Consider the following 115,343-nt stretch of genomic DNA (forward strand, 5'->3'; position numbering starts at 1 on the left):
GGAGAGTCTGCTGTTTACGCTGAGTTTCAGGGACATAGAGGTGAAGGTCGAGTCAATGTGCTTAACAGCAAAGTGATAAGCCTTGAGGTGACGCCTGATAATTTAGTGGTGCCAATCGGTACTAAGGGACGCTACACAGCTACCGCGATTATGTACAACGCTTCACGACTTGATGTGACAAACAAGGCGACCTGGTCTTCGAGTAACCCTGACGTGATCCATATGGTGACGACAGGTGCAGATGGCGGGACGGCAACGGCTACAGGTGTTGGTTCAAGCACAATTACTGCAGAATATGATGGCGCCATTGATTCAGTTGTCACTCAAGTGAATGCCGTTTCATTAGTGAAACTCAAGATCACGCCGAGGTTGGAGTGGATCACTGCACAAGTTGCCACGCCATTTTTTGCCACTGCCACATTTTCTGATGGGTCTGAGTTAGATGTGACAAGAGATGCTTCATGGATGAGCAATAAGCCTAGAGAAGTTGAGATCGACACTGGAGATGAGCACGCTGGGGTTGCTGTGGGTCAGTATGAAGGTGGCAGCGCCATCATTTCAGCTTCTTATAAAGGGCTAAGCGATCAATTAGCACTGGATGTTGTACCAAGAGAAGCGGTATCGATAGAGATCCTTCCTAACCAGATGACCATTGAGGTGGGCAGTTATCAAATTGTGGAGGTTTGGGTTCATTTCAATGATGGCAGCTCAGAAAACTATGCCGACTATGTTGATTGGAACAGTAGCGATAAAAATGTTGCCTCTCCATTTAGACATGAGATTGATGGTATAGGGGTTGGGACTGCGGTCGTCACAGCATCGTATGACGGACAAAGTGGCACTGCGCATGTTGAGGTCGTTCCCGCTAGCTAATCTGCTCTAATAGATGTTTGTAATAAAAGGCGCGAAAGCGCCTTTTTCAAATGGAAACAGTGCTTGACCATAAGGTGAAATCAACCAGACAAATACACAAATGTTGATAATGATCATACAGATTAATATCATTCGAAAGCTGAGTTTTTGTGATTTATGCCTTAAGTATTGCTGGGCTAACAAAGCTCCTGGCCAGCCTCCCAATAGCGCCATTAGCTGCAGTGTACTCTCTTTTGTTCTCCATCTGCCTTTGCGTGCTGCGGATTTATCTAGGCCGTAGGCGATAAAGGTGATGGTACTCATCAGAAGGTAGATAAGAGGAAAATAGCTGGGCAGCAGGTCGTGATATAGGGCCATCGCAAGGGATGCTATTAAGCAAAGGATCAGTAAAAAACTGAACTTACCTTGACTCGGCGTTTTTTTTGATAAGTGTGTTTTAGCCTTTGCGTTGATAATCTTGGCTTGATGAGCCGTTTCGCGCCCCTGATTATCTTTTGTGAGAGTAAAGGTGATTATGTCTTGGAGTTGTGGGCGTCTTGGTTGATGCTTGAAGGATTTGATATGAACAAAAACCTGAGTTTGCTGACCTAAGGGCTGGATGAAACCAAACCCTTTTACGTCATCCCACTGAACAAGCTTGCCTTTGAATTTCATAGAGAATATAACTTGGTACTTTAAGTATTAGCAGTTTATCAGACAGTCCCAGTTTGGAATATGGCGATGACTTTATTCTCATCGAAATTAATCTGCTTCAAGCTTTCTTGCTCTTTTGTTCGCCGTTAATCGTCTACCTGCTACCGCATTTTTACTGAGAAGAAAGAGGTTAGTGGCGCCTGCAATTAGCTCAATAGCCTGTAGAAGGTAGAAATAAACATCAAACTGACCCTCTTGAGCCCAATAATTCAATAGAAGTGCCGCTGGAAGCAGTATCAAGATGCCGTTTGCTGCTGCTATCTTCATCCTAAAAAGTTTCTGTTTAATGATTTTGCTCTTGGCACCCTTGGCCAACAGGTTACCTGTTATTCCTGTTAGAGCCATGGCTGGGATCAAGATAAAGAGCCCTGGAAATACTATGTTGCTTTTGACCTGAATAATAAAGGCGTGGGTACCAAAAATTTCACCCATTAAACTGAAGCTGAAGAAAGTGGCGATGCAGAGTGTCGCTGTCAGGGCCGCAAGAAGGTGAAGTTTGGTTTTCATGTTTATCCCGTTTATTGCTCGTAGAGTAGATCATTATTCTTATAGTGACAGCATGCTGTCGGTGTTGTTCATTATATAGACTGATATTGCCTTGTCAACTTTGACAGTTTGTTGTCGTTTTGCTAATCTGAAACCTCTTCTATGAGGCTGATATGTGGAGTTAGGATGACTGAACATGAAGGTTTTACTCAGTTGGTTTTGAGCATTTTCAGGTTAAATGGGTTACTAGTCACCGAAGGAGATAATTTGAGTCAGCCAGTAGGACTGACGAGTGCCAGATGGAAGATTTTAGGAGCGGTAGAAAAGTCTCCCCAAACCGTATCGCAAATTGCTAGAACCATGGGGCAGACAAGGCAAAGTGTGCAGCGTATTGCCAATGAATTGGTGAAATTAGAGATTGTCACCTTTGAAAGTAATCCAGAGCATAAGACGGCAAAGTTAATCGTTAGAACGGCAAAGGGCGCAGCGCTTTTTGCATTGTTATCTGAGTCACTTATCCCTTGGGGCCATGATGCCGTAGAGGGGATCTCTGAGGAGGAGCTGTTGATTACTTTAAAAGTGATAACCAAATTAATTGGACGTTTTGAGGGGCGATAATTTCTGTTTAATAAAGTGAGATATTCCGGCCCTATATGACCGGAATATTGCTCTGTTTAACTGTGATACCCATCGGTATTAATGTTTTACTGGCTTCTCTGATATCCACAGTTTTATCTCACCTTTTACCACCACTACCCCCTCCGAGTCATAAGCGGTGACTGGTACCATAAGATCTCCTGGTACCCACTGCTCAGGGTTTACCTGGGCTACGCAGCGAATATCACTTCCAGCTTTGGCGGTATAATCTAAGCTCATTCCTTTAGGGATCCATCTTAGGTGGTGGGGAATAGAGGCTTCTGCCATCACCCCCATTGCCATCTCTAGTCCATTACAGATGGCGATGACATGGACGGTTTTAATATGGTTGTGAACAGCATGGCGCTTCTTAATTAAACACTCACATCTATGGGGCCTTAGTTCGGTGATAAGAGGTTTAATCGTGCCAAAGTAGGGAGCCATGCGTGCCACCATGACAGAGAAGATCTTATTGCCGAAAGGAAAGCGCGTTACTCTGTTATACAGGGCCATCACCTTAGTAGGTTTCTGTGTTGTCATCTCGATATCGCCTGATTTTATTATTCTGGTCGGATGAGTTAGGTTATCTGAATAACATGGGATTAACAATATCTCTTTTTGATTGGATAAATATTGAATTTAGCGATCTATTTTTAAAATGAACCAAACTTCATTTTCACTTGTCTATCTTTGAAACGTATAATCCCCTTTTTCGTAATTGCTCATATTTAAGGATACAAATTGAATTACCTGCTTACCTATTTAAAAGGAATGGCGATGGGAGCTGCAGATGTGGTTCCCGGTGTGTCAGGCGGAACTATCGCTTTTATTACCGGGATTTTAGATACCTTGCTTGAGAGTATTCGAAGGATCAATCCTAAGCTAATCTCTGTGATTAGAGAGCAGGGAGTTAAGCAGGCGTTTGAGTATATCAATGGCCCTTTTCTTGTCTGTGTTTTTGGTGGCATTCTGACAAGTATTTTTTCTCTATCAAAGTTAATTACTTACCTCTTAGAAAATCACCCCATTCCCGTCTGGTCTTTCTTTTTTGGACTGATTCTCATCTCTGTAGTCCACATGTTAAAGCAGGTTAAAGGTTTCTCTTTCATCAGGCTTGTACTGTTTGCTCTAGGCACTGTGTTTGCTTGGGGGATCACCATGTTAAGCCCTATAACTCTTGAGATGACCTATCTGAATATCTTTATTGGCGGCAGTATCGCTATCTGCGCCATGTTGCTCCCAGGTATCTCAGGAAGCTTTATTCTATTACTTTTAGGGCTTTACCCTTCAGTACTCGCGGCTGCCAAGAACTTTGATATCACAATTTTAGCTATTTTTGCATCGGGCTGTATCTTCGGTCTGCTCACCTTCAGCCACCTCCTATCGGCTCTGCTTCGTAAGTTCCACGATGGAACCCTTATCTTTTTGACCGGCTTAATGCTTGGCACTTTAGGTAAGATATGGCCATGGAAAGAGGTACTCACTTGGCGCACAAACTCCTCGGGTCAGCAGGTTCCACTCTTAGAGCAGAATTTGTCTCCAATACAGTTTGAACAGATCACAGGTCAGCCAGCTCATATCGCTTGGGCCGTGGCTGCATTAATTTGTGGTGTTGCGCTTGTTTGGGGATTGGAGCTATTTGCTGCACGAAACGGTATGGCTAACGTTAATCAAGATAAAAAAGGGTAAGAAAATGAATCTGAAAAATGTACTGCTGCTCACTACGCTATTGGGTATCTCGGCCTGCGCCACATCTGTTTATGACACTGTAGATATCAATGTTGAACAGGAGCCACAGCAAGATGTATTGGATTCAAAGGCAGACCCTATGATTGAGCATAATGAGCGACTCATTAAAGAGGGAAGAGAGGATGAGTGGCGAAAAGACGTTAAAGGCTTATCTCACTGATAACAGCTGTTAAATAAACGGTAAAAGGTGGCTTAGGCCACCTTTTTTATTGATAGCGTTAACCCGCTTGACGACTATTATCTACTTTCTTTTTATCATAGTACTCGAAGGGGAAAACGTTACGAATTCGCTGAGTCACACCGTCGCTGACATTGGCTGATACATGCAATCGAACTGCACCAGATTTTTCACACCTGACTGAGCAGGTCAGCTTTTCAGACTTGGCGATGGCGCGGCACTCTTTTTGAAACTTTTCAGGGATCTTACCTTTATGGGAGGTGAGCCGTCCGTCCTTGAAATGCATTTCGAAAATAGTCAGGCCTTTCTTGCCGCTAAATATCAGTTTATAAATAAGAAACAATCCAACAAGAATAAAGATTACTTTTAGTACATCTGGCGTCATATAAGCCTCCTTTTATGTAAAGATACGCTTAGATTTAACATTTTCATAGTAGATTAGATCACGTTTATCTAACTCTCTTCTATACTCATACTCATACTCATACCAATCAGTATAAAGGTTTGATCGCTCAGCGAGAGTTTAGCGGTTCTGAGGCAAGGCAACGAGTGAAGAGCATAGTTACTCTACGGTTAAGCTCGTTAACACAGCATCAGCACCGCTAAAACTCGCCTGTAAGGAGTGTTTTTAGCTGCCTATTTCTGTGTTGAATGAACTCATAAGGGAATAACCATTATATCATCCATTCGCCTTGAATTAGTTTGCCAAAAGCACTCTGAGTAGATCAACTTCTTATATTGATTGGTATGTTATATGGAGCTTAACTGTTAAGGATAACGCTATGTTTGTATCGAATGCGGAGCGCTGGGCTAAATTGTGTCACCAACAGGCCGAGTTAATTGAGAGCTTATCTGAGAGCTTTCCTGAACGACGTGATAATCACATCAATTTAGGATTGAGTTGGCGTCAACTCGAGGAGCGGGTAAGTAAAGGGAGATCACCTAGACTCAATGATATTAAGTAGTGGCAATTGAATTCAATAAAAAAACCGCCTGATGGCGGTTTTTTTATCTAAAGTTCTGTTGTTGCAATTAATTTAGAAAGCGTAGCTGACAGAAGCAAGTACAGTACCTTCGGTATTATACAGATCATCTGTGACCTGATTATCATCACTAATGTCAGTGTCTAGCCAAGCAAGTGATAATCCAATACCTGCAACTTCGGTAGAAACACCGATAGAGTAATCAGCATAGCTATCGAATCCTTCACCATCATCAATGCCATCACCAAAGTTGTAGCCGTAATGGAGATCTAAGCTCCAGTTTTCATAGAACTCGTAGGAGTAGTTAGCTTCGGCATAATGCAGATCTAGATCGCTTCCACCGTAATCATTGGTGTACCAGTAAGCCAAGCGGAAACCGCTGAAATCAACACCTATGCTAGCTTCTAAGTAATTTAAATCACTGTCACCAGGATAGTTGTAACGATACAGTGTGACATCATAGCTTAAGTCATCATTGAGCTCACCGTAGTAACCTGCGTAGATATCAAGTTCAATATCTGGTCCATTATAATCTGGCTCATCGAAATCGACATTACTTGCCCAAGCGCCGACAAAGAAACCACTGTCGTGGCTCCAATCTATGCCTGCCTGAATTGCAAAGTCACTTGCTGTTTGTGATACACCGCGGAAACGATAGTCGTTAGTTAAGCTGACTTCGCCAGATACTTCGGCTGAGGCGATTGGTGAGATTAGCGCTGTGGCCAGAACAAGACCGGTAACTTGGGCAATCCGTTTTTTATTAAATTTTTTATACACGGTAGTTTCTCCATTTTACTTTATTGCATGAACGCCCTGTAACAGGGGTTTTGTGGTTACCAAACAACAGCATCAATGCTGAGACCTCATGGTGGTTATGAAACTTAAGTTTCAATTCGTTATGTTCGTTATCGATGCTCTAAATTGTTTAGGGGGTCGCTTCAAACATGACATAGATCTTCTTGCAACTATCTAACACCTCCCAGGTGCCAGAAAATCCCGCTGGGATAACGAAACGGCTTCCCTCTTTAACTGTCATGGTGTTGCCATTTTCGTCGGTTATTACGCTGATACCAGCTAAAATTTCGCAGTACTCGCTCTCGGTATAGTTGATCTTCCAGCTGCCTTTTTCACTTTCCCAGACGCCACAATGAAACTGTTCACAAGGGCTTGAGAAGTGATTATCTACTGTTTGAGCAGGGTTACCTGAGATGAGCTTTTTGTCATCTAAATGGTAATGTTCACTCTCTGTTTTGTTGTTTGATATGTCGACAATGCTATTAATATTCAAAACTCTGTTCCTAGATATCTTGGGTTGTAAATGAAATAACAATGCGCAGACTCGCTGCGCATTGGAGATATCTTCTATTTCATTGTCGGCATCACAAACTCAGCTTTTGCCTCACTAGATTTTGGCCAGCGGGCGGTGATCGCTTTGCGCTTAGTGTAGAAACGGACGCCGTCTGGTCCATGCATATGTAGTGGACCAAAGAGTGAACGCTTCCAGCCACCAAAGCTGTGAAATGCCATTGGTACAGGGATAGGAACATTGACCCCCACCATTCCAACTTGGACGTGATGGCAGAAGTGACGAGCGGCTTCGCCACTTTGGGTAAAGATAGCGGTGCCGTTACCGAACTCATGGGCATTGATAAGCTCAAGGGCCTCGGCGTAATCTTTAACCCGCACGATAGCGAGTACAGGGCCGAAGATCTCCTCTTTGTAGATGGTCATATCTGGGGTGACATTATCAAAGAGACAGCCACCTAAGAAGTAACCCTGCTCATGATCTTCGACACTAAGTGTGCGGCCATCGGCCAATAAGCTTGCCCCTTCGGCAACGCCTGTATCCACATAGCTGGTGACTTTGGCAAGGTGCTGAGTCGAGATAAGTGGCCCCATATCCATCTCTGGAGTCACGCCATTGCCCACTCTTAACGCTTGAATTTGAGGTAGCAGTTTCTCGACGAGCGCATCACCAGAATCACCTACAGCAAGCACTACTGAGATTGCCATGCAGCGCTCACCGGCAGAGCCAAATGCTGCGCCCATTAGCGCACCTACGGCTTGATCTATATCAGCATCAGGCATCAGTAACATATGATTTTTTGCACCACCTAGGGCTTGTACGCGCTTGCCATGCTTAGAGGCGGTCTCATAGATATATTCAGCAATCGGTGTTGAACCGACAAAGCTTACCGCTTGAATATCTGGATGGCTCAGTAAGGTATCAACCGCCTCTTTATCGCCATTAACCACGTTAAATACGCCATCGGGTAGACCCGCTTCGGTGAGCAGCTGCGCCATACGCATCACTGAGCTTGGATCTTTCTCTGAAGGCTTCATGATAAAGGTGTTACCGGCTGCAATGGCGATAGGGAACATCCACATGGGCACCATTACCGGAAAGTTAAACGGGGCGATACCTGCGACTACACCAAGAGATTGATTCACACACCAAGCATCAACACCGCCGCCAACCTGCTCTGTATGTTCACCTTTTAATAGGTGAGGGATACCACAAGCAAACTCGACCACTTCAAGGCCGCGGATGATCTCGCCTTTAGCATCATCGAGAACCTTGCCATGTTCGCGGGTAATAAGCTCTGCCAGCTCATCCATATTCTGCTCAACCAAGGCCTTAAACTTAAATAGAACTCGTGAACGATTAAGAGGAGACACTTGTGACCAACTGCTGTGTGCTTTTTTAGCCAGCTCGATAGCGCCAGCCACTTCAGCTGCACTGGCCAGTGATACTTTGGCTTTAGGCTCGCCTGTTGCAGGCTCAAAAACTGGGCTAGAACGTTCGCTCTTATCTGTGTGTGCGCCATTAATATAGTGGTTGATCTGTTGCATAACCTTCAATCCTATCGTCTTTAATAATCTCATCCCCAAGCAGGTTGGAGATGAGCTTAATTCATTGTGTTTGATTCATTATGTTTAGTTATTGCGTTAGTTAGCTGTTAACGGTTAGTCGACGGCTCTGATCGCATCACTTAGGGTATTGACTATCTGATCTATCTCCTGCTTATCCACGATAAGAGGAGGTGAGATTGCGATAATATCTGCTGTGGCTCGCACTAGCGTGCCTTTGGCAAAACACTCCTCGAAGATAGCGAAGCCGCGTTTACCCACTCCTTGTGCGCTGGGAGAGAACTGAATCCCACCCACTAAGCCTATATTGCGAATGTCGATGATATTGGGCAGACCTTTAAGGCTATGGATGGCATCTTCAAAGTAGCCTTCAAGCTCTTTTGTGCGCTCAAATAGCTTCTCATTTTCATAGATGTTTAAACTGGCGATGGCCGCCGCCGCAGCAACTGGATGACCTGAATAGGTATAGCCATGAAAAAGCTCAATACCCGCAGGCCCCTGCATACAAGCATCATAGATGTTGTCGTCAATCAGCACTGCGCCCATGGGAATAGCCCCGTTATTGAGGGCTTTTGCCGCTGTGATCATATCTGGCGTTACTCCCCAGCGTTGACTGGCAAACGCATCACCGACACGGCCAAAGCCTGTGATCACCTCATCAAAAATTAGTAAGATCCCATGTTTCTTAGTGATCTCTCTTAAGCGTTGCAGATAACCTTCAGGAGGCAATATCACCCCCGCTGAGCCAGACATAGGCTCTACGATGACAGCGGCAATATTCTCGGCGCCATGAAGTGCGACAAGTTGCTCAAGAACCTCAGCTTTCTCGGCGCCAGTTTTAGGCATACCACGGCTAAAGGCGTTATCTTGCATATCTAATGTGTGGGGAAGGTGGTCTACGCCTGGCAGTAGTTGTTGGCTAAAGGTTTTTCGATTGCCACCTATGCCACCGACTGAGATCCCGCCAAAGCCAACGCCATGATAACCAAGCTCGCGGCCGATAAAGCGAGTACGAGTCGACTCACCATTGGCTCTGTGGTAGTTGATGGCAATCTTAAGGGCACTGTCGACAGACTCTGAGCCTGAGTTAGTAAAGAAGACCTTGTTTAGCCCCTCTGGACTAATACTGGCTAAGCGTTCAGCAAGTTCAAATGCAAGGGGGTGGCCCATCTGAAAAGAGGGAGCGTAATCCATTTGATGGATCTGATGGCTTACGGCTTCTGAGATCTCTTTGCGACCATGGCCAGCATTGCAACACCAAAGCCCTGCAGTACCATCGAGAACGGGACGGCCAGACGTGTCCTTGTAATACATACCTTCAGCTTCTGCGAGCATTCTTGGGCTCGCTTTGAACTGTCTATTGGCAGTAAAGGGCATCCAATAGTTTTCAAGTGTTTGAGTTTCACTATGCTTACTTGTCTGAATATCTGTCATATCGTCTTACCCTATCCAGTTTATTTAGTTATTTGTTGTTATTCTGAGCGATTGATATTTGCTATGCTATGTTAGAAATAATGAACATGAAAGCTTTTTGTGCATTTATTTATAGCAAAATAAACATTTTTGTAAAATATATTGAAACTAATGTTGAAAACTAGCCTGCTTCCAGCGTAATCTTGAGGCCTGTCCACAGCCTGCTAAGCACTTACCTGTGTTTATGAGTGTTAGTGGGAAAAGTATTAATTACCCGTTAAGAGGTCATCATGAGTACACCGACAAATCATCAAGAGTGGCAAAGCTTAGCCGAAACTTTACTAGCAGAGGGGGTGAAGGCTGATGCCTATATTGAGGGGGAGTATCGCCCTGCTGTATCGGGTGAGAGGTTTGATTGTGTAAGTCCCATCGATGGTCGTGTACTTTGCCAAGTTGCGAGCTGTTCACTCGAAGATGCCAATATTGCGGTAAAAAGTGCGCGCGAGGCATTTGACTCTGGGGTATGGTCTGAGCTGCCTCCGGTGAAGCGTAAGCAGGTCATGATACGTTTTGCTGAGCTACTTGAAGCCAATAGAGATGAGCTGGCGCTCCTTGAAACCTTAGATATGGGTAAGCCTATTCGCTACTCAGGCGCAGTCGATGTGGCAGGGGCTGCCCGTGCGATTCGCTGGTCCGGCGAGGCTATCGATAAGATCTATGATGAGATAGCGCCGACAGCTCATAACGAGATAGGCATGATCACTCGCGAACCTGTGGGTGTGGTTGCGGCTATTGTGCCTTGGAATTTCCCTATTTTGATGGCCTGTTGGAAGCTAGGTCCTGCGCTAGCTACGGGCAACAGTGTTATTTTAAAACCCTCTGAGAAGTCGCCGTTAACCGCGATCCGCATGGCGCAAATTGCAGTAGAGGCGGGGATCCCAAAAGGTGTGCTCAACGTCCTACCAGGATTTGGACACACAGTAGGTAAAGCGCTGGCTCTGCATATGGATGTGGATACTCTAGTGTTTACCGGCTCGACTAAGATAGCAAAGCAGTTGATGATCTATGCGGGTGAATCAAATATGAAACGGGTGTGGTTAGAGGCAGGAGGTAAGAGCCCTAATATCGTCTTTAATGATGCGCCGGATCTTCAAAAAGTAGCGGAAGCGGCCGCATCGGCAATCGCCTTTAACCAAGGTGAAGTTTGCACCGCAGGATCTCGTTTGCTGGTGGAAGCGGGCGTTAAGGATGAACTGCTAAGATTAATCGCCAAAGAGATGCAAGCTTGGAGACCGGGGCATCCACTGGATCCAGATACCACTTGTGGCGCTGTGGTCGATAATCAGCAACTAGAGAATGTACTTAAATATATCCGCGCTGGTGTTGCCGAAGGTGCTGAGCTGGTCCATGGTGGCAGCCAAGTGATGGCTGAAACTGGTGGCGCTTATGTTGAACCGACCATCTTCTCAAATGTGAATAACGGGATGACGATTGCCAAAGAGGAGATCTTCGGTCCAGTGCTTTCGGTTATCACCTTTGACGGTATGGAGGAAGCGATCAGCATAGGCAATGACAGTATCTATGGACTTGCGGCTGGTGTCTGGACCTCAAATATCAGCAAAGCCCATAAGACGGCAAAAGCGCTGCGTAGCGGTATGGTGTGGATTAATCATTATGACGGCGGTGATATGACAGCGCCATTTGGCGGCTATAAGCAGTCGGGTAATGGTCGTGATAAATCACTGCATGCGTTTGATAAGTACACAGAGATAAAGGCAACTTGGATAGCATTGGATTAGAGATAGAGTTTCTGAGAACCTAGGATCTGCTAGGTGTACACATATGCAAAAAGCCCCGAAGTTATCTTCGGGGCTTTTGTGTATGGGAGACGCCTTACTTATGCTCTGGATTGAACTTGTCCATGACAACGGCGCAGACAGCATCACCTGTGATGTTAACTGAGGTGCGGATCATATCGAAAACCCTGTCTAGTGCGAAGAGTAGTGGCAAGCCATCAATAGGAATACCCGCTGCAAGCAGCACGGCAACTACGAGGAATGAGGGACCCGGTACGCCAGCTTGTCCTATGGCACCTAAGGTTGAGGTAAAGATAATAGCGGCATAAGCCGTCATCGTTAGATCCACCTGAAACATCTGAGCGAAGAACATGGCCACTAACCCGTAATAGATGGCATTACCTGTCATATTGATGGTGGCACCTAAGGGCAGAACAAAGGCCGATGTTGCTTTAGAGACATTGAGCTCCTTTTCGCAGGTATCCATAGTGATAGGAAGCGTTGCCATGGAGGAGGCGGTAGACATCGCCATCGCCTGAGGCTTTTTCATGGCGGAGATAAACTTAAGCACAGGGACGTCAGATAGAAACTTCACCACTAGTGGGAAGAAGATAAAGGCGTAGATAAGGATAGAGGCGACAAAGACCACAAATAGATTGATCACCACTTCAAGGGCTTGGAAGCCAAATGTACCAACAGAGTGGGCCATTAAGCCAAAGACACCGATAGGTGCAATCAACATCACCTTATTGATCATCCAAACGAACGCTTCAACGATGGCGTTAAGCGCTTTGACAATCGGCTCTGCACCGTCACCTTTTACCTTGGTCAGTGCGATCCCTAAGAAGATACAGAAAACTAAGATCTGCAGGATATTACCTGAGGTCAGTGACTCGAACACATTGGTTGGGATCATGCCAATGATGGTATCCATCGCACCAGGAAGTGCGCCTTGGTCGGCAGTCACTTGGGTGAGTGAATCGCCATGATTACTAAAGTCGACGCCTGAGCCAGGTTTAAAGATACTGCCCATAACAAGGGCTAAGGTTACCGCGATGGCAGAGGTGGCGATAAAGAAGCCAAAGGTGCCCATGCCTATTTTGCCTGCCGAAGGGCTATTACCTAAGCTTGCGGCACCTGCAATAATGGATACTGCAACAAGTGGGATCACCAACATCTTGATCAGATTAATAAATAGATCGCCTAAGGGGCCAAATATGGCGGCACTCTCTCCCATATACAGGCCAACTAAGCCACCTATGATCATGGCGATGATGACTTGTAGGCCTATGTTGCCCATTAATGATTTTGCTCGATTTCCCACGTTTACCTCGGTACTGCAATGTTTGCAATTTGATAGTGGCGGTAAATTAGCATAGCGCACCACTTCACTCTGTGAAATAGCACTTAGTTAGCGTAAAAACCGAGGTTTATATAGATTAAAGTGATGCTTAGGTGAGAAATGTATAATTAATACTTAAAATAATGATAAAGCGCTAATAAAAAGGCCGATACACTTATTGATATCGGCCAATCGTTAATTATGCTGAAAAATCCCACAAGGTTACTCACCAAGGGATTGAGGGACTTGGCCTACTCTTTAGCCAATAAACTGTTTTTTTGAGCAGAGAAATCCCTATTGGTAGGAGAGTAAGCTCTCGAGAACAAGCTCAGCCTGTTTAGGAGCTGAGGCTTCGAAGCCATAGTAGTGACCATATTTAGCTCTTAAGGTGTCGGTGATATCTTGACTTGCTGCTTCAAACCACTTGGCACCAAATACCGCATGATTGTTATTTTCCACTGTGGTGAACTTGGCCCAATCGACTCTGTTCATGGCTCTGTTTGCCGCAAGGTTGAGATCGTTGAGATAGTGCTGCATAAAGTCGAGATCGGCTCGACTACCTATATTGCCATGTCCACCAGAGAGGTACTGCCATTTTTGAGCCGAGACTTTAGCTAAGTTCTGTCTGTAATAGGTAAAGTTTTCCGAGCCGCCAAACCCTAGCCAAGGCAGTTGATCTGGATTGATAAGATCCGGTGTGTGTATCACTCCTTCATCGACAAGCAGCAGTGCGGCAGAGTCGTCAGTGTGTGCTGCATGTTCAAAGCCGATAAATTTAAGTCGTGTATCTTCAAATTGATAGACACCTTCATTGAAATCGACAGTTTTAGTTGGACGGGGAAGTTGGCTATTGAGTCGGTTCATTTTGTTGGCGGTAGCGTCACTGGCCAAGATGGTGAGCTCCACTTTTTGGCGCTTTGCCTCAGCAAGGAAAACCTCAGCATCACCAATGTGATCTGCATGATTGTGGGAGTAGACTAAGGTAGTGACAGGTTTATCTGTCACCTGTTTTATGGCTGAAAGCAGGGCTTTCCCTGCGCCATAGGCTAGGGGATCTAATACCATAACACCCTTGTCACCGACAAAGAAAAGACTGTTATAGAAGTGGTTTTGCACCCAGTAAACCCTATCTGTAATGCGCTGAACGAGTGTCTCCCCAGCCATGTTTCGTTCAAATAACTTATCTATTTTTACATCAGCAGAGATATTTATCTGACTGTTTGGCGCTTGATATTTCGCACCTACGGTTGAGGAGTAACCGCCATCAGGTTTGAACTTGATGTCGTGAATGTCATGGGCTGATGCTCCAGCAGCGAAGATCTGGGAGGTGATGATTGCAAGTGAGTTTAATGGGTGTTTCATATCTTTACCTTGATTACGTTTTCCTCAGTATGATAAAAACCTAATTAATCCATCAATCTGATAGGTTCGATAATATATATGGGTGAAACTGATTATTTGGTACTGGATGGTCGTTTACTAAGGCTGTTTTTAACTGTTTTCGATACAGGCTCAGTCTCTGGCGCTGCCGACAAATTAGATCTTAATCAGTCAACGGTAAGTAACGGCTTGGAAAGACTTAGGCGGATTATCGGTGAGCCCCTGTTTGTTCGCTCTGGGCGTGGGATCATTCCGACTCAGGAAGCGAGCAGACTCGCGCCTTTAGCCAGAGAGCTACTCGCTAAGTTTGAGCAGTTTGTTGAGGCTCAGGAGTATCGGGCTGCAGATGAGAGCAGGCCCTTTGTTATTGCCGCTAACGATTATGAACGAGATATATTGCTGCCTCAGCTACTGGTGAAATTAAGGAAGCTTGCGCCTAATGCGCCCCTTAAGGTATTGACGGCTGGAGCGAAAGAGACGGTATTGGAGCAGCTTAGACAGGGAGAGATAGATCTGGTGCTGTCGCCGGGTATTGAGGCGAATGTGGACGATTTAAAACAGCAGTGGCTATTTTCAGACTGTGATGCGGTTTTTTACGATCCAGAGGTGATAAAGGGGCCCATCGATTTAGCCCAGTATGTTGCGCTGCCCCATGCCAGAGTGGTATTCAATTATTCAGGTCGCTCAGAGATAGATGAGGTGCTAACAGGGCTTAAACTTGAGCGTGAGATAAAGCTTGAGGTGGCAAATTTCTCAGCCCTCTCCTCTATGATGAGAGGGAGTGAGCTTGTCACTACACTTCCCTCTAGAGTTGGTATTTCACTGCTGGATAAGATGGCTCAGCAAACTCCACCAATCCCACTGAACGACATCAATATCTACCAGTTTTGGCATCAAGCCTACACTCACTCGCCTAGACACAGATGGCTAAGGGAGTTAGTCAAAGTGCTTGCCGAAGAGTTGCCAATGCTAAACTAGCTCAGAGCGATAGGGGATGCTGCGCTGGGCGCCGGGTTTGGTGACGGCGTTGGCCGCTGCTCGGTTGGCAAATTTAACCGCCTCGACTATGGGCTCACCTTCGCTTAAGGCGATAGTAAGGGCGCCATTAAAAGTATCACCCGCTGCCACGGTATCTACGGCATCAACAGTTGGCGCGGTTACCTGGCCTTTAAACTCATCGCAGCTTAAATAAGCCCCCTGTTGTCCTAAGGTGATAATCACAATGCTAGGTCCCAGTTGATGCAGCATCTGGGCGGCAAGCTTTGCTGTGGCTATATCACTAACCTCTATGCCAGTAATTGCCTGCGCTTCGGTTTCGTTAGGGGTGATGATATCAACGGCTTTGAGTATGTCATGACTCAGTGTGGTGGCGGGAGCGGGGTTGAGTATGGTGCGAGTACCATGACTTTTCGCCAGATTAAGGGCGTGAGCTACACTTGCTGTCGGCGTCTCTAGCTGGATTAGCAGCCAGTTCGCATCGGTTATCAAAGACTTGTGTTTTTCCAATGATTGCGGGGTTAAGCTGGCATTTGCTCCCAGTGCAACACCGATAGCATTAGCCCCTTTTTCGCCGAGAAAGATCATGGCGCTGCCAGTTTTCTCTCCCGCAAGCTTACCGATTCCTTGGGGAGAGATGCCATCTTTTATCCAGCTGGCAGACATCTCATCTGCGATGGCATCACAGCCTAAATGGCAGATAAAATCTATCTGGCTTTGGGCTGTCGCTAATCGAGCACAGGCCAGTGCTTGATTGGCACCTTTGCCACCATGCTCAATACGATACTGCTGACTGAGTAAGGTTTGGCCGGGATTTGGCAGGTAGTCAAATGACATCACGTGATCCACATTAGCACTGCCGATGACGACGATTCTACTCATCTGTTTGCCTTCCTTATTAGTGAGAGTAGGTTTCGAGGCTTTGTGCCAAGAGATCAATAAAGCCTGCTCTATCGATATCGAAGAGTACGTTGGTATTGGGTTGGTTGCCCGTAAGTCCATATCGGTCAACAACAGTCATCCCTTGGGTGTGCTCGCCTTTGGTCTCAATGCCGACCCAAGCTTGCTGTGCAGTGAAAAGCTCAGGTTGGAGTAACCAGGCGATAGTGCAGGGATCATGAAGTGGCGCGCCTGTGAAGCCCCATTTAGGATCTCTGTGGTAGAGAATGAAAAAATCCAGTAGATCGGCGACGCACTGGGCTATTGGGTTTTCGATGGCTCGGATCCGAGCGATATCTTCATCCATCACCTGAGCTTGGTGGGTGACATCTAGGCCGCACATGGTAATAGGGATCCCCGCTTTAAACACCATATCCGCAGCTTCGGGATCAACAAAAATATTAAACTCAGCGGCTGGAGTCCAGTTTCCCACACCCGCAGCGCCGCCCATTAAAACTATCTGCTCTATATTTGAGTGTAGCTCTGGATGCGTTGCCAATAACAGCGCGATATTGGTCAGTGGCCCGGTAGGCACTAAAGTGACAGGTGCTGGGCTCTCCTTAATTTTTAACGCCATTAACTCAACAGCTGTCATCGCTTGTGGAGCAAAGCTAGGATCAGGTAGGACTGGGCCGTCTAGCCCGGTTTCTCCATGAACATTGTCGGCAATAATAAGCTCACGAGCCAAAGGTTTAACTGCGCCACCGGCAACAGGAATATCACTACGGCCTAAAAGGGTGAGAATTCTGAGAGCGTTATTGAGTGTTTTGTCTGGCGTTTGGTTTCCCGCGCTAGTTGTCACGGCAAGTGGCGAAAAAGCGTTGCTGCTTAGGGCAAGAATGATGGCGATAGCATCGTCATGGCCGGGGTCACAATCAAGAATAATCGGGCGTGTCATTGTTAGATTCCATTAACAGGTAGGCTGGCAGATTAGCATGAATGTTTCTCCCTGCGAGTATGCCTGATGGGATAAATGTGAGTTCGCGCGTTAATGAGTTCGTAGCTTAAGTTATCGGCCTGTGTACTGATTGCAGAAAGTGGGCACAGATGTTAATCTTTGCCTCCACAAAACTTAAGCTTCGTATAATCCCAATGATATGGTTTGGGAGTTTCTACCAAGAGCCTTAAATTCTTGATTATGAAGTCTGTAGCTTTATATACCCAAACGACCTGAAGATGTTCGTTTAAGAGGCCTTGCGCAGTTCGAAGCGCTTTGGCGAAGGAGTGTTGACTCCTTTGTATGATTGCGCCTCTTTGGCATTTTCAGACCGGTACTATCCAATAAAGGTAGAGACTTATGAATTATCAAGCATTACCCAAGATCGATCTACATTGCCACTTAGATGGCAGCGTTCGCCCTCAAACTATCATCGACCTTGCTAATCAGCAAAATGTGACCATCCCAAGTCAGGATATTAATGAGATAAGCTCATTGATGATCGCCCCTGAGACCTGTCAAAATCTTGAAGAGTATCTGATGCGTTTCGAGCTGCCTCTCTCTGTGATGCAGACTGAGGAGGGGATTGAGCGGATCTCTTTTGAGTTGTTTGAAGATGCGGCCAAAGAGAATGTGAAATATTTCGAGGTGCGTTTTGGGCCTCAACTTCACCAGTTACAGGGGCTGAGTTTCGATCAGATCATCAGTAGTGCCGTTAAAGGGATGCAGCGCGCCGAAGCCATCTACGACATTAAAGGCAACTATATCCTCTCTATTCTGAGAACCATGGATAAGGGCAATATCAATGACGTTATCGATGCTGGCGCCGCTTACCTCAATAAGGGCGTAGTGGCTTTCGATTTGGCGGGGGCCGAGCTTCCTGGTTTCTGCCATGAGTTTATCCCATATGTGAATTATGCGATTGAAAAAGGTTACCGCATCACGATCCACGCTGGCGAGCAAGGTGTGGGTCAGAACGTATTTGATGCTGTATCTTTGCTAGGCGCTGAGCGTGTAGGCCATGGCATCCATATAAAAGGGCATCAAGGCGCCTATGATTTAGTTAAAGAGAAATCTGTCGCACTGGAGACCTGTCCAAGCAGTAATATTCAAACTAAAGCGGTCGATGTGCTAAGTAATCATCCGATAAAAGCCTTCTACCAAGGTGGCGTGCTTATTACTATTAACACTGATAATCGTACGGTTTCAAATACGACGATGACCGATGAAGTGCGTAAGGTGATGGAGGAGTTTAACCTAAGTCGTGAAGATTACTTCGCTATCTACAGGGTGAGTGTTGAGCAATCATTTGCATCAGATGAGGTTAAGCAAGAACTGCTTAAGTTAGCTGAGTAATACTTTAAGTTGTCACTTCCCTACACCTAAGACAATTACCTTGATTGTCTTAGGTTGTATATTTATCTGCTGTTTGCTGTAAAAAATACTCAATAAATGTATTTACAACAGGCCTTTTGAACTTTTTGCTTGGGTATATTAACCAACCTGTTGCCTGCTTAAGTTGATAATCAGGCAATATTTGGACAAGCTCTCCAGACTTTATCTCATCTTCAATCAGAAACTCTGGCAGTAAAGCTATCCCCACATTATCTAGTACCAAATCTTTGATCAAGTTGCTGTTGTTTATCTCTGTTCGGGCAATAAATTTGTGGGTGTAGGCTTTGTTGTTTCTGCTGAGTTGCCACCGGTTCGCAGTAAATGCATTTGAGTTTGCTAAGCAGTTATGCTGTTTTAGATCTTCATGACTTTCAATTGGCCCATGAAGGGCGTAATAACTTTTACTGCAAACAATGTAGTGGTTAAAATTACGAAATGCTTTGGCTATCAGGGAGGAGCTTTTCATCTCCCTCTGTATGCGTATCGCTAGGTCATAATTATTCTCTATGAGATCTGTGACCGCATCATGCAGATTAATCGAAACCGATATTTGGGGGAATCGCTTTTGGAATCCCGCGATGATCTGCGGAAAATCTGTAAGACCATATGAGGTTGGTGCTGTAATTCTCAACTCGCCTTTTAGCTCTGTGGAGAGTTGGGAAAAATGCTCATGTAGATCATTTATCTGATTAATGATGCTATTACATGACTCATAATACTCAATGCCGCTCTGGGTCAGGATTAGCTTTCGGGTTGTCCTGTTGAGTAGTCGCGTTCCTAAACTCTCCTCAAGTTCCGATATTATCTTACTGACTGCGGCTGGCGTGATATTGAGTTCATCGGCCGCGTGAGCCATGACGCCCTTTTCCACAACCTTACAAAAGACACTCATTGTTTTTAATTTCATGGGATCCTAAGTGACATCAATTAAGTCGGTTGTTGTTTCGGTTGCACTCTCTTCTGCTGTTTTACCTTCGAGATTGTCCATAAACAGTAAGAAGATAAACCCAATCGCGGCGGTTAGGGCGATAATTAAAAAGAAGCTTGAGTAGTCAACAAATGATAGGAGAACGAGGTAGCAAACTGCTCCCACGTTACCGTATGCACCTGTCATCCCTGCTATCTGCCCCGTTAGTCGCTTTTTGATTAAAGGGACGGCGGCAAAAACAGCTCCTTCGCCTGATTGAACGAAAAAAGAGCAGGTCATGGCGACTATAATTGCTAGGCCAACTGACCATTGACTGTTCATCAGCCCCATCAATAAATAACCCATTGTGAGTCCGGCTGTCAGTATAAGTAAAACGGGCTTACGACCAAATTTATCCGATAGCCATCCACCTCCAGGGCGGGACATGAGGTTCATAAAGGCATAACTGGAAGCGACTAACCCTGCCGCGGCTGGGCTTAGCTCAAAAACTTCCAAAAAGAAGAGTGGCAGCATAGAGACTACCGCTAACTCAGAGCCGAAAGTGGCAAAATACAGTACATTTAATACAGCCACTTGCTTGAATTGATATCGGTGGCAATGAGGTACAGGCTTTTGAAAAATATGCCTATTGACGCGCCATGCCTGAAAACAATCCAAAGCATAGATAGCGATGAGGCTGAGATAAAGAGTGTAGCTGATTGACGGGTTGAACATATTCACTCCGGCAGGAGATAGTTTCCATACCAGTAGTGCAAGTGCCCCATAAAGAGGGATTTTCATCAGTAGTAATAGGAAAAAATCACTCTTACTGGTGACCTCTAATGCGCCTGATACCTTACTTTTTTCATACTCTTTGCCCTGCGGAGTGTCTCGGATACTTTGGTAGAAGATAACTGAGTAAGATAGGCATATTATGCCTGTTAACCCAATGGCATAACGCCAGCCATTTTCATCGAAAAGTAGGGTTAATGCCGGTAGGGAGAAAGCCGCCGCTGCTGAGCCGAAATTTCCCCAACCGCCATAAATGCCTTCAGCAATGCCAAGCTCATCTTCATCAAACCACTCACTCACAAGGCGTATGCCTATGACAAAACCAGCACCGATAAAACCCAGTAAAAATCTGGTAATGGCTGCTTGTTGAAAATTTTCGGCTAGAGCAAACATGAAGCAGGGAATGGCGCAGATAGCGAGGAGTCCGCTATACATCAATCTAGGGCCATATTTGTCGGTTAACATACCGATAAGGATCCTAGCTGGGATAGTCAAAGTAACGTTGAGTATTAATAAGGTTTTTACTTCATCTTTTGTTAAGTTGAGTGTGGCAGCGATAGATTGCAGCATGGGAGCAAAATTAAACCAAACCATAAATGTAATAAAAAATGCTATCCAGCTTAAGTGCAGAGTCTTCATCTTTCCTGAGAAGGAAAAAATATTAAATCGTTCGTTTTTCATAGCTTCTCCATTGCCATCATTAATGCTCAAAATAGCGGCACATTTAATTCCAACTCTTTAACAAGAGATATCCATATATGGTTCAAAACGGTGAGTCGAATTATACGTTGGCGAAAAAATCTTATGTTTGAAAAAATCTAATAGATACTGCTCAAAAAAATCATTTACCAAAAAATCAAAATTTTTATAGGTTTACAGTCAGAGATTTATCATGAAGAACAATTTGCATTGTTGTGTATTTACTTTCTTTTCAAATAAAACATTGAAATTTAATCGTTATAAAGAAGATATAGGAGATAAAAATTATGAGCATACTTAACTCTAATCAACTGGAGAAGTTATTAAGTGACGATAACTTCGCTTCAGGGAATTTTTTACGTAAGGTGATTTCGGTTTCAGACGACATAGATGACCCGTTAATCTATTTAGATGAGCCCTATGTCTCTATTGATGACACTAAATATATCTCTATCAGCTTGAGGGGCCTGCGTTCACTCAGTGAGGAGTATGCATCCTTTTATCATGAGCAGGGGATCGTGGCTAAAGATGTGGTTGGCATTTATGTCGAAGATGGTCTGGATTATATGATTCAGTTTCTGGCTTTAACCAGCCTAGGCGCAGTGGCAGCTTTTTTAAATGGTGGACTGAGTTCGGATATCGCTGCGCTTTATCTAGAGCAGTTAAACGTGAGTGGTATATTTACCACGGAAAAGAAACGAGGCGAAATTAAGGCGTGCTTTAAGAAAGAGGCGAGCAAGCAGATGCCGATCTGGATTAAAGGTAAAGTCACGCCATCTAAGGGGAATTTCCCGGTTGTTTATCCTTTTGAGCACAGTGAATTAGATCCTGTGTTACTGACTCACACCTCTGGCACTACAGGGATCCCTAAGGCTGTTCAATCTTCACATTTTCCCTATTTGCACGGAGTGAAGGATAGGCTTGCCACACCAGTACAGAATATTAGCCGCTTTCTAAACTCACTGCCTCATGCTCACAGTTCAAGTATTGGTTATATTATGGAGGCAACCATACGGGGATGTCCTATTAAAGTCCAAACACAAAAGTCTGCCGAAGCTTTGGCAAAGTCTATTGAAACCTTCCGCCCAGATTATGTTTTGTCTTTTCCTAATCTCTATGTCGATATGTTACGCCTTAACCTGAATGACTATGATTTTAGCTCTATTTTCTACTGGCGCAGTACCGGTGATGCTGCCCATGAGAGGCATGTTCGTATTATGACTCAATATGGTTCTCATCTTGCTGAGGATGGTTCTATTCAACCAGGTTCTATCTATATTGATGGTATGGGATCAACTGAAATGGGTTCTGCCCTATTTACGACGTTGCGGGCTAATGATTCAAAAGATTTCGATCGCTGTGTTGGTAAGCCTGCGGATTATGTCGATGCACAAATTCTCGATGAACATGGTCGTATCATAGGTGAAGATACCGTTGGTTTCTTGGCTGTAAAGTCTCCCTCTGTGATACAAGGCTACTGGAATAATACCAATAAAACTGAGCAGTCTAGAGTCTCTGGCTACTGGGTTACCGGTGATTTAGCCTATAAAGATAGTGATGGAAATTTCTATCATGTCGACCGTATAACTGACCGCATTGAAACCAGCGAAGGTATGCTTTACAGCTTGCAAACCGAAGAGCTGATCATGAAGAAGTTTGATATTATTTTTGACTGTAGCATTTTTAAAGTTGAATCTGAGCTTGGTGGTGAGACAGCCATATTGAAAGCTGAATTGATGGATGAGGACCTATCTGAGCAGCAGACGCAGTTTTTATTGAAGGAGATTAATGAGTGGCTATCTTTGCATAAGGTTCCCAAATTAGCTTCGCTATCGATCAGCAAAAAGAGCGTCATCCATGCACCATTAGGGGTTACAGGTAAGGTATTGAAACGAGTATTAAGAGATCAAAGCGAAACCCAAAAGCTATCAGCTTAATATATCTTGAACAATATCTTGATTGTTTCAGTCAGGTATTAATCTAGAACATGAATTAACTAATATGGTATCCCATGTAAATATACTCTTTACATGGGATATCTTGAAAGTTTCAACGATACCTCACCTACCATTCACTAATTCTACCTTTTATTGCCTTGTTAATATCTACTTACATTGATAAATGAGATGCTCCTTGTTTATATTTTGAGCTTAAATGTATTTTCATTAATGATTTTATCACCGAAAACTTATTAGAATATAAGCCATAGATCTGTTTTTAACTACCACTTAATATATACGAGTATGCTTGGCCCTACCTCTTAATATATATCTGATATAGATTTTTTTTGTAGGGAGTTAGTACTATGACAAGCTTCATTTTTATTTGCGAAGAAATAATACTGTAAAGATTGTGCGTGAATGTACAACCTTGGTAGTAAAAAATAAAATTTAACATAATTTAAATAAAAATAACATTGTAATAACTATGGTTTAAAAGTACATTTTAGTTCTGAAAAGTTGGCTTAATTAAATTATTAATACGGATGTTAGGATGTCGACTCGGATAACAATGGAACAATGGAAAGTATTTGTCGCAATTGTTGAACACGGAGGTAGTGTTCAAGCTGCAGATAAAATGTATAAGAGTCAATCGGCGATAAGCCATAGCCTCAAGAAGATGGAGTCCACACTTAAACACTCATTATTTACGGTTGAAGGTCGTAAATTGACCTTAACCCCTCTGGGGAAACTGTTATTACCTAAAGCAAAATCTCTACTTGGCCAAGCAACGCAGATGGAAGTCTTAAGTAATCAATACCGGGACGGAATGTTAAATGAGATAGCCATTGCAGTAGATGTTTTAGTGCCAATAGATCTATTACAAGATGCGCTCGACCGGCTTGCTCAATGTCACCCTGGATTAAATATTCGGGTATTTGAAACTGCATTATCGGGCACAAAACAGTATTTAGAGGAGGGGGAGGTTCAGTTTGGCATCGCTAGTACTCTGCCTACTGGGCATAATTTGGAGCCTTTTATTTCAGTTCCTTTAGTTTGTGTTTCACATATAGATCACCCGTTACAAAAGATGGACAAGATTAATTATGAAACATTGAAGCAGTACTTTCAGGTCGTTATTAGGGATTCTGGTAAGCAGGCTTTAGATACGGGATGGTTAGGGGCGCCAAAGCGTTGGACTGTCACCAACATATCGACCTCTTTACATTTAGTGTTAGAGGGCAAGTGTTTTGCTTGGCTCCCCGAACATAGTGTGAGTCAATATATTAAGGAGGGGAAGCTGGCACCTGTTCCCTTGGTTCATGGTAAAAAGCGTGGTGTCTTTCTGCAGATGGCGGTTTCAGGCAAGTACAGTTTATTTAAGGAGGTGCAGGACATGGTCTCAATCTTCAGAGATGTAGGGGCTAAGTACCAGCTTGAACAGGAGTTGAGTGAGGAGCTGGATTCGCCGGAGCAAGTTCTCACTAATGAGCCTATTGGTGTTACTGAGTAAATTTATCTGTTAAATTTTTTGCCCTTTAGCTAAGGCTCCGTTTTCGGAGCCTTATTCAGTTTTACAACATGTCGCCGTAGGGGGAACTTGTCGCAAAGCTGATCTTTTGCTGGTAGCCAGCGACTTTTATTGAAGAGGTCGATATTGCCATATCAGTGCCTTCAACAATATTTTTGCCGAACTTATAGACTGATTGATTACGTCCAGTGTGTATGGAGTGTTGATAAGCATCGGCTCTCTCAACTGTTTTCCTATTACTCTCTTTATGGCTAAGCATGCTCATAGCGCCATGGCGTTTCTCTAGCATCTTACGGGCAATTTTGGGGGATAACACCAGTGCGGTGGCATTATTTCCTCCGAACCCTTTTGAGTTAATAAATGCGGCCTCGATCCCCTCACTGCCAACATCTTTATGGTGTTGCAGTAGCTCTAAACGCTGATTGTGAACATCATCGGCGACTTGATCTAAGGTTGGGATCCCAGGGATAAACCCATATTCCCATACACCTAGAGTGGCTGCGAGTTGATCCCCTGAGGCGCTTGCAAGCGAGTGCCCAACATAAGATTTTACTGCGGTGACTGGCCAATTTGTGATATCAAATGCCTGAGCCACAGAATCTAAAACATGGGACTCTGTGATGCGATTTAACGGCGTGCTACTGCCATGAGCTTGTACAAATGTTCTGTGCTTCAGCGACTCTTCACCTATGAGAAGTTTCGCACTGGCTACCGCTTTAGCCAGGGTGATATAGTTGCCGGCTCCAGGTGCTGTGATAGATTTTTTATTGCCATCGGCATTAATGTAGACACTCGGGATCGCCCCTAAAATATTGGCCCCCAACTCCAGCACTAACTTATCGTCAAATAACACGATATATTGCGCTGACTCGCCTATGGTAAAGCCGCAGTTTTTCGCAAAGGGGCGACTGTTTCTGCTGTGATCAACACTCTCTTTATTGAGAAGTTTATCCAGCTCCACCATCTTATCGCTATTGGCTAAAGCGCCCATGGAATTAAAGCCTTCGATGATCTCAGGGGTAATTGGTGCTTCGGCGCTTCCGACAACGGCGACTCGACTCTTTCCCTGCTGAATATCTTGTACTGCATGTTCAAGGTTATATAGAAAACTTGCGCAGGCACCTTGGTGGGAACCGGTAGAGCCTAGATTGGATAATACATAAGAGCTGATAAAATCAGTGCACATGCTGGTTAATCCAAGTGAGAGCTGGGTGGACCTCACCTCTTTACCTGTTAGCCAGCTTGTGAGCAAACCACCTAAACCATCTTCATCCATCTGACCCATTAAGCTTCCGGCATACACAGATATCTCATCGGGGGCGACATGGTTTAACACATCTTCCCAAGGTATTCCCATCGATTGGATGGCATCTGATGCGGCATAAACTGACATCTGCACGCCACGAGGGTGATTTCTCTCTGGGTAGGTGTCACCTGGCAGGAAGCCTTGCGGCATCTGCGCCGCCGCTTGAACGTTTTGTTTTCTTGTTTGCGCTACACTGACATCGAGATTATCGGTGACCTTGATTGAAACCATCTCGTTATCATCAGCGGTGATCAACCAGCTACTTGGCAGTGGTTCAGGCAGTTGCTCCTTTTTCATGATAAAAGAAACGGCGTTATCAACTGCTGGCGCTATGGTTGAGGTGTGATTAAATTGAACTGACTCAAGATCAAATAGCTCTGGTGAGATCTCTCGTATCAGGGTGTTCTCTTTAATTGTTTTGCCAAACCGCTCTTTGATATCTTTTAAGGATAACCTCTGGCCGTCATAACTGAGATAGGTACCATCTTTATAAGTCACTAGCTTCATCATCAAGGCTAGTTCAACATAAGTTTGCTGCATCTGTTCTTCATCTAAACAGTCAATCACCAGACGTTTATACATTTGATGAAATGATGATCGTCCGGCTGCATTAATACCACCATAACCGACGATAATGGGTAAGTTAGACATAACACTCTCCTGAGAATTAGTAGGTTCTATCGCTAATAAGGGATAGATAATCTTTGCTTAACTGGGGTTATTACGCTTATCGATTGGGGTTATTCAAGCTGCTGTTTTAGTCGGAACTTTGTGAGTTGAGCGCAAGCAACCTTTTTACGCTCACCACTTGGCTCAATTTTAAATGCGTGACATTCAGTAAAAATAAGGTTGCGACCATTTCGGGTTATTTTAGCTTCGAACTCAACGGTTTGACCTAGTGTGCTCGCTGACATTAATGAGGTGTTAAAGCTACTAGTTAGCGCATATTCGCCATCTTCCAGTGCTGGGATTGTGGCGAGCATGCTGGTGACATCTAGCATAGAGTAGATCACTCCACCATGAAGGGTATGGCTGAGGTTATCTATCGCTTCGGTTACCACTAATTCGCATTTACAGTAGCCAGCCTCTTGGTGAACGATTTTTAAGCCACAATATTTTTGGTAGCTATGTAAGATTAAATTATCGCTTAGCTGTTTAGCGTAATCAGATATTACAGGTGTCATATTATTCATTCCTTTTTATAATAATCGACTGATCATTTCATTCATGACTTCGGTAGAGCCGCCACCTAAACCGAGTAGGCGTGCATCTCGATAGATCCGCTCAGCTTGTGAGCCTGATATGCAGCCACTGGCTCCATGGATCTGTACCGACTTAGCCGCCACCTCCTCCAGTATTTCAACAGCCTGATTTTTAGCGATAGCAATCGCTTTGGCGTCAGGTCCCGATACCGTGACAGCTGCGATATATTGGTTGATATAGGCTCTGCATAGCTCAATCTTGCCATGCATATCTGCTAATCGGTGTCGAATGATCTGCTGCTCAAATAGAGGGGAGCCCTGAACTTTGCGCTTTTTGCTGTACTCTAGTGCTGCTTCGAATGTGACCATGGCTGAGGTGTTTGCCATGACGGCTAGGTTTAAACGCTCCTGCAGGAGAATTTGCTGCAGTAATCTTCCAGCTTGACCTGGCTCTCCGACTCTGGTTGCTTTTACTCGATTGAACTTAATCGATGCAATAGGTAAACCTTGCCAGCCAAGGCAGGGGATTTCTGATGATGTAATACTGTTTTTATCTGCTTTAACTAAAAACAGTGTTAATTTTTTATCCAGACGAGCCGCAGTTAACATGTAGTCCGCTCTACCACCGTTACAGATAAAGGTTTTTTCACCCGATAACAGGTATTCTCCTTCTCCCTCTAAGCTTGCTTCACATTGAATACTCTTCAGATCTGATCCCGCTTGGGGCTCTGTTAACGCCAGTACTAATGTTTTCTTGCCGCTAAAGACCTGCTTACAGAGCCTTGTATATGTTTGGGGCAGCGTTGTTTTAAAAGCATTGAGACTGACAAAATGGGAGGCAAGCGCCATCACCATGGCTTGTGAGCCACTTCGAGATAGCTCCTCAATGAGCACTTTACGGCATGCCAGATCATCGTGAAATTCATCTTCAGGATTTTGCCCAAGAGAGAGGATGTTCTCTTTGGCTGCGAGGGCATGTAGCTCCAATGGGTATGAGCCACTCTCCTCCCAAGTGGCTAAATTTGGCCGTATGACGCTATCGACAAATTTAATGACCTTTTCTCTGTATATTTCAACGTCCATTTTGCTCTCCTAAGCTGAACTTTTTAAAGGTACTGCCTGATAACCAAGGGGGCGTTTAAGCTTAAATTCTTGATAGTTAGAGTATTCTGCACCTTGATAAAAGATATTGACCACCTCACTCATCTCAGCTTGTAAAATGTTGAGATTAGTATTGGCCCTCTCTTGATAGCGGGTTAATACCTGAGGCAAGGTTTGTTTGTCACAGTTAAGGAGTTGATGAGACAGGGTGAAGGCATTTTCAAGCGCCGTTGTGATGCCGAACCCAAACTGGCTTAGCTCACCTTTTAATTTCATACCTAAGGATAGATTTAACCCAGAGAACCAAGAGGTGCCTCTTGGCTGGCTTGTGAGCACTTTTCGCTTGGTATGTTTTATCTGGGTGTTTTTTATCATTGCGAGCACAGGCTCTGGCAGATCTTGCAGCCTCTCTTGCAGATCTGATTTTTGCCATAGCGCTTCATTGCCATGAAGGTAGAGCACAGACCAATAGCGTTGCTTACTGACTTTATTGATACAATGGGTGAGTAATCTTGCATTTTCACAGAGAAACATCTGGCTAGTATCATCGGATAAAAGCCCGTCATCAAAACAGGTGACGCCGCTGTACATCGCCATGCAGGTGTCACTTGGTGTTTCATTTGAAGTCAATCTATCTAAAGCGGAAGGTAAATTATCTGCGTTGATCACCAGATCGAAAGCTTGAGTGCTGCCGTTATCAAAGTGCACTATACTCTTGTTATTTATCTGAGTGATATTTGTGCAACTCATCCCACAGTGTATCTGCTTATCTCCTAACGTGTTCGCCATCAGTTGCAATAGACCTTGATGCTCAAAAGCAAAGGAGAGTGCGCTTTGTGCAGACTCAGTGTTTTCATTGGAAAGCTGAAGGATATGCTCGCCGCTAGCGTTGTGCACCTCCATACCATTTATCGGGTTACCCACATTAAGCAGCTGATCGTGGCTTAAGATTGTGCGTAATACATCGACTCCCTGAGGCCAGATGAGTGCCCCTAATGACACTTCATCTGTTTCTATTAGGGAGGGGCTAGACTCAAAAACTTCGATATTTAAGCCACACTGCCTTAGCATTAATGCGCAGGCTAAGCCATTGATGCTAGCTCCAAAAATCCCTATATTCATGCTGCAACCTTGCTATGCAGTTTAGCTTCGGTGCCGATAGAGAACTGCTTCTGTAATAAACATAAGCTGGTTAGTTCCATCAACATAGGATCGATTAACGCCTGCTGGTGACGAGTCATTTGAGGCAAGTTATCGAGTAAGCTGCGTACTTTTGTGGCTTCAAAGAAGGGAAGCTTCTCCAACTCCTGGCTAGATAAGGTATCCCTGACAAGTTGATACAGTCTTCCCTTTTGCATCAAGGTTGCTGGTGGTGCTCTAAAATAATGTTTCTTACGTTTGTACAGATCTTCTGGCAGGTAGGGCTTCATCGCTTCACGGAAGATATGTTTCTCTGTTGAGCCTTTGACCTTGACCGATACTGGCATGCGGGCAGCTAGCTCTACGAGCTTATGATCTAGCAGTGGCACACGGCCTTCAATGCTGTTCGCCATCTCCATTCGATCACCTAAGGTGGTGAGTACAAAATTAGGCAGATAAGATTTAGCCCATAGGTACATGGAGCGATGAACGGGATCGAGGCCCTCTATACGTCTATGATCTAATTGATTATAAAACTGTTGATAGGGAGCCACATTAGAGAATTTCTGCCGTGTACTGGCGTTATACATCTTCTCCAATGCTTTAAACCAACCCGCCTGATTGTCTAGCCAAGAAACTCCGTGTCCCAACTGTTTTAGCATCCAGTTGATATCTTCAGGCATATCCGGTCTTGAGTAACCAGACTCACTCTCTTCCAATTTTTTTGTTAATGAACTAATAAGCCCAGCATCTTGGTTTTGATTGTTAAACAAGATCATGTCACGGCGAAAATGTGGGTAGCCAGCAAACACCTCATCGGCTCCCTCTCCGGTCAATACCGTTTTAAATCCGGCATCTCGAACTGAGCCGCTAAGCATATATTTAGCCACTCCATGGGCATTAAAGAAGGGGGTTTCGTTATGCCATAAAGCCTGGGTGAAATTATCTGCTAGATCGTCTTGGGTGACGGGAATGGTATGAAATCTAGCGCCGCTATGCTCTGCTGCCAGACGTGCAAAACGATTCTCATCGTAGTCATTCATATCGGTAAAAGATAGGTTAAAGGCATCCATCTTAGTACCGGATAGTTGGCTTGCCATCCCTAACATTGCCGATGAATCGATACCACCTGAGAGGTACACGCCCATAGGTACATCAGAGCGCAGGCGCAGTGACACAGACTCTTCAATCGCGTCATGGACCTGAGCCACTAACTCCTCTTCGTTAAAGTGATTATTTTGCAGCTCTTCAGCACTGTTATATTCGATATCCCAGTAACAGTTTTGCTTGATACCACCTGGGGTAATAAATAGCTGATGTCCTGGTGGGACGCTATTGATGCCTTTAAATAGGGAGCGATCGCGTAGATAAAAGCCTCGGCTGGTGTAGGAGTCTTCATCCCATATCGCTGGTACACCGGCGGCTAAGATGGCTTTAATTTCAGAGCCAACATAAATGGCGCCATCATGCTGGGCGTAGTAGAGGGGTTTTATTCCCATGCGATCTCTCATCAATACCATAGTGTTGTGATGACCGTTATAGAGTACAAGAGAGAACTCTCCTCGAAGACGTTCCAGTCCAGGAATGCCATACTCTCTATATAAATGCAGTGCGATCTCACTGTCGGAGTTGGTGCTAAATTGGTAACCCTTTGCCTGTAGTTCACTACGAATTTTTTCAAACTCGTAAAACTCGCCATTCACCACTATTTGCAGTTGACCATTATCGGCACTAATTGGTTGTAAGCCATTGTCTAATCCGATAATACTTAGGCGAGCATGACCGAGCGCAGCTCGCCCTTTTTCGTCCATCCAGATATTATTTTCATCTGGACCTCTGTGGTTTATCTCAATTAAGCTTTGCGTTAATGCAGAGCGGTGGATCACCGAGTTGTCACCAGTTTTATAGATACCAATAAATCCGCACATACTTGCTTCCTTTCTAAATGCTGTCGTTAACGTTGAATGTCAGTAGTTATTAATTAAGAGACTTTTTTGAGTTCATTTGACTCAGGGGTATTCACACCATAGACACGTCTGAATCCATCCACCTTTTCAAGGCGAAATTCGCGGTTACTGAATTTAGGCATTACCTGATTTTCATGATCTGCCAATGATTGATAGAACCAGCTTGTGTATTTCTCATGGCTTAATGCTTGACGATTGCTAAGCATCTCCTGATGCTCCTTGACTCTTAGATGTTGACGATACCCAGGAACGACTTGAGCGCTAAAGAATTCACCCACCGAGCCTGAGCCATAACTGAATAGGCCAATGTTTTGCTCGGTTAAATCTTGTGGGTTATTTTCTAGCAAAGAGAGCAGGCCGATGTAGAGTGATGCCGTGTAAGTATTGCCAATTTGGCGACCGTAAAGCAGGCTATGTTCATAGCTGAGATCGGTTAATTCAGCCCCTTGCTGAGGTTCGCTCTCTTTCAAGGCTGTAAAGGCTTTCTTTGACATCTTTGTGAATGGCTGGTGGAAGCATAACCAAGGCAGCTCGCTCAGTTGATGGCCACCATTATCTTTATAATTGCTCCAAGCTTGGCGCATCGATTCTAAGTAGACTTCAATGGACAGATGGCCATCTACCTGAGCGGCTTTGTGACCATTAGGGCGCCAGAAATCCATCACATCGAAGCTGTGCGTGCCATGAGCATGGTGCAGGTTTAGCAATCGTGGGTTTGCACTTATTACCATGGCTAACGCACCAGCTCCTTGAGTGCACTCACCGAGCGAGTCCTGTTCATAGCGGGCGATATCGGAGGCGATAATGAGGATCTTCTCATCGGGGCGCTGGCGTACCATGTCAGTTGCCATTTGTAATGCTGCAGTGGCGCCATAGCAGGCCTGTTTAAACTCAATGACTCGGCAGTTTGACTTAATGCCAAGCAATCCATGGACAAAAAGCCCTGCTGATTTTGATTGGTCGATGCCACTTTCGGTGGCTAGAATCACGGTAGAGATAGATGCTCTTACATCATCGGTCAAAATGGGGTTTGCAGCTCCTGCTGCCAATGTCACTATATCTTCATCTGGTGATGGGACCGACATCTTCTCTTGGCCTAAACCGTATAGATATTTATTGGGGTCTATACCGTGTTTTTCCGCTAAATCGGTTAATGGGTAAAAACTTTCAGGAACACAGAGACTGATACTATCGATTCCAACATTCATTATTAATTCCTTTTTCATGAGTCAAATTAAAATCAACTAGCAATGAAATACCGGCTAGCGAGTTAGGAAAAGATTCTAAAAAGAATTTATTTAGAGAGATAATGAATTAATCTTGTTTTTTCAATTCAAATAATTCATACGTAATCTTTAAGGTTGATATACAGTCGCTTAACGCAAGGAACGGTAAATGAAAAATATATCGAAACAAAAAATCATAATGAATATTTTTGTAGCTTTATATTAGGTTTGTGATTCAGGTGGAATTTGATGCTGTGTAGTCTTCACTCTATAACATAAAGAGGGGATTTTATTATGACAGTATTAATATGGTTAAGTTATGAACTAGCAGCTTTATATCTAGCTGTTAGTTCATAATTTGATCATTTATCTTGTTTATTAAAGGGAACATGATTAAAAAGCTTCATCTTTTATTAAATAATCTTCAACGTTATTGATGCCCATATAATCCCTTAAGTGAGGAGAGGTCAGGTCAACGCTGGGACCAGATGGAATGATACCATTAGGGTTTAGTTGCTTGTGACTACGGTAGTAATGGCGCTTGATATGCTCCATATCAACGGTTTCGGCTATGGCTGGGGTTTGGTAAAGATCACGCAGATACTCCTTTAGATGCACATAGTCAGAGACTCGATGGCGACAGACTTTAAAGTGAACAAAATAGACCACATCGAATCGGATCAGAGTGGTAAAAAAGTTCAGATCCGCTTCTGTTAATGTATTACCCACTAAGTAACGATGCAGAGATAGGCGATGATTTAGCTCATCAAATGCCTTAAAAACCTTATTGATAGCATCATCATACTCGGCTTGTGCTGTCGCAAAACCAGCTTGGTAGATACTGTTAGTGATGTGTTTATGGATATATTGATTGATTCTGTTTATGTCTGGCTGACGACTCGGTGGACTGTAATCATAATCCCCCTTACTGTAACTAGCGAACACGTTATTAAACATGCGCATAATATCCGCAGAGTCATTACTGACAATGGTTTCACGCTCCTTATCCCATAACACGGGGACTGAAACTTTCCCTGTATATTGTGGATCCGCTTGCAGGTAGAGTTCATATAAAAAATGCTCACCAGAAACCTCTAACCATTCGGGTAGACTGTGATGTTCAAATCTCCAACCATTTTCCCCTTTAATGGCATCAAGTTGGGTGACAGAGATGATATCTTGTAACCCTTTAAGCTTTCTCATTAGCATGACGCGATGAGACCAAGGGCATGCGGGAGAGATAAATAGGTGGTAGCGCCCAGGCTGTGCTTTAAATAATCCTGTGTCATCCTTGACTATCCAATTACGGAATTCACTCTCAGAGCTATTAATTGCCTTTCTTTCACTTTGCTTTACTTGCTTAAGAACACCATTTATTAGCTCTTTATTCATGACTCGATCCTTGTCAGTGTCTTTAATTATTTAACAACTATATGGATAGTTTACATGTTAGATTTGAAATAATAATTAGTCATAAATGAAATTGATTATTAATCTGAAGTTAATAGTCGCTCCCCATTGGATTTTTAACAAAAGAAATATACTTTGGGAAACTCATGTTTTTAAATACCAAATTGGGTTATTGACTCTCGATCTTTATCTTATTATTAAGTTAGAAGGTAGGTTGAAAGTTACTGTGTAGTAGAGATCTGTGTTTTAGTTTATTATCCAATTTGGATCTCTTTGTGAGAAAAAGGCATTAAGACCCTCCTGCCCTTGAGAAGAAACCCTGATTGCAGCAATTGACTCGCTCGTTTGTGTCAGTAGCTGTGAATTTATCTCTCTTCCCATGACATCAAAAATTAACTGCTTTGATTGCCGAACAGCCTCTGGACCATTCTTAAGCAGATTTTGGATGACACTGCTGACCGTAAGCTCTAGCTCATCTTGCTCTATAACCTCGTCGACTAGGCCTAACTCTTTAGCTTTTTGAGCAGAAAAACGCTCTGCTGTTTGGAAATATCGACGACAGGCATTCATGCCTATAGCATTGATTACATAGGGGCTTATAGTTGCTGGTATCAAGCCTAACTTGACTTCACTCAGGCAAAAACTAGTTCGTTTTGTGGCAAAGACCATATCGCAGCAACTGGCAAGACCTACACCTCCGCCAAATGCTGGGCCCTGAATTTGGGCGATGGTGGGAAGAGGGAGAGTATTCAGGGTCTTAAGCATTTGGGCCATTGCGTTAGCATCCGTGACATTTTCCTGATAGGAGTAATCGGCCATGCTTTTCATCCAGTTAAGATCGGCGCCAGCACAGAAGCTTTTCCCTTTTGCCATGAGCACCATGGCCCGGAGTTCTTGATTAAGGGCTATCTCATTAAAAATGTTGGTGAGCGTGGTGATCATACTGTCATCAAAGGCGTTATGTTTATCTGGATTATTTAAGATCACATAAGCTATCTGCTTGCCTTTGATTTGAAGTAACACTTTCTCTTTGCTGTTTTCCATCTTTGCTTCCTACTGATACAGGTTTAGTAATTGGGCTTCTTAACGAGTCGCTCTGCTGCTGGTTCGATCTCTTTTTGTACCACTTTCTCTTGCCACTGCTCTGGAGAGATAGCTTGCATAGCGATGGAAACGGCACCCGCTTCGCAGTGCAATGTGTCACAGAGCAGTGCGGTTATCCCCTTTACTAAATTTACCTCTTGCTGTTGAGTGACTCCTGGAAAATGTTTGATATTAATGTGTGGCATCTGCTCTCCTTAATATATTGTTTATTTAGTGATTAATGGGTGTTGGCAACGACGCCGCATTGGGGCATATCCGTGAGTCCGATATCACGGGCGTGCTGTTCAAAACGTTTATTTTTCCAAAAAAACGCACCGGGCATAGTTGTGGGTATGACCAACACATAGAAGAGGGCTCTCCCTACGGTGGCATAGATGAACACAGTGCATATCAGCAGCCCTGCTAGCACTAAAGATTGCGTGGAGTTATTGGTCGTGAAGATAATAAGAATTGAGAGAAAACAGGCTAATACCATTAGCGCGTTACGCGCCAGATAGCTTTTACCAAATAGGGTCTTCTGGATATAGTGGGCGGCAGCGCCCTCACCACTGTCTTGGTTTAGGTAGCGAGCGTGGAAGATTAAACCTAGACCTTCGCCAATCACTCCCAGTAAAGTCAATGAGGCTGCGATTTTGATAATTTGTGAGATGTCATCTCCTGCGAGGAGTATTGCTGGTATGGCGAAGATTGCGAATAATCCTGCACCTAAACTCAATAGGCTAGCGAAAAATGAGCTCAATACCTGCCAATGATTCCAAAAAGGTCGCGCTTCAATGCGGTAGATACAGTGCATGAAGTAGACGCCTATCAGCCCACTTACAATGGCGATACCTGCACTAGCATTTATCAGATAACTCAGCCATTGATGGGAGAGCCAAAGCTCAATAAAAGAGAGCAAGGTAAAGCTTGATAGGCAGCCAAAAAAAATGGCGATGGCAAAGGCTTCTCGGCTCAGGGGAGAGTATCTTAAGTTATTAAAGCCACGGTAAAAACGCAGTGGTTTACCTAAGTGTAGTGTTGATAGAAATAACACTGTCATCTGAATAACGGATAAAGCCAGTAAACTTGGTAGATAGAGTGCACTGGATTTGATTGAGACAAAGCTGTCAATTTCAAGGTATGAGCCTAGAAGTAGTATTAAAAAAGCGCCAATAACAGCTTGAGTACTTAAGGTAAAAATAACCAGTGGATTCTCTCTGGAACTCAGTTTACTTAAACTCCAAAGACGTGTTTTATCGGTTTTTTCATCGACAGTGGAGGTAAATTCGCTGCCGTTTTGTTTCTCATATTTTATTGGGCTTGAATCGGTACGAACCATCTGATCCGGCAGTGATTTTGTTTGTTGGAACCTGATATTTGGCTGGGTTATCTCAGGTGATGGAAAGCCCGGGATCTGGGTTTTGGCTTGCTCTCTATTTTGAGGCGTGTTTTCGATAACGCCAAAATCTAATGCATTACCTAGGCAGGCGGAAACACAAGCTGGCTTAAGCCCCTCTTCAAGGCGATCTACACACATGTTGCACTTAGATACTTGGCCTTTTACTGGATCAAGTTGAGGTGCGTTATAGGGGCATACCCAAGTGCAGTAACCGCAGCCAAAACAGGTTTCTGGGTCTTGCAGAACGGCGCCATATTCGGCGTGTTTAGTGTAGGCTCCAGTGGGACAACCTTTTAAACATACAGGGTCGTCACAATGGTTGCAGGCCATGGAGATGTTCATGCGCTTGTAATCAGGGTAACTGCCACCCTCAACATAGCCCACGGAGCGAAAGGCGAGGTGAGCTGGATTGTTATTTTTTTCGCTGCAAGCCGATTCACAGGCATGGCAGCCGATACAGTTATCGGCATTGAAGAAAAAACCGTGCTGCTTATTGCGGTTAGGGTTGTCGCCCACCCTGTTTTTTCCATTGATATTCATGGAACGGTTGGGCGAGGTGTTTGCATGAGTGATATCGATGAGATCAATTCGTTTACCGTAGCGGTTTGTCTCTTTTGCTGGTGCATCTGATAGCTTGGCATAGTCCCGCTCGCCGGGTCGAACCTCCCACACCGAGACGCCTAACCCCTCTGTTTTCTGCTTATCTTTTTGTGGACTCGTTAAGCTTACTTCTGCTTTTGAACTCATAATGTCATCCCTGAATTTTGTCATCGTTCCCCTTGTGTAGGGTCAAAGTATTGAATTAGAAGTGTCGACGTTTAAGGCTTAACTGCTCGGCTTCTTGTTGATCGACAGGTACGATGCGCACCGCACACTGTTTAAAGGCGGGTTGTCGAGAGTGGGGATCGAGTAGGCCTAAGGTTAAACGGTTCACGCAATCAAAAAAATGAAAGGGGACGAATACCATATCCGGTGCAACCCTGTGTGTGAGTTGCACCATGGCTACAGCATCGCTGCGTCTCGATATCAAGCGCACATACTCTTGATGTTTCACTCCTAGTTTTTTGGCTGCATCTGGGTTCATCTCCATGTAGGGGATAGGACTAAATTTATTACAGTTGCCGATCTTTCCTGTGCGAGTGCGAGTATGAAAATGCTCTACCACTCGACCGCTATTGAGCCAGAAAGGGTAGCGTTTATCTGGTTTCTCATTATTGTCGAAAAAACTAACGCCAATGAGATTGGCTTTCCCATCAGCAGTTGGAAAATGACCATCTGTGTAAAGCCTAGCTTGACCTGTTTCTCCCTCTCTGCAGGGCCATTGAATCCCAGTTGCTTGTTCAATCTTGTCATAGCTCATGCCTGAGATATCCAATAAACGCTCACTCCCCTTAGATAGGGCTTTCATCTCATCAAACGCCAGCTCTGGGGATGGTGGAAAAGGGATCTTACTGCCGTGGTCAAAATATTTTGCCATCTGGGTAAAGATCCAAAAATCCGATTGAGAGTTAGCATAGTTGGGAACAGATTTTCGGGTGAGGTTGATTCGGCGCTCGGTATTGGTAAAGCAGCCCTCTTTCTCTGCCCAGATAGCGGCAGGGAGATACACATGGGCATATTGATTGGTTTCCACATCGCTGTAGCTATCCTGCACAACCAGAAAGTCCAGTTTCTCCAGCGCTTTGCGGATACGGGAGGTGTTCGGCATTGATGTCATTGGGTTAGTGGCGACGAGCCAAAGCCCTTTTATTTCGCCTGTTTCTATTGCTGGGAAGATATCCGTTTCGGTTAAGCCCCTTTTTTCTGGGAAAAAGTCTGGGGTGATGCCCCAAAAATCTGCAACTTGCTGGCGGTGTTCGGGGTTCTCTAATGCTCGATAGCCAGGGAGGCCTGAGCAGGAGGACCACTCCCGAGTGCCCATGGCGTTACACTGGCCTGTGATCGACAAGCTGGTCCCACCGGGTTTACCAATATTGCCGGTGATGAGGTTAAGGTTGTTAATATTTACGACCCCATCAGAGCCGTGGGTGCTTTGATTAATTCCCATGGTCCAAATACTCATGGCGGTTGCTGCTTTGGCATAAAGCCGCGCGACACTGCGTATGGTGTCCTCATCGATACCACAGACTTTTTGGGCTAATTTCGGGTTATAGTCCTCAATGATTTTGGTGAGCTCAGATAAGCCTTTGGTGTGTTGTTCGATAAATGCAGTATCTGCTAGGTTTTCATCAAAAATCACATACATCATGGCATTGATTAATACGCAATCTGTACCAGGGGTGACAGCTAAATGAATGTCGGCCATCTGGGCGAACATGGTGACCCGTGGATCGACCACAATCAATGGAAATGGACGTTTTTCGCGGGCCTCTTTTAGGCGCCAATAAATAACTGGGTGTTGCTCCGGTAAGTTAGAGCCAAACGCCATCAAGCAGTCGGTTTTATCAAAGTCATCATAACAACCGGGTGCTCCATCGGAGCCAAAAGAGCGTTTATAACCGGATACGGCAGAGGCCATGCACAGCGTGGTATTACCGTCGTAGTTATTGGTGCCGATACAGCCCCGAACTAGCTTGCCTAAAGTGTAAAACTCCTCTGTTAGCAGTTGACCTGTCGAGACCACGGCAAAAGCATCTCGTCCATGTTTCTCCTGAATTGTTTTGATTGCTGTGGCAGTTTTATCCATGGCTTGTTGCCAAGATGCTGGCGCGAAAGGCTCATGATGATGCTGGCGAATTAGCGGCTCACTACCGCGACCTTTGGAATCAAACAGCTCATGCTCAAGCAGCCCCTTGATGCAAAGCTTTCCTCGGTTTACATCGGCTTTGGCGTTGCCTCGGCTGGTGATGACTTTTCCTGAACTGTCCAGACCAAGTTCAATTGAGCACCCTGTTGAGCAGTAAGCGCAGGTAGCGTAAGACCAGTGTGCAACTCTCTTTTCCGGAATAACGATAGGCTTAATGTTTTTTCTGCCAAAGAGCATAGATCCGCCAACTAAATTAAAAATTGATATTAATAAGAGTGAGCAAGATAAAAGAGTCGTGAAAAACAGAAAAATGATTTTTTTGAGTTGTACCTATTAATTTTTTATGTAAGACGCAATGAGCTGTTAAAGATAATAATAATGTCAGTTTCACGATTATAAATTGAGAAATTTTGAGTTCGTTTTAAATTAATTAAGGAAGATAATAATGAAGTTAAATAAACTCTTGATGCCACTGACTTTAACTTTATCGAGTGTGTGCTCATTTAATGCTACAGCTGTGGTTGAAGACGTAGAGCAAGGTGAGCAATTCGGTATTATAGATAGCATAAGTGATAAACAGGGATATAAGTATCGAGCGCTTTGGAAAGAGCCCCAAGATACAAAGATGGCGATGAATAACCCAGATCTCTATGCATGGCGCCTGTTTATTGCCATGAACTGGCCTGGCAATAGGGATAACTGCCGAGCAGATCAAGATAAAGAGTTTGGTGCACAGGGATATTCGACTTGGCAGTTATGGCGTGAAGTTGAGCAAACTTTCCTGCCTAATGCACAAGAGCCTAAGTCATGGCGTGAAGCGTGCCGTACTGCAACTGATGCTGAGCTGTTCGATCGCCCAACAGATCCTCGTTATACCACTTTGGCAGATGAAGATACCCGCTTAAACAGAGCTGCGTACAATCATGTGCGTAAAAACAAGCTTTACAGCCGAGATGAGCAGGAGCGTTTAGTTGCACAGGGGGTCAAGTCACTGGTTTTTCCTTTGAAGGCAAAAGAGGCTAAAGCAAACTGGGTACGGATCGATGAAGCCGATAAACCTAGATACCACTGGGTCGAGACAGAGAGTGAAGGTGTCACTGAGATCTGGGGCTTGGCAGGTTTGCATATCATGACCCGTGACATGCCTAAATGGCACTGGTCTACATTTGAGCATGTGGATAATGAAACTCGCTGGCCTTCGGTATACCCAGAGGCATTTAGAGGTTGGGATGAGATCCCTTCATCTGATAGCGCCGCTTGCCCAGCTGATAACCTTGCCTGTAATCAAGTACCAGAAGGTCTTGGGATTGAGGGAACCCGCTGGGAAAACTACCGTTTACGTGGCAGTCAGATTGATTGGGTCGACAATCGAGGCAAGCCTACAATTTTGCCTAACTCGAAAATTGAGGGCGACTTTGATCAAGGCTCTATGTCATGTATGACCTGCCATGCATTGGCAGTGAAAGGGGAGTCTAATGATGGCCATTTCCCTATCGGTCTAAACCCTGGAGTCAATGAGGAGGGGTTACCTATGGGTTATGTCGGTGTGCCTTCACCTGAGTTATTCCTCGATGAAAATGGGGAAGAGGTCACCTACATGGAGTTGGACTTTATGTGGTCTCTGCGCCATGCGCAGCGTGAAGAGTAAATTGTTCACTCTTAATCAATGGCTACCTTAGTGGGTAGCCATTTTTGCTTTTAAGCAAAAGCTTCTAATCATAAAGTGAGGGCTTATGTCATCAATTAATAGCAATATGAAGTTGTGGTTAATGGGGCTATTTTTAGCCCTTGTTGTATTGATTGCTAAATCGGTGATTGATGCGGGAGTACACCCGATATACGTGTCATTTTTTCAGGCGTCGGGCAGTGCTCTCTATCTTATATCTACTGGCGCCTTTAAAGGGGTCAAGTTAACGTTAGTGAAAAGGCATTTCTCTTTTTTTGTGATCGCCTCCTTGTTGGGGTTTACCATACCGCAACTCATTGTGTTTTCTTCAGTTAATCATGTTGGGGTCGGAATAGCATCACTCTCCTATGCGCTACCATTAATCGTGACTTATCTGATCTCATTAAAGATGGGGCTAGAGCCTTTTAACATTAAAGGCCTGCTATTTTTGTTGATCTTGGTTGTTGGAACGTTTGCTTATCTGTTTCGCTCTGAGTATATCCTTGATTTTTCAGGTTCTTGGAGCTGGATAATTTTGTTGTCCCTATCACCTATCTCCATCGGGATTGCCAATGTTTACCGTTCGGTAAAGTGGCCGACAGGTTTACCTGTGCTCCATGTTGCGCTCTTAACTAATCTGTTTTCAGCTATCACTTACCTATTTTTGATATTTATCTTAGCGCCAAGGTTTGATATCGCATCAAGTGAGAAACTCAATGTGACGCTCTTGCTGATTATATTGATGTTGCTTTCTGGCTCAGGACAGTTTCTATTATTCTCTTTGCAAAAGAGTGTAGGACCGGTATTTATTGGGCAAACAGGAAGTATTGTGACTTTATTTGGTGGGGTTTTAGGTTACGTTTTTTATGGAGACAGTTACTCTATCTACACCTTTATCGGCTCGCTATTTATCTTTATTGGTGTATTTTATTACAGTAAATATAAGCTCTTATATACCCAGAACTAGTCCTTGGTACGTCATGTTTATAGTTTAGATTTGAGTGCGTTGCAGCTTTTAGATGATAAAAAAGCCGGTTGTGAAACCGGCGATAAACTAATACCAATCAGTATAAAGATTTGATCGCTCAGCGAGAGTTTAGCGGTCCTGAGGCAAGGTCTTTAATTGCTCCTGCATTAATGACATTCACCACATCCATGTGGTTTGCAACGAGTGAAGAGCATAGTGAAACTAGGGTTAAGCTCACTCTTTGTTTATAAAAAGTCACAGCATCAGAACCGCTAAAACTCGCCTGTAAGGAGTGTTTTTGGCTGCCTACTTCTGCGTTGAATGAACTCATAAGGGAATAACCATTCTATCATCCATTCGCCTTGAATTAGTTTGCCAAAAGACACTCTGAGTAGATCAACTTCTTATACTGATTGGTATAATACCTCTTTAAAAATAGTTTTCAGCGAGTACTTCGCTTAGTGGTAATTGCCCGCCGCGAGGGTGAGCCGACTTCTCTGCCGTTCCTATGGCGATCATCATGGCAATCACATAGCCTTGTGGCAGACGAATGAGTCGAGCCAACTCCTCTCTGTCAAACCCCACCATAGGACAGGTATCATAGCCTAGCTCTTTAGCTGCTAACATCATGGTCTGCGCAGCGATTCCGCAAGAGCGCATCGCTTCATCTCGCTGGATCTGCTCTTTGCCGTTGTAAAAGGCATCCATCATGGGCAGTAGCATATCTTGGGTTTCTTGAGGACTGTTGATGACATAGCGCTCTGGCCTATCATTCCACGCGTTAATGTCAGCACATAAAACGACTAATTCGGACGCATCGGCTACTTGAGCTTGTCCCCATGCGGCACTTTTTACTTTATCGCGTTGGTTCTTGTCTGTAACGCGAACAAAACGCCAGTGCTGGATATTGTAGGATGTTGGTGACAAGATCACCGCTGACATAATTTTATCAAAATCCTCTGCAGGCATTTCGGCATCGGCATGATAGTGTTTAACGGCTCTGCGCTGTTTAATTGCTTGAAAAACTTCCATGGTTTTCTCCTTAATAAGTGAACACTTAACTCACTGCTTTTGGCTTGGATTCAATCTAATAAATCAAGTGGTTATTCATGCTTTACTTTATAAGGTTTTAGGTTGACTGATTAGCGGGTATGTCGGAAACTCATCGTTGACTTTAAGTTGACAATGGTAAAAGTATGGACACTTTTTCGGCAATACCTGTGTTTGTGGCTGTAATAGAGAGCGGCAGTTTTTCTCAAGCCGCTTCACGCTTAGGGATAAGTAAGTCGGCGGTCAGTAAACGGATCAGGCAGCTAGAGGATAAGCTTGGAGTTCAGCTACTGCACCGAACAACTCGCCAACTTAGTTTGACAGAGGCGGGAGAGCGCTATTTCGAGTATGCGCTGAAATCCTATATCGCCGCGGCAGAAGGGGTCGATTCGGTCACTCAACTGCAAGGAAATCCTAAAGGTGAGCTTAAAGTAAACTCCCCCATGTCATTTGGCCGCTTGCATATTGCGCCACTTGTGGCCGACTTTTTAGCCAAGTACCCAGATATCACCTTGAATATGGTGATGGATGATAGAGTCGTTGACTTGGTGGAGGGGGGATTCGATCTGGCGATTCGTGCTGGAAACTTACAGGACTCCACCCTGATAGCTCGCCGTTTAGCGCCATGTCGCAGTGTGATATGTGCGGCGCCTGAGTACCTTGAAAAACTTGGTACACCATTGATTCCGACAGACTTGAGCAGGCACAACTGTATCAACTATGCCTATTTTAGTGGCGGCAGTGAGTGGACCTTTCATATGGATACGGGTCCGCTCAAAGTGAAGGTCAGTGGTAACTATCGGGTGAATAACAGTGAAGCGCTGCAAAAGGCTATCCTATCTGGCTTAGGTATCGCTAAGATCCCCACATTTATCGTCGGCCAAGATATCGCAGAGGGCAAGCTAATTCCCCTGTTAACCGACTACCAACTCCCTATGCAGACATTTTATGCTGTGTTTCCTGAGCGGCAGCACCTACCCGCCAAAGTTAGGGTTTTTCTTGACTTTATTTTGGAAAGATTAGGTGGTGAGCAGCCCTATTGGGATAGAGGTATTTAATATCAATCGGTATTTGAATCATATTGTGATCTCAATATAGGAATACCATACGGTAAGTGGGTTATTGTATCGACCGTTAAGGATGATGATTGTCAACCAGCCTCAGAGCCTAAACTGTTCACCTGTTTACTTCATTTTGTGTATCTCTATTGCCTCAAATAGAGAAGGGGAGCTGCTGAGAGCTGAGTGTAATAAAACCAATAATTAATCAATATTGTTATCAGCTAAGGTCATATTCCATGAAAAAACTTCTACTTTGTACGCTATGTGCAATCTCCCCTTTTGCCTATTCATCGACAGAAGCGGTTTACCTTCACTATGATGAGGTGCTTGATGGTGCAACTGACTACCAAAAACAGATCAAGTTGAATATTGATCTATCGGGGAATACGGTGATCGGGAAAACGGAAACGGGCGCGCTGATCTCTGGTCGAGTTGAAAATACCAATAGCCAATATATCGGCTCAGGTGACAAACCTAGGTTTCAATTTGAGATCCATCAAGGTGAGACTCGAAACTGGTATTTTGGCCAAGTTAATGGCAAATATTGGGAAGGTGTCTGGTTTGGAGCTAACGGTGAGAAAGGTGACTTCTCACTCTACACAGATCTGTTGACCAAAGAGGTGCCTCAGTTTGAGAATATTATCGCCTATTACGCTGATGATGTGTTTCAAGTCGGCGGCAATAATACTCACAACGGTCTGAACTCAAGCTTCCTTATCGATTCAGATAATTTAGAGCCGCATTTCACTAATCAGGAGTATTTCGATACCAGTAAAGGCTTGTTCTTGCAGGCGGATGTACGTCACGGCAATCTGCCCATGTCATTTTACATGGACTTTGAAAAGCCAATGGGGATGAAGACTTTCCGTCTAGGTTCATATAATAACGGTGAAGGCACTCGATTACGCACATTCACTTTTGATATATGGAAACATGGTGAGTGGGAAACCGTAGGCAGTTTTGAGTTTGCACCTATATACGCACCATCGTATCAAAGACAGGAGTTTAACCTACCACGTATGGTATATGCCGATCGCATTCGTATCTCAGCCAACGCAACTGATGATTACACCAATGGTAGCAAGGTGCTGATGTGGGGCCTCTCTTTTAAACGTTAGTCTTGCATTATTGGATTAGCTACTAGGTAGAAGTAAATCAATGACTTCTACCTTACTCTGTTACTTACCTACGTCTAGATACTTCTCCCTTCCTTAAGAACATTAGCTACAGCTTAATTTTAAAACTTGTTTGGTTATCATTATGAGTGTAGTGTAATGCATTAGTGCTATTTGTATTATAAATAACACTAGTGGTGGTTGCTAAAGGATGAGCTAGTTGTTTAACAAGGGAGATTAATAATAAGAAGAGGATAACAATGAGACTAAAGCGATTATTGAGTTTAAGTTTTTTGGGGGGAACCCTTTTAACGGGATCATTTTTGAGTATTCCTATGGTGTCAGCGGCGAGTGAGGTGAAAACACCTCCTTCCGGTGCTGTCATGCGAGGGAAAGGACCTGGTGGTAACAGTTATTGTGACCTTGCTAGAGGAACAAATGTAGACGGCGGATATTGTCAGATAAAATGGAGCGATCTCCAAACAGGTCGATTTAGCCAACAACAGTACGATTCAAAAGAAAGTGAGGAAGAGAAAGCGGAATACCTGAATAGTAAATTTAACTTTTCTCTTATTGATAACGCACTTGCTCAAGCTAAAACTTTTAATGATGACAAATTAGTAAGAGTCAACCAAGATCTAGGTGACGACGAAAAACTAACTGAGTTAGCGACAGAGGATAAGTTTAAAGTACTCTTGAGAGTCCGCGCTGGTGTCGATTCCCCTCAGTGGGTAAAAGACTCTACTAAAGTGATTGATTGGTATTTTAAGAGCTTTGAGGCTACTCAGAAACATGAGCTGCCGGCATTTTGGACCGATAAATATCAGGGCGCATACCTGTCCTTAATGAGAGGATTAGCGGCTAAATATGATGACAATGAGCTGTTTGGAGCGGTTGCCGCGTCCATGTGTATGACAGTTCATGCAGAGATCATGTGGAATCGAACCGGACGTAAGAAAGATGCTGACGGCAATGAGATCCGCAATGCTGATGGTAAAAATCCCCGCCAGGTAAATATTGCTGCAATGACAGATGACTCGGTGTTAGGGAGTGATGTGTACACTAATACTAAGGATTATGCGTGTCTAGAAAAGCAGGTGAATATCCACAATAACACCTGGAAGCGCACGCCGAGTATTTTCGGTAGCCACCTTTATCAAAAGTATTATCTGACAGAAAAAGATGCGAATAATGCTGCCGATGAACTCGGTAAAAGCCGCGGTAAAATTGATGCTGGCGATGCTACGACTTTGCTCGGTAAAACCCGTGATATCTTCAACCACTGTCGTGACAAATTGGGTGATCGTTGTGTGTTAGGTAACAATAGCCTAAGAGATGATGAAGTCGCGCAGAACAACAACATTTACGATGTACTGCTTGAGTTTGGAGCGCCGCTTTATTTCCAAACCAATGTTTTTGGCTCGGTAGATGATGGCAAAGATCCGAAAGATGCCTTTAGCTATGAAGATATGTTGGCTGCCATGACTCTGGCAGGGAGCACTTTTGAGGCCTTTATGGTCGAGATGGCCATGGGCTGGGATTGTGATAATGAATATGACAAAACAGGTTGTACCAAAGCTGACGAGCACTCCGAGGCCTCTAATTTCACCACTCCTCGTGATGTGTTGAAGAGTAACGGTAGTAACCAGTAGCTCAAGAGAGCTTAAGAGAGTTAATTCAATATATGCAAGGCGGCTGCATAGGCCGCTTTTTTTTGTCCCAAATTGGCTCACCTATGCTGGACTGTTTCTTCTACTTTATGATTAGCAGTTAGTGCAGTTACTCTTTTTAGACTGAAAGTCGATGATATTTCCCTGCTTATCGATGGAGAATTCACAACATTCATTGAACAGTGAATGAAGCTGTTTACGACTCTTTTGTACTCTTGATTTCAGCGTAGAGTATTTAATACCAAGTTTTTCTGCGTATGCTTTTTGAGAGGTTCCCTCGATCTCTACAGCAGTTAATATCGCAGCGTCCTCTTTTGGCAGTCGGCTAATAAATGGCGCTATGCACTGCGATAACTGTTCTAACATCTCTTTTTCTGGCTTGTTGTACCAGAGATCGTTTGGGGCAATATCTCTCTCTTTTCCACGCTGTCGATAGAAATCGATAATGGTGTGATGGGCTATCTGAAATAACCAAGATTTGATCTTCTTGCTGTCATGGACTGTGGCTAAGTTTTTGTAGGTTTTAATTAATATCTCCTGCAGTAGATCGTCAACATCGTCAATATTAGACACATTCTTATGTAAGAAGGCCTTAAGGCTAGTTTGATACTCTGACCATACTTTTTCTACATTCATGACAAGCGGTTCTTAAATTCTGTTTAAATTATTAGATTAAGTGAGTGAAGAGGCACTCCATAAGTACCTCTATCTGTAACCGTTTTTAATGGTTAGCCACAACAGCTAGTTGAACGACAAGCCGTACTTTGTATATCTTTTCCTTCAGTGAGATACGTGTTGCTTAGGTAAAAGTCGCTAAATTTCTCATTAAAATCTGCTGCAACGGATTTATCCGCTAAGCCTGTAGCTAACACAGCTTGTTGCCATGCCTGTGCTTTAGGCAACCCACATAGGAAATCAAACCCAGAGTGCGCCTTAACGATGGCAGCACGGTGGAGTATAGGTAGCCAGGCGATATCAATGTTACTTAAGGTATCAGATTTAAAGAATTTACTCTGACCCGACAACTGCTTCTCAACCTTGTGAAAAGCGGTTTGGAACTTATCTGTACGTTGCTCAAACGTCGCTTTATCTTTACTGCTCATGGTTCCACATTGAGTTAGATAATTCTTTGAGCCTAAATAGCTCCAAGCCCTGTCTAATGCGCGCTGTTCATTAGTTACACCTTGCTCTAATGGACCATGCTCGTCATCAATGTACTCAATAATGGCATCTGACTCAAACAGAGTCACACCATTAGTTGTGATCATAATAGGCACTTGCCCATTAGGTGAAACGTCAAGAAACCATTGGGGTTTATTATTTAAGTCGATGTACTCAATCTCGTAAGGGATCTTCTTTGCTTCAAGTGCTGCGGTTACGCGCTGGACAAACGGACAGATTTTAAAACTAACTATTTTGATCATTCTACGCTTCCTCAATAAAGGTAAATTTTATTCACACCCATAAGACGAAGAGGAGCAGAAAAAGACGAAACTTTTTTGAAAATAATTTCGATATAGTGCTTGTGGGAACGAGTTAGAGTTAAGCTGTCGGGCTCACCTCTTACTTTTAGAGGCTAACTTATAAGCGCTAGCATAATAGGTATGCAGCTTATAGTTATGCTGTAGCGCCATAATGGCGAGTGATAGAGGGGCTTTTTCGTTATTAACCTTATGCCGAACATAGGTTGCAGTAACGGGGATTGCTTTAGAAGCACAATGGCTAAATAACAGGTGAGGCATGTCAGTATTGTGACTAAGATGCCCTCTATCATAAGAGGAAGTTGATATTGAGTTAAGTAGTACGCAACGACTATGATGATGCTCTGGTGCAAGATATAGATTGGAAATACCCAAAGGTTGAGTTTGCGAATAATGGATGATTCTTGTTGGAGGAAACGGCTGGCTAGAGCAGCGACAGCAAATACTGGCAGAGTCTTGGCTAGTGCATAGATTGTTAACCCAACTGTAACCGCGTATCTGTTCTCTTGCAGAGGGCCAGTTTGCCAAATAAACTCAAATACAAATTGCAGTAAAATTAGAGCGCTGAGCGCCAAGAGTGTTATCGGCAGCCAAGATGCTTTGAGTTTTTGCCAGAATAGATGATGACTGCCGAGTAGAAATCCAAATAACAGCAAGTAGAAGCCATATATCTCTCTTATCTGTTCACCTTCTAGCAAGGTTTCAATTAATAAGATAGAAACAATACAGATCCCGAGTTGGAGCTTGAGGTGTCCACTTAATAGATGGGTTACTCTCAGGCCCCATCTGCTGGTTAATAACGGTGCTAGAAGCAATAGAATCACGCTGTATTGCCAAAGTGAGCGTAAAAACCATAAGTGATTGACATCGAAGTGAGGCCAAATACCACTCTGATAATCGTCGAAATAGTGCTTGGGGTCGACATAGAGTGCAAACAGAAAATCCCCAAAGTCTAACGGCATCTTGCCAGCCTGTGTCATCTCTATGTATAGCTGTGGCGGGACTATAACTAATACCCCAATCAAGAGTGGTAATAGGAGCTGAGTGCTGCGAGTTAATATGAGTTGCCAATCGCTGCGTTTATTCCACATATGCCTAAGGGCTACGCCAGAGATCAACCAAAGTAATCCCATTCTCCAAGGTGACAGTGTTAGTAACAGGTTTTTTAATCCATCTGATGATGCTTCATGTTTGAAATGAAAGCCCCAATCAGGCACATAAACCATGCCGATGTGGAACAAGATCAGTAACCCAATAGCAATTACTCTCAGCCAGTCAAGTTGATGAAGTCGGTTAGACTGCATATCGCATTCCTTTTCGTTAGTTGAATCCATAGGTTATGACTTGTTTACCGGGATAGTATTCTGCAAACTATATCGATAAAGAGGGACTGCCTTGTCACTATTTAACTGAAATGAAAGAGATTAGTGATAAGTGGTGGAATACAGGGATAAAAGGAATGATCAGAAGATGCCATTAACGCCGCTTCATTTTCAAAATAATAAAACGCGCTATGAAACTCTAGCCTTGCTAGTGTATTTCTTTATCAATGCCAGCATAAATGCCACTTCTGAGACCATGGAAGCGGGCCGAGAACAGAGCGTAAATTTCGTTATATGGGAGCCGTTTGTATGGGAGTTCTCAAGTGCCATTTCAACCTTAATACTATTCCCCTTTATTGCGCTGTTTATGACGAAGAAGCCATGGCAATGGCAGCATTCAAGCTCTTCATTTTTGACCTACTTGGTCGCGGCATTTGTGTTCTCTTTTTGCCATATCGGACTCATGGTCAGCATAAGAGAGTTCAGTTATCTGTTCTCATCACTTGATTATGACTTTGCAAAGTCGACGGCTGAATTAGGCTATGAATTGATTTATGAGTTAAGAAAAGATCTATGGAGTTTCTGCTTTTTTGTCATTGTCATCGCCGCTTATCGCCAGGTAGTAGCTCAATATTTAGGGGATGTTCGGTGTATAGATACGGAGCAAAAAGAAGCTAAATCATTGACCAAACTCCTGCTTGTCAAAAAGTTAGGTAAAGAGTTCTTAATTAAGACAGAGCAGATAGAGTGGGTACAATCGGCTGGAAACTATGTCAATTTGCACATAGAAGACCAAGTTTACCCAACACGCAGTACCTTAGCCGAATTCATTGAACGGGACGCTTCACACGCTTTATGCCGAATTCACCGCTCCTTTGCCGTTAACTTAAATTACGTTAACTACATTGAGCCAATGCCCAGTGGCGATGCCGAGCTCACTCTACATTCAGGTAAAAAACTACGAATTTCACGCCGTTATAAAGAGGAGTTTCATCGAATTAAAACAGAGTCAGTGGGATCAACATAGTCGCTATATTCATTTTAAGGGCATTGAAGTTGCTTTCGAAGTAGTCTAGGTTGCTGATTATTAAGGTCGGGGCATTGCCATAGATTAATGAACAATGCCTGAATGGATTGATTGCCCATCTTTAATCGAATTATCACCAACAGGGAGTTTATGTGAATAGATATATATTGGTTTTTACTTTAGTTATTTCATCATTTGGAGCCCAAGCATCCAACTTAATCAATGATGAACGTATCAAAAAACAAACTGACTGCTTTAGTCAAAATTTTTCTGACTATGATTCATGGCGTGGCTTTATAGAGAAAAAATACAGAAAAAGGGCAAAACCTGATGCTAAGGTAGAACAAAAATTAGCTCAGTTTGATGCTATTTTTGGTAAAGAAAAATTTAACTATTTCAAAGACAAGTTATCTTGTAGAACCTTTGAATACTTTGTTGATGGACAAGCTGTTTATGGTTATATCATTAAGCCCAAACTAGTTAAAAATGACCTACCAGTGTTAATTTATAACCGTGGTGGCAACGGAGGGTTTGGCGGAGTTGTTCTTGGCTCAATGATGCATAATATATTTCCTATTGCTGATGAAGGATTTATTATTATTGGTAGCCAATACCGAGGTACATTTACAAAAGATGACTCCCTTGACGAGTTCGGTGGCAAAGACGTCGATGATGTTATTGCGCTATTAGACTATATTCCAAGTATTGAAGGTGCAGACAATAACCGTATTGGAATGTATGGGGCTAGCAGAGGTGGAATGCAGACACACTTAGCGACTAAGCGAATCAAGAATATTAAGGCTATTGCAACCCTTGCAGGCCCATCTGATCTGTTAAAGGGGCTCACTTATAGACCCAAAATGGAGTTAGTGTTTAAGAAGCGCATTCCCGATTATGAGAAGAATAAAGTGTCTGAACTAGAGAAACGTTCAGTACTGAGCTGGGTAGGTGAGTTATCTGCAGATGTCCCTATCTTGCTTCTTCATGGCACTAATGACAAAAGAGTGTCAGTAAATCATTCTATTGATCTTGCTGATGCCTTATCAAAGCACAAGATCCCCCATAAACTTGTGTTATACCCAGACGATAATCACGGCTTGATGCAAAATAAAGAGAAAGCCAATACAGAACTCGTTAACTGGTTTAGAGAGTATCTATAATTCGCCCACTCGGCCCGCCCAAGGCATCCCCTTGGGCGTCCAAGATCTTCATTCCAAGATAAAGCAATTCACCACAGAGGTCACAGAGACCACGGAGAAGAGCAACAGCGAGAAAGGCATTACAAGAGTTCACTTATAGGTTAATAGCTATTTACAGGCTACCGACACAAATCTTAAATCGAAGAGATAGACACTCAGGTGTGAACGCGGCTGTGACCTTTGGAAGCATGGCGAAGTTACACGAAGTGGAACTCTTTGAGCGAGAGATAGGGATATCGAACTGGCTGTTTAACAGGGAAGTTGTTTGAAGTCGTAGAGCCCATAGGGCAGAAAATGTTCCAGACATTTTTTCTGCATTTCCTCCATCCCTGGAGGTCAGATATATTTACGCCGTGTCACAGAAGTGTTTGCACATCGGCCTGCTGCAAGCAATAAACACCAATAAAAATTTGGTACCCAGTAAAATATCAAGCACCAATTATCAACTTGCAAAAGGTTTTGAAGTAAGTCTGAATTCAGTAGGTTTTAGACTAATCAATCAGCCACAAACCCGTTACTAAAGTTAACTTCGAACAAGTAGCGGCTGACAATAATCGAGTTTCTCACCAACCTCTTTAGAGACTAAAAGAGGTCCTTCATCCGATGGTACAACATCCCTGCTGCCAACATGGGTGAGCGAAAAACCGGCCCGCCGGGGAAGGTCATATGTTGCACCTTGTCAAAAATATCGAAGCGCTCAGCTTGTGCGGTAAGCGCCTCGGCGATTAGCTTTGCTGCCATATGGGTGGCGTTGACGCCATGGCCTGCATAGGCTTGGGCGTAGAGAATATTGGGACAATCCGGTAGTCGGCCAATTTGTGGCAGGCGGTTGGCGCCTATGCCTATCATGCCTCCCCATTCAAAATCGATTCTTACTCCCTTTAACTGAGGGAATACCTTCTCAAGATTTGGGCGCAGAGCCGCTTCAATATCTTTAGGATCTTTACCTGAGTATGTACAAAGCCCGCCAAAGAGCAGGCGGTTATCTTCTGAGAGGTGAAAGTAATCTAAGTCGATACGCAAGTCAGCAAAAGCCATATTTTGCGGAATAATCTCTTTGCACTGCTCATCGGTTAACGGCTCTGTGGCCAGCAAGTAACTGCCGGCTGGGAGCACTTTCCCACCTACGTAACTGTCGAGTTTATGGCCAATATAAGCATTACCAGCCAGCACCAGATATTGGCAGTTTACCTGACCTTTAGCGGTAATGACTTGGGGCTTGTCTCCCTTGATGATCTTCTCTGCTGCGCTGTACTCAAACATCTTAACGCCCAAAGCTTTAGCCACTTTGGCTTCACCTAGTGCGAGGTTGAGCGGGTGAAGGTGGCCGCTGTTCATGTCCACAAGGGCGCCTTCATAGCAGTCTGAACCGATAACCTGTTTGATATCCTGTTTCTGTAACAGGGTAAAACCTTCGCCTCGACCTTGAGAAAGAAGGTCATCATAATCCTCTTGAAGCTCTGTCATATGGCGGGCTTTTATGGCCAAGTCGCAGTAACCCATCTGCAGGTTACAGTCGATATTGTGCTCTGCAACACGCTGCCTGACGATGTTAACCGCTTCATAGCCCATCTGATTGATGGCTTCGACACCTTCGCTACCTATGATGTTTTCAAATTGAGCAACGTTGTGACCAATACCACGAATAAGCTCACCACCATTTCTGCCCGATGCACCCCAGCCAATACGTTTAGCTTCCAGAAGGACCACTGAGAAACCTTTCTGGGCCAGTTCGATGGCGGTATTTATTCCACTAAAACCACCGCCAACAATACATACATCGGCGCTTATCTGCTCCTGCAACTGAGGATGCTCATGGAGCTCCTTAGCGGTGCTGAAATAGTAGGAGGCGGGGTATTGGTCGCTGTGAACTGGGCTGCTGACGGACATTATCTCTCCAAACTTTATTATTGTTATTAGATATACGTTTTCAGTTATTAGGTTTTACTTATCGATTATCGCAATTTAGTTATAAAATACGACTTTTTAAGAATCTTTGGGACTTAGAGCGCTATACATCTGCTGATAGTCCTATATAATTCACGGGTGTTGATTATATTTAACATGCTTTTTGGTCAGATACAAATTAGTATGGGGAATAGATTGAGTGATTTTGATACAAAGGTTGACGAGTTTCGCCTTGGTAGCGTGTTTTGATAGGAGAGATAGATTTGGATATTGGAGCTAGTCTCAAGGCTGTCCGCAAAATTAAGGGGTTATCCCAGCGTGAGCTTGCGAAAAGAGCTGGCGTCACCAATAGCACTATATCAATGATTGAGAAAAACAGTGTCAGTCCATCGGTAAGTTCGTTAAAGAAAGTACTATCTGGATTACCTATGTCATTAGTCGACTTCTTCTCCATGGAAGATACTGCGGCGAGTGAAGCCAAGGTTGTTTACCGCAGTGACGAGCTGCTCGATATTGGCGATGGTAATTTAGATTACAAGCTGGTGGGTCGGGATTATCCCAACCGAGCTATGTCAGTGATGAGTGAAACCTACCCACCTGGCTCTGATACTGGTGAAGAGATGCTGAAACATGAGGGGGAGGAAGCGGCCATCGTGATAGAGGGCAAGTTTGAGCTCACGGTGGGTGACGAGGTGTTTATTCTTGAAACTGGAGATAGCTATTACTTTAATAGTGAGACGCCCCATAGGTTCAGAAATCCTTTCGATGAGGATTGCCGAATAGTGAGCGCAACCACGCCAGCTAACTTCTAACTTTGTTTGTATTATTAGAAGATTAAAAGGGCTTAGGCCCTTTTTTTGTGCCTAAATCTTGCTGTCAGTCACTGACCCTTCCGCTCAGTGCATCTACCCAACTGAGCGTATTAGCTTTTAACATCTTATTTACTGTTAGCGTTTGTTGGGCTGAATTCTAAACTTCTCTCACCTTTCAAAACCCTGCTCTATATAATTCTACTGGTTAGAAATGCTGCTCTTTAGAAATACCTTAGTGCTTACAGCCTGTTGGCGCTATTTGGCAGTGTGTTTACTGTACAGCTTATGTAAATAATATTGGTCATGGTGAGTCTGTTTCTGTGAACTGCGTCAAGGTTGAATTACAGCGTTATTTTGATTGAATATCTTGCCAAATGGCTCGATAACTGCAAGGTGTTAACAATATTTAATTATCTATTGCCATGTTATTACTAATGTTTTTGTTGTTTTTGTTTCGGGGTTAAAATTGTATTCATTTATGCGCTTGCCTGTGTGCTTTTTTCAGTGTAGTGTTTGATAAAGTGAACATCTGGTCAGGTCGTGTTCACAACTAAGTGCTCTTATAAACATAATAAAAACGAAAATATAACGAGAAAGGTGATTTATGTCGGATGCAGGGCTTGCTGTCATTGGGGTGACAGCGTGCAATCAAGAGTTAGGCTTACATCCTTTTAATATCGTGGGCGAAAAATATCTGTTATCCATTGCCGATGCGACTAATGCATGGCCTTTGGTGATCCCTTCGCTTGGGCATTGTCCAGCTGAATCAATTCTACCTAGGCTAGATGGCATTTTATTTACCGGTTCACCATCGAATATTGAGCCGCATCACTTTCAAGGACAACCCAGTGAAGCGGATACCCATCACGATCCTAAGCGAGACGCGACCACACTTCCTCTATTAAAAGCGGCTATTGATGCGGGAGTTCCTGTGCTCGCTATCTGTCGTGGTTTTCAGGAGATGAATGTGGTTTATGGCGGCACACTTCATCAAAAACTCCATGAAGTGGGCGGTTTTCTTGAACATAGAGAAGATAAGAGTAAGCCAGTAGATGTGCAGTATGGGATCTCCCATGAGGTACAGATAGAACCTGGAGGGTTGCTTCACGAGGCGTGGGGCCGTAACTCTGCAGAGGTTAACTCTGTGCATACCCAAGGCGTCGATCGTCTGGGTGTCGGGTTACGGCCGGAGGCGTTTGCCTCAGATGGATTAGTCGAAGCCTTCTCTGTGAGAGAGGCTAAAAATTTCGCACTGGGCGTCCAGTGGCATCCGGAATGGAAGGTGCTTGAACATCCTTTTTACACCGCCATTTTCAAACAGTTTAGTGATGCTTGCCAACGCCGTGCAATGAACCGAGTGAGATAAAATGAAGAAGTTAACCGCTTATTTAAAAGAGCATAAAATTACCGAAGTTGAGTGTGTGATCAGTGACATGACGGGTATTGCCCGTGGCAAGATTGCACCGGTTGATAAGTTTATCGATGAGAAAGGGATGAGAATGCCTGAGAGTGTGCTGCTGCAGACTGTCACAGGTGATTATGTGGAAGATGAGCCCTACGATGAGTTATTGGATAAAGCGGATATCGACTTTATCTGTGTTCCCGATGAAGATGCAGTGTTCAAGCTGCCTTGGACAATAGAAGCAACGGCTCAGGTTATCCATGATACCTATGACAAGATGGGTAACCCGATTGAGCTCTCACCACGCAATGTTTTGAAAAAAGTGCTTAAACTTTATGAAGATAAGGGCTGGAAACCTGTGGTAGCTCCCGAGATGGAGTTCTATCTGACCCGCAGAAATGAAGATCCAGATCAAGCGCTTATCCCACCTGTTGGCCGTAGTGGCCGCCAAGAATCAGGCCGCCAATCCTTCTCTATTGATGCTGCCAATGAGTACGACCCCCTGTTTGAAGATATGTATGACTGGTGTGAAGAGCAGGGGCTAGATATTGATACCCTGATCCATGAAGAGGGTACCGCTCAGATGGAGATCAACTTCAGCCACGGTGATGCACTATCTCTAGCCGATCAGGTGTTTGTGTTTAAACGTACCCTACGTGAGGCAGCATTAAAGCATAATGTATGTGCCACCTTTATGGCCAAGCCTGTCGCCGATGAGCCAGGTAGTGCGATGCATTTACATCAAAGTGTGATAAATCTTAAGTCTGGGAAAAATATCTTCTCTTTAGATGACGGCACTAAGGGGCCACTCTTCTTTAGCTATATCGGCGGTTTACAAAAATATGTCCCTGAATTCCTTCCACTGTTAGCCCCCAATGTGAACTCTTTTAGACGTTTCCTACCAGGCACCTCTGCGCCAATTAATCTCGAGTGGGGCGAAGAGAATCGAACCTGTGGGCTGAGGATCCCTGAGTCCTCTCCACAAAATCTGCGTATTGAGAACCGTATTGCTGGCGCTGATTCCAACAGCTATTTAGCTATCGCAGCGAGTCTTCTCGCGGGTTATATCGGCATGGTCGATGACGTGAAACCTTCGACTCCAGTACAGGGCAGGGCGAACGAGTCTCGCCAGAGTATCAGCCTACCGCTAACCCTTGAGGAAGCCTTGGCTGTGATGTCTGAAAGTACGGCATGTCGTGAATACCTTGGTGAGGCGTTTACCACAGGTTATATCGCGGTGAAGCAGGCGGATCTGGCCAGTTATAAGCGGGTGATCAGTTCATGGGAGCGTGAATATCTGCTGCTGACCGTTTAGTCCAATAGTTATCTCTGGGCCATGTTGGGATGGCTCTGAGCGTAAGTGACGCGTTAATTAAGTAAGAAAGTGATCGGGAATACGTTTGAATAGATCTCTATTCAGGTGTTGGCTGTGCAAACTGCCGGTGCGGTTTTAAAGGTGTAGCATTGGTTAAAATAAGAACTAAAACCGGCTTGACCGGTAAACAATGACAGACAACAGTCATGGACTGTTGCTACGCTAAATCAAGGAGATAGCATGAAGTTTTTTAAGAAAATAACCACGTTAGCCTTAATCGGTGCAGGTGTGTTAGCAAACACTAACGTGATGGCTGAAGAGGTAGTTAGGGTCTATAACTGGTCCGATTATATTGCCGAAGATACTTTAGCTAACTTTGAAAAAGAGACAGGTATTCGTGTTATCTATGATGTATTTGATAGCAACGAAGTGGTTGAAGCTAAGCTGCTATCGGGCCGTTCTGGTTATGATCTTGTGGTGCCATCGAATAACTTCCTCGCTAAGCAGATAAAGGCTGGGGCTTTTCAAAAGCTAGATGTCGCTCAACTCTCTAACCATAAGAATCTTAAAGCCGACTTAATGAAGCAGTTGGAAGCGGCGGATCCGGGTAATGAGTACTCTGTGCCGTATCTATGGGGAACGACTGGCATAGGCTATAACGAAGGTAAAGTGAAAGAGATTTTAGGTGAAGATGCACCGACTGACTCTCTTGAGCTGCTGTTTAATCCTAAATATGCTGAAAAGCTATCAAAGTGTGGCCTCTCAATGCTCGATTCTGCCGATGAGATGTTACCTATGGCTTTAGTTTACTTAGGGTTAGATCCCAACAGTAATAGCAAGGCTGATTACAAAAAAGCGGGTGAAGTGTTAGATAAGGTGCGCCCTTTTGTCACCTACTTCCACTCATCACGCTACATTACTGACCTCGCTAATGGTGATATCTGTGTTGCCTTTGGTTACTCAGGCGATGTGTTCCAAGCAGCGGCTCGCGCCGAAGAAGCGGAAAATGGTCAGGTGATTGGTTACTCAATTCCTAAAGAGGGCGCGAACCTTTGGTTCGATATGTTGGCGATTCCTGCCGATGCTGCCAATGTGAAAAACGCTCACACCTTTATTAACTACATACTTCGCCCTGAGGTGATCGCGCCTATTACCGATTACGTTGCTTACGCGAATCCAAATGCGGCGGCGGAAGCCTTAGTCGATAAAGAGATCTTAAGCGACCCGGCTATCTATCCAACGCCTGAAGTACTAAAGCGCCTCTATGTGGCCGATGTACGTCCGATGAAGGCTCAACGTGCGATGACACGTGTTTGGACCAAAGTGAAGTCAGGTTACTAATAGACCTAAATTGGGCCAGCGCTACTGGTCCAAGTTCCACCTCTCGTTAAAAATTGCCGAAGGTGCCACTGATATGTGGCGCCTTTAGTGGAGAAGTATTATGACTACCACCTCAAGCGTCACCAATAAACCAACTACAAAGACGCCAGGAAAAGTCCTGCTTAAAATTGAGCGGGTCAGTAAGTTATTTGATGATGTTCGCGCTGTCGATGATGTGTCGTTAGAGATCAATCAAGGGGAGATTTTTGCACTGCTGGGAGGCTCTGGCTCTGGTAAGTCCACCTTGCTGCGTATGTTGGCAGGCTTTGAGAAACCCTCAGAGGGGCGTATCTATCTCGATGGGGTCGATATCACTGATATGCCGCCACATGAACGACCGATAAACATGATGTTTCAATCCTATGCTCTGTTTCCTCATATGTCGGTTGAGCAGAATATCGCCTTCGGTTTGAAGCAAGATAAGTTACCTAAAGATGAGATCGCCGCTCGAGTGGGAGAGATGCTCAAACTGGTACATATGGAGGAGTACGCTAAGCGTAAACCTGCTCAGTTATCTGGTGGTCAGCGTCAACGTGTTGCATTGGCGCGCTCTTTAGCAAAACGACCTAAGTTGCTGCTGCTCGATGAGCCTATGGGGGCTCTGGATAAGAAGCTGAGAACTCAGATGCAGCTCGAGGTCGTCGATATTCTTGAGGCCGTTGGCGTGACTTGCGTCATGGTGACCCATGATCAGGAGGAGGCGATGACCATGGCTGAGCGGATCTCCATTATGAATCAGGGCTGGATAGCGCAAACTGGCTCACCAATGGATATCTACGAGAGTCCCTCCTCACGAATGGTGGCTGAATTTATTGGCTCTGTGAACCTCTTTGAGGGGGAGATAGTGGTCGATGTGGCGGATCACGCCATCATACAGTCGCCCAATCTTGAAACGAAATTCTATATTGGTCACGGGGTATCGACCAATGTGGAAGATAAGACAGTTTGGTTAGCGGTGAGACCAGAGAAAGCACGTATTAGTCGTGAACAGCCTGAAAATGAATACAACTGGTGCCAAGGCGTGGTTGAAGATATTGCCTACCTTGGTGGGATCTCAGTCTATTACATTCGTTTGACCAACAATCAGGTGATCCAATCTGTGATGACTAACCGTGATAGACGCTCAGACCCTCCTACATGGGAAGATAAGGTCTTCATCAGTTGGGAGGCCACCAGCGGAGTGGTCCTCAGATCATAGGAGGGCATAGCATGAAAAAGCCACTCACGTTTAAACTGCCCAAGGGGCAATGCTGGACCATAGGGGTTCCCTATTTCTGGCTACTGTTATTCTTCGCTCTTCCCTTTGCTATCGTCCTTAAGATCAGTCTGTCGACAGCAGCCATCTCTATTCCACCTTATGAATCGTTGTTTAGCTATGCCGATGAGTCGCTGCAGATCTTGCTGAATTTAGGCAATTACCTGCTGATCTTCGATGACTCGCTCTATCTGTATGCTTACTTAGGCTCATTGAAGATGGCCTTTATCACCACCTTAGGCTGTCTCTTGATTGGCTATCCGATGGCCTACGCCATTGCCAGAGCGCCTAAGGAGAAGCAGACCTTGTTGATTCTGTTGGTGATGCTACCTTCGTGGACCTCCTTCCTTATTCGTGTGTACGCCTGGATGGGGATCTTGAGTAACAATGGGGTGATTAATAATATTCTGCTCTGGTCTGGTGTTATCTCAGAGCCAATCCAGATGCTGAATACCAATTTTGCTGTTTATATCGGGATTATCTACAGTTATTTGCCGTTTATGATCTTACCTCTCTATGCGACCTTGTCTCAACTCGATGGCAGCTTACTTGAGGCTGCATCAGATTTAGGCTCACGATCCCTCAATACCTTCTGGAAAATCACCTTGCCTCTCTCTAAAGGTGGGGTGATAGCCGGCTCTATGTTGGTGTTTATCCCTGTGGTGGGTGAGTTTGTGATCCCTGAGTTACTGGGTGGTCCAGATTCTCTAATGATAGGTAAAGTATTGTGGCAGGAGTTCTTCAATAACCGAGATTGGCCTGTGGCCTCTGCACTGGCGATTGTGATGTTAGGTTTGCTGATTATTCCTATCACTCTATTCCATCGTTACCAATCTAGAAGCATGGAGAAAGAGGTATGAGTAACAGATTAAAGAAGATGAGTTTCTCGACCATCATGCTCTGGGCTGGAATGTTTTTCCTCTATGCGCCGATGTTTATCTTAGTTATCTACTCATTTAACGAGTCGAAACTGGTCACCGTTTGGGGCGGTTTTTCACCTAAGTGGTATGGTGAGCTGTTTCGGGATCAACAGATATTAGATGCAGTATGGACTAGCTTGCGAGTTGCCTTTTTTGCCTCCACCATGGCGGTGATATTGGGCACCATGGCGGCCTTTGTGATGACGCGATTTAAGCGCTCATGGGGCAAGATGACCCTGTCTAATATGATCACCGCGCCGCTGGTGATGCCGGAAGTGATCACGGGCCTGTCGTTGCTGCTGCTCTTTGTGCATATGGCCGATCTATTTGGCTGGCCGGCTGAGCGAGGCATGTTAACGGTGTGGATAGCCCACTCCACCTTCTGCGCAGCGTATGTGGCTGTGGTGGTGTCGGCAAGGTTACGTGAGCTTGACCAGTCGATAGAGGAGGCGGCTCAGGATTTAGGGGCAACCCCTCTTAAGACATTTTTCTACATCACAGTACCTATGATAACGCCCTCACTGATGGCGGGTTGGTTACTCTCATTTAGTCTATCACTGGATGATTTAGTGATTGCCAGCTTTGCCTCGGGCCCTGGCGCGACGACGCTGCCTATGGTGGTGTTCTCGTCTGTGCGTATGGGGGTATCACCTAAGATTAATGCCCTGGCGACCTTGATCATTTTGACCGTCTCCTTAATCGCATTTATCTCCTGGTATTTTGCAAGGCGCAGCGAAAAGAGGAGTTTGCCGCCAGCCATGTAGTGAACATATAAAGCTGTATTTCCATATGGGATATGGCGAGTAAAAATAAGCGTCATAACAAGATGTTTAACTCCTTGTTATGGCGTCAGACTGAACAATCAACAGTAGGTGAAGGTTATGACAAGCGTACCTCATGCAGCTTCCTATTACGCAGCATCGGCGAATGACAAAGTAGAGCGGGCTCAACTCGCCGACAATATTGAGTCTGATGTCTGTATTATTGGTGCCGGATACACGGGCCTATCGACAGCAATCCACCTGTTAGAGCTGGGTTTTAGCGTAACAATACTTGAAGCCGCCAGAATTGGTTGGGGGGCATCTGGTCGCAATGGCGGACAGATAGTTAACAGTTTTAGCCGTGATATCGACTCCATCGAAAAAACCGTGGGCGTTGAAAATGGCAAACTGTTTGGTGAGATGGCCTTCGAAGGTTCTAAGATCATTAAAGGGTTAATTAATAAATACCATATTCAGTGTGACCTAAAAGATGGTGGTGTGTTTGCTGCCATTAACCCAAAACAGATGGGGCACCTTGAGGCGCAAAAGTCTCTATGGGAGAAACATGGGCATATGGGGCACCTTGAGCTGCTTGATGGCCAAGGGATCCGCAATGTGGTGGACTCTGAGCGTTACGTTGGCGGACTACTTGATAAAAGTGGTGGCCATATTCATCCACTCAACCTTGCGTTAGGGGAGGCGGCTGCGGTTGAATCTTTGGGGGGCAAGATATTTGAAGACTCTGCCGTGATCCGCGTCGACCAAGGTGATAATCCTCTGGTTCATACGGCTAAAGGGTCGGTGAAAGCGAAATTTGTGGTGGTGGCTGGTAACGCCTACCTCAATGGTTTGATGCCTGAGCTGCAAGCGAAATCTATGCCTTGTGGTACCCAAGTGTTAACCACTGAGCCATTAAGCGATGAACTGGCCAATAGCTTGTTGCCACAGGACTACTGCGTTGAAGATTGTAACTACTTGTTAGATTACTTTAGGTTATCTGGTGATAAGCGTCTTATCTATGGCGGCGGTGTGGTCTATGGGGCGCGCGACCCTGCTGATATCGAGGCGATTATTCGTCCTAAGATGTTAGAAACCTTCCCACAACTTAAAGATGTGAAGATAGATTATACTTGGACGGGTAACTTTCTGCTGACTCTGTCGCGTTTGCCGCAAGTTGGGCGCATTGGCGATAATATCTATTACTCCCAAGGTTGTAGCGGTCACGGCGTGACCTACACGCATCTTGCTGGCAAGATTTTAGCCGAGGCGATAAAGGGCCAAGCGACGCGCTTCGATGCATTTGCGAGTCTTCCTCACTATCCTTTCCCCGGTGGCCATATGTTTAAGGTGCCATTTAGTGCGATTGGCGCTTGGTATTACACCATGAGAGACAAGTTCGGGAGATGATATTTGTTTTACCTGTGAGATTAAGCTGCCATGGGGCAGCTTTTCTTTTTTAGGGGATAAAGGGATATGAGTAAGCCAAGTGATGGCGCTTGCTCCCATGCCTGCTATTTTTAAGTTAGTCCTTAACTTACCGTTAGGGAGAGCTTCGGAGACCGCGATGAAACATCTTCCTATCAGCACTAAATTACTCTGGATCACCTCCGGCCTTTTTCTCTCTATTGTTACCATCTTATCTGTCACCTTATGGTGGGCTTTAGACAGAAATAATGCTGAGATAACCGCTCAGGTGCAGGAAACCATACATCAGGAAACTCAAGCAAAACTAGAGGCTAAGGCGGGTGAGTATGGTCAAAAGGTGGCGGGATTTATTAATGAAGCCTACCGTATTCCCTATGCTTTTTCCGGCATGATAGAGGAGAGCTCTGGTACTGAGTTTTTAACTCGTGAAGGCGCTGAGGCTAATATTGGCTCAATACTGAGAAAGAACAGTCAACTCTCCTCCATGTATGCTCAGTTTGAGCCCGATGGGTTCGATGGTAATGATGCGCACTATATGTCGGGGACTAGCCATAGCGTCGAAGGCGCGGGCAGTTTAGAGCTCTACTTTGTGCGTAATGATGATGGCAGTGTGACACAGGAGTCTGTTGATGATGCCAATGAGAAGTATGCAGATAAGCTCAATGAGTTTGGGTTAAGAGAAGCTGAATGGTACCTGTGTGCCCGAGATAGTATGCGTCCCTGCTTAATGGAGCCCTACCTTTATGAGATCTCTCCAGGGAATAATGCCCTAATGACCTCATTAACTGTGCCTGTGATAAAAGGGGGCAAGTTTAGTGGCTTAGTTGGCGTGGATCTGAACTTGCCGATATTTCAGCAGATGATTGAGGAGCTCTCAGGAGAGCTTTTTCAGGGTAAAGCTAAGGTTACTCTGCTCAGTAGTAAAGGGTTAATAGTGGCTGCCAGCCATTATGATAAGAAAGCTCGCCCCCTAAAAGAGGCATTGCCAGAGGCGTTAGCTTCCAGCTTAGTCAATTTAGCCAAAGGTGAAGGTCACTTTGAGAATAGCGATGAGATAGCCGTGGCTTACCCTATCGAGATCCCGCTAGCTGCAAGCACCTGGTCTTTAGTGATAGAGGTACCTAAGGAGGAGGCATTTAAGCCTGCAATTTTACTCAATAACAATATGCAGGAGATGGCTAACGCTTTAGGCCGTTTGCAACTCAGCCTAGGGGTAATTGTCTCCCTAGTCGCAGTGTTTAGTATCTGGGTGGTGATCCGTAGCATTATCTCTCCCCTCAAGATGATTCAATCTCGTGTGGAGTGCTTAGCTAGTGCAGAGGGGGATTTAACCCAATCAATAGAAGTTGAATCCCACGCCGAGCTTATCGCCTTAGGAAGTGGTTTTAATGCCTTTATCACTAAGTTGAGACTCCTGATTGTTGAGCTAAAACAGTTAGCGGGACAATCCCAAGAGGAGAGTTTATCCGCGGCCAGTATTGCCAAGCAGATGCGTGATAGTGTTGATGGTCAGAACAGTGAGATTGAGAGCGTGGTAACGGCAGTGAATCAGATGAGTGCAGCGGCACTTGAGGTGGCTAAGGCCTCTGAGCAGACGGCCACGGAAACCGATACTATGTCTGGAAATGTTAAGTTGAGTGAGGAGGGGCTGACAAAAGCGATGGCCCATGTCACGACCATGTCTACTGAGTCAAATCGGGCCAAGGAGGCGGTCGGTAAGGTGTCTGAAAGTAGTGATAATATTAGTACTATAGTTGAAGTCATTCGCTCTATTGCGGAGCAAACTAACTTGCTCGCATTAAATGCGGCTATTGAAGCGGCGCGAGCGGGAGAGCAGGGCCGAGGGTTTGCAGTGGTTGCTGATGAGGTGAGGGCGCTGGCATCGAAGACACAAGCTTCCACTGATGATATTACGCAGTTAATTAACTCGCTTCAATCTGAGGTGAGCAGTGCAACTAACGTAATAGAGAGTGGCGCAGAGATGGCGAAACTTGCGGTGGCTCAAACAGAGTCTGCACTGGTTTCTATTAATGCCATTGTTGGGCAGATTGATGAGATCTCGAGTCAAGTTACCCATATTGCCGCTGCCGCAGAGGAGCAAAGCACGGTCACAGAAGAGGTCAATAAAAATATCACTGGGATCTCTGATTCCGCCACTGAACTTTCAAGGCTTGCTGGTGAGGCGTTAAACAGCAGTGATAACCTTGCCGATTTAGTGAAAGCTCAACATGAACAACTGGGCCGTTTAAACACCTAACTTTATGCTGAGTACAATCTTAAGCTTCAAGTATTAAAGGCCCAATTCTTGCCAATGCCGCTCATTAAAAAGGGCGGCAATATCCTCTGTCCCACTGTTTATCACCTTTGACTCATTTAATCTTGGATCGTATTGAAAGTTACCAATAATCTTACCTATAGATGCGTACAAAAAATCACCCCTTTTGTTTGAAATTAATGTACATTAAATAGACAAGGTAAAACTATACCCATCAGTATTAAGGTTGTTATGTTGAAAAAAACAGATACCTCTAATTTCCGATACTTCCTCAACGTGGTTGATTGTCAACAAGCCTGTCCCGCCCACACTCCAGTTCCAGAATATATTCGCCTTATCTCAGATAGAAAATACACTGAATCCTATATGCTCAACTGGGAGTCGAATGTTTTTCCCAGCATCTTAGGGCGTGTTTGTGATAGGCCCTGTGAACCAGCGTGTCGTCGAGGACGAGTGGAGGAGGAGCCTGTTGCTATCTGCCGTTTAAAACGAGTGGCGGCGGACAATAAGGAGGATATTAACTCCTACCTTCCCATCATCCCTAGTGATAAAAATGGTAAACATATTGCCCTGATAGGCGCAGGCCCCGCGTCGTTAACCGTGGCCAGAGATCTGCTGCCTATGGGGTATAAAATCACTCTGTTTGATAGGGAGCAAAAAGCGGGCGGCATGATGCGCACTCAGATCCCAGCGTTTCGTTTACCGGAAACGGTGCTTGAAGAGGAGCTGGATTTGATCCTCGATATGGGGCTGAAGACCTGTTTCGGAGAGGGCATTAGTAGCATGAAAAGCCTGCTAGATGAGAAGTACGATGCCATCTTTGTGGGAACAGGCGCCCCCCTTGGTCGAGAGCTAAAGATACCGGGCCGAGATGAAGCCGGTGATCATCTAAGCATAGGGATAGATTGGCTTTCGAGTGTGGCCTTTGGTCATACCAAAAAGATTGATAAGCGGGTCATTGTCCTTGGCGGAGGTAATACCGCCATGGATTGTTGTCGCACAGCGAGGCGTTTAGGGGGCAAAGAGGTCAAGGTGGTGGTTCGATCGAGTTTAGAGGCGATGAAAGCCTCTCCTTGGGAGAAAACCGATGCCATGGCTGAGGATGTCGAACTTATCGGTAACCATAAGCCCCTTGAGTTTGTGATGCGAGAGGGCAAGTTTGTTGGCGTCTTATTTGAGGAGGTGCAATCTCACTATGATGAAAACGGCAAGCGCACCTTGATTGATACTGGTAACACTGTGCTGATGGAGTGTGACAAGGTACTGATCGCCATCGGCCAAGACACGGCTTTTCCTTGGATTGAGCGTGATATCGGCATCGACTTTAATCAATGGGATCAGCCTGTTTTAGAGGAGGCCTCCCTGCAAGCCAGTATCCCTAAGATCTTCTTTGGTGGAGATGCGGCTTTTGGTCCTAAAAATATTATTACCGCGGTCGCCCATGGCCATAAAGCTGCTATCTCAATTGACCTCTTTTGTCAGGGCAAAGATCCTGTTGTAGAGCGCCCAGTCAGTGACTTTAATCTTGTTAGTCAGAAGATGGGGATCCATGAGTGGAGCTATCATAACAAGATAAAGCAAGATGTTCGTTATGCTGTGCCCCACATGGACAGAAAGCAGGCCATTAAACAGTTAGCCAGCGAAGTGGAGCTAGGGTATGACGAGAAGATGGGGTTAGCAGAGGCCAGTCGCTGTCTTAATTGCGATATCCATACCGTGTTTAGCGAATCTATCTGCATTGAGTGCTCCGCTTGTGAGGATATCTGCCCAGTCGATTGCATCAACTTTCTTCAGGTCGATGATGAGGTGGAGCAGGTGAGCGATGAGCGCGTGTTAAGTCAGCTCAGAGTGAGCGATATCAATCCCCTGCAGGAGATACTGATCTCCGCACCGTTAAAGACAGGTCAGTTAATGATTAAAGATGAGGATATGTGTCTTCATTGCGGTCTTTGCGCCGAGCGTTGCCCGACCGGGGCTTGGGATATGAAAAAACTCACCTTAAAAGATCTGAAGGCGACCATCCTATGACTCTATTCCAATCGATTAATGAATTTGTGGTGCGTTTTGCGAATACAAACGGGACTGGTTCGGCGAGTGCGAATAATATGTTTGCCAAAGCCATTATGCGTATGGGCCTACCTGTGAGTGCAAAGAATATCTTTCCCTCTAACATACAGGGGATGCCAACTTGGTTTGAGGTGAGGATCAGCGAGAAAGGCTTTTTGGGGCGTCGTGATGGGGCGCCTGAGCTGGTGGTCGCGATGAATGCTCAATCTATTGAGGAGGATATTCAATCAGTCCAGCCAGGTGGTTTTCTTCTCTATGACTCCAGCCGCATCTTGCCCCAGAGGTTGATGCGAAAAGAGATAAACTTTTTAGGCATGCCTATTTCAGATATCTGCCGCACTGAGTACAGCGATCCCCGTCAACGTCAGCTGTTTAAAAATGTTATCTATGTGGGCGCGCTCGCTGCGCTACTTGATATCGACTTTCAGGTGCTTAAAGATCTTGTTTCAGATCAGTTTAAGGGCAAAGATAAGCTAATTCGGCCCAATATCTATGCCTTAGAGCTAGGTTTTGAGTTCGCCAATAAGCAGTTTTCCTGTCCTCTTCCTATCTGCGTGGAGAGGCGAGACTTGATAGGTGACAGGATCTTAGTTGATGGTAATACCGCCTCTGGTCTAGGTGCCGTTTATGGTGGTGCTACTGTGGTTGGCTGGTATCCCATCACCCCATCTACCTCTGTGATTGAGAAGTTTGCCTCCTACTGCCAGCGTTTACGAATAGACCCAGCGAACGGGCAAAAAAACTATGCCATCGTGCAGGCTGAAGATGAGTTATCTGCTATCGGTATTGCCATGGGAGGCGGCTGGAATGGTGCTAGGGCATTTACTGCCACCAGTGGCCCGGGGATCTCCTTGATGACGGAGTTTCTTGGTTTGGCTTATTTTGCCGAGATCCCTTTAGTGCTGATGAATGTGCAGCGGGCAGGGCCTTCAACTGGGATGCCCACTCGAACTCAGCAATCGGATATGTTGACCTGCGCTTATGCCTCTCATGGTGACAGCAAGCAGATACTTTTGATCCCATCAACGCCTAAAGAGTGTTTTGATTTTAGTGCTCAGGCATTCGATCTGGCCGATAGGCTACAGACACCGATCATTGTGATGACAGATCTCGATATGGGGATGAATTTTCACTTAAGTGAACCCTTTGGCTGGGATGATAAGCATGAGTACGATCTGGGTAAAGTGTTGGATGCTGACGACTTAGAGAAGGCGAGTGATTTTGGACGCTACCTCGATGTGGATGGCGATGGCGTATGTTATCGAACACTGCCGGGAACCCATCCGAATAAAGGTGCTTTCTTTACCCGAGGGACCTCCCATAACGAGTATGCGGCTTACACAGAGAAGGGGGAGGATTACATCAAAAATATGGAGCGCTTAGAGCATAAGTTTGCCACTGGCGTTAAGCGATTACCCGCCCCTGAAATTACCATCAACAGTAAGGCGAAACGTGTTGGGCTTGTTTACTACGGCTCGACTGATGAGGCGATTCCTGAGGCGGTGAGTTTGCTCAGTGAGCAGGGAGTGAAAGTCAATACCTTAAGGATTAGAGCTTTTCCCTTCAACCCTCAAGTGGCTAGCTTTATCCGTGAACATGACAGTGTGTTTGTGGTGGAGCAGAATCGAGATGGGCAGGTTAAGAAGCTTTTGTGTAACGAGCTGACCATAGACCCTGCCTCCATGTGCGCAGTATTACACTATGATGGCTTGGCTATCACAGGGCAATTTATTGCTGAGTCAGTTCAAACTGAACTTTCGGTTCAAACGGATAAGGCTGCAGGATAAGGAGGCGCTATGAGTTACATCAAACCACAATTTAAGCACCCAAGGCTGCAGGTCAATGATCTTGGCTTAACCCATAGAGATTATGAAGGCGCATTGTCGACGTTATGTGCAGGCTGTGGGCATGACTCTATCACCTCTGCGGTTGCACAGGCCTGTGCAGAACTCTCTCTTCCACCACATAAAATTGCTAAGTTATCAGGTATAGGTTGCTCCTCGAAAGCGCCCACCTATTTTCTTAACAATGCCCATGGTTTTAATACTGTGCATGGACGTATGCCTTCGGTTGCAACGGGGGCGAATATGGCAAATCGCGATCTTATCTATCTTGGGATGTCCGGTGATGGCGATAGTGCCTCCATTGGATTTGGTCAGTTTGCCCATGTGGTCAGGCGCCGTTTAAATATGCTCTATATGGTGGCCAATAACGGTGTATATGGTTTAACTAAGGGCCAGTTGGCAGCCACTGCTGAGCAGGGGATGAAGAGTAAATCTGGTGAGGCGAGTCTGTTTACCGATATTGACCTGTGCGTGAGCGCGCTGCAGTTTGGCGCGACCTTTGTGGCGCGCAGTTTCTCCGGTGATAAGTCGCAGTTGGTGCCCTTAATTAAGGCGGCGATTAGCCATAAGGGGTTTGCGTTTATCGATATCATCTCCCCCTGCGTGACCTTTAACAATAACCCAGATTCAAATCGCTCCTATGATTATGTTCATGATCATATTACCACCGCTGCGGTGGCGGATTTTGTGCCTGTTAAGCAGGAGATACGCTGCGAGAATGGCCAATCAGATAGCGAAGATATCTGTCTTCATGATGGCTCCATTCTGCGTCTGTCGAGAATAGATGCCGATTATGATGCCCATGATCGTATCAAGGCGATGACGAAGATTGAGCAACATAAGGCCGAGGGGAAGATCCTCACAGGTCTGATGTATATCGACCCAGAAGCCGATGATTACCATGAGATAAATGGCACATCTGATGCCCCTCTGAACTCTTTAAAGCAGGAAACACTCTGCCCCGGTAGCCATGTATTGAAAACCATTAATGAGAGCTTTAGGTAGAGTAAGTTTTGAGTTGAAAAGATAAAAGCCTGCAAGATGCAGGCTTTTTGTTTTTTGAATTAGATGTGTTTATTGGTGCTACAACCCGTAAGGTGTGCACTATAAGCCTCCCTGTTGGAGTAGATGACAAGATTTCATTTACATACGACAAGTCTTGGATCTCAGATGGGTTTCCGGTATCTCCAAACTAGTAAGCCTCAAACCCCTAGACAGAAAAGTGATTTACCACGGAGTACACCAAGCTCTCGGAGAGAGGCAAAAGAGGAGCCAAATCGGAGAGATAACTTTCTCGTAAATCAGCAGGTGTGGATGCGACTACGAGCTTCGATTCTAGAGATAACTAGGCTCTTACCACATCGTAAATTTGTTACCGTATGTTCAAGTAAAATTTTTAGCTAATGAGTCAACTATAATTCACCTTCTATATGATAGAGTACACTCTAAACATTAAAATTATCATATAGATAAAGAGGTTGTAGTTGTCAGACTTTGATTACGATGTCAATTTAGGGAAGCTCGGTGAAGAAGAGTTATCACGATGGTGTACTTCTTCTGGGCTTGTAGCAAATCGTTCTCTAGAAGAGGACACTATGGGATGGGATCATTTAATTGAATTTCCATACATAAAGTCAGATGGACCACAAGACAAACAAGAAAAACCGATTGAGTGCAAAATACAAGTCAAATCAACTCAACGCACTGACAAAGGTGTGAATATCAAGCTTTCAGCTTTGAAGAGATTAGTAGACTATACCTCTCCTGCCTTTATTCTTTTCTACGAATATGACGGCTTAGCCTCCCCTGTACTTGAACACTCATATCTAATTCACGTAGATAAGAAACTTATAACTAGAATACTAAAGAAAATTCGACAAAACTATTTACTGAAGACTCCCAAGAAGCTGAACAAAATTGAGCTAAAAGTAAGTTACAGCCAAAAACACAAACTACCAGAAAATACTGGTGAAGAGCTGAGAGGAAAAATAGTAAGCTTTGTTCCTGATGGAATTGCGAAATATCAGCAAGACAAACATGAATTAACTGAAACCGTTGGCTACGAAGATGGAGGCTATCAGTTCCATTTTAAAACAAGTGGGAATGAGCTAGAAGACTACTTTATGAACAAAGCGTTGGGCATAGTTACTTCTCTGGATGTTAAAGATGCAATAATGCAAGACACACGGTTTAGTCTAGACGGTATCAATATAAGCGAATCTGACGTAGCAAAGATTGAAGTGTTCCCAGAAACACATGACAAGTGCAAGCTACGCTTTAAAACCAACCATTATTCAACATCTATATCATTTGACGCTGAACTAGTGAAGGTTCCAAGTGTACTTAATGGCTATAATAGATTGTTATTTAAGGCAAACTTATTTTCAATAGAGCTAGGGAAAATGACTAATAACTCGTTTGAGGGCATTAAGCTTCATGAGACACTCGACAAAAAAGTGTCTATAGAAGAATGCATTCGTTTTTTTAAAGTGTTTAATTCAAAAAACTCTGGTAAGTGCCTTTTCCTAGAGATCGACTTAGAGAAAAAAGATAGGCCACTCATTTTTCAATTTACTATGAAGCATGACTACTTTGATTATTCAGATCTAGTACTAGACCTTCGGTTTTTACAAAGTAGCTTCGATATAGATAGTTCCTTACAAGTTCACATAGGACAACTAGTTCAAGAGAAAGTAAGAATCGAAGCTTTGTGTCGTCTTCTCCAAAATGATGCCAATGGTCTTGATTTCAGGGTTCCAGACACACCAGAAAATGTGATGTACAAGGAGCTCGAAGAAGTGAAACACCGATTTACTTCCATCGTTGTATTAGGTGATTCTGCATTTGGTGCTATTACCCTATTACACGCTCGAAAAGCCGAAGATTTTGTATACAAAGCGTATAACTCTGAAATTTTAGAAACGCTAACTTTTAACGATCAGATACCGACTAAAGAGCTAGTCGCTGATCTTGAGCAACAAGCAATAAGTCGTTTAAGTGATGACAGTTAAGTATAAGAAAATACAATAAAGAAAGTTCGCAGTTGAGGCTGTCACAATAGTATCGAGTGAGTGGAGCGTGCCTAGGAACTTACACTAATCTGATTTTGTGCAGGCGAGTATGCTCTCCGTCGCAAAAAATGTTGGTTGAATGTTCCCCATTTCAACGTGAGTGTAGTTACTAATGAAAACAAGCCAACAATTTAGAGCTTGTACAGCTTGTTTCTGGACAGAAGTCACCTAGAGTATTGAGTCTAGTTAACCTGTTTGGGATTAGAAAAAGTATCTTAGTTAATTCAGATCCTCAAACTTGATACAGCACCTTTGTCTTGCAAAATACAAGACCAGTCCCCGTTACAGCTAGTATTAAGTGGTGACAAAAAATAACTTAAGCCACTCCTGATAAATCATTATGAGGCCACTAAGCGCGGACGGCGATAAACCTCAAGGTTGTTACTCAATTTATCCGCGTAGTAGCAAAGGAATGGGAAAATTTCACTAGCTTTAAAATTAGCTATCGATTCAGGTTGATTTTTGGTACCACGGAATTCAAGGCGATCGATAAGTTCACCTGACACATCAGAATGAACAACGATATCAAAGTGTGCAATTGAATGACGTAAATTTTGAATTAATTCTCCCAGTGTGCGGATACTTTCGTCAATGCTAGTTTCAACTAACCCCATATTCGCCCTATTCTCAGGTGTTAATTCTTCATTCGGAATGTAAGTATCAACCTTTTCTTTAGGCATTACGATTAACCCCAACATACAGTTAATCGCCAGCGTGTAGTTAAACTGTTCTTCAAACTTGAATTGGTGAATTATTTCGTTATATTGTCTCAACAAAGAAATTGTTCTTGATACAAAATCTTCTTGTAACTCTTTGTAATATCCCATTACTATCCCTTAAAAATTAAAAATTAAAAATTAAAAATTAAAAATTAAAAATTAAAAATTAAAAATTAAAAATTAAAAATAAAAAATAAATAATCCAGCCAGCCATTAATAACGATTAAAAACTTTAACTCAAAGCCAACTTAGCACCTTCAGATAGAAAAACTTTAATCGAACTTAGAACTGTCTCTTTACTCGCTGTTTTCGCACTTTTTATAAACGAAGAACCTAGAGTATCTTTTGTATTTAGCGAATCAGGAATTAGATTTAAAAGTTCTAAACCTTTACTCGACAACGTAACCCGATAAAAATCTTTATGATCTCTTCCACCAACCCATATGTAACCAGCTTGTTCTAGCCATTCAATGGTTGATGATGATATATCAAACAACTGTTCTACAAAAACAATAACATCATCGGATACACTATCGTCGTAGTATTCCAATACTTTGTAAGCAATATCACTTTCTTTGATACTGATACGTTTGGGAAAGCTTTCATAGCACTCGCCTAAAATCTCTGCAACGCTCAAATTGAATAGTTCTATATTTCTCATTTCTAAATCTATATCAGGATATTAAGTCGTCATTTTATACCCACCACCAAACAAGCACAGGGGGAAATATCGGATGAAGGTACATGTTATAACTACCTCGGCTAAGGCTGCATAAATTTTTTGAGCATACCATTTGTTACCTTGTCACCCCACGAACTTAAATCCCCCCACCTTAACTCATGGATTTCTTGTGCTATAGAATGCTCACCTAATATTGCGAAAACACAAGCTATTTGAATTCGAACTGAAGGTGTTTTTTGCTTATCGAATTCTTCTTTATTCAGTGAATACTGATCTTCTGAGTGCTTTATGTACTTAAGTAAATGGCTGCTATCAATCTCCTCCAAATATGATTGAAGGTCATCGAGTGCGCACCACGGTGTTCCATCTATTCCAGACATAAAAACTCCTTTCTAAACTAAATTATTGGCGCCATATTTGGACTCTAGCTCTTCTCATCAACGTGATGTTTCTTTTGTTGCCAATTTCATACTCGATATTGAGCCTTTCGGCATAAACACGGGTTAATGAGTAAAATAACATGGTGCACTAAATAAAAATCAAGGGGAGATCAATATTTAGGAACTACAATGTATCCAAATTATTGGTGCCAATTCCTAAACGCTTAGCAGTTACGTGTCCATGTTTATTTTCTTACTAGGTTTCAATCACCTTAATTTTTCTAAAGTTTCTTTTGATTCACAAGCGACTTCATCAATTTCCGCAATGATTTTTTCGACTTCATCTTTTGGCCACTTCATATCAGGAAGAGGTTTTGTAGGACTAGCTTGATAACTTAAAATTTGTGACCCATCATCATCTGTACAAGGATGCGCATGTATCAAAGCATTCCTTTTTACAATTAATCTAGCAAAATTATCGGTGCATCGGTCTAGCTCACTTTGAGTGACATTGTTAGGTAATGAACTTAAGCTTTTGATTACTTGCTTAAGTTTACTTAAGACAGCTCCAGAAGTCATAGGTTTACCACGGCTATAATCACTAACAAAGCCATTTTCTAAATATTCAATTATGTAAATGATAGTCCATTCATAATATGCAAAAACATAGACAGCTTTACCTACTAAAGCTGCATATTCATCATTAACTGGAACTCTGGTTGTAGTATGCTGATCCATTAACTCTCCTTGAAACCTAACATTTATATAGTGCGCATGCGAGTATATTAGGCAAAACGCAAAAGCACATTTAATAAACCTATTATTTAAGCCTTACTAAAGTAAAGCTATTGATTTATAAGCACTCTATCAGAGTAGCACTGAATAAACGAGCACGGAAAATTGAAAAGTGAACATAGATATTGATGTTATATCCAAAGTAGTCAGTAACTGTCACTTATCGATTGGTAAAAGTAGGTCAACAGGTTTGTTACTGATCTGTACAACCTATCATTTGAAACTGATAATCGGGCATTTTCTTGCTAGAGATAATCTCAAATCGAAGAGATAAATAATCGTGTGTAGATACGGCTGTGGACGTTGATGTCACTGGTATCATCATACGAGCTTGCATCGGGGGGCTTGTATCGTTATCCCTATCTAAAGGCTGTCTCCATACCTCACATAATTAGCCCATGAGCGCATCATATTCACCGTATCGCAGAAGTATCTGCACATACGTTGTTCTTTGGGAGCCTGCCATCATGACATTGATGCATCTGATTTCAAGGGAGCTACGGGAGTTACGGGAGGTTATAGGTAGTAATGTAACTGAGGCCTTTAAACATATTCCCATAACACTAACTCAGCCAAGAAACTCAAATCGGAGAGACTGATGAACTGGTGCAGAAGCGGCTGTGGCCGTTGACAGCAAGGCCAAAAATGTTCCCTACATTTTTCGGCATTTCCCATGTCCATATAGGTCAGATGCTGTCCTCGAACTTACATGTATGACTCTTTTGAAATCAAGAGCCAGCGTCTCGCTGAACCCTTTCAAAGAAATAGTGCACATACGCCCACCGCAGGTGATAGCAATGAAGGAATGACCTTCAGCCATTCACCAAATAGCAACTCAGCCAAAATCTTTAAGCTGGATCCTGAAACTAGTTCAGGATGACGGCTCTAAGTAGTCATTTGCTAGTACTAAGAAAATGTAATCAAGTCTTCATTTGAAGGCTAACAAGCTTTCACCACGGAGGACACGAAGCTCTCGGAGAGAGGGCAAAGAACAATAACTTAGGAGCCAAATCGAAGAGATAACCTTCTCGTAAATCAGCAGGTGTAGATGCGGCTGCGAGCTTCGATTTCAGGGATGAAATCGTAGAGCGTATAGGGATATATTTACAGCGTCTCGCAGAAGTGTCTGCACACACCACGCTGGGAGGCGATAGGTCGGAATGAAGGTTCGATCTGGAATCATATACCAAATATCAAATCTGTTAGAAGCTAAACCAGAAAATGTAACCAGTCTTCATTCGAAGAACATAAAGCCTACATAAAGTAGGCTTTATGTTTAAAGGGATGAGTTTTAGTTTCTTCCCCAAAAGAGTATTGGGTTATAGCCAGACTAATTAAGGGAGCTGCTAGTATTGATGTTGTAGTTCACTGGTGTATGCGTTTCTGCGAAATTAATAACCACGCCGTCACGAACCAAAATATCGAGCATATGTGTAGTAAAGTTGGATGTAGTTTTCATGGTAAATGCTTGAGCTGATGCTGAACCTTCTGTGTATGTGTAAATCCATTTCACATCAGTTTCACTTATGACTGTTTTTACTTGAGGCTGACCCAATAAATTTACCAAGCTTACTTCGTCAGTAATTCCTTTTTTTATCAGTGACACTTGTTTAGGTGTAAAAGATGTACCTGAGTTAATGCTGGATGTGTAGGTACAAGCACTAACTAATAGTAGAAAAGGCAATATTATTAAATATGATTTTCTCATTATATTCCTTGGAAATAAGTATGTAGTAAATGAGGGGTAATATAGTGCTTTAAGGGAGTTTTATATGTGAACAAGTTTAGATAATGGAAAATACTTCCAGTATGAGATTTACTAAATTGAAGACACAAAAAAGCCTACACAAGGTAGGCTTTTTTGTTTTAAATTGGTGGCCCCTCCCAGACTCGAACTGGGGACCTGACGATTATGAGTCGTATGCTCTAACCAACTGAGCTAAGGGGCCTACTTAAGGAAGTCGTCACTACCGAAAGCGAACAGAAGTATACGAGGTTTAAATCTGCTTGTCACCTGTGATTTGATAAGAAATTGCAACTTTGAACTCAACTGCTTATCTGTTAAACGATATGTCCATTTTCTACGTTAAGTTAAGTTATAAAATAGAGGGTTAAATATAAAAAAACCTGCCGAGTGGGCAGGTTTTTAGTCTTTATCTATCTGAGACTGAGGACTACTCGTCTAGGAAAGATTTTAAGATCTCTGAGCGAGAAGGGTGACGTAGCTTACGCAGCGCCTTAGCTTCAATCTGACGAATACGCTCACGTGTTACGTCAAACTGCTTACCAACCTCTTCAAGCGTGTGGTCAGTGTTCATGTCGATACCAAAACGCATACGCAGTACTTTAGCTTCACGAGCCGTTAGGCCTGCAAGCACTTCGTGAGTGGCGTTCTTCAAGCTTTCGCCTGTTGCTGAGTCTAAAGGTAGCTCAAGCGTAGTATCTTCGATGAAATCACCTAAGTGCGAATCTTCATCATCACCGATAGGGGTTTCCATTGAGATTGGCTCTTTAGCAATCTTAAGGACCTTACGGATCTTATCTTCAGGCATCAACATGCGCTCTGCCAACTCTTCAGGAGAGGGCTCACGACCCATCTCTTGTAGCATTTGACGAGAGATACGGTTTAGCTTGTTGATTGTCTCAATCATGTGCACTGGAATACGGATCGTTCTTGCTTGGTCAGCAATTGAGCGAGTGATCGCCTGACGGATCCACCAGGTTGCGTAGGTCGAGAACTTGTAACCACGACGGTATTCAAACTTATCAACCGCTTTCATTAGACCAATATTACCTTCCTGGATCAGATCCAAGAACTGTAGGCCACGGTTGGTGTACTTTTTAGCGATTGAGATAACTAGACGTAAGTTAGCTTCAACCATCTCTTTCTTTGCACGGCGAGCTTTAGCTTCACCGATTGACATACGACGGTTGATATCTTTGATAGCCGCAATCGCAAGTCCAGTCTCTTTTTCTATCGCATCAAGCTTTGCACGACAACGTCGAACATCTGGCTCAACCATCTCTAAGCCTTCAACATAAGGCTTTTTCGATGCAAGTTCTTCATCAAACCATGCGATGCTACTTTCGTCAGAGGTATAACCTTTAACGAAGTTTTTCTTCGGCATCTTAGCTTGTTCAACACATAGCTTCATGATGAGGCGTTCTTGAACACGCACTCTGTCCATCATGGCGCGCATGCTTTTCACTAAGCGGTCAAACTGCTTAGGCATTAAGCGGAACTCTTTGAAAATCTCACCGATCTCAAAAAGAGCTAAGGTAGACTCTGGGTGTCCACGGCCTTTTAGATTGATAACTCTAAGGGTGTTCTCATGAGCTTCACGAAGCTGAGTAAAGCGCTCTTTTGCTTCTTCAGGATCTGGACCTTTCGGGCCTTCCTCTTCATCTTCATCATCTTCGTTATCTTCATCATCTTCATCGTCCAGATCTTCATCTGAAAGCTCTGAACCGACGTGGGTAGCCGTTGGCGCAACATCTTCCGCATTTGGGTCGACAAAACCTGAGATAATATCTGATAGACGGATCTCTTCGGCTTCGTAGCGGTCATACTGCTCAAGGATCATCGCGATCGCTTGTGGGTATTCAGCAACCGATGCCTGAACTGTGTTGATCCCCTCTTCAATACGCTTAGCGATAACAATCTCGCCTTCACGGGTAAGAAGTTCAACAGTACCCATCTCACGCATATACATACGAACTGGGTCAGTTGTACGGCCTAGCTCGGCCTCTACTGTTGCAAGTGCAGCAGCAGCTTCTTCAGCAGCATCATCATCGGTGCTGTCTTCAGACATCATCATCTCATCAGCATCCGGCGCCTGTTCATAGACGCGAATACCCATGTCGTTGATCATCTGGACAATATCTTCGATCTGATCGGCATCGACCATATCTGCAGGCAAGTGATCGTTCACTTCTGCATAGGTTAAGTAACCTTGCTCTTTACCTTTGGCAAGCAACAATTTAAGTTGCGACTGAGGAGTTTGCTCCATAGATATCATCCAAGTTGGGTAACAGTTAAAACGATGCGCATTGATTGCCGCGCAAATCGTCAATTATAGCCTTGTGTGTTTCAGTGTGCTAGTCCAAAATGCTTACTTTTTGAGGCAGGGTATGCCTTATTTCAGCCCTTTTATGACAGCGATAAGCTTAGTCAGCTGTATCCTTTCTTCTTTAGTATGGTTCTGTTTTAGACTCAATTCCTGATATCGTTGTTCAATATATTGATTGTTCAACCAGATCAGGGTTTTTCTAAACTCGAGTTGCAGGTTTTCATCCGCCACTTGATGGTCCCATTGGGTCAGTTTTTTTAGGGTGCTGAGTTGCTCATCTCCCCTAAACTGCTCAAGTAGTTGTGCGCTGTTTTTTACCTGTACACGGGTTATATCTAATAACAGGGTCAGCAACTCTATGCCGGCCATCTTTATGTGTTTCAGTGCAGGCTGCTCTGGCAAGCCTTCACCTAAAAGAGGATTTTGTACTAGCAAGGCGATGGCTAATCGCAATGGGGTTCCTCGTCCTTTTAATGCTTTTGTTTGAAGCGGTTTTGCTTGCTCTTTACTAGAGAAGCCCAGCTTCCTTTTTAGCTCTTCAGCACTGTTCATACCCAGTTTATAAGCTAGGTTCTCTAGCAGTAAACTTTGTAAAACTGTGTCTTGAATCTTTTCAATCAGCTTGATTGCCTGTTTAGCTAACGTGCCTTTATCTGAGCCATATTGTGTGGCTAAAGTTTCAAATAGAAACTCGGGCAGTAGTTGGGCCTCTTCAATCTGACTTTCAAATACCTCTTTTCCCACCTGACGGACCATAGTATCAGGGTCTTCACCTTCAGGTAGAAACATAAATTTCACCTGATTACCTGGTTTTAACAGGGGGAGTGCCGTTTCCAAAGCTCGCCAAGCGGCTTCTGTTCCAGCTCTGTCGCCGTCATAACAGCAGACAACCTCTTTGGCACTACGTAGCAATAGCTGAAATTGATCAGCGGTTGTTGATGTGCCTAATGATGCCACTGCGTAGTCGACACCAAATTGGGCCAGTGCGACCACATCCATATAGCCTTCGACAATGAGTACTTTCTGTGGATCTCTGTGCTTTTGTTTCAGCTCATAGAGACCATAGAGTTCATTGCCCTTATGAAATATGGGCGTTTCTGGAGAATTCAAGTACTTTGGCGTACCATCGCCTAAAACTCGACCACCAAAACCGATAACTCGGCCTCTTCTGTCACGAATTGGGAACATTAATCTGTCCCTAAATCTATCGTAACGTTTGCCGTTATCGTTCTCTATCACCATACCAGCGGTGAGGAGTTTATCTTGTGCATCCTGACTCTGGCGGTAGCGGCTTAGTAAGCCGTCCCAGCCATCGGGTGCGAACCCAATATTGAAGTGTTCAACCACTTCATTGGAGAGTCCTCGATGTGCTAAATAATCAAGAACCTTTTGTTTATCATCATTTTGTCTAAGCTGATTCTGAAAGTACAGACTCGCTTCTTCCATTAATTGATACAGATCACGACTTAATCCTTCGTCGCGTCTTGGCCCTGTTCCTTTCTCTCTTGGGACTTCTACACCAAGTTGTCCAGCGAGATCTTCAATGGCATCGATAAAGTCGAGCCTGTCATATTCCATGACAAAATCAATGACGTTGCCATGTGCACCACAACCGAAGCAATGGTAAAACTGTTTATCCCGGCTTACGGTAAAAGAGGGGGATTTTTCGCTGTGAAAAGGGCAACAGGCAGAGTGGTTCTTACCCGCCTTTTTTAGGGGTACTTTTGCGTCGATTAGATCGACTATGTCAATTCGAGCTACTAGCTCATTGATAAAATCACGAGGTATCGCCATTAGTCAGTAAATAACGCCTTTCGCGAAGAAAAAACATAAACAATATAAACAAACAAGCCGCGCAAGAGCACGGCTTATTCACGCATTAAACATAAGTTACTTAAGTTTTGCTCTGATCATAGCGCCAATTGCCGCCATGTCCGCTCTGCCTAAGACCTTAGGTTTTAACGCTCCCATTACTTTACCCATATCCGCCATGGAGGATGCGCCCATCTCAGTGATGCTTGCATCAACTAGCTGAGCAATTTCCTCTTCTGAAAGAGGTTGAGGCAGAAAGTCTTCAAGAACCTTGATTTCATCTGCTTCAATTGCTGCTAGCTCATCACGTCCGGCTGCACTATATTGTGCAATCGAATCGCGACGCTGTTTAACCATTTTGGTTAAGACCGCTATAGCCTGATCATCAGTTAGAGTTTCGCGGGTATCCACTTCAATCTGCTTGATGGCGGCCAGTGCCATACGAATCGTCCCCAAGCGCACCTTTTCTTTGGCACGCATGGCTTGTTTCATTTGGTCTTTTAGCTGATCAACTAGGCTCATAAGAGATTAGTATAAACGTACGCGACGAGCGTTTTCGCGTGAAAGTTTCTTAGCAAGACGCTTAACAGCAGCGGCTTTAGCACGCTTACGTGCAGTTGTTGGCTTTTCGTAAAACTCACGAGCACGAACATCAGCTAAGATACCAGCTTTCTCACAAGAGCGCTTAAAACGACGTAGAGCTACGTCAAATGGTTCGTTATCGCGTACTTTAATTATTGGCATACGCCATCACCCCTTAGGTGTAGTTGTTGGAGTCAATTGCTTGACTCTAGTTAATTTAAAAATGGTGCGGAATTCTATACCGAGTTCGACCACTTTGTAAAGCCTATATTGCGATCCAAATAGAGATCTTTCGGCCAACTTTTGATCTTATTTAAGCCTAGTCCAAATAGCAAGCGCAATAAACCTAGATTTGAGGGTTAGCTCACTACTTTGAAATCACACTATTTTTAGTGGGTTAAGGGTCAATATCTTGTGTTGAATTAATGGTTTCTTGTGCCGTTAAACGCTCTTTTGTCGCTCTCGTGTGTGTTGCAGGCGGGAATATATTGGAATAAGGGGCAACTGCGGGTAGAATTAGCGCCCTATTTTGACTGCTTGACGGGATATGATGCGGGTTTTAGGTATTGAAACATCTTGCGATGAAACTGGGGTGGCTGTTTATGATGATGAGCAGGGCCTGTTGTCACATACATTGTACAGTCAGGTAAAGCTGCACGCGGATTACGGTGGTGTAGTCCCTGAGCTGGCTTCGAGAGATCACGTTAGAAAAATCGTTCCGCTCGTTAAGCAGGCGCTTGCTGATGCCAACTGTACATTAGATGATATCTATGGCGTGGCTTATACCAAGGGGCCAGGTTTAGTGGGAGCACTGCTTGTCGGTGCATGTATGGGAAGAGCGCTGGCTTACTCCTGGGATAAACCTGCTATTGGCGTACATCACATGGAGGGGCATTTGCTTGCTCCTATGCTTGAAGATGATGTGCCTGCATTTCCATTTCTTGCACTACTGGTTTCTGGTGGTCACTCCATGCTGGTCGCTGTCGAAGGCATAGGTAAATATGAAGTCCTTGGCGAGTCGGTTGATGATGCGGCAGGTGAAGCGTTTGATAAAACCGCAAAGTTGATGGGACTAGATTACCCAGGCGGACCACGTTTGGCTAAGTTAGCTGCAAAAGGCGAAAGCGGCCATTACCGCTTCCCACGTCCTATGACAGATAAACCTGGGTTGAACTTTAGCTTCTCTGGGTTAAAAACCTTTGCGGCCAATACCATTGCTGCAGAGTCAGACGATGAGCAGACCCGTGCCAATATCGCTTTAGCCTTTGAAGAAGCTGTGGTCGATACCTTGTCGATTAAGTGCCGCCGCGCATTAAAGCAAACTGGTTATAAAAACTTAGTGATTGCTGGCGGCGTGAGTGCTAATACTCGTTTGCGTAGCTCATTGGCTGAGATGATGACCTCTCTTGGCGGTAAGGTTTATTACCCTAGAGGTGAGTTCTGTACTGATAATGGTGCGATGATCGCTTATGCAGGTTTACAAAGGTTAAAGGCGGGTCAAACTGATGATCTCGGCGTGAAGGGGATACCGCGCTGGCCACTGGATACACTGCCACCAGTATAAAGCTGGCTACGAGCTATAGCAGTAAGATATAAAAACACCCCGTCTTTTATAAGGCGGGGTGTTTTTATATCCGAAGAATCTAGGGCTTAGGGGTTTTCTTTCTTGAGAATTTAGACTCTTCGCCCTTGAGTAACCTTTGAATGTTCTCCTTGTGCCTGATAATGATCAAGGCCGATAACATGGCAACAGGGAGTACAAATCTATCGTCCAGATACCAGGTATAGAAAGGCGCTAACAGCGCGGTGACGATGGCGGCTAGCGAGGAGTATCTGCAGATAAGCACCATTAAGACCCAAGTTCCCATTAATAGTAGGGCTAGTTCAGGGCCGATGGGAGCCATTGCGCCGAACGCAGTCGCAACACCTTTACCGCCTTTAAAGTGGAAGAAGATGGGAAAGATGTGGCCAAGGCAAGCGGCGATGGCAATGATACCTAAGGAGACTGAGTCTAATCCCAACCGGAAAGCGATATAAGCGGGCAGGGCACCTTTGAGCATATCGAAAAACAGCACTAGCGCAGCGGAGCTGACACCGCCAATACGCAGTACATTGGTGGCTCCTGGATTGCCAGAACCTTGAGTTCTTGGATCGGGTAAACCTCTTAAGCGACACACAAGCACGGCACTGGAGATTGACCCGGCAAGATAAGCGGACAAAATCATTCCTAAAGTAAGTGCGGTTATGGTCAAATTGGTTTCCTTATCCTTCTTAAGGTATCATCGCGCCACAATATTTTTAGCCTACATTTATCTTGCACTACCCGAGGGAGTAGAGTGAGCGAGTTAGGCGCTAAAAATATTGGGACTAACATGAAATTAATTGTATTTGCGGGATATTTTCTCCCTTTTCTGTTGAAATTTCCTGATTGAGGTCTTTCAGCAGAGGCTAGACAATATCACTGATTAGATTGGGATTATATCTTCTTTATCCGATTTAGCTTATCTGACCTCAGTGAATGACACTTAAGTATCGAGATTTCATTAGAGATAATGCCGATGAGATCACATTGGACATACTATGAACTGTTGTTATTTTTTAGAAATTAACCATGGAGGTTGTCATGGATAGGGTATTAATCAGGCAGTTAAAAATTGAAACCATTATCGGGATCTATGAGTGGGAAAAGCAGATCCACCAGACTCTATTGGTCGATCTTGATATGGCTTGGGATAACAAAATGGCAGCGGCCACCGATGACTATCAACATGCGCTCTGTTATGAAACCGTCTCTAACCGCTTAACCGCGCTGATAACGCAGAAGCCAATTGAGCTCATTGAAACCGTGGCTGAGATGATAGCAAACTGCCTGATGACTGAGTTTAATGTGCCTTGGGTTAAAGTGACCATTATGAAGCCTGGCGCGGTTCCAACTGCTGCGGCTGTAGGTGTAGAGATAGAGAGAGGCCACGCTTAATGAGCGCAAGAATATTTATCAGCCTAGGCAGTAATATTGAGCCTGAGCACTACATTAAGGCCGCGTTAAGTGAGCTGAGTTATCATTTTAACAACTTGCTATGCTCATCGGTTTTTGAGAGCGAAGCTGTGGGTTTTGAAGGGTGTAACTTTTTAAACATGGTGGTCGCAGCGGATACCGAATTAAGTATCTCTGAGGTGGTGGCTCTCTTTAAGAAGATAGAGCAGGAAAATGGCCGTATTCCCGGTGCGAAGAAGTTTTCGGCAAGAAGCTTAGATCTTGATCTGCTGCTTTATGATTCTCTTGTTTGCCAAGAGCCTGTTGAGTTACCTAGAGCTGAGATCTTAACCAATGCCTTTGTGTTGTGGCCACTGGCTGAGATAGCGCCTCGATTGATTCACCCTGTGACTGGTCAAAGTTATCAGTCACTGTGGAATGAGTATGATAAAACGCGTCAAAAGTTGTGGACCATTCCATTTACCTGTCCGCAGATGGCATCAAGCTAACACCAAAATGTTTAATTTTCCCGAGCATAAGTTTTAATTTAAAGGATATTCATGGATACGTTTCAGGTCATCATTTTAGCGCTTATTCAAGGCTTGACCGAGTTTTTACCCATTTCGAGTTCGGCGCACCTTATTCTACCTTCGCAGATTTTAGGCTGGGAAGATCAAGGGTTAGCCTTCGATGTTGCTGTACATATTGGCTCTTTGTTGGCGGTGGTGCTCTATTTTCGTAAAGAGGTGGTCTCACTACTGACCTCTTGGCTTGCTAGTATTTTTAAAGGGCAGAAGAGCGATGATAGTAAGCTTGCTTGGTGGATTATTTTAGCCACTCTCCCTGCCGTTATCTTAGGTTTTGCCCTCAAAGATATGATAGAGGTCTACCTGCGTGGCCCTGGGGTTATCGCGATCACGACGGTTTTGTTTGGTCTGCTGCTTTGGTGGGCTGATAGAATGTCCCGTTGTGAGTTGACTGAATATCAGACAGGCTGGAAGAAAGCCCTTTTGATCGGTTTTGCTCAAGCCTTGGCGCTCATCCCAGGTACTTCACGCTCTGGCGCAACCATTACTGCCGCGCTTATGTTAGGGCTAAATCGTGAAGCGGCGGCTCGTTTTTCCTTTCTGATGTCGATACCGGTTATCTTAGGTGCGGCTATTTTGATGAGTAAAGATCTATTCGAGAGCAGCCATGTTATCGATTACTCCTCATTGGCATTGGGTGTGGGCGTGTCATTTGTGGCAGCATATACCTGTATTCATCTATTTTTGAAAATTATTAGCCGTATGGGAATGACACCATTTGTTATCTACCGTCTGGCGCTTGGGGCACTCCTGTGTGCCTTTATATTTATGTAATACCAATTGGTATATAAAAGAGAAATCATGAAAAGTCTTTACCTTTGTCCTGTGTGCGATCAGCCTCTGTTAATTCATGAGGCCTCTGGGGGCTTGCACTGCACTAAGAAACACCATCTTGATAAGCATGAAAATGGTTACTGGATCTTCAGTCAGGCTAAGAAGCCTCAGATAGACTCTAGACAGGTGATGAGAGCTAAGCGCTTCCTGTTAGAGTCGGGGATTTTTCAACCTGTGGTTGATAATGTCGAAGCTATGATCCGCAAGGCTGATTTGGCGACAGACGAGATAAGCTACTTAGATTATGATTGTGGTGAAGGCTACTACTTAAGAGCGATTAAAGCACTGCTTGCTCAGAACCCCGAAGGGAAAGGTATCGTTTCGGGGATGAGTGCTTATGGGATCACAGAGGCTGAAAACGCGCTGTTTTCGGCTGCGAAGATCCAAGCTGAAGCTAAGTGTTTGCTTGAAGAGGGGGAGGAGCAAAACGATAGCACGTTTATCGTAAGCACGTTAAAGCGGTTACCCTTTGCCGATGAGAGCTTTGAGCTGATAACCTTAATTGATAAACAGCTTAAGGGGAAAGAGTTGATTCGGGTGTTAAAGCCGGGTGGATACCTGATTCAGGTCTCACCAGCTCCACGTCATCTTTGGCAGATAAAATCTCATGTGTATCCAGATCTTACCGAAAAAGCGGTTAACTTGCCTAAGTCTGCAGAGCTTGAGCTGTTGCACACTGAGCAGGTGAGTTTTACGCTGTCAGTTGACGGTGCTCAGGCTCTAGCTCTGCTGGAGATGACACCTTATGCCTGGAGAGCGAATGAGAAGGTACGCAAGCAGCTAGCTTCAAGTTCATTTGATAAACTTGAAATAGATTTCATGATTACTCTGTCTAAGAAGAGATAGTCATCAATGCATGGATGTGTTTCCGGTTGGTTCATCGCCTTATTAAGCGTTAAACCAGTTTTATGGTACTAAATTAGGAAGTAGAGTTAACTATGATGCGAGTGTTATTGTGGGTCATTATAAGCTTAATCCCCTCTGTTGCGTTGGCAAATGTCTACACATTGCCGGAAAATGGTAGTCGCCTTATTGGCGAGATCCAGATGCACACTGTTGTTAAGGGGGACTTCTTTCAAACGATAGCTAAACAGTACAACATAGGCATTTTGGAGTTAATGGAAACCAACCCAGGTGTGGATCCATTTCTACCTGATGTGGGTACTAAGCTTGTTATCCCTACTCAAATGCTGTTGCCTGATGTTCCACGTACTGGGATTGTGATTAATCTGCCTGAGCTTCGTCTCTACTACTTTCCTAAAAATGGCAAAGAGGTCCATGTTTTCCCTGTTGGGATAGGACGTATTGGTCGAGAAACTCCTGAGATGGTCACTAAGATTAAATCTAGGATCCCCAATCCAAGTTGGACGCCACCTGCCAGTATTCGAAAAGATCATCTAGAGGAGCGTGGTGAGGTGCTTCCGAGAATTGTACCGGCAGGGCCAGATAATCCGCTGGGGAAATACGCAATGCAGCTCTCCTACGGCGATGGCAGCTACCTTATTCACGGTACCAATAAAGATTTTGGGATCGGCATGCGTGTTAGTTCTGGTTGTATCCGTCTAAATCCGGATGATATTGAGTGGTTATTTCATCAGGCTAAATATGGCGACCCAGTTAGAATTATCAACCAGACTGTTAAAACCTCTTCTGAGCCAGATGGGGAGCAGATCATTGAGGTGCACTCTGCGCTATCAAAGTCAGAGCTAGACGCCAGCAGAGAGAAGGTGGTGAGTTTGACTGCTGGGATTGTTAAGTTTATCAGTCAAGAGAGTGTGGATAGCTTTAAAGCCAATGATGCATTACTTGCTCAAGATGGGTTACCGATTAATATTAGCTTGTAAAACCAGCCGATATAGCATAACGATCTCATTAAGCGCTCTTAGGAGTGCTTTTTTGTTCCTGGGATAGCTAATTTGCTGAGGTTTTTGGTACGTTGGCAATGGCTATGTTGTATAAGCTTTCAACTATCCAATACTATGGCCACAATTTAGCGCTAGGCTTTCAACAGGCGGCATCGTTTTGTGTTTGAGTCGACAAGATTTACGTCTAGGGAGTTATACAGGGAAGAAGATGAGGAGCGGAGTTTAAAAAAGGGTGTATCGGCAACACAAGATGCGTTGCCGATACCGACAAATTACTTCTTGTAAGAAGAAGCAACGTTGTCGATGCGAGCGTTAGCACGCTGAGCTTCTGCTTGAGCATCCATAGCAGCTGCTTTTGCATCTTTAACGTCTGCAGAAAGAGCGCCTTGCTCTGACTTAAGCGCGCTTACTTCAGAAGATAGCTGGTCAACTTTGTTGCCAAGGTTAGCTACACTTTCTTCAAGAGCAGTAGTGTTTGCACAGCCACCTAGAAGGGCAGTCATTGCTACGCCAGCAATCATAAGTACTTTTTTGTTCATTGGGAAATCCCTTTATATAGGTTGGTAAATTTGTACAGCTGTACATTACAACTGAACAGGTTAATTATGTCATAGCTACTGTATTTTGCTACGAATTTTCACCCTAAGGTCTGAATACCTTAATGAATATAGGCAAAAAAGCAAGTTGAACCCCTATTTTTTGACCGTTTCGCGTTTTAGATCAACTCTTGTCGTCTTTTTAGTTAATAACTCTATAGCGCTTTCATTAAAATTTCTTTTAAACTCTGTGACAATTTCAATACGCTTTAATTTAAGTTGCTCTTTAATCTCTGCACCTTTAAAGCCCGCTTCTATGATAGGTTTTACTGCGACTGAGCTTGCGACTTTAAAACTCTCCCTTAGATAATCAGCTTGAGGATAAGGACTATTCTCCAACCCTAATCGACCTTTTGAGTCAGCTTCACAAGCTGTAGCAAGTTGCTTCAGTCTGTCCGGCTTACGCCAAAGATCCGCTTTATCAAATATCTTAATTAAGGTCTCAGGGCGCAGTTCACGGATATTATGGACATTCTGATGCTGATCGCTAACAAGTAGAGCTAAATCTCGGTACTCATTGGGCACTTTGACTCGGGCGCAGAGTGTCTTAATGAGGGCTAAGCCGGATTGGCCATGACCATGGTGTTTCGGTAGCGTCGCTTTTGGGCTTAAGGCTTTACCTAAGTCGTGAACAAGTGCTGCAAAGCGCACACTGTTTTCATCGGAAAGTTTAGCCGCCTGAGCTAGTACCATGAGTGTGTGTATGCCAGTATCTATCTCAGGGTGCCACTTTTCAGGTTGAGGAATGCCAAAGAGGGCATGGATCTCGGGGAAGAGGATCTCAAGTGCTTGGCACTGGTTAAGAACCTCAATAAAAACTTGCGGACTTTGAGTTGATAGTGCCTTATCGAGCTCGAGAAACACCCGCTCAGGCGTTAACGCCTCAAGCTCACCGCTTTGGCTGATCTTGGTCATCAGTGCCAATGTTTCATCGGCAACGGTAAAGCCAAGGTGGTAAAAACGAGCGGCAAAGCGGGCTACTCTTAGTACCCTTAAGGGATCTTCTACGAATGCGCCTGAGACATGGCGAAGTCGTTTTCTCTCTATATCTTTGATACCGCCATAGGGGTCGAATAGCTCACCTTTGTCGTCTTGTGCGATAGCATTGATGGTCAGATCGCGGCGAAGCAGATCCTCTTCCAGAGTCACATCTGGACTGGCATTACAGCTAAAGCCGCCATAGCCACTACCTGTTTTTCGCTCTGTGCGCGCTAATGCATACTCTTGCTGGGTTTTAGGGTGCAGAAAAACGGGGAAATCTTTACCCACCTGTTTATAGCCCAGCTCAAACATCTGCTCTGGCGTCGCGCCGACCACCATGTAGTCACGATCTTTAATGGGAAGTTTGAGTAGATTGTCGCGAACCGCGCCGCCGACCAGATAAAATTTCACTTTTGGATCCACTGCCTCTTTTACTGTGATGTAGGAAGCTTATCATGCCTTGAATCGGCATACAGACGCATTTTTTCATCCATTTTTTGACATGCTAGGCTGTTAGCTTTAATTTGAACTGTTTTTTTACTATTTTGTCGTTATAAGGATAGATAACTGCATGTACAAGGCGTTTTTTGGATTAAGCGATAACCCTTTCTCTATCGCACCCAACCCCCATTATCTGTTCCTCAGCGATCGCCATCGTGAAGCATTAGCACATCTAACTTATGGTTTAGGCGACACAGGGGGCTTTGTCCTGCTAACTGGAGAGGTTGGCACGGGTAAAACCACCGTCTCTCGCTGCCTGCTCAATCAGCTGCCGGAGAATACGGATACCGCTTTTATTCTCAATCCTTCTCTTACCGAGCTCGAGTTGCTTGCCACCTTATGTGATGAGCTTTCAATCGAATATGAGAAAGAGCCGACACTGAAGCAGTTAACGGATCTGTTGAGTAAGTATCTGCTGGCTAACCATGAGAAGGGACGCAATACCGTTCTCATTATTGATGAGGCCCAGCATCTAAGAGCGGAAGTACTTGAGCAGTTACGTCTGCTAACCAACCTTGAAACCGATACCAAAAAGCTACTGCAGGTTATTTTAATTGGTCAGCCTGAGCTTCAGCAACTCCTTAAACGTCAAGAGTTACGCCAGTTGGCGCAGAGGATCACCGCAAGATACCACCTGCTGCCACTAACGCCTGAAGAGGTGGGGTTATATGTTCACCACAGGTTGCAAGTGGCTGGGCGTCATGAGCCACTGTTTAATACGGGGGCTATCAAAGCGTTACACAGATACAGTGGTGGTATTCCTCGTTTAATTAATCTTTTATGTGAGCGCGCATTAATGGCGAGCTACGCTAAGTCAAAAGTTCCCGTAGATAAAAAGATGGTGATCTCAGCTTCAGCCGAAGTGCTAGGAGAGGAGATTAAGCAGACTAACTACCTACTGCCTGCGGGTATCGCAGCAGCGGTGGGATTGAGCTGTGTGTTAGGTTATCTGTTACTCACCAAGCAGCAGAGTGCAGTGGCGACGCCATCGGCCCAAGTCAGCCCTGTTGTTAAGCCTGAAGTTAGCGCTGAGCCAGTTAAAGCCAGTCGCGAAAATAAGTTAGATGCGAGTCAGCGGGTGTTAAATGATGCGATTGCGAATAGCCGCAACATAGATACAGCCTATGCCAGTATTTTAGGTCTTTGGGGGAAAGTACCCTATTTAGGTTTGAGTGCCTGTCAGTCTGCCGAGCAACAAGGGCTTTCATGTTTTCAGCAACAGGGGAACTGGAACTCATTAACCCGTCTTAACTTCCCTGCGGTGGTCTATCTGGTCGATGGCCAAGATGAAGCATTCTATGGGACGGTAGTATCAAGAAGTGGCGATCAGTTACTTCTCCAGCTTAATGAGCAGCAACTTTGGGTCGACAGAGAGTGGTTTAACCGTCACTTTAGCGGCACATTTGAGCTACTCTGGCAGGCGCCAGATGAGCTGCCCCATGAGATAGGCAAAGGCTCAAATCCGGCGCAGATCCAGTGGCTGGAAAATAGCTTAGCTAAAATAGATAACACAGCTCCTCGTCTGGTGAGTCGATTTGATACTCAGCTGGAGGAGCAGTTAAAACGCTTCCAGCGTAAGCATGGATTGAGAGCGGATGCCATTGCCGGCAGTCAGACATTAGTTCAGCTTAATCTCTACTTGAGTGCCCAAGGGCCAAGGTTGATGCAAGCTAAGGGTCACTACTAATGTCTATTTTACTCGACGCTGTTACTCGGGCTAAACAGCAAGATGCCGATATAAACCTAGATCCGGTACTGACCCCAAGAGCGCAATATGAGCAGCTAAGTAGAGGGAGAAATAGAGGGGTGTTGCTTCTACTTAGCTTAGTGATTTTGAGCTTGTTAGTGGTGATCACTTGGCTGGTTCGCGATCAAAGCACTGAGGTGACAAAGACTGAAAATCAGTCTCAACAAGTAGAGCCTATTTTATTTGAAAAAGTGCAAGAGATAGCGGTGGCTGATGAGAGTTCTGCTTCGGTTAAAAACGGTATTCAGCTTGCGGGTAAGGTGGCACTTCCTATCGCAGAGTCAATGCCAGTAAGGTATCAGGCTCAATCTCAGCCTCAAACTCAGCCAAGGCAAGCGGTCAGGGAGCATTCTCAGCGAAATTTAGCAACATCTTCTGTCGATGATACAGCAAGTGAGCCTATTATTTTGGGCGCGAATGCAAACCATAAAGGTCAGGAGTTACTCAATTCACTTAAGTATCAGGTGGATTCAGCAGCTCATGATTTGGGGATGACTAAGAGTCAAGTTCTGCAACAACCTGAGCAGACGCAAAATCAAGCTCAACCTCAAGTTGAGGAGGAAACCCGTAACTATCAGAGTGAGGGTAACCTGTTAGCTGCATTCGAGGCTGCACTGAAAGAGGTTGAAGTGAATAGATCGGTGGCAACACCTGTGACGCAAAAGAGCCTTGACCCCATTCCCACACCAAAGCAGGACACTCTACCCAGTTACGGTCAACTGCCCGCAGGTCTGCAACTGCAGGTACCAGAGTTTAATATCAATGCCCATGTATACTCTAGCGATCCCAATAATCGATGGCTTAATGTCGATGGTGCTGAGCTGCAGCAGGGGGACTCTATTGGAGGCAAACTTGAGATTGTGGAGATAAGACCGCGAGATGTAGTACTAGCCATCCAAGGGACTGAATTTAAGGTGCCAGCAATTTAAGTGCTATGGTTTTTAAATATTATGGCTAACTGACAAAAGCCTGTGAATGCGTCATTAAAGGGAGTATTCACAGGCTTTTTTGTCTCTATCAATTACCGTCTTAACCATGAAGATGATTGGCGATAAAGAGAGTTAAACCATAACCTAAGCTGTAACAAAGCAGTAGTGCAGGAACATATTTAAGGTAGCTGACAAAGGTCAGTTCTTTAACCTTGCTCATGGCGATAATGCCCGATGCTGAGCCTATGACCAGTAGGGAGCCGCCGACGCCAACTGAGTAGGTTAAGCCTAACCATTCTGCCGTGGTTAATACCGGTTCCGCTTTCAATAGAGCAGCGGTAAGTGGCACGTTATCTAAGATGGCTGAGCCAATACCGGTAACAAAGTTTGAGATATTTGGGTCATACATGGCGTAGACCTCAGTTAATAGATCTAATGTACCTATCTCTTTTAGCATCCCAACCAGTAGCAGTATTCCTAGGAAGAACAGCAGGGTGTCATACTCCACCTGTCTAATGTACTCCAGAATCTCCATCTCCTCCTTTTTACTTCGAAAGTTATGTCCCACCAGAAATAGGATCGAGAGACCGGTTAAGAAAGTGAGCACGGGTGGGATCCCAAACAGGATATTCAATGCCATGGTCGCGATAATCGTACAGAAAAAGATGAAGGCGATAACAACATCGACCTTATGGTAATCACGTGTTATTGGAGTGGTACTGACATGACCTTCGGCCTTAAGAGAGAACAATACCGCAAGTAACATGACACTGACCGCAGCAGGTACAAAGAGGATAAGCAGCTCTGACATCTGTACATGACCTCCAAGGAAGATCATCAAGGTGGTCACATCTCCAGTGATTAATGAAACGCCCCCTGAGTTGACCGCGAAAATGATCAGCACTGCCATCCTGCGTCTCATCTGATTATCAAGCTTGAAGGTGGTTAGCAATCCCAGTGACACTAACGTCGCGGTGACATTGTCGCAGATAGCCGAAAGAATAAGAGAGAAAAGCGCGACCTGCAGCATTAAGACTCGTACTGACACCTTCTGGGGAAATAGCTTTTGCACCAAGATCTGGATCATCCCCTTAGCATTCAGGTAGGCGACAAAGGTCATGGTCGACATTAAGAACAACCAAAGCGTGGCTATCTCAAGTAGGTTTTCATTTAACTCAGCTGCGATCAACTTTTCATGGCCAGGATCTCCTGCTGACATAAAGAGTGCGATCCAAGAGATACAGCCAAAAAATAGGGTGGTTTTGGCTTTGTTGAGGTGGGTTACCTCCTCGAAGATGATACTTAACAGCGCCAGAACGGCGAGAGAGATAAGGAATATGTAGAGCATACGACAGTTCCTACAGCTGATTATGGGTCTACTAGGTAGCAGTAAACGGTTTAATTTTAAGGTTTGGTTAATCTTGGTGTGCTTTGCGGTGCGAATTAGGCCACAGAGAGGGGGATAACACAAGTGTTAACTGGCTCATGTTTTCTGGAAAACTGAGGCAAGAGTCACCTTGGTGGTTATGGTTAATACATTGTCAATGAAACAGGAGCTGAAAGTTATCGGGCTGGATGTAATTTTTAGTGATAACTGCGAACAGTTTACTTAGAGATAACGCTTTTTTAAGTGGAATATGGTGATTGCTAGTCAGTATTTTCTAAAAATCCATAAGAAATGCTAATTTATTTTTTTATTTATTAGGGAAATCTGTTGGTGTAAATATTTAAAATAAATAATGACTTGCAATTGCGTATCTTATATACAGCTTTCGTAACTTAATAATCCTCATTTTTTCTCCTATTTCTACCAGTGTCAAAATATTGACTGCTCAAAAAGTATCCAGTAAAGTGTTTCACAATGTGTCTAGTAGAGGACATGGGTTTTACGGGTAAATGATTGTTGGCACATTGTCTAAATTTACGCGGATTGATGGGAGGTTGTCGTATGAAGTTTTTGCTAAGAGCTATTTTGTTACTGGGGTCATTGGCTTGGTTGGTTGTATGCGCTAAGCAGTTTGTAGGCTTTGGAATACTAGATAATCTTGGGGTGGCGATGGATCATCCGACACTGCTAATTCAAACATTTATCGCATTAATCATTCTTCGCTCAGCTTGGATGTTTGGTCATGAGAAAAGACGGCCTTTTTAACATTAAGAGCATAAAAAAGGACGCTTGATGCGTCCTTTTTTTGTGCCTGAAACTTAATGGCTAGTGGAATAGCAATTAGTTATTTAGCCATTTTAGCGAATACGCGTTCAGCAGCTGCTAATGTCTCTTCTAGCTCTTTCTCACCATGAGCCATAGAGAGGAAGCCTGCTTCGTAGGCGCTAGGGGCTAAGTAAACACCCTCATCTAGCATGCCGTGATAGAATTCAGGGAATTTCTCTGCATCACACTGGGTTACTTGATCGAAACGTGTCACCTTCTCCTCTTCGGTGAAGAAGAAGCCAAACATGCCGCCTACATAGTTGATAGACATAGGGATGCCATGCTTGTTTGCAGCAGCTTTAAAGCCTTCGGCAATGCGCTTAGTCTTAGCGGCTAACTCTTCATACAAACCCTCAGCACATAACTCTTCCATCTGGGCAAGACCCGCAGACATGGCGATTGGGTTACCAGAAAGAGTACCTGCTTGATAAACAGGGCCGGTAGGTGCGATAAACTGCATCACATCTTTACGTCCGCCAAATGCGCCAACTGGCATGCCGCCGCCAATGACTTTACCTAGTGTAGTTAGGTCAGGGGTAATACCGTAGTGACCTTGAGCGCCGCTCTTAGATACACGGAAACCTGTCATCACCTCATCGATAATAAGCAGTGCGCCATACTGATCACAAATTGCACGTAGACCTTCAAGGAAGCCCTCTACAGGTGGAATGCAGTTCATGTTGCCAGCAACAGGCTCAAGAATGATACAAGAGATCTCTTCTGGGTACTGTTCAAACAGGGTCTTTACCGACTTCAGTTCGTTATAGGTTGCCGTTAACGTGTGCTTAGCGAAATCTTCAGGGATCCCTGGAGAGCTAGGTTGGCCTAAAGTCAGTGCACCAGAACCTGCTTTGACCAATAGACAGTCAGCGTGACCGTGGTAGCAACCTTCAAATTTTAGGATCTTGTCACGGTTAGTGAAGCCACGTGCAAGACGAATAGCGCTCATGGTTGCTTCAGTACCTGAACTCACCATACGAACCTGCTCCATTGAAGGAACCATCTCGATAACTTTCTCAGCCATCTTGACTTCAAGTTCAGTTGGCGCGCCGAAAGAGAGACCATTTTCAACGGCTTCTAATACTGCTTGACGAATTTTTGGGTGGTTGTGACCTAAGATCATCGGGCCCCAAGAACCCACATAATCGATGTAAGCTTTGCCGTCAGCATCATAGATATAGGCACCATCAGCTTTATCGATAAAGCGAGGTGAACCACCTACGCCATTAAAAGCACGTACTGGTGAGTTAACACCGCCTGGGATGGTTTTTTTAGCCTGTTCAAATAGTTCGTCGGAACGGGTCATTATCAATCCTTTAAAAGTCTGTTGCCGGGTTATAGTTCGGCTTTACGTGAATACCAGTTAACCGGACACTCATGTTTCTCTAGTTGTGTGTCAACACCGAGTGTCAGTGCAAATAGTGCCATACGGATCAGCAGGCCGTTATCTGCTTGTCTAAAGATAGCCAGATTAGGGTGACTGTTAAGGTCATTATCCAGTTCATTGGCTTGCTCACGAGAGTCTCTAGGTAGCGGGTGCATGATCACTGTATTTGATTTGCAGTGTTTCGTATAAATAGTGTGGTTCAGTCGGAACTTACCACGATATTTATTGGCCTCTTCCTGTGAAGGAAAACGCTCCTCTTGAATGCGTGTGAGGTAGAGTATATCAGCCTGATCCAGATTACCCTCAAGTTGATCGGTAATTGTGATCTTATGCCCAGCATTTTCTATGTCATTTAATACATAGTCAGGCATCGCCAACTCTTTTGGTGAAACCAATGTGAAGGTCACATCTTTATACATACACAGCAGACGAGAGAGCGAGTGCACAGTACGGCCAAATTTAAGGTCGCCCACCATCGCGATATTCATACCGCTGATATCTTGCCCTTGGGTTGCGAGCTCTTTCTGTATGGTAAACAGATCCAGTAGGGCCTGAGTTGGATGCTCGTTGGAGCCATCGCCGCCATTAATCACTGGTACACGGCTACCTTGAGCAAACTCTTTTACTGAGAAAGCTTCAGGGTGGCGCATCGCAATCACATCTGAGTAGCTTGAGAGCACTCGGGCTGTATCGTAGAGGGATTCACCTTTTGACAGTGACGATGATGCCATACCAACGGTTTCGTTGACTTTACCGCCGAGCAGGTTAAATGCGCAACCGAAGCTGATACGAGTACGTGTACTTGGTTCGAAAAACAGATTGCCTAAGATGGCACCATCTAAGACTGTGGTACGTTTCTGTCTAAGGGCATAGGGTGTCATGCGGGAAGCAACATTGAATATCTGTTGAACGGCGTCCAGGTTGAGCTGGTTTACCGATAGGATATGAGAACCTTGAAACTGAGTCATCAGCCTTTATTTCCAATTTCTGGGGGCGCGAATAGCAGGTATAGACCCGATTATCATGCCAAAAGTTATGTAGGGTGGCTGAGGCGGCACTATACCAGAGTCACAGCGTTTGTGGAATATCTGCGCGATCTATTTTGTGGGATTTAGGGGAAGTTTTGACTCAAAAAGTTGGCTTATCTTATCCAGTATTTAGTCAATAAAAAAATCCGGCAGTATCTGCCGGATTTTTAAGAGGGCTTTGATTATTTAGTCAATGATAGCGGGGCTTGCTGTGAGTAGTAGTAAGCGACGTTTTTCATCTCAGCTTGGGATAACATGCCTGCTTGTGCTTGCATGATAGGGTCTGTTCTATCCCCCTGCTTAAAGTCGATAAGTTGCTTAAACAGGTAGGCCGTTTTTTGCCCCATCAGGCTCGGATAAGTTGGCATCATGCCTAACATCGCACTGCCATGACAAGCGATGCAGCGCGTGTTGGCCAACATCTCACCTTGGGTAAGATCAAATTTCTGAGCCAATAGCGCTTTATCGAGTTTAAGCTCTGTGACGGCTAAAGCCTTGCTAAACTCAATTTCTGGGCTCTCTGTCGCTGCAATAGCGCTGCTCGAGAGTAGAAGTCCCGCCGTCAATAGTGACGCTTTTAAGACTAACGTCATTATTCGATCTCCATCTTTTGAGGAAGGGGGGGCATCTGAGCGGCTTCTAATGGCTTACGTCTGAAGATCTTCATATCGATACCCGATTCATTGTAATAGGTCTCAAGGTAATCGAGTACAGGATCCCAAGTTTCATTGAGATCCCATAGGCCTTGGGTGTCTATCATCCACTGAATGGTGTCACGCCATACTTCCCGGCTACCCACGTTCTGGGGAATTATCAAGCTGGTATGACAGGCGTTGCACTGATTTTTAACCATCTCCCAACCCGGTGCCATGATAAGACCTGTGGCCTTATCAACCGGATATTGCTCGGTGGCGGCAGCGCCAAAAGCGCTGGTGGCGAGCAGTAGTGCGACCGTACAAAGGTGTTTTTTCATTATACGACCCTTACAGCGACTCTGTGGCAACCGTTAAATAGGTAACCTTTAGGGTTCCATTGAGGTTGAACCATAGGTTGAGTATCGCCCTTGGTATCGGTAGCTCTGGCCCAGATCTCATAATAACCGGTCTGAGGTAGCTTCAGATTTACCTTCCACTGTTGCCACGCCATCGGGTTAACAGGTTTCGTTAACGAGGCTGTCTGCCACGTTGTTCCGTAGTCATAACTGACTTCGACTTTAGCCACATCTCGCGTACCTGCCCAAGCATGGCCACTGACCTCTAAAGATTTGCCTAGCGCTAGCTCGCCACCAGTTTGCGGCGCGGTAATAAGCGATTTAACAATCATCTCTTCGATAATCTTAAAATCTTTGTTAGCGACTTTTTCGCCAGGTGCGACCGGATGTTTAGGAACCTGATAGGCTGGGGCTTCCATCTTTTTGCCATCGTGGACGCGATCACGCACGCCCATGCCTGTTGCACATTTTTGTGATACTGAGCCTGGGCGACCACCGAAGACGATACGCAGCGGGTAACCGTGCATATATGGAATATCTTCGCCATTCATGCCCCAAGCTATCATGGCATTTTCATTCATCGCAGCTTCAATCGGTACACCACGAGAGATCGCAGCGCCTTTGCCACTGATATGCTTATCTGCGCCATAATGCGCCGTGTAGACGGCATCACTCTTAACACCACAATCTGCCAACAGATCTTTGACCAGCACACCAGTCCACTCTGCACAAAAAACCGCAGTATTACTCCATTGATTTCCCTTAGCGTTAGGGTAGAAGTTTTCGCGACTGTTACCGCCACACTCAAGTACCAGCTGCTGAGTATGGGTTTTAAATTTATTTTTAAGCTCAGCAATGGTGTAGGTCTTTGGGGTTTCGATTGACTCACCGTCGACGGTGAACTCCCAGGTATCGGGATCGATATTTTCAAAGTCCGGCATCTGGCCGTTCCAGCGGATAAAGGCCACATCAGCTGGGGTCTTTACTGGGGCAAGTAGATGCTCAGGTGGGAAGGCGTTTAACGGACTGGAGTTTAGCACTTTAAAGTGTTCAGGAAGATCATCTACATTGGACCATTTAACGGCTGAGAGATCGAGCGGTGCCATACCTGCAGGGCGGTTTTGTGCAAAGGCCCAGTTGATTGGCAGCATTGCGGTGACTGAAGTGGCTACGGCGCCCTTTAAAAATTTACGTCTGTCGATACTCATTGTTACTCTTCCTTACCTTTATTAAAGTAGCTTGCCAGTGCTTCCATCTGTTTTTTATTTAGTATTTTGGCGACTTTAGTCATGGTTTTATCTTGGCGCTGACCACTTTTAAACTGCTCTAGTTGTTTCACCATATAGGCTGTGTTTTGCCATTTTAGATTTGGAATTGAGGCAAACTCACTGCTTCCATCATTGCCATGGCAGGCTTTACACATATTCAGTAACGCTTGATCATCTGCCGCTGAAGCTGCGCTAATACTTCCCATAACGAATAAACTAATGGAGAGTGATATGGCTTTTATTGCCTGACTCTTCTTGTTTTTATTTACACCCATAACCTTCCTTACACTATCGATGGCTGCCTAGTATTTTTTACTTGTGATTGAATTAATAAAATCGTGATTGAATTGATCAGGATCAAAGTATTTAACTAGACTGTGCTATAGCTCATGACGTTACCTTTAAAAGGTTAAAAAACGTGTGTGAAAAAATATAAAAAGTTCTAAAAAATACTTTAAGTATTAGTATTTAAAGGAAAATCATTAACTAATGGTTATGTTTGTTATTTGAGCATTGGCGCGGTATGAGTAATAACAGCTTGAGGTTTGTCTTGCTTTTTCAAGGAAAAGAGGCGTAAGCCATGTTGCTTTTGATACAAAACTGCTAGCTTTGCTTAGTCAGGTTTGACATGTTTTTCAACGGTGGGAGAAGTACTTTGCTTAAGTTTGATGTGTTTGGAAAAGCCATGTTAGTACAACGAAAAGAGGGGGCTTGGTTGCTCTTTATCGATTCAGGCCTAGGTTTACGTTCCCGTGTGTTTGATGTAGTGATCCCAGCGGAGCTGACAGAGAAAGATCTAGCTGGGTATCTGGATGATATTTTTCATGAGCACTCTAGTGAGAAACACCCCCATGTCATCGCGCTAAAATAGATATATTTTTAAGTAATGATATTAATCTGCATAAAAGTATTTGAGCCATTTAGTGCCAATGTTACCCTAAGTTAGGAGAGCAATTTCCGATGACGTTAAAGGGGCAAATCTCATTGCTATAGATAGCTTAAGACCTCAAGCTATCTCCTGCCCTTTCGTTATCTCAGACCTTTATTAATCACAATCATAAGTGAATTCAGTCATGACGGTAATGTACGCAAACCTTAGCGAAGAAACACGTTTAGAAACGGATCTGCTAGGGGATAAATCGATCCCGAAAGAGGCGTTTTACGGTATTCATACCCTAAGAGCGATGGAAAACTTTAATATCAGCAGTGAAAAAATTGGTGATTGTCCTGAGTTTGTTCGCGGCATGGTGAAAACCAAGAAAGCCGCAGCCTTAGCAAATGGAGAGCTAGGCACCATATCTCAAGATATCGCAGCAGCGATTGTTAGGGCTTGTGACACCCTGTTAGCCGGTGAGCGATTTTATGATCAGTTTCCCGTCGATGCATTTCAAGGGGGCGCTGGCACCTCAGTCAATATGAACACCAATGAGGTGATCGCCAATATCGCCTTGACTCAGATGGGACATGAGAAGGGGAGCTATCAACATATTAACCCTAACGATCATGTCAATAAGTCCCAGAGCACTAATGATGCCTATCCAACAGGCTTTCGTGTTGCGCTGTTTGAGCGAACCGAATCTGTTTTAGCTGCTCTGACTCTACTTATCGATACCTTTATGGCTAAGTCGGCAGAGTTTGATGATGTGCTAAAGATGGGGCGAACTCAGCTACAAGATGCGGTACCTATGACCCTTGGGCAGGAGTTTCGCGCTTTCGGTGTTACCTTGAAGGAGGAGCTGAAAAGCATACAACGCTGTCAGGAGCTACTGCTTGAAGTCAATTTAGGGGCCACTGCGATCGGTACCGGACTTAATACGCCGCAAGGCTATTCTCAATTAGCCATCGAAAAACTGGCTGAGATCACGGGCCACGCCTTTGTACCTGCAGAAGACTTAGTTGAAGCGACATCCGATTGTGGCGCCTATGTGATGCTATCGAGCGCCTTAAAGCGCTTTGCCATCAAGCTGTCTAAGATATGTAACGACCTTCGTCTGTTGTCTTCGGGTCCTCGCTGTGGATTTAATGAGATAAACCTACCTCAAATGCAGGCGGGTTCATCAATTATGCCAGCTAAAGTTAATCCGGTTATCCCTGAGGTGGTTAATCAGGTGGCATTTAAAGTATGTGGTAACGATTTGACCATTACGATGGCGGCTGAAGCGGGGCAGTTACAACTTAATGTGATGGAGCCTGTTATTGGACAGAGTCTGTTTGAGTCATTGTCGCTGCTGGAAAATGCCTGCTTTACGCTTAAAGATAAGTGCATTAAGGGGATCACGGCAAATCGTCAGATCTGTCAGGACTTTGTACTTAACTCTATCGGTATCATCACTTATTTGAACCCATTTATTGGTCATCATGAAGGGGATATCGTCGGTAAAATTTGTGCTGAAACAGGTCAAAGCGTGCGAGAGGTGGTGTTAGCGCGAGGACTACTATCAGAGGAGCAGCTCGATGAGATCTTCTCCATTGAGAACCTGATGAATCCTCAATATAAAGCCCAAAGATTTGCGACAGCCGTTAAAGGCTAAAATCATAATAGTTAATAACTGAAAACCGGAGCTAGATGCTCCGGTTTTTTATTAGACCTGTGATTGATCATCAAGTTGGGTCAGTGGCTTAAGAGTCTTAACTGCACGTCTCTTTTTAAGCAGATAACCGGTTAAGAAGCTGACGATGGCGATGGCTAAGGTAAGCACTGGCGCTATCATCAGTCCCATGGTGACCACTTTTGCGATCTTCTCTGGCAAGTAGGAGAGGGAGTAGCCAAAACCGATGAGTAAGGCGCACCAGATCCCTGCACTTAACCAAGCAAAGTAGTGGAAGTGGGTCACTTTCTTTATGTGTAACCCCATCATTAACGGCAGTAGAGGACGGACGACAGGAATAAAACGGGCGGTAAAAAGTGCCAGTAATCCATGTTGATTAAGCAGCTTATCGACGGTGTTCATGCGGTGCTCAGGCACGGCGTCTATCCACTTTTGAATTTTGGGAAGCTTGTGTAACCAGCGGCCCTGTAGAAAAGCAACCCAACTGCCTGTGGCGGCCGCAACTAGTAGAAGGGTAAAGGTCAAAGGCAAACTGATGATGCCTGCTGCGGCTAAGCTGCCGGAGAGAATAACGACACTGTCACAGGGCATAGGTGCTGCGGGCAAAAGCGCGCTTTCAAGCCAGATAAGTGAAAAGATACATAAGTAGATCATTGCTGCGCTGCCGGGACTTTGCAGTAGGGCAAAATCTTGTTGCCACAGGGCGGTAAGCACTGAGATAAATGAATCTAGCATAGTTAATGTTCCTAAATCGAGCTAACACAAGGTTGAAACTGTGCTCAGGACAGAGGGCTGTCGATGAGAGAGGGGCGTCGGCTGATAGCTCGCAAAGGATAACCCCCGTGCTGCACTATACATCAGGTATTATCAGCCTTAGTTAACTATTTCTGAAGATTAAGAAACTTACATCTTCTGTTAATTCTTAATTCATTTAGTCTGACTTAAAGTAAAGTGATCCATCCTCCTTTATTTTACATTATTCAACTTAGCTCACTGAGTTGAGCACTGATTGATTTAATCTTAAGCTTATTCACTGTCTGTTTTTTTCTATGGAGTTCTCTATGGAACTACTACTCGATCCCAATGCTTGGCTAGCACTACTGACATTAACTGTGTTGGAGATTGTCCTTGGTATTGACAACATTATCTTTATCTCCATTTTGGTGGGACGACTGCCAGAGCATCAACGAGAGCGTGCCCGAGTTTTAGGCTTAGGTCTGGCGATGCTGACCCGTATTCTCCTGCTTATCTCTATCGCCTGGGTGATGAAACTAACTGAGCCCTTTATTACTGTGATGGAACATGGTGTATCTGGGCGTGATCTGATCCTACTCTTTGGTGGACTCTTCCTTATCTATAAGAGTACCTCCGAGATACATGGCTGTTTAGAGGGAGAGAGTGAAACGGCTCCTAAGGCAAGGGGCAGTGGCTTTTTCTTTGTCTTAATACAGATTGCGATCCTCGATATTGTCTTTTCATTGGATTCAGTGATCACCGCTGTCGGTATGGCCGATGATGTTGAGGTGATGATACTTGCGATTGTGATCGCTGTTGGTGTGATGATGTTTGCGGCCAAGTCTGTAGGTGACTTTGTTGAGCGGCATCCAACGGTGAAGATGTTAGCGCTGACTTTCCTCACCTTAATTGGCTTTACATTGTTGGCTGAAGGGTTTGGCGTGCATATACCTAAGGGCTATATCTACTTTGCTATGGGCTTCTCTATCGCTGTGGAGATGTTGAACCTTAGGGTCAAATCTAAGCGAAAGGAGGAGACTCCTGCCGATTAGCCGACAGGGTGTCCTTTATAACTATCAACCAATCAAGCAATCAAGCAATCAGTATAGGAAGTTGAGATACTCAGGTTTTTTTTGGCAAACGAATTCAAGGCGAATAGCTGATAGAAGGGTATTTCCTTGTGAATTTATACTGACTGGTATTAGCCTGCTCCCGTGGCAGGCTTTATTTCCCCCCAAAAAAATTACCCGCTTGCACCTCTATGCATCAAAGGTGCGAAGCTATGCACCTATTGTGTGCGTTGATAATTTTTTATGCACCATGGTGATGCACCTTGCTGGTTCACTTTAGCTAACAATATTTTTAATTTATTGAAAATAAACACTTTAACTCAATGGCCTGATTCCTGCTTTAACGTTAACTAATATTTGTAGTTAATAAAACGGGAGAGGGCGTTGAAACTGATCACCGCAATTATAAAGCCTTTTAAATTAGATGATGTCCGTGAAGCCTTGTCTTCATTGGGAGTACAGGGCTTAACTGTCACAGAAGTCAAAGGGTTCGGACGCCAGAAAGGTCACGCTGAGCTCTATCGTGGTGCTGAGTATTCTGTGGATTTCCTACCAAAAATTAAACTAGAGATCGCCATATCCAGCGGTCATGAAGATGAGGTGATTGAAGCGATTATCAGCGCCGCTAATACGGGCAAAATAGGTGATGGCAAAATTTTTGTGTCCCCACTAGAGCAGGTGGTTCGTATTAGAACATCAGAAGAAGGCGATGAGGCTATTTAGATGAAGTGGATAATATTGAGTTTCCTGATTGGCTTTAGTTGTTTCTCTCTTCCTGCTTTGGCTGAAGAGAGTGCATTTAATGGCGCTAACACTGCGTGGGTATTAAGCTCATCGGCACTGGTTCTATTGATGACCTTGCCAGGACTTGCTCTGTTCTATGGCGGGTTAGTACGCAGCAAAAATGTGCTTTCTGTACTGATGCAGTGTTTCTCTATTGCGGGGCTAGCTTCGGTACTCTGGTTTGTGATCGGGTACTCGCTTGCATTTGATAGTGGTAATGGTTTTATTGGTGGACTGGACAAGGTGATGTTGGCGGGAATGGGCCGAGATGATCTCTCTGGCGATATTCCTGAGCCTCTGTTTATGTTGTTCCAGATGACTTTTGCCATTATTACGCCCGCCTTGATTATCGGTGGCTTTGCCGAGCGAATGAAGTTTTCGGCTGTGATGCTGTTTTCTGGTGCTTGGTTGCTTCTGGTTTACGCTCCGATTACCCACTGGGTGTGGGGTGGTGGCTGGTTAGCAGAGTTAGGCTTATATGATTTTGCTGGGGGAACGGTTGTTCATATCACAGCGGGTGTTGCCGCTCTGGTGGCTGCAAAAGTGCTTGGGCCCCGTAAAGGTTTTCTTAACTCAGCGATTATGCCTCACAACTTGACGATGACAGTTACCGGTGCGGGCATGTTATGGGTCGGCTGGTTTGGCTTTAATGGCGGCAGTGCACTCGGTGCGAATGGTAGTGCGGCTATGGCTATTTTGGTTACACACCTTGCAGCGTCGATGGGCGCCATGACTTGGGCGGCCATTGAGTGGATAAAGTTTGGTAAGCCCAGCGCGTTAGGGGTCGTAACCGGTATGGTGGCGGGATTAGGCACTATCACACCTGCTTCGGGTTATGTTGGGCCAGGTGGCGCACTGATCATTGGCCTTTTAGGCGGCATGGTATGTTTCTACGCGACGGTTTATATCAAACAAAAGTTAAGGATCGATGATTCATTGGATGTTTTTCCAGTGCACGGTGTTGGCGGTATTTTAGGTACCTTGCTAGCAGGCATTTTTAGCTCAACTCAATTAGGTGTATTTAGTGGTTATGGGTTTGCTGAAGGTAATGAGACCATGTTAGATCAACTTGGCGTTCAGCTTATCGGTGTTGTCGCGACCTTTGCTTATACAGCGGTTGTCTCTTGGGTACTCTTTATGATTATCGGTAAGTTAGTTAATGGCTTAAGGGTTAGTAGCGAGCAAGAGATCACAGGTTTAGATCAGTCTGAACATGAAGAGAGTGGTTATATTTTGTAAAATCTAGCTATTCACTTTGGTGCTGCTCAGGATTAATTTTTCAGAGCAGCACTAAAAATACCTGAGTAGAGTATTTAGGTCGCACCCTCTTTATCTTGATGTTTATTTCCTATTATTTTGACATCTTCAGAAATTTTGTACACTTGGCTATCTTCTAAATCAAATGCTCTTTGAAATGTAGGGTGTATCTCCCAATGTATATTTTTGTCTTGTTGCCAGGAGCTGAGTAGATCGGGTCGATCATTATAGTAGTAGAAGCGATGATAACCCCCCGCTCCGTCGACTCGCACTTTCCCTCTTACAAATTCAGTGATGTATAAGTTTTTTGCAATATCTAATGCAACTCTATGATACTCATGCTCTTCAGCTTGCACTATTCCTGTTTTAATAATCTGATTGACAATGACAGATCTAAATTTCTTTGAGGTTCCAAAGCCTGACACATCCAGTGCTATTAAGGCATTCATCGCGGCATGGATATAGTGGATTGTTTTAGAAAACTCCCCAGATATAAACTGTATTCTTCTATTTCCAAATGGAAGAAAAGCCCTTTTATAGTGATACAGATTACTTCTTTTGCTTTCAGTTGTTATTTTTCTTACCTCTTTACAGTATTCAATAAGCCACCTAGGACGGTAAAAACACAGTGTACCGAAAGCTCGATAATTAGAGGTTGAACCAACTGAAAATCCCATGTCAAAATCTTCAAAGTAGGTTGAAATGAGCTTTGAGGTTTCTATGGATTTATCACTTAAGGCATTAGGCTCTGAAAGTGTTAGTTCAAGTTGGTCTTCGTTAGAGTTATTTCTTTGATAGAAATCTAACCTTCTTGCCAGCACCTCCTTTATCTGCTCTTTACTCCAAGATAGGTTAAGTTCATATTCGTTTAATTTTTGAATTGTGCCATTGGTCGTTCTTAATAATGTCAGAATATGGGGGCGAATCGTGACTCGAACCCATATGTTGGGAATTCGTACTCCTAAATAGGCGACAACTTGAAGTAGGCCGATGAGTAGATTGATCTCATCTCCATTATCATAAATATCATCCATCTCATCTAACATGATCCAATATTTTATTGAGGATGCGGATATTATTCTTGAGAGCTGTTTAATCGTGATATTTGAGTCAAATTGGCAGCGTTCGATAGGGCTTGATTTAAATTTAAGCCTAGATAGGACTGATGTTAGTAGGTTCTTGCTCTTAACTCCGTAGTTTTCTGATAGCTCTACGGCACAGATATCATCATCAATAAAAGCCCAGCCTTTACTTGTACCTATTTCCGCAACAACCTTAGAAAGAATGGTATTTTTCCAATAGTTAATAGATTCATTAACAGATATTTTCCCAACGGGAAAAACCATATCTCTGTAATCAAGTGAAATTATTTTGGTATTGGAAGTACCTTTTAGGCGCTCGGATAATGAGATCAGTAATCCGCTTTTTCCAGAACCTCGAGCGGCATTAAGAATTATGGCTTTATTATCTTCATCAGATAAAGGGAGTAGGTAATCATTTCTGGGCATGGCGTAGGAGAGAAAGTCAGGATCTTCCTGAGCCATTTCACTTCCAAATATCTTCCTTAGTGTAACCCTGCTCATTATTAATTCCTTTACTGTGATATTGTCGGTGTAATGCTCTAGCTTCTCTATATGATGATTTTGTTATCTTACGACTTTAGGGATGGCTGATAACTCCCGCTAAACTAATGACTAAATATGCTCCGATATAATATAAAAAAGTTATAGGGGGGGTGGTTGCTATAAATATCTAAAATATAGACTCTATAATAAGTAATCAAGCTGTAAAATAATCGATCTCCCTTCTCCCTCATCAGAGTCATGGTGTTTTTAAGTTAGGCGAAAGATAAGGCTAAGTGTTGGCAGGGTAAGGCACTTTTGTTCGTTTTTTACTAAAACTAATTATTATAGTAATGTTAATTACTGTCTCTTTCGGGCGTGTTTACTAATGTAAAAGTCCAGATAAAAGAGTTTCAGTTCTGATTGAACATGGAAAAGTATCCAACATACCTCCCATAGAGTGGCAGGGCAGCATTAATTAGAAAAGTTAATCTCCCACTTAATCGACAGGAAAGAAGATGACTGATGTAACTTTTAACAATACCCGTTTCGATCCAGATTTAACTCCTTTTCATGAGAATGCTAAACAGATGGCAAAAGCCTTTGGTTATACTGCTGCTTTAGATTTTGATAAAAACCTAGCTCAGCTTGTGCGCTTGCGAGTGGCGCAAGTTAATCAGTGCTCCTATTGCCTGATTTTACATAGCAAAACGGCGCGAGAGGTAGGGATTGAGCCCGCTAAAATAGACAATCTGGCCAGTTACTGGGAGTCTGAACTTTATAACGAGCAGGAGAAAGTGGCCTTGAGTTATTGTGATAGGCTCACTCAGGGGACAGATCCTCACTTTCATGAGATACATGAGCAGGCTAAACGCTTTTTTTCGGAAAAAGAGATAGCTGAGTTGGCGGCAATTGTTATCAACATGAACTTATGGACGCGTTTAAAGCTGGCCCAAGGCGCAACTCCTAGCTACGCAGAGTAAACCCGTTTAGCAGTGTTGAGTCATTAATTGCTTATCAAAGCTTAATTAAACTGGTTAATCCCTTGATGCCGAGCTTTGTTATTGACCCTACGAACTTCGGCTAACATGGCATCTAGCTGGGTACGGTCAAACATTCTGCCCTCTCTGAATACGGCGTTAATGCTGCGGGTGTTGTTGATATCAAGTAGCGGGTTACTATCGAGCAAAATAAGATCTGCCTGGTAACCAAGTTTTATCTTTCCTGTGTTACTCCTCATCCACTCTCCGGGAGCCGCGGTCGCCGAATAGAGACTCTGAGCGTTGCTAAGTCCCACTTGAGTTAATGAGTTTAGTTCATCATGGAGTGAGAACCCCGGAACCACGGCGGCGGTATTGGCGTCGGTGCCCGCCATAAAGAGTACGTCATTGTTATTAAGTGCTTGAGTCATAATGTGGATTGCGCTTACGTAGGTCTGCCAAAATCGCTTTGAACGCTCAATGGCTTGAGGATCGCCGAGAGTCTCTTGGCTTAGCTGGTAGCTGTTATGTCCCGGTAGCCAACCTTTGGCTAGCACTGTCCCTTCCACAATTCCTGGGTTGGCATAGGGAAGGGCTATCTCTTTTAATAAAGGTGTGAGTGCAAATTTTTGTCTCGTCAGGCTCTCCATAAGCCAGATTGATGAGGTAACCGTTATCTGCTTCTCCTTTAGTTTTCTCGCCACTCTATTGCTACGCATCTCAACGTAACTTAAGTATTGCTCTGCACGATCATGGTGATAGCCGCCAAAGTCTTCACTGAGTGCTTTGGTTATCTCCTCTACATGGGCAAGCTCTGTTTGCCCCGAATGCCATAAGCCGTTAAGTCCGATGGAGTAGGGGAGGTGGCCAACTGTTGGCAGTCCAGCTGCTTTGCCCGAATCGAGCAGCTGATGGTAGATCTCCTCATTGATAAAGCTGCTTATCTTTATGGCGTCAAAGCCGTCGTCTACCAAGGATTTAACGAGCTTGTTTACCTGCTCATGGGTTGAGACATTGATGCGGGTTCGTGTCCAGCTATTAAAGAGTGCTTCGATGCCGCTTAGGCTGTTGACCTTCTCTGAGGCGATAAAGATATCGGGACCGATAAAATCCTCTCTGATCTGTTTTCGCCACGCTATGTATTCAGGGACACCGCCCATATCACGAATATAGGTGATGCCATTTGCTAGGTAGAGTAATAGATCGTTAGGGCTCCTCTCTAGGTGGACATGGGAATCGACGAGTCCCGGAATAAGGTATTTGTTACTACCATCGACTATTAAGGGGTTATTTAAGAGGCTATCTACGCGCTCCTGAGGTGGATTAATATGGGTTATTTTTCCATTCTCAAGCAGGATTGATTGGTCTGGGAGCATAGTTAAACCATCAGTAGAAAGCAGGTTCACATTTTCGATTAATATGGGGCCGTTTGTGGGAGAGAACTGCCCACGCTCTATGACTTGCGTATGGCCTCCCGCTCTTTGCGTCATCTGATACTCGACCCAAGTGTAAGTTATTAAGCTGACACACAATACAAAAAGGAGAGCTCCAGCTACCCACCTTGTCAGTCGTGATATATTCATCATCTCATCCCTTATCTTATTTACAACCGCTTCCCTTGGTGCTTGAGCTTATGCTCAGCTTATTTTTGCTTGATACGCTTTGCTAAATATCATCTTAATTAGCCAATAGAACATAAAAATGAACAGTAAAAGTACTGGCATCCATAACAGAGAAGATCCATGTAACACCTCTGGAATAGCAGCTTTTTGAGCTAGAAATGACATAGTGGCCATGATCATGGCGATACACATACGCCATAGATGACGTGCGACTCTGTGTTTTCCATAGACCCCACCCTTGAGCAGCATGATAAGATCTAAGGTTGCGGCAAACGCGGCGACAGAACCGAAAATATAGAAGAAGGCGGAGGGGATGTTAGTTCCCGGTGAGACCCCAAGTGAGCCTAAGATAAATAGAGTGGCGGCTAGGGCTGTGATCGTCGCGAAGGCGAGTTTATCGAACAGGCCTAGGCTACCTTCAGGTCTCCTGATCGCCATCCAAGAGGTGGAGGCCATATAGCCAGTCAAAATCCCCATTACAGGTAACTCCATCTTCACCGCATCAAGATAGATAGCAGTTGCGGCGACGGTCATCATGGCGAAGAAAAAACCATTACCAGCAGTTCTGTGCACTTTAGCGCCTTTACGGCTGATTAAGGCAGTTATTCCGCAGAGAAGCGCAATGGCTCCTGCAGTAATATGAAATATCAACATAAGCATCCCTTCTAGCTTTTTATTCTGAATTTTTATTATTAGCTGGGGTAATAAGCAAGAAGTAAGCCAGAGAATAAGCCTTTGATTAACAAGAAAGGTTTTGATTTACCGTAGTAGACATTGGGAGGTTTAGATTAAAAAGTGGGGAAAATGACCAAAACTAACCATTTACTTTAAACGTTAGAGGTTTAAACGTTAATATGAATATTTTCAAGTTTATAATCATTAAGGATAAAGCTTTGTTATCAAAAAATGGTAGCCTAGCATTTGAATAGGTTGTATTTAACAAGTGGCTGTAATCATTTCCGAGCATTGGATGGTGTTACGTTTTAAAGGAGTATCCAAATGGTGCGAATATTGACTTGCATATTGATGTTGTTTTTATCTGGTTGTGCCACCCCCAGAATTATAGGCAATGATTCAAGTGCAACAGTAACTGTTAATACAACGACTTTGGGAGAAAAGTCTATTCACCCAGATGAAGCTATCTATGTTTCTGCTTTTACTTCTGATCAAACCTCTGGATTTGATCGTGCTAAAAACATAAGTATCTTAAAACCAGATAAGACACATGATACTTTCTTTTTGGATGGTAATACTTCTTATAGGTTAGATATCGCATTTAATAGTTTTGGGTTTCTTAACCAAGTATTTTGTTTAGCTTCACTACAGGTGACACCTGAACCAAAAGCGTCATACCATATTCAATTTAATGTAAATGAAAATCTTAATTCTTGTTCATTGATATTTAAAGACAAAAATCAGGTCTTAGTAAATGAAACCTTTTCTAAGAAAGTGACTTATTTTGTACCAATAATAATCCCTTTGTAGTATTAAAAATAACGAATAGGTAAACAAGGGCATGTCACTTAAGGTAGAGTTATACCGCTAAGTAAAACCTCCGATAAGGTGTGCTATGAAACAGAATATTGTCCATATCGCTCTGGTTGTAAAAGACTATGATGAAGCGATTGATTTTTATGTGAATAAACTTAAATTTGAACTTATCGAAGACACCTATCAACCAGAGCAAGATAAACGTTGGGTTGTTGTCGCTCCACCAAACTCCCATGGCGTGACCTTGTTACTAGCTAAAGCTTCAAAGCCAGAACAATTCGACTTTGTTGGTAACCAAGCTGGTGGACGTGTATTTCTCTTCCTCAATACCGATGATTTCTGGCGTGACTTTGAGCGCATGAAATCTATAGGTATTAACTTCATCCGAGAGCCAAAAGAGCAAGACTATGGAACAGTTGCGGTGTTTGAAGATCTATACGGAAACTTATGGGATCTTTTGCAACTAAACCCAGAGCACCCAATGGCGAAAAGATAGATTAACTAATAGGGTAGATTAAATGCAGTCGCATCCTTATCTTTTTGTGGGTCTCGCCAGACTCTGAAGCAATTTATATGAGAGGCTCCTTCAAGGCTGCATATGACTTAGGAAAATAAATAATTCATGAATTATCAAACTTTTCAGCCTCATCCAGATTTAGAATCGCTAATTAGCTGTTATTGGACTTTGGAAGTTCCTTCAACAGGGGATACTCAAAGACAGACTATAGTTCCTGACGGTACAATCGAAATGGCGTTTATATTGGGGGACGATATAAAGCGATATACCTCGGAGAGTCATTTCATTATACAACCTAGGGCTATGGTATTAGGGCAAAACACGACCTCTTTTAACATTGAGCCGACAGGGTATGTCGATACATTTGCAGTCCGTTTTTATCCTTATGGCTTTGCCAATTTTGTAAATGTACCTATTAAAACATTGGCAAACAAAGAAACACCAATAGAGATGTTGTTTAAAAAAACAGTAGCCCAAGATTTAGAACAAGAGATTATTCAAGCATCTGACACAAAACAAAGAATAGAGATAATCGAATTATTTCTTTTGAAGAAACTAACTGAACAGACGATGGCTGACAGGATTGTTAGAACAACAATAGATACTTTGCTCACAACAAAAGGAGGGACATCGATTAGTGAGATTTTTAAAGACGATCCATCTAAAAGAAGACAACTTGAGAGAATGTTTGTAAACAAAGTGGGTGTTAGTCCGAAACAGTTAGGTAAATTGATTCGATTACAAAGCGCTTTAAAAATGTTACTTAACGAAGAAGGAGGAACTCTTACCAATATTGCATATGAAAATGATTACTACGACCAATCTCATTTTACTAAAGATTTCAAAGATTTTACTGGAGTCAGTCCAAAAGAGTTTTTAGGGAATGAAAATATGGCCCTTTCTTCCATTTTCTACAAATGAACTGAATCTGTCGCATTTTTACAATTTTCTTCCCCGCTATCTGTCTAATCTTGCCTCTGCATTCCAACTAGTCAACATGATGTTACATGAGGAAAGTAGTATCTAGATTCTGTCTTACGCTTGCTATGTTAACTTTTTAGCACATTGCTTGTCTTAGCACTGGTAGAGTTGAATTAGAAAAACAGAAGAGTGACTTAACCATAATTTAAAGTGGAGAGGGTATGAAAAATTATATTTCAATTTTTGAAATTCCAGCAGCAGATATTTCACGTGCAATCGAATTTTATCAAGCAATCTTGAATATTAGTATTGAAAAAATCGACATGCCAGATATGGAAATGGGCCTATTCCCTTATGAAGAACAAGTGGTTACTGGTGTCATCGTGAAAGTAGAAAGTTTTCAACCTTCTACAGAAGGTGTGACTATTTACCTAAATGGTGGAGACAATCTTCAAGTCATCCTGGATAAAGTTATGAAACATGGCGGAAAACCCATTGTTCCCAAAACAGCCCATGCTGATGAAAGTGGATATTTTGCAATTTTCCATGATTCGGAAGGAAATAGAATAGGACTACACTCGCCAAATTGATTGAAAAATGGACGTATAACAAAGGTCTTTGTTGAGAGAATCAGACTGAAGACAAATAGACCAGCACCAACACATGAGTAGGGGAAACCTGCTAAGAAGGTTTTGTCTAAAAATGAGTCTATCGTATCTTGGAAAGCTAACTCGAAGAGACGCTCACCTATAAGCCAGAGTCAGCTGTGAACCCAACGCTGACCTACTGTGACATTGCTCTTTATGCAATGAAAGAGGTTCTTTGTTTCACTCAGGCAGAGAAGCAGGGATTGAATACCTTCTATGCTATAACTCATTGTTGATACATCGGTTTACTGTTAGTCTTGAGTGATTAAAGTACTGACAACCAGTTCTTATTAAGATCGTTCTTATTCGAAATTCAGGCTAATATACTGTTATGTTTTAGGAGAGTACAGTGAGTGTAGATAATAGTTTTATGATTGTGGAATGGAATCAATTTTCTTCAGAATATACTGAGAATAGCGATAGTGACTTTTTGATAGAATTGAGAGATGAGTTAGATGACTACCCGAACTCTAGCATTATCAAAAATGAATGGTTCGAATATTTACAATTGAACTTAGATATCGAAAGCGCCGATTATACTGGATCTTTATATGAACCTGTTGAGGAAGCTAAGTCTACGTTAACGGAAGATGATTACCTTCTACTTAAAGACGTAATTGGTATTTTAAATGTTGACTTAACTGATCCACATAATGATTTAAAGCTAGCAGATCCTGAGTACTGGATTTATTCAAGTTACTCACCTGATTCCTCGTCCGCTATGCTCAAAAAAATTGAAAAGCTAAGTACTCGGATAGATGAATGGGCATTTAATTTAACGATAAAAGAGCAGTTTTCAAGTTTCTGTAATGAAATTAAAGCCATTTTCTCTAAAGCTGTATCTGAGAAGTATGGGGTGTTAATCGCTGTAGGCTAGAAAAATAAATGGAAACAAAGGGGTCGTAGCCCATTAGCTAAAAATCGAAGAGATAATCATGTAGAAGCCAGAGTCTGGTGTGAACGCGGCAGTGACCTTACGTGACAGGGATGTCACGGTAGAGCCCACAGGGACTGTGCTTGCGGCGTGTCACTGAAGTGTTTATACATCAGCATGCTGCAAGCAATTAACTGGATTGAAGTAACGGCTTAAAGTTAGCAAACCAAATAGCAATCTCACCCAATGAACCCAGCAAAAAGATACTTAAAAACTTGTTATTCGACAAGTTCAATCAGCTTGTATTTGACCCACCAACAACACTGGTGCAGCATCTAGCTCATTGGCATCCATCATGGCAGCGATACGTTCGACCGATGAGAGAAGCTGGCTTTGCTCCCACTCTTCAAGATTCTGGTAGCGGGTAATAAAGTGCTCTTGCAGAGGTTTAGGCGAGTGGCTAAGTAGTGCTTTACCAGTTTCACTTAAGGAGAGGTGAACCTTACGCTTGTCGGTTTCACTGCGGGTTCTTATCACCAGTTCACGGCTCTCTAACCTGTCGATAATGGTGGTGACGGTGGCAGGGCTTAATGCGACCTCTTTGGCTATCTCTTTCGCCAATGGGGCTTCAAGGTGTTCAATGCACTGCATCACCATAAGCTGGGGGCCAGTTAACCCGGATTGCTTATTGAGTTGGCGGGAGTGTATATCGATGGCTCGGATCACTCGGCGCAGTGAAATCAATAGTTGCTCATACTTTTCCATAACCTTTCCTTTGCCGTGAGATTGAACTCTGCTCTATGTCGAGCGAATAAAAATGCGGTATAACGCGTGATGCCTGAGCGTTATACCGCATTTTTTAGTGGTTGAGCAAGGTTTGCTTAAAAATCAAAGGTTCTGGCAATAGAGAGCACAACACGGGTATCGGCCGTATCCATCTCCATGCTGGTGTCTTCAACGGCAAGGTTGAAGTCAAAACCTTTTAGGTTAGTCATATATTCTGCGCGGAAGTGGTTGTAAGACTCATCACCTTCCCACGCAAATTTATTGATATCTTTTGATGTTGAGCGGTCAATACTGACACGGATATCATGACCTTCGGTAAGGGTAAAGGTGTGTGCTGCCATCATGATATAGTGGCCTGCATCGGTGCCAAAGTAATCCCAGGTGTACCAGAAGTTAAGCTCACTATGACCGATTGATGAGCTGTAACCCCATTTAGCGTAAGCCTCTGGGTACTGGTACTCATCTGAAGCGTCATCACCATGGTAGGTGTAATAGGCGAT

At 44.0% G+C, this 115,343-nt stretch carries 107 protein-coding genes, 1 tRNA gene and 1 riboswitch (2 of these 109 running past the window's edge); of the genes, 50 read left to right on the forward strand and 58 right to left on the reverse strand.

Annotation, left to right across the window (positions count from 1 at the left end; translation table 11 throughout):
• On the forward strand, positions 1-873 hold the final stretch of the coding sequence (locus K0625_RS07445) for an Ig-like domain-containing protein (RefSeq protein ID WP_220109116.1). The gene continues 4,143 nt to the left of window position 1, outside the view; only the last 873 of its 5,016 coding nucleotides appear in the window; its start codon lies off the left edge, out of view; the stop codon is at positions 871-873.
• Positions 874-879: 6 nt separating this feature from the next.
• On the opposite strand, the gene K0625_RS07450 is transcribed toward K0625_RS07445, so the two are convergent.
• Positions 880-1,527 (reverse strand): DUF1294 domain-containing protein, encoded by a 648-nt coding sequence (locus tag K0625_RS07450; RefSeq protein WP_220109117.1) that lies wholly within the window; start codon positions 1,525-1,527, stop codon positions 880-882.
• 87 nt (positions 1,528-1,614) lie between these two features.
• Complete coding sequence (locus K0625_RS07455; RefSeq protein WP_220109118.1) at positions 1,615-2,073, reverse strand: hypothetical protein; 459 nt, start codon at positions 2,071-2,073, stop codon at positions 1,615-1,617.
• Positions 2,074-2,238: 165 nt separating this feature from the next.
• Between K0625_RS07455 and K0625_RS07460 the strand changes: the two genes are divergently transcribed.
• Positions 2,239-2,670, forward strand: a complete 432-nt coding sequence (locus K0625_RS07460; RefSeq protein ID WP_012323744.1) for a MarR family winged helix-turn-helix transcriptional regulator — start codon at positions 2,239-2,241, stop codon at positions 2,668-2,670.
• Positions 2,671-2,748: 78 nt separating this feature from the next.
• Here the strand turns inward: K0625_RS07460 and K0625_RS07465 are convergent, their stop codons facing one another.
• The gene (locus K0625_RS07465; protein ID WP_220109119.1) at positions 2,749-3,228 is read right to left on the reverse strand and encodes a hotdog fold domain-containing protein; all 480 of its coding nucleotides are present in this window, start codon (positions 3,226-3,228) and stop codon (positions 2,749-2,751) included.
• 201 nt (positions 3,229-3,429) lie between these two features.
• On the opposite strand from K0625_RS07465, the gene K0625_RS07470 reads away from it, so the two are divergent.
• Positions 3,430-4,377: a polyprenyl-phosphate transporter gene (locus K0625_RS07470; protein WP_220109120.1), complete on the forward strand. Its 948-nt coding sequence runs from the start codon at positions 3,430-3,432 to the stop codon at positions 4,375-4,377.
• Between the two features lie 4 nt (positions 4,378-4,381).
• Positions 4,382-4,597 carry a hypothetical protein gene (locus K0625_RS07475; RefSeq protein WP_012323747.1) on the forward strand — a complete coding sequence of 72 codons (216 nt, stop codon included), beginning with the start codon at positions 4,382-4,384 and terminating at the stop codon, positions 4,595-4,597.
• A gap of 58 nt (positions 4,598-4,655) precedes the next feature.
• On the opposite strand, the gene K0625_RS07480 is transcribed toward K0625_RS07475, so the two are convergent.
• A complete protein-coding gene (locus tag K0625_RS07480; RefSeq protein WP_220109121.1) occupies positions 4,656-5,000 on the reverse strand; it encodes a DUF3634 family protein in 345 nt (114 codons plus the stop codon).
• A 397-nt stretch (positions 5,001-5,397) separates the two neighbouring features.
• Here K0625_RS07480 and K0625_RS07485 point away from each other — a divergent pair, with 397 nt between their 5' ends.
• A complete protein-coding gene (locus K0625_RS07485) occupies positions 5,398-5,580 on the forward strand; it encodes a hypothetical protein (protein ID WP_012323749.1) in 183 nt (60 codons plus the stop codon).
• A 72-nt stretch (positions 5,581-5,652) separates the two neighbouring features.
• Here the strand turns inward: K0625_RS07485 and K0625_RS07490 are convergent, their stop codons facing one another.
• From K0625_RS07490 to aptA, 4 genes are all read right to left on the reverse strand, one after another.
• Positions 5,653-6,375 carry a TorF family putative porin gene (locus tag K0625_RS07490; RefSeq protein WP_220109122.1) on the reverse strand — a complete coding sequence of 241 codons (723 nt, stop codon included), beginning with the start codon at positions 6,373-6,375 and terminating at the stop codon, positions 5,653-5,655.
• A gap of 148 nt (positions 6,376-6,523) precedes the next feature.
• Entirely contained in the window at positions 6,524-6,886 is a 363-nt protein-coding gene (locus K0625_RS07495; RefSeq protein WP_220109123.1) for a cupin domain-containing protein, read from the reverse strand.
• Positions 6,887-6,960: 74 nt separating this feature from the next.
• Positions 6,961-8,451 (reverse strand): CoA-acylating methylmalonate-semialdehyde dehydrogenase, encoded by a 1,491-nt coding sequence (locus K0625_RS07500; RefSeq protein ID WP_220109124.1) that lies wholly within the window; start codon positions 8,449-8,451, stop codon positions 6,961-6,963.
• A 114-nt stretch (positions 8,452-8,565) separates the two neighbouring features.
• Positions 8,566-9,903 (reverse strand): omega-aminotransferase AptA, encoded by a 1,338-nt coding sequence (gene aptA, locus K0625_RS07505; RefSeq protein WP_220109125.1) that lies wholly within the window; start codon positions 9,901-9,903, stop codon positions 8,566-8,568.
• A 269-nt stretch (positions 9,904-10,172) separates the two neighbouring features.
• Here aptA and K0625_RS07510 point away from each other — a divergent pair, with 269 nt between their 5' ends.
• A complete protein-coding gene (locus K0625_RS07510; protein ID WP_220109126.1) occupies positions 10,173-11,681 on the forward strand; it encodes an aldehyde dehydrogenase in 1,509 nt (502 codons plus the stop codon).
• A gap of 94 nt (positions 11,682-11,775) precedes the next feature.
• Here K0625_RS07510 and K0625_RS07515 read toward each other — a convergent pair whose 3' ends face one another.
• The gene (locus K0625_RS07515; RefSeq protein WP_220109270.1) at positions 11,776-12,978 is read right to left on the reverse strand and encodes a dicarboxylate/amino acid:cation symporter; all 1,203 of its coding nucleotides are present in this window, start codon (positions 12,976-12,978) and stop codon (positions 11,776-11,778) included.
• 336 nt (positions 12,979-13,314) lie between these two features.
• Positions 13,315-14,382: an MBL fold metallo-hydrolase gene (locus tag K0625_RS07520; protein WP_220109127.1), complete on the reverse strand. Its 1,068-nt coding sequence runs from the start codon at positions 14,380-14,382 to the stop codon at positions 13,315-13,317.
• Positions 14,383-14,460: 78 nt separating this feature from the next.
• Between K0625_RS07520 and K0625_RS07525 the strand changes: the two genes are divergently transcribed.
• Positions 14,461-15,378, forward strand: coding sequence for a LysR family transcriptional regulator (locus K0625_RS07525; protein WP_220109128.1), 918 nt, complete (start codon positions 14,461-14,463; stop codon positions 15,376-15,378).
• On the opposite strand, the gene rbsK is transcribed toward K0625_RS07525, so the two are convergent.
• Together rbsK and rihA are read right to left on the reverse strand one after the other, a co-directional pair.
• Entirely contained in the window at positions 15,370-16,278 is a 909-nt protein-coding gene (rbsK, locus tag K0625_RS07530) for a ribokinase (RefSeq protein WP_220109129.1), read from the reverse strand. The two genes, K0625_RS07525 and rbsK, sit on opposite strands and share 9 nt — an antisense overlap.
• Positions 16,279-16,294: 16 nt before the next feature.
• Positions 16,295-17,233: a pyrimidine-specific ribonucleoside hydrolase RihA gene (rihA, locus tag K0625_RS07535; RefSeq protein ID WP_220109130.1), complete on the reverse strand. Its 939-nt coding sequence runs from the start codon at positions 17,231-17,233 to the stop codon at positions 16,295-16,297.
• 161 nt (positions 17,234-17,394) lie between these two features.
• A riboswitch (purine riboswitch) is annotated at positions 17,395-17,494 on the forward strand.
• A 138-nt stretch (positions 17,495-17,632) separates the two neighbouring features.
• Here rihA and add point away from each other — a divergent pair.
• Positions 17,633-18,628, forward strand: a complete 996-nt coding sequence (add, locus tag K0625_RS07540; protein WP_220109131.1) for an adenosine deaminase — start codon at positions 17,633-17,635, stop codon at positions 18,626-18,628.
• Positions 18,629-18,677: 49 nt separating this feature from the next.
• Here the strand turns inward: add and K0625_RS07545 are convergent, their stop codons facing one another.
• Positions 18,678-19,574 carry a LysR family transcriptional regulator gene (locus tag K0625_RS07545; protein WP_220109132.1) on the reverse strand — a complete coding sequence of 299 codons (897 nt, stop codon included), beginning with the start codon at positions 19,572-19,574 and terminating at the stop codon, positions 18,678-18,680.
• Between the two features lie 6 nt (positions 19,575-19,580).
• Positions 19,581-21,047, reverse strand: a complete 1,467-nt coding sequence (locus K0625_RS07550; RefSeq protein ID WP_220109133.1) for a NarK family nitrate/nitrite MFS transporter — start codon at positions 21,045-21,047, stop codon at positions 19,581-19,583.
• Between the two features lie 305 nt (positions 21,048-21,352).
• Between K0625_RS07550 and K0625_RS07555 the strand changes: the two genes are divergently transcribed.
• Positions 21,353-23,002 (forward strand): class I adenylate-forming enzyme family protein, encoded by a 1,650-nt coding sequence (locus tag K0625_RS07555; RefSeq protein WP_220109134.1) that lies wholly within the window; start codon positions 21,353-21,355, stop codon positions 23,000-23,002.
• A 574-nt stretch (positions 23,003-23,576) separates the two neighbouring features.
• The gene (locus K0625_RS07560) at positions 23,577-24,518 is read left to right on the forward strand and encodes a LysR family transcriptional regulator (RefSeq protein WP_220109135.1); all 942 of its coding nucleotides are present in this window, start codon (positions 23,577-23,579) and stop codon (positions 24,516-24,518) included.
• A gap of 61 nt (positions 24,519-24,579) precedes the next feature.
• Here K0625_RS07560 and K0625_RS07565 read toward each other — a convergent pair whose 3' ends face one another.
• The 11 genes from K0625_RS07565 to K0625_RS07615 form a co-directional block, all read right to left on the reverse strand.
• Positions 24,580-26,493 (reverse strand): beta-ketoacyl synthase, encoded by a 1,914-nt coding sequence (locus K0625_RS07565; RefSeq protein WP_220109136.1) that lies wholly within the window; start codon positions 26,491-26,493, stop codon positions 24,580-24,582.
• 89 nt (positions 26,494-26,582) lie between these two features.
• The gene (locus tag K0625_RS07570; protein WP_220109137.1) at positions 26,583-27,026 is read right to left on the reverse strand and encodes a PaaI family thioesterase; all 444 of its coding nucleotides are present in this window, start codon (positions 27,024-27,026) and stop codon (positions 26,583-26,585) included.
• Positions 27,027-27,041: 15 nt separating this feature from the next.
• Positions 27,042-28,127 (reverse strand): acyl-CoA dehydrogenase family protein, encoded by a 1,086-nt coding sequence (locus K0625_RS07575; protein ID WP_220109138.1) that lies wholly within the window; start codon positions 28,125-28,127, stop codon positions 27,042-27,044.
• A 9-nt stretch (positions 28,128-28,136) separates the two neighbouring features.
• Complete coding sequence (locus K0625_RS07580; protein WP_220109139.1) at positions 28,137-29,267, reverse strand: flavin-dependent monooxygenase; 1,131 nt, start codon at positions 29,265-29,267, stop codon at positions 28,137-28,139.
• Positions 29,264-31,213 (reverse strand): asparagine synthase (glutamine-hydrolyzing), encoded by a 1,950-nt coding sequence (gene asnB / locus K0625_RS07585; protein ID WP_220109140.1) that lies wholly within the window; start codon positions 31,211-31,213, stop codon positions 29,264-29,266. Before asnB ends, K0625_RS07580 begins: the two co-directional genes overlap by 4 nt.
• Positions 31,214-31,266: 53 nt before the next feature.
• Positions 31,267-32,460, reverse strand: a complete 1,194-nt coding sequence (locus tag K0625_RS07590) for a hydroxymethylglutaryl-CoA synthase (RefSeq protein WP_220109141.1) — start codon at positions 32,458-32,460, stop codon at positions 31,267-31,269.
• Between the two features lie 411 nt (positions 32,461-32,871).
• The gene (locus K0625_RS07595; protein WP_220109142.1) at positions 32,872-33,870 is read right to left on the reverse strand and encodes a glutathione S-transferase family protein; all 999 of its coding nucleotides are present in this window, start codon (positions 33,868-33,870) and stop codon (positions 32,872-32,874) included.
• Positions 33,871-34,134: 264 nt separating this feature from the next.
• The gene (locus K0625_RS07600) at positions 34,135-34,932 is read right to left on the reverse strand and encodes an enoyl-CoA hydratase/isomerase family protein (RefSeq protein WP_220109143.1); all 798 of its coding nucleotides are present in this window, start codon (positions 34,930-34,932) and stop codon (positions 34,135-34,137) included.
• A gap of 23 nt (positions 34,933-34,955) precedes the next feature.
• Entirely contained in the window at positions 34,956-35,177 is a 222-nt protein-coding gene (locus K0625_RS07605) for a tautomerase family protein (RefSeq protein WP_220109144.1), read from the reverse strand.
• Between the two features lie 32 nt (positions 35,178-35,209).
• Positions 35,210-37,117, reverse strand: coding sequence for a DmsC/YnfH family molybdoenzyme membrane anchor subunit (locus K0625_RS07610; RefSeq protein ID WP_220109145.1), 1,908 nt, complete (start codon positions 37,115-37,117; stop codon positions 35,210-35,212).
• 55 nt (positions 37,118-37,172) lie between these two features.
• Positions 37,173-39,353, reverse strand: a complete 2,181-nt coding sequence (locus tag K0625_RS07615) for a molybdopterin oxidoreductase family protein (RefSeq protein WP_220109146.1) — start codon at positions 39,351-39,353, stop codon at positions 37,173-37,175.
• 208 nt (positions 39,354-39,561) lie between these two features.
• Between K0625_RS07615 and K0625_RS07620 the strand changes: the two genes are divergently transcribed.
• Both K0625_RS07620 and K0625_RS07625 read left to right on the forward strand, forming a co-directional pair.
• Positions 39,562-40,764 carry a hypothetical protein gene (locus K0625_RS07620; RefSeq protein WP_220109147.1) on the forward strand — a complete coding sequence of 401 codons (1,203 nt, stop codon included), beginning with the start codon at positions 39,562-39,564 and terminating at the stop codon, positions 40,762-40,764.
• An 85-nt stretch (positions 40,765-40,849) separates the two neighbouring features.
• Positions 40,850-41,749, forward strand: coding sequence for an EamA family transporter (locus K0625_RS07625; RefSeq protein WP_220109148.1), 900 nt, complete (start codon positions 40,850-40,852; stop codon positions 41,747-41,749).
• A 118-nt stretch (positions 41,750-41,867) separates the two neighbouring features.
• Here the strand turns inward: K0625_RS07625 and K0625_RS07630 are convergent, their stop codons facing one another.
• Entirely contained in the window at positions 41,868-42,080 is a 213-nt protein-coding gene (locus K0625_RS07630; protein WP_220109149.1) for a hypothetical protein, read from the reverse strand.
• 98 nt (positions 42,081-42,178) lie between these two features.
• On the reverse strand, positions 42,179-42,781 hold the full coding sequence (locus K0625_RS07635; protein ID WP_220109150.1) for a nitroreductase family protein: 603 nt from the start codon (positions 42,779-42,781) through the stop codon (positions 42,179-42,181).
• A 164-nt stretch (positions 42,782-42,945) separates the two neighbouring features.
• Between K0625_RS07635 and K0625_RS07640 the strand changes: the two genes are divergently transcribed.
• The 3 genes from K0625_RS07640 to K0625_RS07650 all read left to right on the forward strand — a co-directional run bounded on the left by K0625_RS07640 (position 42,946) and on the right by K0625_RS07650 (position 46,627).
• Entirely contained in the window at positions 42,946-43,857 is a 912-nt protein-coding gene (locus K0625_RS07640; protein ID WP_220109151.1) for a LysR family transcriptional regulator, read from the forward strand.
• 239 nt (positions 43,858-44,096) lie between these two features.
• On the forward strand, positions 44,097-44,978 hold the full coding sequence (locus K0625_RS07645; RefSeq protein WP_220109152.1) for a hypothetical protein: 882 nt from the start codon (positions 44,097-44,099) through the stop codon (positions 44,976-44,978).
• A gap of 320 nt (positions 44,979-45,298) precedes the next feature.
• Positions 45,299-46,627, forward strand: a complete 1,329-nt coding sequence (locus K0625_RS07650; protein ID WP_220109153.1) for a hypothetical protein — start codon at positions 45,299-45,301, stop codon at positions 46,625-46,627.
• A 111-nt stretch (positions 46,628-46,738) separates the two neighbouring features.
• On the opposite strand, the gene sigZ is transcribed toward K0625_RS07650, so the two are convergent.
• The 3 genes from sigZ to K0625_RS07665 all read right to left on the reverse strand — a co-directional run bounded on the left by sigZ (position 46,739) and on the right by K0625_RS07665 (position 49,430).
• Positions 46,739-47,281 carry an RNA polymerase sigma factor SigZ gene (gene sigZ / locus K0625_RS07655; RefSeq protein WP_220109154.1) on the reverse strand — a complete coding sequence of 181 codons (543 nt, stop codon included), beginning with the start codon at positions 47,279-47,281 and terminating at the stop codon, positions 46,739-46,741.
• Between the two features lie 92 nt (positions 47,282-47,373).
• Positions 47,374-48,069: a glutathione S-transferase family protein gene (locus K0625_RS07660; protein WP_220109155.1), complete on the reverse strand. Its 696-nt coding sequence runs from the start codon at positions 48,067-48,069 to the stop codon at positions 47,374-47,376.
• A gap of 152 nt (positions 48,070-48,221) precedes the next feature.
• The gene (locus tag K0625_RS07665; protein ID WP_220109156.1) at positions 48,222-49,430 is read right to left on the reverse strand and encodes an acyltransferase family protein; all 1,209 of its coding nucleotides are present in this window, start codon (positions 49,428-49,430) and stop codon (positions 48,222-48,224) included.
• Between the two features lie 166 nt (positions 49,431-49,596).
• On the opposite strand from K0625_RS07665, the gene K0625_RS07670 reads away from it, so the two are divergent.
• On the forward strand, positions 49,597-50,475 hold the full coding sequence (locus K0625_RS07670) for a LytTR family DNA-binding domain-containing protein (RefSeq protein WP_220109157.1): 879 nt from the start codon (positions 49,597-49,599) through the stop codon (positions 50,473-50,475).
• A 152-nt stretch (positions 50,476-50,627) separates the two neighbouring features.
• Positions 50,628-51,635 (forward strand): alpha/beta hydrolase family protein, encoded by a 1,008-nt coding sequence (locus K0625_RS07675; protein ID WP_220109158.1) that lies wholly within the window; start codon positions 50,628-50,630, stop codon positions 51,633-51,635.
• A 621-nt stretch (positions 51,636-52,256) separates the two neighbouring features.
• Here K0625_RS07675 and K0625_RS07680 read toward each other — a convergent pair.
• Positions 52,257-53,564, reverse strand: a complete 1,308-nt coding sequence (locus K0625_RS07680) for an NAD(P)/FAD-dependent oxidoreductase (protein WP_220109159.1) — start codon at positions 53,562-53,564, stop codon at positions 52,257-52,259.
• Positions 53,565-53,845: 281 nt separating this feature from the next.
• On the opposite strand from K0625_RS07680, the gene K0625_RS07685 reads away from it, so the two are divergent.
• From K0625_RS07685 to K0625_RS07725, 9 genes are all read left to right on the forward strand, one after another.
• Positions 53,846-54,394: a cupin domain-containing protein gene (locus K0625_RS07685; RefSeq protein WP_012323767.1), complete on the forward strand. Its 549-nt coding sequence runs from the start codon at positions 53,846-53,848 to the stop codon at positions 54,392-54,394.
• Positions 54,395-54,998: 604 nt separating this feature from the next.
• The gene (locus K0625_RS07690; protein ID WP_220109160.1) at positions 54,999-55,760 is read left to right on the forward strand and encodes a gamma-glutamyl-gamma-aminobutyrate hydrolase family protein; all 762 of its coding nucleotides are present in this window, start codon (positions 54,999-55,001) and stop codon (positions 55,758-55,760) included.
• Position 55,761: 1 nt separating this feature from the next.
• On the forward strand, positions 55,762-57,111 hold the full coding sequence (locus tag K0625_RS07695) for a glutamine synthetase family protein (protein WP_220109161.1): 1,350 nt from the start codon (positions 55,762-55,764) through the stop codon (positions 57,109-57,111).
• Positions 57,112-57,351: 240 nt separating this feature from the next.
• Positions 57,352-58,452 (forward strand): polyamine ABC transporter substrate-binding protein, encoded by a 1,101-nt coding sequence (locus K0625_RS07700; RefSeq protein WP_220109162.1) that lies wholly within the window; start codon positions 57,352-57,354, stop codon positions 58,450-58,452.
• Between the two features lie 100 nt (positions 58,453-58,552).
• Positions 58,553-59,689 (forward strand): polyamine ABC transporter ATP-binding protein, encoded by a 1,137-nt coding sequence (gene potA / locus K0625_RS07705; RefSeq protein WP_220109163.1) that lies wholly within the window; start codon positions 58,553-58,555, stop codon positions 59,687-59,689.
• A gap of 11 nt (positions 59,690-59,700) precedes the next feature.
• Positions 59,701-60,606 (forward strand): ABC transporter permease subunit, encoded by a 906-nt coding sequence (locus K0625_RS07710; RefSeq protein WP_220109164.1) that lies wholly within the window; start codon positions 59,701-59,703, stop codon positions 60,604-60,606.
• A complete protein-coding gene (locus tag K0625_RS07715; RefSeq protein WP_220109165.1) occupies positions 60,603-61,430 on the forward strand; it encodes an ABC transporter permease subunit in 828 nt (275 codons plus the stop codon). The genes K0625_RS07710 and K0625_RS07715 overlap by 4 nt, the downstream gene beginning before the upstream one ends.
• Before the next feature lie 117 nt (positions 61,431-61,547).
• Positions 61,548-62,834 carry an NAD(P)/FAD-dependent oxidoreductase gene (locus K0625_RS07720; RefSeq protein ID WP_220109166.1) on the forward strand — a complete coding sequence of 429 codons (1,287 nt, stop codon included), beginning with the start codon at positions 61,548-61,550 and terminating at the stop codon, positions 62,832-62,834.
• 157 nt (positions 62,835-62,991) lie between these two features.
• On the forward strand, positions 62,992-65,109 hold the full coding sequence (locus K0625_RS07725; RefSeq protein ID WP_220109167.1) for a methyl-accepting chemotaxis protein: 2,118 nt from the start codon (positions 62,992-62,994) through the stop codon (positions 65,107-65,109).
• Between the two features lie 33 nt (positions 65,110-65,142).
• Here K0625_RS07725 and K0625_RS07730 read toward each other — a convergent pair whose 3' ends face one another.
• A complete protein-coding gene (locus K0625_RS07730) occupies positions 65,143-65,280 on the reverse strand; it encodes a hypothetical protein (protein WP_220109168.1) in 138 nt (45 codons plus the stop codon).
• Positions 65,281-65,358: 78 nt separating this feature from the next.
• On the opposite strand from K0625_RS07730, the gene K0625_RS07735 reads away from it, so the two are divergent.
• From K0625_RS07735 to K0625_RS07750, 4 genes are all read left to right on the forward strand, one after another.
• The gene (locus K0625_RS07735; protein WP_220109169.1) at positions 65,359-67,155 is read left to right on the forward strand and encodes an FAD-dependent oxidoreductase; all 1,797 of its coding nucleotides are present in this window, start codon (positions 65,359-65,361) and stop codon (positions 67,153-67,155) included.
• On the forward strand, positions 67,152-68,981 hold the full coding sequence (locus tag K0625_RS07740) for a 2-oxoacid:acceptor oxidoreductase subunit alpha (protein WP_220109170.1): 1,830 nt from the start codon (positions 67,152-67,154) through the stop codon (positions 68,979-68,981). Before K0625_RS07735 ends, K0625_RS07740 begins: the two co-directional genes overlap by 4 nt.
• A 9-nt stretch (positions 68,982-68,990) precedes the next feature.
• Complete coding sequence (locus K0625_RS07745; protein WP_220109171.1) at positions 68,991-70,043, forward strand: 2-oxoacid:ferredoxin oxidoreductase subunit beta; 1,053 nt, start codon at positions 68,991-68,993, stop codon at positions 70,041-70,043.
• Between the two features lie 479 nt (positions 70,044-70,522).
• Complete coding sequence (locus K0625_RS07750; protein WP_220109172.1) at positions 70,523-72,049, forward strand: hypothetical protein; 1,527 nt, start codon at positions 70,523-70,525, stop codon at positions 72,047-72,049.
• 398 nt (positions 72,050-72,447) lie between these two features.
• On the opposite strand, the gene K0625_RS07755 is transcribed toward K0625_RS07750, so the two are convergent.
• The 10 genes from K0625_RS07755 to rpsU all read right to left on the reverse strand — a co-directional run bounded on the left by K0625_RS07755 (position 72,448) and on the right by rpsU (position 81,311).
• Positions 72,448-72,936, reverse strand: coding sequence for a HEPN family nuclease (locus K0625_RS07755; RefSeq protein WP_220109173.1), 489 nt, complete (start codon positions 72,934-72,936; stop codon positions 72,448-72,450).
• A 124-nt stretch (positions 72,937-73,060) separates the two neighbouring features.
• Complete coding sequence (locus K0625_RS07760; RefSeq protein WP_220109174.1) at positions 73,061-73,489, reverse strand: hypothetical protein; 429 nt, start codon at positions 73,487-73,489, stop codon at positions 73,061-73,063.
• A 101-nt stretch (positions 73,490-73,590) separates the two neighbouring features.
• Entirely contained in the window at positions 73,591-73,890 is a 300-nt protein-coding gene (locus K0625_RS07765; protein ID WP_220109175.1) for a hypothetical protein, read from the reverse strand.
• A 267-nt stretch (positions 73,891-74,157) separates the two neighbouring features.
• Complete coding sequence (locus K0625_RS07770; RefSeq protein WP_220109176.1) at positions 74,158-74,628, reverse strand: hypothetical protein; 471 nt, start codon at positions 74,626-74,628, stop codon at positions 74,158-74,160.
• A 1,387-nt stretch (positions 74,629-76,015) separates the two neighbouring features.
• Positions 76,016-76,393, reverse strand: a complete 378-nt coding sequence (locus K0625_RS07775; protein ID WP_220109177.1) for a hypothetical protein — start codon at positions 76,391-76,393, stop codon at positions 76,016-76,018.
• Between the two features lie 164 nt (positions 76,394-76,557).
• Positions 76,558-76,634: transfer RNA gene (locus tag K0625_RS07780), tRNA-Ile, on the reverse strand.
• Between the two features lie 225 nt (positions 76,635-76,859).
• Positions 76,860-78,695 carry an RNA polymerase sigma factor RpoD gene (rpoD, locus tag K0625_RS07785; RefSeq protein WP_220109178.1) on the reverse strand — a complete coding sequence of 612 codons (1,836 nt, stop codon included), beginning with the start codon at positions 78,693-78,695 and terminating at the stop codon, positions 76,860-76,862.
• 126 nt (positions 78,696-78,821) lie between these two features.
• Positions 78,822-80,549, reverse strand: a complete 1,728-nt coding sequence (dnaG, locus tag K0625_RS07790) for a DNA primase (protein WP_220109179.1) — start codon at positions 80,547-80,549, stop codon at positions 78,822-78,824.
• 96 nt (positions 80,550-80,645) lie between these two features.
• Positions 80,646-81,089, reverse strand: a complete 444-nt coding sequence (locus tag K0625_RS07795; protein WP_065187512.1) for a GatB/YqeY domain-containing protein — start codon at positions 81,087-81,089, stop codon at positions 80,646-80,648.
• Positions 81,090-81,095: 6 nt separating this feature from the next.
• Positions 81,096-81,311 carry a 30S ribosomal protein S21 gene (gene rpsU, locus K0625_RS07800; RefSeq protein WP_012323795.1) on the reverse strand — a complete coding sequence of 72 codons (216 nt, stop codon included), beginning with the start codon at positions 81,309-81,311 and terminating at the stop codon, positions 81,096-81,098.
• 388 nt (positions 81,312-81,699) lie between these two features.
• On the opposite strand from rpsU, the gene tsaD reads away from it, so the two are divergent.
• A complete protein-coding gene (tsaD, locus tag K0625_RS07805) occupies positions 81,700-82,713 on the forward strand; it encodes a tRNA (adenosine(37)-N6)-threonylcarbamoyltransferase complex transferase subunit TsaD (protein WP_220109271.1) in 1,014 nt (337 codons plus the stop codon).
• 79 nt (positions 82,714-82,792) lie between these two features.
• On the opposite strand, the gene plsY is transcribed toward tsaD, so the two are convergent.
• Positions 82,793-83,401, reverse strand: coding sequence for a glycerol-3-phosphate 1-O-acyltransferase PlsY (gene plsY / locus K0625_RS07810; RefSeq protein WP_220109180.1), 609 nt, complete (start codon positions 83,399-83,401; stop codon positions 82,793-82,795).
• A 371-nt stretch (positions 83,402-83,772) separates the two neighbouring features.
• Here plsY and folB point away from each other — a divergent pair, with 371 nt between their 5' ends.
• From folB to K0625_RS07835, 5 genes are all read left to right on the forward strand, one after another.
• Entirely contained in the window at positions 83,773-84,126 is a 354-nt protein-coding gene (gene folB, locus K0625_RS07815; protein WP_220109181.1) for a dihydroneopterin aldolase, read from the forward strand.
• Complete coding sequence (gene folK / locus K0625_RS07820; protein ID WP_220109182.1) at positions 84,126-84,632, forward strand: 2-amino-4-hydroxy-6-hydroxymethyldihydropteridine diphosphokinase; 507 nt, start codon at positions 84,126-84,128, stop codon at positions 84,630-84,632. The genes folB and folK overlap by 1 nt, the downstream gene beginning before the upstream one ends.
• A 51-nt stretch (positions 84,633-84,683) precedes the next feature.
• Positions 84,684-85,484, forward strand: coding sequence for an undecaprenyl-diphosphate phosphatase (locus K0625_RS07825; RefSeq protein ID WP_220109183.1), 801 nt, complete (start codon positions 84,684-84,686; stop codon positions 85,482-85,484).
• A gap of 27 nt (positions 85,485-85,511) precedes the next feature.
• The gene (locus K0625_RS07830) at positions 85,512-86,390 is read left to right on the forward strand and encodes a methyltransferase domain-containing protein (RefSeq protein WP_220109184.1); all 879 of its coding nucleotides are present in this window, start codon (positions 85,512-85,514) and stop codon (positions 86,388-86,390) included.
• 92 nt (positions 86,391-86,482) lie between these two features.
• Positions 86,483-87,388, forward strand: a complete 906-nt coding sequence (locus tag K0625_RS07835) for a L,D-transpeptidase family protein (protein ID WP_220109185.1) — start codon at positions 86,483-86,485, stop codon at positions 87,386-87,388.
• A gap of 293 nt (positions 87,389-87,681) precedes the next feature.
• Here K0625_RS07835 and K0625_RS07840 read toward each other — a convergent pair whose 3' ends face one another.
• Both K0625_RS07840 and K0625_RS07845 read right to left on the reverse strand, forming a co-directional pair.
• A complete protein-coding gene (locus K0625_RS07840; protein WP_012323804.1) occupies positions 87,682-87,948 on the reverse strand; it encodes an Lpp/OprI family alanine-zipper lipoprotein in 267 nt (88 codons plus the stop codon).
• Between the two features lie 153 nt (positions 87,949-88,101).
• On the reverse strand, positions 88,102-89,397 hold the full coding sequence (locus K0625_RS07845) for a multifunctional CCA addition/repair protein (RefSeq protein WP_220109186.1): 1,296 nt from the start codon (positions 89,395-89,397) through the stop codon (positions 88,102-88,104).
• A 160-nt stretch (positions 89,398-89,557) separates the two neighbouring features.
• Here K0625_RS07845 and K0625_RS07850 point away from each other — a divergent pair, with 160 nt between their 5' ends.
• Entirely contained in the window at positions 89,558-91,174 is a 1,617-nt protein-coding gene (locus tag K0625_RS07850; protein WP_220109187.1) for an ExeA family protein, read from the forward strand.
• Positions 91,174-92,163, forward strand: a complete 990-nt coding sequence (locus K0625_RS07855) for a general secretion pathway protein GspB (RefSeq protein ID WP_220109188.1) — start codon at positions 91,174-91,176, stop codon at positions 92,161-92,163. Before K0625_RS07850 ends, K0625_RS07855 begins: the two co-directional genes overlap by 1 nt.
• A gap of 100 nt (positions 92,164-92,263) precedes the next feature.
• Here the strand turns inward: K0625_RS07855 and nhaD are convergent, their stop codons facing one another.
• Positions 92,264-93,511 (reverse strand): sodium:proton antiporter NhaD, encoded by a 1,248-nt coding sequence (nhaD, locus tag K0625_RS07860; RefSeq protein ID WP_220109189.1) that lies wholly within the window; start codon positions 93,509-93,511, stop codon positions 92,264-92,266.
• 600 nt (positions 93,512-94,111) lie between these two features.
• On the opposite strand from nhaD, the gene K0625_RS07865 reads away from it, so the two are divergent.
• Entirely contained in the window at positions 94,112-94,315 is a 204-nt protein-coding gene (locus K0625_RS07865) for a hypothetical protein (RefSeq protein ID WP_220109190.1), read from the forward strand.
• Between the two features lie 79 nt (positions 94,316-94,394).
• On the opposite strand, the gene hemL is transcribed toward K0625_RS07865, so the two are convergent.
• The 6 genes from hemL to K0625_RS07895 all read right to left on the reverse strand — a co-directional run bounded on the left by hemL (position 94,395) and on the right by K0625_RS07895 (position 99,324).
• Complete coding sequence (gene hemL / locus K0625_RS07870) at positions 94,395-95,681, reverse strand: glutamate-1-semialdehyde 2,1-aminomutase (protein ID WP_220109191.1); 1,287 nt, start codon at positions 95,679-95,681, stop codon at positions 94,395-94,397.
• Between the two features lie 29 nt (positions 95,682-95,710).
• Positions 95,711-96,730 (reverse strand): aspartate carbamoyltransferase, encoded by a 1,020-nt coding sequence (locus K0625_RS07875; protein ID WP_220109192.1) that lies wholly within the window; start codon positions 96,728-96,730, stop codon positions 95,711-95,713.
• Between the two features lie 242 nt (positions 96,731-96,972).
• Entirely contained in the window at positions 96,973-97,383 is a 411-nt protein-coding gene (locus tag K0625_RS07880; RefSeq protein WP_220109193.1) for a c-type cytochrome, read from the reverse strand.
• Positions 97,383-97,763, reverse strand: coding sequence for a cytochrome C (locus K0625_RS07885; protein WP_220109194.1), 381 nt, complete (start codon positions 97,761-97,763; stop codon positions 97,383-97,385). The genes K0625_RS07880 and K0625_RS07885 overlap by 1 nt, the downstream gene beginning before the upstream one ends.
• Entirely contained in the window at positions 97,763-98,989 is a 1,227-nt protein-coding gene (locus tag K0625_RS07890; RefSeq protein ID WP_220109195.1) for a sulfite oxidase, read from the reverse strand. Before K0625_RS07890 ends, K0625_RS07885 begins: the two co-directional genes overlap by 1 nt.
• A 2-nt stretch (positions 98,990-98,991) precedes the next feature.
• On the reverse strand, positions 98,992-99,324 hold the full coding sequence (locus K0625_RS07895; RefSeq protein WP_220109196.1) for a c-type cytochrome: 333 nt from the start codon (positions 99,322-99,324) through the stop codon (positions 98,992-98,994).
• A 353-nt stretch (positions 99,325-99,677) separates the two neighbouring features.
• Between K0625_RS07895 and K0625_RS07900 the strand changes: the two genes are divergently transcribed.
• Positions 99,678-99,920, forward strand: coding sequence for a DUF7661 family protein (locus tag K0625_RS07900; protein WP_438944494.1), 243 nt, complete (start codon positions 99,678-99,680; stop codon positions 99,918-99,920).
• Between the two features lie 202 nt (positions 99,921-100,122).
• Complete coding sequence (gene aspA, locus K0625_RS07905) at positions 100,123-101,580, forward strand: aspartate ammonia-lyase (RefSeq protein WP_220109198.1); 1,458 nt, start codon at positions 100,123-100,125, stop codon at positions 101,578-101,580.
• A 51-nt stretch (positions 101,581-101,631) separates the two neighbouring features.
• On the opposite strand, the gene K0625_RS07910 is transcribed toward aspA, so the two are convergent.
• Positions 101,632-102,333: a DedA family protein gene (locus K0625_RS07910; protein ID WP_220109199.1), complete on the reverse strand. Its 702-nt coding sequence runs from the start codon at positions 102,331-102,333 to the stop codon at positions 101,632-101,634.
• 326 nt (positions 102,334-102,659) lie between these two features.
• On the opposite strand from K0625_RS07910, the gene K0625_RS07915 reads away from it, so the two are divergent.
• The 3 genes from K0625_RS07915 to K0625_RS07925 all read left to right on the forward strand — a co-directional run bounded on the left by K0625_RS07915 (position 102,660) and on the right by K0625_RS07925 (position 105,425).
• Positions 102,660-103,385, forward strand: a complete 726-nt coding sequence (locus tag K0625_RS07915) for a TerC family protein (RefSeq protein ID WP_220109200.1) — start codon at positions 102,660-102,662, stop codon at positions 103,383-103,385.
• 402 nt (positions 103,386-103,787) lie between these two features.
• Positions 103,788-104,126, forward strand: a complete 339-nt coding sequence (glnK, locus tag K0625_RS07920; RefSeq protein WP_065187499.1) for a P-II family nitrogen regulator — start codon at positions 103,788-103,790, stop codon at positions 104,124-104,126.
• Positions 104,127-105,425, forward strand: coding sequence for an ammonium transporter (locus K0625_RS07925; protein ID WP_220109201.1), 1,299 nt, complete (start codon positions 104,127-104,129; stop codon positions 105,423-105,425). It begins immediately after the preceding gene.
• Positions 105,426-105,499: 74 nt separating this feature from the next.
• Here the strand turns inward: K0625_RS07925 and K0625_RS07930 are convergent, their stop codons facing one another.
• Entirely contained in the window at positions 105,500-107,026 is a 1,527-nt protein-coding gene (locus K0625_RS07930) for a P-loop ATPase, Sll1717 family (protein WP_220109202.1), read from the reverse strand.
• Between the two features lie 497 nt (positions 107,027-107,523).
• On the opposite strand from K0625_RS07930, the gene K0625_RS07935 reads away from it, so the two are divergent.
• Positions 107,524-107,988, forward strand: coding sequence for a carboxymuconolactone decarboxylase family protein (locus K0625_RS07935; protein WP_220109203.1), 465 nt, complete (start codon positions 107,524-107,526; stop codon positions 107,986-107,988).
• A gap of 41 nt (positions 107,989-108,029) precedes the next feature.
• Here the strand turns inward: K0625_RS07935 and K0625_RS07940 are convergent, their stop codons facing one another.
• Both K0625_RS07940 and K0625_RS07945 read right to left on the reverse strand, forming a co-directional pair.
• Positions 108,030-109,571: an amidohydrolase family protein gene (locus K0625_RS07940; protein ID WP_220109204.1), complete on the reverse strand. Its 1,542-nt coding sequence runs from the start codon at positions 109,569-109,571 to the stop codon at positions 108,030-108,032.
• Positions 109,572-109,622: 51 nt separating this feature from the next.
• Positions 109,623-110,261 carry a DUF2306 domain-containing protein gene (locus tag K0625_RS07945; RefSeq protein ID WP_220109205.1) on the reverse strand — a complete coding sequence of 213 codons (639 nt, stop codon included), beginning with the start codon at positions 110,259-110,261 and terminating at the stop codon, positions 109,623-109,625.
• Positions 110,262-110,606: 345 nt separating this feature from the next.
• Here K0625_RS07945 and K0625_RS07950 point away from each other — a divergent pair, with 345 nt between their 5' ends.
• From K0625_RS07950 to K0625_RS07970, 5 genes are all read left to right on the forward strand, one after another.
• Positions 110,607-111,092 carry a hypothetical protein gene (locus K0625_RS07950; RefSeq protein ID WP_220109206.1) on the forward strand — a complete coding sequence of 162 codons (486 nt, stop codon included), beginning with the start codon at positions 110,607-110,609 and terminating at the stop codon, positions 111,090-111,092.
• A gap of 85 nt (positions 111,093-111,177) precedes the next feature.
• The gene (locus K0625_RS07955; protein ID WP_220109207.1) at positions 111,178-111,594 is read left to right on the forward strand and encodes a VOC family protein; all 417 of its coding nucleotides are present in this window, start codon (positions 111,178-111,180) and stop codon (positions 111,592-111,594) included.
• A 126-nt stretch (positions 111,595-111,720) separates the two neighbouring features.
• Positions 111,721-112,536 carry an AraC family transcriptional regulator gene (locus K0625_RS07960; protein WP_220109208.1) on the forward strand — a complete coding sequence of 272 codons (816 nt, stop codon included), beginning with the start codon at positions 111,721-111,723 and terminating at the stop codon, positions 112,534-112,536.
• A gap of 221 nt (positions 112,537-112,757) precedes the next feature.
• Positions 112,758-113,126 (forward strand): VOC family protein, encoded by a 369-nt coding sequence (locus K0625_RS07965; RefSeq protein WP_220109209.1) that lies wholly within the window; start codon positions 112,758-112,760, stop codon positions 113,124-113,126.
• Between the two features lie 406 nt (positions 113,127-113,532).
• Positions 113,533-114,060, forward strand: a complete 528-nt coding sequence (locus K0625_RS07970) for a hypothetical protein (protein WP_220109210.1) — start codon at positions 113,533-113,535, stop codon at positions 114,058-114,060.
• A 288-nt stretch (positions 114,061-114,348) separates the two neighbouring features.
• Here the strand turns inward: K0625_RS07970 and K0625_RS07975 are convergent, their stop codons facing one another.
• A complete protein-coding gene (locus K0625_RS07975) occupies positions 114,349-114,822 on the reverse strand; it encodes a MarR family winged helix-turn-helix transcriptional regulator (protein WP_220109211.1) in 474 nt (157 codons plus the stop codon).
• A 116-nt stretch (positions 114,823-114,938) separates the two neighbouring features.
• On the reverse strand, positions 114,939-115,343 hold the 3' portion of the coding sequence (locus K0625_RS07980) for a TorF family putative porin (protein ID WP_220109272.1). It continues 300 nt past the right edge of the window; only the last 405 of its 705 coding nucleotides appear in the window; its start codon lies beyond the right edge, outside the window; its stop codon occupies positions 114,939-114,941.

The organism is Shewanella nanhaiensis, assembly GCF_019457885.1.
Classification (GTDB): Bacteria; Pseudomonadota; Gammaproteobacteria; order Enterobacterales; family Shewanellaceae; genus Shewanella; species Shewanella nanhaiensis.

What these genes read in the sequence shown, in the direction of transcription:
- K0625_RS07895 (WP_220109196.1), bottom strand. Translation starts at nt 99,324, where the DNA reads ATGGGTGTAAATAAAAACAAGAAGAGTCAGGCAATAAAAGCCATATCA.
- K0625_RS07875 (WP_220109192.1), bottom strand. Translation starts at nt 96,730, where the DNA reads ATGACTCAGTTTCAAGGTTCTCATATCCTATCGGTAAACCAGCTCAAC.
- K0625_RS07765 (WP_220109175.1), bottom strand. Translation starts at nt 73,890, where the DNA reads ATGTCTGGAATAGATGGAACACCGTGGTGCGCACTCGATGACCTTCAA.
- K0625_RS07745 (WP_220109171.1), top strand. Translation starts at nt 68,991, where the DNA reads ATGAGTTACATCAAACCACAATTTAAGCACCCAAGGCTGCAGGTCAAT.
- K0625_RS07715 (WP_220109165.1), top strand. Translation starts at nt 60,603, where the DNA reads ATGAGTAACAGATTAAAGAAGATGAGTTTCTCGACCATCATGCTCTGG.
- nhaD (WP_220109189.1), bottom strand. Translation starts at nt 93,511, where the DNA reads ATGCTCTACATATTCCTTATCTCTCTCGCCGTTCTGGCGCTGTTAAGT.
- K0625_RS07975 (WP_220109211.1), bottom strand. Translation starts at nt 114,822, where the DNA reads ATGGAAAAGTATGAGCAACTATTGATTTCACTGCGCCGAGTGATCCGA.
- K0625_RS07720 (WP_220109166.1), top strand. Translation starts at nt 61,548, where the DNA reads ATGACAAGCGTACCTCATGCAGCTTCCTATTACGCAGCATCGGCGAAT.
- K0625_RS07520 (WP_220109127.1), bottom strand. Translation starts at nt 14,382, where the DNA reads ATGAAACACCCATTAAACTCACTTGCAATCATCACCTCCCAGATCTTC.
- aptA (WP_220109125.1), bottom strand. Translation starts at nt 9,903, where the DNA reads ATGACAGATATTCAGACAAGTAAGCATAGTGAAACTCAAACACTTGAA.
- K0625_RS07915 (WP_220109200.1), top strand. Translation starts at nt 102,660, where the DNA reads ATGGAACTACTACTCGATCCCAATGCTTGGCTAGCACTACTGACATTA.
- K0625_RS07670 (WP_220109157.1), top strand. Translation starts at nt 49,597, where the DNA reads ATGCCATTAACGCCGCTTCATTTTCAAAATAATAAAACGCGCTATGAA.
- add (WP_220109131.1), top strand. Translation starts at nt 17,633, where the DNA reads ATGAATTATCAAGCATTACCCAAGATCGATCTACATTGCCACTTAGAT.
- K0625_RS07865 (WP_220109190.1), top strand. Translation starts at nt 94,112, where the DNA reads ATGAAGTTTTTGCTAAGAGCTATTTTGTTACTGGGGTCATTGGCTTGG.
- K0625_RS07500 (WP_220109124.1), bottom strand. Translation starts at nt 8,451, where the DNA reads ATGCAACAGATCAACCACTATATTAATGGCGCACACACAGATAAGAGC.
- K0625_RS07770 (WP_220109176.1), bottom strand. Translation starts at nt 74,628, where the DNA reads ATGGATCAGCATACTACAACCAGAGTTCCAGTTAATGATGAATATGCA.
- K0625_RS07935 (WP_220109203.1), top strand. Translation starts at nt 107,524, where the DNA reads ATGACTGATGTAACTTTTAACAATACCCGTTTCGATCCAGATTTAACT.
- K0625_RS07515 (WP_220109270.1), bottom strand. Translation starts at nt 12,978, where the DNA reads ATGGGCAACATAGGCCTACAAGTCATCATCGCCATGATCATAGGTGGC.
- K0625_RS07630 (WP_220109149.1), bottom strand. Translation starts at nt 42,080, where the DNA reads ATGAGTTCATTCAACGCAGAAGTAGGCAGCCAAAAACACTCCTTACAG.
- K0625_RS07605 (WP_220109144.1), bottom strand. Translation starts at nt 35,177, where the DNA reads ATGCCACACATTAATATCAAACATTTTCCAGGAGTCACTCAACAGCAA.
- K0625_RS07635 (WP_220109150.1), bottom strand. Translation starts at nt 42,781, where the DNA reads ATGGAAGTTTTTCAAGCAATTAAACAGCGCAGAGCCGTTAAACACTAT.
- K0625_RS07525 (WP_220109128.1), top strand. Translation starts at nt 14,461, where the DNA reads ATGGGTGAAACTGATTATTTGGTACTGGATGGTCGTTTACTAAGGCTG.
- K0625_RS07555 (WP_220109134.1), top strand. Translation starts at nt 21,353, where the DNA reads ATGAGCATACTTAACTCTAATCAACTGGAGAAGTTATTAAGTGACGAT.
- K0625_RS07660 (WP_220109155.1), bottom strand. Translation starts at nt 48,069, where the DNA reads ATGATCAAAATAGTTAGTTTTAAAATCTGTCCGTTTGTCCAGCGCGTA.
- K0625_RS07690 (WP_220109160.1), top strand. Translation starts at nt 54,999, where the DNA reads ATGTCGGATGCAGGGCTTGCTGTCATTGGGGTGACAGCGTGCAATCAA.
- folB (WP_220109181.1), top strand. Translation starts at nt 83,773, where the DNA reads ATGGATAGGGTATTAATCAGGCAGTTAAAAATTGAAACCATTATCGGG.
- K0625_RS07735 (WP_220109169.1), top strand. Translation starts at nt 65,359, where the DNA reads ATGTTGAAAAAAACAGATACCTCTAATTTCCGATACTTCCTCAACGTG.
- K0625_RS07880 (WP_220109193.1), bottom strand. Translation starts at nt 97,383, where the DNA reads ATGACGTTAGTCTTAAAAGCGTCACTATTGACGGCGGGACTTCTACTC.
- K0625_RS07580 (WP_220109139.1), bottom strand. Translation starts at nt 29,267, where the DNA reads ATGAATATAGGGATTTTTGGAGCTAGCATCAATGGCTTAGCCTGCGCA.
- K0625_RS07640 (WP_220109151.1), top strand. Translation starts at nt 42,946, where the DNA reads ATGGACACTTTTTCGGCAATACCTGTGTTTGTGGCTGTAATAGAGAGC.
- K0625_RS07840 (WP_012323804.1), bottom strand. Translation starts at nt 87,948, where the DNA reads ATGAACAAAAAAGTACTTATGATTGCTGGCGTAGCAATGACTGCCCTT.
- K0625_RS07625 (WP_220109148.1), top strand. Translation starts at nt 40,850, where the DNA reads ATGTCATCAATTAATAGCAATATGAAGTTGTGGTTAATGGGGCTATTT.
- K0625_RS07620 (WP_220109147.1), top strand. Translation starts at nt 39,562, where the DNA reads ATGAAGTTAAATAAACTCTTGATGCCACTGACTTTAACTTTATCGAGT.
- rpsU (WP_012323795.1), bottom strand. Translation starts at nt 81,311, where the DNA reads ATGCCAATAATTAAAGTACGCGATAACGAACCATTTGACGTAGCTCTA.
- K0625_RS07930 (WP_220109202.1), bottom strand. Translation starts at nt 107,026, where the DNA reads ATGAGCAGGGTTACACTAAGGAAGATATTTGGAAGTGAAATGGCTCAG.
- folK (WP_220109182.1), top strand. Translation starts at nt 84,126, where the DNA reads ATGAGCGCAAGAATATTTATCAGCCTAGGCAGTAATATTGAGCCTGAG.
- K0625_RS07925 (WP_220109201.1), top strand. Translation starts at nt 104,127, where the DNA reads ATGAAGTGGATAATATTGAGTTTCCTGATTGGCTTTAGTTGTTTCTCT.
- K0625_RS07830 (WP_220109184.1), top strand. Translation starts at nt 85,512, where the DNA reads ATGAAAAGTCTTTACCTTTGTCCTGTGTGCGATCAGCCTCTGTTAATT.
- K0625_RS07665 (WP_220109156.1), bottom strand. Translation starts at nt 49,430, where the DNA reads ATGCAGTCTAACCGACTTCATCAACTTGACTGGCTGAGAGTAATTGCT.
- rpoD (WP_220109178.1), bottom strand. Translation starts at nt 78,695, where the DNA reads ATGGAGCAAACTCCTCAGTCGCAACTTAAATTGTTGCTTGCCAAAGGT.
- K0625_RS07940 (WP_220109204.1), bottom strand. Translation starts at nt 109,571, where the DNA reads ATGATGAATATATCACGACTGACAAGGTGGGTAGCTGGAGCTCTCCTT.
- K0625_RS07825 (WP_220109183.1), top strand. Translation starts at nt 84,684, where the DNA reads ATGGATACGTTTCAGGTCATCATTTTAGCGCTTATTCAAGGCTTGACC.
- K0625_RS07565 (WP_220109136.1), bottom strand. Translation starts at nt 26,493, where the DNA reads ATGTCTAACTTACCCATTATCGTCGGTTATGGTGGTATTAATGCAGCC.
- K0625_RS07645 (WP_220109152.1), top strand. Translation starts at nt 44,097, where the DNA reads ATGAAAAAACTTCTACTTTGTACGCTATGTGCAATCTCCCCTTTTGCC.
- sigZ (WP_220109154.1), bottom strand. Translation starts at nt 47,281, where the DNA reads ATGAATGTAGAAAAAGTATGGTCAGAGTATCAAACTAGCCTTAAGGCC.
- K0625_RS07910 (WP_220109199.1), bottom strand. Translation starts at nt 102,333, where the DNA reads ATGCTAGATTCATTTATCTCAGTGCTTACCGCCCTGTGGCAACAAGAT.
- K0625_RS07610 (WP_220109145.1), bottom strand. Translation starts at nt 37,117, where the DNA reads ATGAGTTCAAAAGCAGAAGTAAGCTTAACGAGTCCACAAAAAGATAAG.
- K0625_RS07755 (WP_220109173.1), bottom strand. Translation starts at nt 72,936, where the DNA reads ATGGGATATTACAAAGAGTTACAAGAAGATTTTGTATCAAGAACAATT.
- K0625_RS07680 (WP_220109159.1), bottom strand. Translation starts at nt 53,564, where the DNA reads ATGTCCGTCAGCAGCCCAGTTCACAGCGACCAATACCCCGCCTCCTAC.
- K0625_RS07710 (WP_220109164.1), top strand. Translation starts at nt 59,701, where the DNA reads ATGAAAAAGCCACTCACGTTTAAACTGCCCAAGGGGCAATGCTGGACC.
- K0625_RS07595 (WP_220109142.1), bottom strand. Translation starts at nt 33,870, where the DNA reads ATGAATAAAGAGCTAATAAATGGTGTTCTTAAGCAAGTAAAGCAAAGT.
- K0625_RS07760 (WP_220109174.1), bottom strand. Translation starts at nt 73,489, where the DNA reads ATGAGAAATATAGAACTATTCAATTTGAGCGTTGCAGAGATTTTAGGC.
- K0625_RS07550 (WP_220109133.1), bottom strand. Translation starts at nt 21,047, where the DNA reads ATGAAAAACGAACGATTTAATATTTTTTCCTTCTCAGGAAAGATGAAG.
- K0625_RS07485 (WP_012323749.1), top strand. Translation starts at nt 5,398, where the DNA reads ATGTTTGTATCGAATGCGGAGCGCTGGGCTAAATTGTGTCACCAACAG.
- tsaD (WP_220109271.1), top strand. Translation starts at nt 81,700, where the DNA reads ATGCGGGTTTTAGGTATTGAAACATCTTGCGATGAAACTGGGGTGGCT.
- K0625_RS07450 (WP_220109117.1), bottom strand. Translation starts at nt 1,527, where the DNA reads ATGAAATTCAAAGGCAAGCTTGTTCAGTGGGATGACGTAAAAGGGTTT.
- K0625_RS07615 (WP_220109146.1), bottom strand. Translation starts at nt 39,353, where the DNA reads ATGCTCTTTGGCAGAAAAAACATTAAGCCTATCGTTATTCCGGAAAAG.
- K0625_RS07795 (WP_065187512.1), bottom strand. Translation starts at nt 81,089, where the DNA reads ATGAGCCTAGTTGATCAGCTAAAAGACCAAATGAAACAAGCCATGCGT.
- K0625_RS07480 (WP_220109121.1), bottom strand. Translation starts at nt 5,000, where the DNA reads ATGACGCCAGATGTACTAAAAGTAATCTTTATTCTTGTTGGATTGTTT.
- K0625_RS07700 (WP_220109162.1), top strand. Translation starts at nt 57,352, where the DNA reads ATGAAGTTTTTTAAGAAAATAACCACGTTAGCCTTAATCGGTGCAGGT.
- K0625_RS07950 (WP_220109206.1), top strand. Translation starts at nt 110,607, where the DNA reads ATGGTGCGAATATTGACTTGCATATTGATGTTGTTTTTATCTGGTTGT.
- K0625_RS07510 (WP_220109126.1), top strand. Translation starts at nt 10,173, where the DNA reads ATGAGTACACCGACAAATCATCAAGAGTGGCAAAGCTTAGCCGAAACT.
- K0625_RS07575 (WP_220109138.1), bottom strand. Translation starts at nt 28,127, where the DNA reads ATGGACGTTGAAATATACAGAGAAAAGGTCATTAAATTTGTCGATAGC.
- K0625_RS07600 (WP_220109143.1), bottom strand. Translation starts at nt 34,932, where the DNA reads ATGGAAAACAGCAAAGAGAAAGTGTTACTTCAAATCAAAGGCAAGCAG.
- K0625_RS07835 (WP_220109185.1), top strand. Translation starts at nt 86,483, where the DNA reads ATGATGCGAGTGTTATTGTGGGTCATTATAAGCTTAATCCCCTCTGTT.
- K0625_RS07465 (WP_220109119.1), bottom strand. Translation starts at nt 3,228, where the DNA reads ATGACAACACAGAAACCTACTAAGGTGATGGCCCTGTATAACAGAGTA.
- K0625_RS07590 (WP_220109141.1), bottom strand. Translation starts at nt 32,460, where the DNA reads ATGAATGTTGGAATCGATAGTATCAGTCTCTGTGTTCCTGAAAGTTTT.
- K0625_RS07945 (WP_220109205.1), bottom strand. Translation starts at nt 110,261, where the DNA reads ATGTTGATATTTCATATTACTGCAGGAGCCATTGCGCTTCTCTGCGGA.
- K0625_RS07460 (WP_012323744.1), top strand. Translation starts at nt 2,239, where the DNA reads ATGACTGAACATGAAGGTTTTACTCAGTTGGTTTTGAGCATTTTCAGG.
- K0625_RS07855 (WP_220109188.1), top strand. Translation starts at nt 91,174, where the DNA reads ATGTCTATTTTACTCGACGCTGTTACTCGGGCTAAACAGCAAGATGCC.
- K0625_RS07775 (WP_220109177.1), bottom strand. Translation starts at nt 76,393, where the DNA reads ATGAGAAAATCATATTTAATAATATTGCCTTTTCTACTATTAGTTAGT.
- K0625_RS07890 (WP_220109195.1), bottom strand. Translation starts at nt 98,989, where the DNA reads ATGAGTATCGACAGACGTAAATTTTTAAAGGGCGCCGTAGCCACTTCA.
- hemL (WP_220109191.1), bottom strand. Translation starts at nt 95,681, where the DNA reads ATGACCCGTTCCGACGAACTATTTGAACAGGCTAAAAAAACCATCCCA.
- K0625_RS07725 (WP_220109167.1), top strand. Translation starts at nt 62,992, where the DNA reads ATGAAACATCTTCCTATCAGCACTAAATTACTCTGGATCACCTCCGGC.
- asnB (WP_220109140.1), bottom strand. Translation starts at nt 31,213, where the DNA reads ATGTGCGGATTTATTGGTATCTATAAAACTGGTGACAACTCGGTGATC.
- dnaG (WP_220109179.1), bottom strand. Translation starts at nt 80,549, where the DNA reads ATGGCGATACCTCGTGATTTTATCAATGAGCTAGTAGCTCGAATTGAC.
- K0625_RS07475 (WP_012323747.1), top strand. Translation starts at nt 4,382, where the DNA reads ATGAATCTGAAAAATGTACTGCTGCTCACTACGCTATTGGGTATCTCG.
- K0625_RS07900 (WP_438944494.1), top strand. Translation starts at nt 99,678, where the DNA reads ATGTTTTTCAACGGTGGGAGAAGTACTTTGCTTAAGTTTGATGTGTTT.
- K0625_RS07560 (WP_220109135.1), top strand. Translation starts at nt 23,577, where the DNA reads ATGGAACAATGGAAAGTATTTGTCGCAATTGTTGAACACGGAGGTAGT.
- K0625_RS07740 (WP_220109170.1), top strand. Translation starts at nt 67,152, where the DNA reads ATGACTCTATTCCAATCGATTAATGAATTTGTGGTGCGTTTTGCGAAT.
- K0625_RS07885 (WP_220109194.1), bottom strand. Translation starts at nt 97,763, where the DNA reads ATGAAAAAACACCTTTGTACGGTCGCACTACTGCTCGCCACCAGCGCT.
- K0625_RS07965 (WP_220109209.1), top strand. Translation starts at nt 112,758, where the DNA reads ATGAAAAATTATATTTCAATTTTTGAAATTCCAGCAGCAGATATTTCA.
- aspA (WP_220109198.1), top strand. Translation starts at nt 100,123, where the DNA reads ATGACGGTAATGTACGCAAACCTTAGCGAAGAAACACGTTTAGAAACG.
- rihA (WP_220109130.1), bottom strand. Translation starts at nt 17,233, where the DNA reads ATGACACGCCCGATTATTCTTGATTGTGACCCCGGCCATGACGATGCT.
- K0625_RS07955 (WP_220109207.1), top strand. Translation starts at nt 111,178, where the DNA reads ATGAAACAGAATATTGTCCATATCGCTCTGGTTGTAAAAGACTATGAT.
- K0625_RS07545 (WP_220109132.1), bottom strand. Translation starts at nt 19,574, where the DNA reads ATGAAATTAAAAACAATGAGTGTCTTTTGTAAGGTTGTGGAAAAGGGC.
- K0625_RS07695 (WP_220109161.1), top strand. Translation starts at nt 55,762, where the DNA reads ATGAAGAAGTTAACCGCTTATTTAAAAGAGCATAAAATTACCGAAGTT.
- potA (WP_220109163.1), top strand. Translation starts at nt 58,553, where the DNA reads ATGACTACCACCTCAAGCGTCACCAATAAACCAACTACAAAGACGCCA.
- K0625_RS07570 (WP_220109137.1), bottom strand. Translation starts at nt 27,026, where the DNA reads ATGACACCTGTAATATCTGATTACGCTAAACAGCTAAGCGATAATTTA.
- K0625_RS07455 (WP_220109118.1), bottom strand. Translation starts at nt 2,073, where the DNA reads ATGAAAACCAAACTTCACCTTCTTGCGGCCCTGACAGCGACACTCTGC.
- rbsK (WP_220109129.1), bottom strand. Translation starts at nt 16,278, where the DNA reads ATGAGTAGAATCGTCGTCATCGGCAGTGCTAATGTGGATCACGTGATG.
- K0625_RS07850 (WP_220109187.1), top strand. Translation starts at nt 89,558, where the DNA reads ATGTACAAGGCGTTTTTTGGATTAAGCGATAACCCTTTCTCTATCGCA.
- K0625_RS07960 (WP_220109208.1), top strand. Translation starts at nt 111,721, where the DNA reads ATGAATTATCAAACTTTTCAGCCTCATCCAGATTTAGAATCGCTAATT.